This window comes from Burkholderia sp. MSMB1498, from assembly GCF_001526245.1.
In the GTDB taxonomy this organism is placed as follows: domain Bacteria; phylum Pseudomonadota; class Gammaproteobacteria; order Burkholderiales; family Burkholderiaceae; genus Burkholderia; species Burkholderia savannae.
In genome coordinates this window covers 1-87120 of the sequence record NZ_LOYJ01000005.1, presented here as the reverse complement: position 1 = coordinate 87120, position 87120 = coordinate 1, and the positions used below count along the sequence as shown (strand labels likewise).

The following is an 87120-nucleotide window of genomic DNA, read 5'->3' as shown; positions in this document are numbered from 1 at the left end:
CTCCGACCGACCCGACCGACCCGACCCGACCCGACCCGACCCGACCCGACGACCCGACCCGACCCGACCCGACCCGACCGACTGCCTCGCCCCACACCGGGCCGCCCGACGCCGGCGCCCCGGCGCCGCCGTGGCGCGTCACGTCATCGCCGTGTCATCGGCCGGCCCGACGATGGCGGGCGGCAGTGCGCGTTACGCGCCGATCCAGGGCAGGCCGCGATGGCACCAGCCTTCGACGGTCTTGCGGTGTCCTTGCGCGTCCTTTGCGCCTTCGAACCCTTCAAGCAGATCGAACGCCTTCGTGAAGCCGGCCTGCGCGGCGGCCACCGCGGCAAGCTTCGAGCGCGCGGCGCTGCGGCACAGGAACAGAATCGGCTGATCGGGCTGCGCGGCCATGCGCAGCTGATCGATGAATTCCGCGTTCGGCACGCCGCCCGGATAGCGGGTCCATTCGATGTGCGCGTACTGGCCGTCGCCGACGAGCGGGCGGCCGACCCAGTCGAGCTCCGCGCGGGTGCGCACGTCGACGAGGCGCGCGGTCGGATTGAGTTGCAGCAGTTCGAAGGCCTCGGCGGGCGAGAGCGCGCCCGCGTAGTTCAGGTTGCCTTGCGTGCGGCGCGTGTCGGCTTGCGCGTAAAGCTGTTCAAGCGTACTCATGGCGGGAGGTCTCCTGCGGATCAAAAAAGCATTCTAGCGCGCCGGGTGCGCGGCGACGGCCGGCGATTTCCGGCAGGCGATCGCTTCGATGTGCGGTTGTCACCGAAAAGGTGCAAAATGCTCGAGCAGCACCAAAATAGGGATTTTCGTGTGTGCGGAACCATGCATTGCACAACCGAGGTGCGCGCTGGGCGGCGTCCGGGCGCATCGAAGCCCCGAAAGGGCGCGCCCCGGCCCTGACGGGGCGAGCCCTCGCGCGTTTCGCGCCGATCTGGCGCATGCATGGCATGGAAGCTGCTACAAAGATCCCGTTCGAATCGGTTGTACGCGGCAAAGAACGCTGCGCTCAGCAGCTCGCTTAACGAGGCGGTCCCAGTCCGCCGGATTTGTTCAATCAGGAGAAGAGGTTATGAGTAAAACCGTCGCCGACGTCATGCAGCTCGTGAAGGACGAGGACGTCAAGTTTGTCGATTTCCGCTTCACGGACACGCGCGGCAAGGAGCAACACGTGTCGGTGCCGGTGTCGGCCTTCGGCGAGGACAAGTTCGAAAGCGGCCACGCGTTCGACGGCTCGTCGATCGCGGGCTGGAAGGGCATCGAGGCGTCGGACATGCTGCTCATGCCGGACCCGAACGCCGCCTTCATCGACCCGTTCTACGAAGAGTCGACCCTCGTTCTGACCTGCGACGTCGTCGAGCCCGCGGACGGCAAGGGCTACGAGCGCGATCCGCGCTCGCTCGCGAAGCGCGCCGAAGCGTACCTGAAGAGCACGGGCATCGGCGACACCGCGTACTTCGGTCCGGAGCCGGAATTCTTCATCTTCGACTCGGTGCAATGGAACACCGACATGTCGGGCTGCTTCGTGAAGATCAACTCGGAAGAAGCGCCGTGGTCGTCGGGCAAGGAATTCGAAGGCGGCAACACGGGCCACCGCCCGGGCGTGAAGGGCGGCTACTTCCCGGTCGCGCCGGTTGACCAGTTCCAGGACATGCGCTCGGAAATGTGCCTGCTGCTCGAGCAGATCGGCATTCCGGTGGAAGTGCACCACCACGAAGTGGCGGGCCAGGGCCAGAACGAAATCGGCACGAAGTTCTCGACGCTCGTCGAGCGCGCGGACTGGACGCAATGGGCGAAGTACATCATCCATAACGTCGCGCACTCGTACGGCAAGACGGCGACGTTCATGCCGAAGCCCGTCGTCGGCGACAACGGCTCGGGCATGCACGTTCACCAGTCGATCTGGAAGGACGGCCAGAACCTGTTCGCGGGCAACGGCTACGCGGGCCTGTCCGAAACGGCGCTCTTCTACATCGGCGGCATCATCAAGCACGCGCGCGCGCTGAACGCGATCACGAACCCGACGACGAACTCCTACAAGCGTCTCGTGCCGCACTTCGAAGCGCCCGTGAAGCTCGCGTACTCGGCGCGCAACCGCTCGGCGTCGATCCGCATTCCGCACGTGTCGAACCCGAAGGGCCGCCGCATCGAAACGCGCTTCCCGGACCCGATGGCGAACCCGTACCTGTGCTTCACCGCGCTGATGATGGCGGGTCTCGACGGCATCCAGAACAAGATCCATCCGGGCGAGGCCGCGGACAAGAACCTGTACGACCTGCCGCCGGAAGAGGATGCAAAGATCCCGACCGTGTGCGCGGGCCTCGACCAGGCGCTCGAAGCACTCGACAACGACCGCGAGTTCTTGACGCGCGGCGGCGTGTTCACGGACGCGATGATCGATGCGTACCTCGGCCTCAAGGAGCAGGAGCTCGCGAAGTTCCGCATGACGACGCACCCGATCGAGTTCGAGATGTACTACTCGCTGTAAGCGGCGATGGCGCTTCGTCTCGTCGGCGGACGAAGCGCCGCGGCGCCCACCGGCCTTCGCGCGGCAACTGCGCGCGAAGGCATCGGGCCTTGAAAGGGGACGGCGGGACGCCGTCCCCTTTTTGCTCCGCCCGCGACGGCGGTTTTTGACACGGCATCCACGCAAGATGGTTCTGAAGAATCTGATCAAGGCCAGGGCCGGCCACCCGGAGCGCTTGTCGGACGACGACCGGCTCGTGCGCTCGGGGCTCCTCACGGGGCTGGAAGCGTTGCCGACGGTCGTGCTCGTGCTCGACCGGCGCACGCTCACGATCGCGTTCGCCAATCCGTCGGCGGAGGCGATGCTCGACATCTCGCGCCGGCAGCTGTCGCAGATGCCGTGGGGCGAGATCTTCCCGAACGCGAGCGAGCTCGCGACGACGATCACCGCGATCGGCGAGGAGCGCTTTCATGCGACGCATCTCGACACCGTGCTCGACCGCCCGGGCCGCGAGCCGCTGCACGTGCACGCGATCGTCGGCTTTCTCGAGGGCGCGCAGGATTTCGTGCTCGTCGAGCTGTTCGAGAACGAGCGGCAGTCGCGCACCGACCGCGAGGAGCGCATCCACGACCTCACGGCCGTCAACAAGCAGCTGATCCGCAATCTCGCGCACGAGATCAAGAACCCGCTCGGCGGGATTCGAGGCGCCGCGCAGTTGCTCGAGTTCGAGCTCGGCGAGCGCGAGCGCGGCGAGCTGCGCGAATACACGCAGGTGATCATCAAGGAATCGGACCGGCTGCAGACGCTCGTCGACCGGCTGCTCGAGCCGCATCGCCATCCGCACATCGTCGGCGACGTGAACATCCACGAAGTGTGCGAACGGGTGCGCGCGGTGATGCTCGCGGAATTTCCGCGCGGCTTGACGATCGAGCGCGATTACGACGTGAGCGTGCCCGATCTGCGCGGCGACAAGGAGCAGCTGATCCAGGCGCTCCTGAACATCGTGCGCAACGCGGCGCAGGCGCTGCGCGAGCGGATCGCGCAGGGCGACGCGAAGATCGAGTTGCGCACGCGCATCGCGCGCAAGGTGACGATCGCCAAGCGCCTGTACAAGCTGGCACTGGACTTGCACGTGATCGACAACGGCCCCGGCATTCCGGACGACATCCGCGACCGGATCTTCTATCCGCTCGTGTCGGGCCGCGACGACGGCAGCGGGCTCGGGCTCACGCTCGCGCAGACGTTCATCCAGCAGCACGACGGGATGATCGAAGTGGACAGCCGGCCGGGCCGAACCGAATTTCAGATTCTGCTGCCGCTCGATCATTGAGCGGCGGCGCAGCGATTCTCCATACCTCTGACCGACTATGAAGCCGATCTGGATAGTAGACGACGACCAATCGATCCGCTGGGTGCTCGAGAAGGCGCTCGCACGCGAGAGCTTCGCGACGAGGAGCTTCGCGAACGTACGCGACGCGCTCGCCGCGCTCGACCAGGAAACGCCGCAGGTGCTCGTATCCGACATCCGGATGCCGGGCGGCTCGGGGCTCGAACTGCTGCAGGCGATGCACGACCGGCTGCCGGGGCTGCCCGTCATCATCATGACGGCGTTCTCGGATCTGGACAGCGCGGTCGCGGCGTTTCAGGGCGGCGCGTTCGAGTATCTCGCCAAGCCGTTCGACGTCGACAAGGCGGTCGAGCTGATCCGGCGCGCGGTCGAAGAGAGCCTGCGCGGCGGCGTGCCCGAGGACGACAAGCTCGCCGAAGCGCCCGAGATGCTCGGCCAGGCGCCCGCGATGCAGGACATGTTTCGCGCGATCGGGCGGCTGTCGCATTCGGCCGCGACCGTGCTGATCACGGGCGAATCGGGCACGGGCAAGGAGCTCGTCGCGCGCGCGCTGCATCGGCACAGCCCGCGCGCGAACGGCCCGTTCATCGCGCTGAACACGGCGGCGATCCCGAAGGATCTGCTCGAATCCGAGCTGTTCGGCCACGAGCGCGGCGCGTTCACGGGCGCGCAGACGACGCGCCAGGGCCGCTTCGAGCAGGCCGAGAACGGCACGCTGTTCCTCGACGAAATCGGCGACATGCCGTTCGACCTGCAAACGCGCCTGTTGCGCGTGCTGTCGGACGGGCAGTTCTATCGCGTCGGCGGCCACAGCCCGCTGCGCGCGAACGTGCGCGTGATCGCGGCGACCCACCAGAACCTCGAGGCGCGCGTGCGGCAGGGGCTCTTCCGGGAAGATCTGTATCACCGGCTCAACGTGATCCGGCTGAGGCTGCCGCCGCTGCGCGAACGCAGCGAGGACATCGCGCTCCTCACGCGGCATTTCCTGCAGAAGAGCGCGCGCGATCTCGGCGTCGAGCCGAAGCGCGTGTCGGACGAGGCGCTCGCGTACCTCACGTCGCTGCCGTTTCCGGGCAACGTCCGGCAGCTCGAGAACCTCGCGAACTGGCTGACGGTGATGGCGCCCGCGCAGACGGTCGAGATCAAGGATCTGCCGCCTGATCTCGTCGCGACGCAGACGGCGTCGGGCAGCGCCGCGCCGGTGGAGGCGGCGGCGAATGCGGACGCATCGGTCGCCGGCAACGGCGCGGCGGAGCCGCACGCGGCGAGCGCGGTGCTCGCCGCACCCGTCGTCGCGAGCGCGCACGCGGCCGTGGGCACGATAGCCGGGCATCCGCTGTGGGAGCACGGGCTGCGGACCGAGGTCGCGCGCCTGCTGCGCGAGAATTCGGCGGACGTGATGGACGCGCTCGCGCGCCGCTTCGAGGCCGCGGTGATTCGCGAGGCGCTCGACTTCACGCGCGGCCGCAAGGTCGAGGCGGCGGAGCGGCTCGGCATCGGCCGCAACACGATCACGCGCAAGATTCAGGAACTGCATCTCGAATCGTGATCCGGCGCGAGGCGATGCGGGCTGCGCGGATGGCGCCCGCATCGGTCGGCTGACGCAAACGGGGCGCTTCGAGCGCCCCGTTTGCATCGGGCGGCGTGGCGATGCGTTCGCAGATGCGCGCGGCGCGGCGCTTGCGTCGCGTTCGGCGCGACGTTCGGCATCGGCGTGGCGTCCGCCGCGGCGCGCCGCCGCCTCGCGTGCGGCGAACGCCGCGCGTCGCCGAGCGGCGGCGGCGGGGGGCCGCGCGCAGCGGGCTCAGCCGATCTGCGCGACGACGGGCGTGTGATCGGACGGCTGCTCCCACGTGCGCGGCACGCGATCGACCGTGCAGCTCGTGCAGGTGTCGGCGAGCGCGGGCGACAGCAGGATGTGATCGATCCGCAGCCCCGCGTTGCGGCGGAACGCGAGCATCCGGTAGTCCCACCACGTGAAAGTCTTCTCGGGCTGATCGAAGCGGCGGAACGCATCGGCGAAACCGAGCCCGATCAGTTGCGCGAAGTGCGCGCGCTCCTGCGGCGACACGAGGTTCTGGCCTTCCCATTTCGCGGGATCGTGCACGTCGCGATCCTCGGGCGCGATGTTGTAGTCGCCGAGCAGCGCGAGCTTCGGGTAGCGCTGCAACTCGTCCTTCAGCCACGCCTGCAGCGCGTCGAGCCATTGCATCTTGTAGACGAACTTGTCGGAGTCGAGCGCCTGGCCGTTCGGGAAATACGCGGACACGATCCGCACGCCGCCGACCGTCGCGGCGATGAGGCGCTGCTGTGCATCTTCGAAGCCGGGGATGTTGCGCACGACGTCCGTTTCGTCGAACGGCAGGCTCGCGCGCGCGAGGATCGCGACGCCGTTGTAGGTCTTCTGGCCCGCGAACCAGCTGCGGTAGCCGGCGGCTTCGAGCTCGTCGCTCGGGAATTTCTCGTCGGGGATCTTGAGCTCCTGCAGGCACAGCACGTCGGCGCCGCTCTGTGCGAGCCAGTCGAGCACGTGCTGCTTGCGCACGTTCAGGGAGTTGACGTTCCAGGTGGCGATTTTCATGGGAGGATCGGCAGGATGCGTGAGGCCGTCATCTTACCGCGAGCCATGGACATCCATGACAACGCCGGGGCGAGGCCGGACCGCCGGAGCGCGGAACGCTCGGCGCCGCAGCGGCCGCGGCCGCGGATATCACGAATCGCGCGATGCGCGCCGGCGTACGGTGGCGTGCCCCGATCGCCGCCGCCGCGTCACACCTCGGCCGGATGCTGCGCGGTCAATCCGCGCTCGACCGCATACACCGCGATCTGCACGCGGCTCGTCAGGTTCAGCTTCTTCAGGATGTTCTGCACGTGGATCTTCACCGTGCTCTCGGCGACGTCGAACTCGCGCGCGATCTCCTTGTTGCTCGTGCCGCGCGCGAGCGCGCGCACGATGTCGTGCTCGCGCGGCGTCAACTGGTCGGGATCGACCGACGCGTGCGCGGCGGCGGGCGCCGCGGCCGGCGCGGGCCGTGCGGCGGGCTGCGGCGCGCGCAGGCTCGCGATCCACTTCGCCGTCATACTCTCGGCGATCACCGGCTCGCCCGCGGCCGCCTTGCGGATGCCCGCGACGAGCGTCTCCGCGTCGATGTTCTTCACGAGAAAGCCGCATGCGCCGTCGCGCAGCGCGGTCGTCAGCTCTTCGGCGTCCTCCGACACCGTGAGGATCACGACGTGCGCGGACGGCACGTCCTGCACGAGCAGTTGCAGCGTTTCGAGCCCCGACAGCCCCGGCATGTTCAGATCGAGCAGGATCACGTCGGGCTGATGCCGCTTCGCGCGCTTCACGCCCTCCACGCCGTCGGACGCTTCGTCGACGACTTCGAAATCCGGCTGGCGTTGCAGCAGCAGCTTGACGCCGCTGCGAAAGAGCGTGTGGTCGTCGATCAACAGTACGCGTATGGTCATGATGCTGGTCCTCGTTCTTGTTCCTATGCCGCCTGTCGCGCGTCGGCGGGCAGCACCAGCTCGACGCGCGCGCCGCGTTGCGGCGCGCCTGTCAACGTGAGCGTCGCGCGCAGGCGGGCGGCGCGCTCGCGCATGATCGTGAGTCCGACGTGCGTGTCCGCGCGCGCGGCGAGCGCGGCCGGATCGTAGCCGCAGCCGTCGTCGGCGACGGACAGCCGGAACGCGGCGCCGTTGTCGACTTCGACGGCGACGTGCCGTGCGTGCGCGTGCTTGCGCACGTTCGACAACGCTTCCTGCAGGATGAACAGCACCTGCAACTGCTCGTCGGGCGGCAGCGGCGCGCCGCTTGTCTCGCGATAGTCGAGCGCGCACGCGATGCGCGTCTGCTTCTCGAAGCGCGCGATCGTTTCCTCGATCGCCGCCTTCAGCTCGCCTTGCGCGAGGCGCGTGCGGAAGTTCAGCAGCAGCTCGCGCACGTCCGCGTAGCTTTGCTCGACGCCATGCTTGAGCATCGGCACGATGTCGCGCGCATCGGCGAGATTGTCGTGCGCGATCGCGTCGCCGAGCATCTGCGTCTGCAGGTTCACGAAATTCAGGCTCTGCGCGATGCTGTCGTGCAGCCCCTGCGCGACGAGATTGCGCTCTTCGGCGACCGCGAGCTGCCGGGCGCTCGCCGACAGCCGCACGTGATCGAGCGCGATCCCGAGATGGCGGCCTAGCGTCTCGAGCACGCGCCGCTCGTCGGCGGGCAGCCGCGACGCATCGCGATAATGCAGCGAGAACGAGCCGAGCACCGCGTCCTGCGTCATCACCCTGAACACCGCGACGGCCGCGAAGCCTTCGCGCGAGCACGGCGTCGGCGAGTGCGCGGCGCCGCCGCGCAGGTCGTGCAGCACGGCCGTCTCGGCGCGCGTCGCGGTGCCGCAGAAGCAGTCGTCGACGGGCATGCAGCGCTCGAGATCGGTGAGCTCGGCCGACAGCCCCTCGGCGATCACGAGGTGCAGCTTCTCGCCCGTCGGATCGGTGACGCGGATGCTGCCCGCGTCGGCGTCGAATTGCGCGATCGTGCGCGACAGGAAGCCCGCGCACATCTCGTCGACGGCCTGCGGGCGGTTCAGGAACGCGGTGATCTCGTAGAGCGCGCTCAACTCGCGGTTCTGCGCGGCGAGCTGCGCGGTTTTCTGCTGCACGCGTTCCTCGAGCCCCGCGTAGACCTCCTGCAGCTCGCTCGCCATCCGGTTGAAGCCGCGCGCGAGATCGCCGAACTCGTCGCGCGTCTGCACGGGCAGCCGCACCGCGAATTCGCGCGCGGCCATCCGCTTCAGGCCGTCGCGCAGCTGCATCACGGGCAGGATGATCCACAGGAACAGCAGATAGATGACGGCGACCGTGCCCGAGCAGGCGAGCAGGCCGAGCACGATCTGCGACAGGCGCAGCCACGTCGTCTTGCGCGCGTTGTCCGATTCGATCTCGCGCACGAGCAGATCGGCTTCGTCGACGAAGCCCGGCAGTGCGACGAGATAGGCGGCGGCCGCGTCAGGCTGAGGCGCGCCCGGCAGCGCCGCGGCGGCGAGCGGGCGCAGCGTGCCGCTCCAGCGGTCGGTGACGATGTCGAGCTGATGCTGGATGACGGACGTGTTCGGCAGGAAGAGGGGGCGCGACGGATCGCCGCGGCGCAGCCGCGCGAGCGTGCCGTCGATCGTGTCGACCTCGGCCGCGAGCTGGCGGCGCGGCTCGACGCCCGCGCCCGTCATCTCGACGTACGTGCGCGTCGCGCGCATCCGCAGGCTGCCGGCGTCGTTGATCGCCGCGCCCGCGCCTTCGAGCTGCCACGACAGCCACAGCGTGCCGCCCACCATCGCGAGGACGAGCGCCCACGCGATCGCCGAGAGCGCGACGATCCGCGTCGACAGGCGGTGCCGCCACGGGGAGGGGGAGTCGGGGAGGGCGGGGGTCATAGCACGTCATGATTTTTTTGAACATGACAATTGTCCTGCCGAATGTTGCGCTCCCGATGCGACATTCCGGCGCGTGAGGCATCGCGGCGCACCCGCCCGGCGCGCCGCGATGCGTTTGCTCCGACCCCGCTCGAACCGCGCCTAGCGGCGTGTGCGCACGAGCTGCCACGCGCGGCCGACGTACGTGACCGACGCGAAGCCGCTCCACACATGAACGAGCCGCGTGAACGGGAAGATCGCGAAAAGCGAGATGCCCATGAACAGGTGCGCCTTGAAGAGCAACGGCGCGTCGGCGACGTAGCTCGCCGCGTCGCCGCGGAACGTGACGATGTGCTGCGCCCAGGTCATCAGTTGCACCATCAGATGGCCGTCGGTGTGGCTCGCCGATTCGAAGATCGTCGACAGGCCGAGCACCAGCGTGACGAGGAGCCACGCGAGCAGCACCTTGTCGCCGCGGCGCGTGACGGCCGCGATGCGGGCGTTCGTCAGGCGCCGGTGCAGCAGGATCGCGAGGCCCGCGAGCGCGAGCGAGCCCATCACGCCGCCCGCCGTCATCGCGACGAGCTGCTTGAAGTGATGCGTGACGCCGAGCGCGTCCCACACCGCCACGGGCGTGAGCAGCCCGACGAGGTGCCCGAAGAAGAGCCCGAGCACGCCGACGTGAAAGAGGATGTTGCCCGTGCGCAGCGCGCCGCGATGCAAGAGCTGCGAGCTGTCGGACTTCCACGTGTACTGCTCGCGCTCGAAGCGCGCGAGGCTGCCGAACAGGAAGATGGCGGCGGCGATGTACGGATAGATGCCGTAGACGAACGTATTCAGATAATCCATGACGTGACCTCGAAACGGGTTCGCGACGCCCCCGCGTCACGCGCGGGGAGCGGGCGTCGCCGCGCGGCGCGGCGGATGAAAGCGGATCGGCTGCGCGTTCGACGCGTTCGCCGCGGGCGCGAGGAGCGGCTCGACGCCGTCGTGGCCGGGGCCGAAGCGCTCGAGCGCTTCGTCCATCGTGCGCGGCGGCGGCTCGGCGACGGGCCGCGGCTCGACGGGCGAGCGCGCGCGCAGCGCCGCGAACGCGGCCGCATACGGGCTCTGCGCGCGCGCGAGGCGCTCGCCGAGCGCGGCGAGCACGTCGATCGCGTCGCCGAGAAGCCGCGCCGCGTGATCGGCGTCGCCGTCGTCCTCGATCGCGCCGAGGAACTCGACGAAGAGCGGCACGTAGTCGGGCAGCTCGCTGCCGACGGGCTCGAAGCCGCGGCGGCGGTATTCGTCGAGCAGATCGACCATCGCCTGGCCGCGGTCGCGGCTCTCGCCGTGCACGTGCTCGAACAGATGCAGCGAGTGCGACGGCGTGCGGTCGAACGTCGCGACGTAACGCTCCTGCAGCTCGATGAGCGGCGCGGCGCGCAGCGATTCGACGAGCGGCGCGAGCGTCGCGCGCGCGTCGGGGAACGCGTCGAGCGCGCGCTCGACGTCGGGCAGCGCGTCGAGCAGCTCCTGCTCGGGATAGGTCAGGAGGGCGGACAGAATCGGATAGATCGACATGACGTTTTCCTCGTGCGATGCGCTCATGCGGCGCTCGCTTTCTTGCGCGTGACGCTCGGCAGCGCCGCGTACGACACCGCCGTTTCCTTCTTGCGGCCGAACAGCGTGCCGTCCGACGTGCCGCCGGAGCAGCCGTTGCCGAACGAGAAGCCGCAACTGCCTTTCTCGTCGAAGCTGTCCTCGGCCATTTCCTTGTGCGACGACGGAATCACGAAGCGGTCCTCGTAGTTCGCGATCGCCATCAGCTGATACATGTCCTCGACCTGCTCGGCGGTGAGCCCGACCTGTTCGAGCACCTGCGCGTCGTGCTCGCCGTGCACGGTCTGCGCGCGCTTGTACGCGCGCATCGCGAGCATCCGGTCGAGCGCGGCGGCGATCGGCGCTTCGTCGCCGGCCGTCAAGAGGTTCGCGAGATAGCGCAGCGGAATCCGCAGGCTGCGCACGTCGGGAATCACGCCGTTCATCCCCATGTGCCCCGACTGCGCGGCGCCCTGGATCGGCGAGAGCGGCGGCACATACCAGACCATCGGCAGCGTCCGGTATTCCGGATGCAGCGGGAACGCGACCTTCCATTCGCACGCCATCCGGTACACGGGCGAGCGTTTCGCCGCGTCGATCCAGCTTTGCGGGACGCCGTCGGCGAGCGCCTGGCGCTCGATCGCCGGATCGTGCGGATCGACGAACACCGCGAGCTGCTCTTCGTAGAGCTGTTGCGGATCGGCGACGGATGCGGCCTGCTCGATGCGGTCCGCGTCATAGAGCATCACGCCGAGATAGCGGATGCGGCCGACACAGGTTTCCGAGCACACGGTCGGCTGGCCGGCCTCGATGCGCGGGAAGCAGAACACGCACTTCTCGGCCTTGCCCGTCTGCCAGTTGAAGTAGATCTTCTTGTACGGGCACCCGGAGATGCACATGCGCCAGCCGCGGCACTTGTCCTGGTCGACGAGCACGATGCCGTCGTCCTCGCGCTTGTAGACGGAGCCGGACGGGCACGACGCGACGCAGGCCGGGTTCAGGCAATGCTCGCAAAGGCGCGGCAGGTACATCATGAAGGTGCTCTCGAACGTCGAGTACATCTCCTTCTGCACGGCCTCGAACAGCTTGTCGCGGCTGCGCGACTTGAACTCGCCGCCGAGATCGTCTTCCCAGTTCGGCCCCCATTCGATCTTCTCCATCTTCTGGCCGGTGATCGCGGAGACCGGGCGTGCGGTCGGCGGCGTCTGCGAGAGCGGCGCGTTCTGCAGATGCGCGTAGTCGTACGTGAACGGCTCGTAGTAATCGTCGATCGCGGGCAGGTTCGGATTCGCGAAGATGTGCGCGAGGATCTTCAGCTTGCCGCCCTGGCGCGGCTCGAGCTTGCCGGCGTCGTTGCGCTTCCAGCCGCCTTGCCACTTGTCCTGGTTCTCCCACTCGCGCGGGTAGCCGACGCCCGGCTTCGTCTCGACGTTGTTGAACCACGCATACTCGACGCCGTCGCGCGAGGTCCACACGTTCTTGCAGGTGACGGAGCAGGTGTGGCAACCGATGCATTTGTCGAGATTGAGCACCATCGCCACTTGTGCGCGGATCTTCATTGTTCTGCTCCTTCGTTAAGCGGCTCTTCGAGCCAGTCCACCCGGTTCATCTTGCGCACGATCACGTATTCGTCGCGGTTGCTGCCGACGGTGCCGTAGTAGTTGAAGCCGTACGCGAGCTGCGCGTAGCCGCCGATCATGTGCGTCGGCTTCGTCACGGTGCGCGTGACCGAGTTGTGAATGCCGCCGCGCTTGCCGCTCGTCTCCGCGCCGGGCACGTTCACGATCTTTTCCTGCGCGTGATACATGAGGCACATGCCGGCCGGCACGCGCTGCGACACGACCGCGCGCGCGGTCAGCGTGCCGTTCACGTTGAACACCTCGACCCAGTCGTTGTCGCGGATGCCGGCCTGCTGCGCCTCGGCCTCCGAGATCCACACGTGCGGGCCGCCGCGCGAGAGCGTCAGCATCCGCAGGTTGTCCGAGTAGGTCGAGTGGATGCCCCATTTCTGGTGCGGCGTGATCCAGTTCAGCACGAGCTCGGGCTGGCCGTTCGACATCCGCTTGTGCAGCGGCGCGACGGTCTTCGTGTCGATCGCCGGCCGGTACGCGCACGAGCCTTCGCCGAAGTCGAGCATCCAGCGGTGATCCTGATAGAACTGCTGGCGGCCCGTGAGCGTGCGCCACGGAATCAGCTCGTGAACGTTCGTGTAGCCGGCGTTGTAGCTCACTTCCTCCGATTCGAGGCCCGACCACGTCGGCGCGGAGATGATCTTGCGCGGCTGCGCCTGCACGTCGCGAAAGCGGATCTTGTCGTGCTCGCGGCCGATCGCGAGGTGCGTGTGATCGCGGCCCGTGATCTTCGAGAGCGCGTCCCATGCCTTCACCGCGACGTGGCCGTTCGTCTCCGGCGCGAACGTGAGGATCATCTCGGCCGCGTCGATCGCGGTGTCGAGGCGAGGGCGGCCGCGGCTCACGCCGGGCTCGGCGACCGTGTCCGACAGCGCGCCGATCTCCTTCACCTCATGCTCGGTGTTCCACGTGATGCCCTTGCCGCCGTTGCCGAGCTTGTCGAGGAGCGGCCCGATCGACGTGAACTTCTTGTGGATGTCGCCGTAGTTGCGCTCGACGACGGTCATCGACGGCGCGGTCTTGCCGGGGATCAGGTCGCATTCGCCGCGGCGCCAGTCCTTCGGCTCGAACGGCTGGCCGAGCTCGCCGGGCGTGTCGTGCATGAGCGGCGTGCAAACGAGGTCGCGCCGCGTGCCGAGGTACGGCCCCGCGATCTCGCTGAACTTCTTCGCGATCGCCTTGTAGATCTCCCAGTCGGTCTTGCTTTCCCACAGCGGCTGCACGGCTTCGGACAGCGGATGGATGAACGGGTGCATGTCCGACGTGTTGAGGTCGTCCTTCTCGTACCAGGTCGCGGTCGGCAGCACGATGTCGCCGTACAGGCACGTGGTGCTCATCCGGAAGTCGAGCACCGTGAGCAGGTCGAGCTTGCCTTCGGCGGCGTCGCGCACGTGCACCTCGGACGGCTTGAGCGCATCCGCCTCGTCGCTGAAGAGCGCGTTCTGCGTGCCGAGCAGGTATTTGAGGAAATACTCGTGGCCCTTGCCCGAGCTGCCCAGAATGTTCGAGCGCCACACGAACATGTTGCGCGGGAAGTTCGCGGGGTTGTCGGGATCGTCGCACGCGAACGCGAGCTTGCCGCTCTTGAGCATCTCGATTGCGTACGCGACGGGCTCCTTGCCCGCGCGCTCGGCTTCGTCGACGACGTCGAGCGGATTCTTGCCGAGCTGCGGCGCGGACGGCAGCCAGCCCATCCGCTCGGACTTCGCGTTCAGGTCGAGCAGCGTCATGCCTTCGTACTTCGAACGATCGGCGGTCGGCCCGAGGATCTCGTCCACCGCGAGCTTTTCGTGGCGCCACTGGCTCGTGTGGTTGTAGAAGAACGACGTGCCGTTCATCTGGCGCGGCGGGCGCGACCAGTCGAGCGCGAACGCGAGCGGCGCCCAGCCGAACTGCGGACGCAGCTTCTCCTGGCCGACATAGTGCGCCCAGCCGCCGCCGCTCTGGCCGATGCAGCCGCACATCATCAGCAGGTTGATGATGCCGCGGTAGATCATGTCGTTGTGATACCAGTGGTTGAGCGCCGCGCCGACGATCACCATGCTCTTGCCGCGCGTGCGGTCCGCGTTGTCGGCGAACTCGCGCGCGACCTGGATCACGAGGTGGCGCGCGACGCCCGTGTGCTTTTCCTGCCACGCGGGGGTGTAGGGCACGTCGTCGTCGAAGCTCGCCGCGACGTTCGGGCCGCCGAGGCCCTGGTCGACGCCGTAGTTCGCCATCTGCAGGTCGTACACGGTCGCGACGAGCGCGCTCGTGCCGTCGGCGAGCGCGACGCGCTTCGCGGCCACGCGGCGCGCGAGCAGCGATTCGTGCTCGCCGCCGAAGTACGGGAAGCCGACGTCGACGATTTCGTCGTGCGCATCGACGAGCGAAAGCTTCGGATCGATCGCGCGGCCGCTGCCGCCGTCCTTCATTTCGAGATTCCAGTGGCCGACCTTCTCGCCGCCGTTGTGCGCGGCCTCGCCCCAGCGAAAGCCGATCGAGCCGTTCGGCGCGACGATGTCGCCCGTCGAGGCGTCGATCGCGAGCGTCTTCCATTCCGGATGGTTCGCTTCGTTCAGCGAATCGGCGAGGTGCGACGCGCGCAGGAAGTGGTCGGGCACGAGCACGCCGTCGCGCTCGCGCAGCAGCACGAGCATCGGCATGTCGGTGTATTGCTTCACGTAGTCGCGGAAGTACGCGGATTTGTTCGCCGCGTGGAATTCCTTCAGCACGACGTGGCCCATCGCCATCGCGAGCGCGGCGTCGGTGCCTTGCTTCGGCGCGAGCCAGATGTCGCCGAACTTGACCATCTCGCCGTAGTCGGACGAGATCGCGACCGTCTTCGTCCCCTTGTAGCGGACCTCGGTGTAGAAGTGCGCGTCGGGCGTGCGCGTCTGCGGCACGTTCGAGCCCCAGACGAGCAGGTAGCTCGAGTTGTACCAGTCGGCCGATTCGGGCACGTCGGTCTGCTCGCCCCACACCTGCGGGCTCGCGGGCGGCAGGTCGCAGTACCAGTCGTAGAACGACAGGCATGCGCCGCCGATCAGGCTCAGGTAGCGCGCGCCCGCCGCGTACGACACCATCGACATCGCCGGAATCGGCGAGAAGCCGACCACGCGGTCCGGGCCGTAGCGCTTGATCGTGTACGCGTTCGCGGCGGCGATGAGCTCGGTCGCGGTGTTCCAGTCGGCGCGCACGAAGCCGCCCAGTCCGCGCACGCTCTTGTAGCGGCGCGCCTTCTCCGGATTCTGGCTGATCGATTCCCACGCGGCGATCGGGTCCATCGTCTTGCGCGCCTCGCGCCACATTTCCATCAGGCGGCCGCGGATCATCGGGTACTTGACGCGCTGCGCGGAGTAGACGTACCAGCTGTAGGACGCGCCGCGCGGGCAGCCGCGCGGCTCGTGGTTCGGCAGATCGGCTCGGGTGCGCGGATAGTCGGTCTGCTGGGTTTCCCACGTGATGAGGCCGTTCTTCACGTAGACCTTCCACGAGCAGGAGCCGGTGCAGTTCACGCCGTGCGTCGAGCGGACGATCTTGTCGTGCTGCCAGCGGCTGCGGTAGCCGTTTTCCCAGCGCCGGTCCTCGTCGACGACGGCGCCGTGGCCGTCGGAGAACGTGGATTTCACGCGCGACATGAACTTCAGCCGATCCAGAAAGTGACTCATCGTGTGTTTCTCCAAGGGCATCCGCGGTCGCCCTCGGGTGCTGCGAATGCTTGTGTCAGGGGACACTCCGAGATTACGGCGCGTGCGCTCGCGCGCCCATTCGCCGATGGAGCGGGACAGGGGAGGGAGAAGAACTAGTTCGAAAGAACTAGAGGGCGCGGCGCGCCCTGGCGGAATGCATGTCCGGTGCGGCGGCGTGTCGCAGCGCGCCGCGTCCGGAAAGGGGCTGCGTCAGCGCGCGTTCAGCACGGCATCGACGCGTTGCGGCGCGCATAGAACCACCAGGTGATCGCGACGCACGACACGTAGAACGCGATGAAGCACGCGAGCGCCGGCACGGCCGAGCCCGTGATGTCGAGCGACGTGCCGAAGCTCTTCGGAATGAAGAAGCCGCCGTACGCGCCGATCGCGCCCGAAAAGCCGAGCACCGCGGCCGATTCCTTGCCGGCGTCGAGCACCGCCTGCTTCTGCGCGGCTTCGTCCTGGCCCTGCGCCGCACGCTGCCGCTCGGTGAGGAAGATCACGGGAATCATCCGGAACGTCGAGCCGTTGCCGACGCCCGTCAGCGCGAACAGCACGATGAACATCGCGAGGAAGCCCGCGAAATTGCCCGCGTCGCTGCCCGACGGCAGGAACGCGATCACGCCCGCGACCGCCGCGATCATCGCGGCGAAGGTCCAGAACGTCACGCGCGCGCCGCCGATCCGGTCGGACACCCAGCCGCCGACGGGCCGCATCAGCGCGCCCGCGAGCGGGCCGATGAACGCGTACGCGGTCGGATTCACGCTCGGGAAGAGCGCCTTCGTGAGGAGCGCGAAGCCCGCGGAGAAACCGATGAACGAGCCGAAGGTGCCGACGTACAGCCAGCACATCAGCCAGTTGTGCAGCCGGCGGAAGATCACTGCCTGCTCGGCGAACGACGCCTTCGCGTCGGCGATGTCGTTCATCCCGAACCACGCGGCGAGCGTCGCGACGACGATGAACGGCACCCACACGAAGCCCGCGTTCTGCAGCCACAGGCTCGTCGTCGTGCCGTGCGCGGAGACGGTCTGCGGATCGCCCGCGAGTGCGCCGAAGAGGCCGGCCGAGATCACGAGCGGCGTGACGAACTGCACGACGGACACCCCCAAATTGCCGATCCCCGCATTGAGCCCGGTGGCGAGCCCTTTCTTCGCCTTCGGGAAGAAGAAGCTGATGTTCGCCATCGACGAGCTGAAGTTCGCGCCGCCGAAGCCGCAGAGGAGCGAGAGGATGAGGAGCGTCGGATAGCCCGTGCCCGGATCGCGCAGCGCGAACCCCATCCCGAGCGCGGGGATCAGGAGCGTCGCGGTCGAGATCGCGGTGAAGCGGCGGCCGCCGAAGATCGGCACGAGGAACGAATAGAAGATGCGCAGCGTCGCGCCCGAGAGCGCGGGCAGCGCGGTGAGCCAGAACAGTTGGTTCTTGCTGAAGTGAAAGCCGGCGCGATCGAGATTGACGACGACGACGCTCCAGAGCGACCAGACGACGAACGCGAGCATCAGCGCGGGAATCGAGATCGCGAGATTGCGCCACGCGACGGGGCGCCCCTTGGCTTGCCAGAAGGCCGGGTTTTCGGGGTCCCAGCGCACGAGTAGAGAAGTGGACATGATCGAATCCGTTGAGTGAACGAAGATGACGAAGGAACTGCTCACGCGGAGCGGGCGGCGAGCACGCGCTGGTCGTGCGCCGCGCGCTCGGCGCGGAAGCTGAAGTACATCCAGACGAGGCTCACGCTGACGGCGCCGTAGAGCAGCATGAAGCAGGTCGAGCGCACGCCCGTCAGATCGACGAGCGCGCCGAACAGGATCGGCAGCGCGAAGCCGGCGAGGCCGCCCGCGAGACCGACGATGCCCGACACCGCGCCGATGTCGTCCGAGAACTCGTCGGCGATGAACTTGAAGACCGACGCCTTGCCGACCGCCATCGCGATGCCGACCGCGAACAGCAGCACGGTGAACATGACGGGCGTGAGCGACAGATGGAAGCCGAGCGGGCCGTGCGCGGCGCGGATCGTGAAGTCGGTCGGCGGATAGCTGAGCAGGAAGAACATCACCCAGCACACCCACATCACCCACCAGGTGGTGCGATACGCGCCGTAGCGGTCGGACAGCCAGCCGCCGATCGCGCGCAGCACGCCGCCCGGCAGCGAGAAGCACGCGGCGAGGAACGCGGCCGACTGGATGCCGAAGCCGTATTCGCCGACGTAGTACTGCGTGAGCCACAGCGACAGCCCCACATAGCCGCCGAACACGACCGAGTAGTACTGCGAGTAGCGCCACACGCGCGGGTCCTTCAGCACGCGCAGTTGCGCGCGCAGCGACGTCGCGTTTGTCGAGCGGTGCGCGGGATCGGTCGCGGAGAACACCCAGAAGATGAGCGCCATCGCGAGCATCGCGATCGAATAGACGCGCGGCACGATGGTCCACGTGCCGGCCGCGGCGATGAGCGCGGGCGCGACGAACTTGTTGACGGCCGCGCCCGAGTTGCCGGCGCCGAACACGCCCATCGCGAGGCCCTGGCGCGCCTTCGGGAACCAGCGCGCGACGTACGGCGTGCCGACCGAGAACGAGCCGCCCGCGAGCCCGACGAAGAGGCCGAGCACGAGGAACTGCCAGAGCTCGGTCGCGTACGCGATCAGCCAGATCGGCGCGACGGTGACGAGCATCAGGATGAAGAACACGATGCGCCCGCCGTAGCGGTCGGTCCAGATGCCGAGCGGCACGCGGATCAGCGAGCCGGTGAGCACGGGCATCGCGGCGATGAGGCCGAATTCGGTGTCGTTCAGGCCGAGCGTTTTCTTGAGCGGAATGCCGAGGATCGCGAACATCATCCAGACGGCGAAGCACAGCGTGAACGCAATCGTGCTCGACGCGAGCACGGGCATCGCGCGCTTGTCGAGCGATGCGGGAGGAGCGGAGATTGAAGCCATGACGATTCTCTCGGGACGAGGAGGAGCGTCTCAAGAGTAGGGACGGGCGGCGCGCTTGCCTATTCGCCGGGAGAACGGGCGCGTGCGTGCCGATGGGTCGACCGGACTAGTTCGATCGGCGGGTGCGCGGCGGCGTGTGTGACGATTGTTTGAAATAAAGTTTGACGTACCTGCTTAAAACCCATATACTTTTATTTCTTTGACGCGGGGTGGAGCAGTCTGGCAGCTCGTCGGGCTCATAACCCGAAGGTCGTAGGTTCAAATCCTACCCCCGCAACCAAATTCGGCGATGTCCCACGCGCAAGTGACCGATGCGCGAATCGCCAAGACAAAAACCCGGCTCTCGAGCCGGGTTTTTGTTTTTCCGCGTCCGGTTTTCTCCCGTTTTCGGCTTCATTCGACTTCGATCGGGCGGCGTGCTCGTCTCGTCCGGTCTTGACGGTTGCGCGAGCGACGCGTGCGCGCGATGCTTGGCATGCCTGTTTCTTCTCGCTCGATGCATATGCATCGAGCGACCGTCGTCGCGATCGCGGCGCGGCGCTTGCCGTGTGTTCGAACCGCTGCAGCCGGCGTTCCTGTTTCTTTTCGGGCGCTTGGCGTCACGCCCCGCCGCACAGTTGAAACACGCACTGTGTTTTTGTACAGTATCGGCACCTTGGACAAGCCGACGCCTTCCTCCGACACGTCTTCGCCGCCTTCGGGCGACGCGGCCCCGTTCGCGCGCAAGATCATTCATTGCGACTGCGACTGCTTCTACGCGTCGGTCGAGATGCGCGACGATCCGTCGCTGCGCGGCCGCCCGCTCGCGGTCGGCGGCCGCCCCGATCAGCGCGGCGTGATCGCGACCTGCAACTACGAGGCCCGCCGCTTCGGCGTGCATTCGGCGATGTCGTCGGCGCTTGCGATGCGCAAGTGTCCGGATCTCCTGATTCTGCCGTCCGCGATGGACAAGTACCGCGCGGCGTCGCGGCTCATCATGGCGATCTATCGCGACTACACGCCCGACGTCGAGCCGCTGTCGCTCGACGAGGCGTATCTCGACGTGAGCCGCGCGACGCGCTGCCACGGCAGCGGCACGCTGATCGCGCGCGAGATCCGCGAGCGCGTGCGCGACACGGTGGGCGTCACGGTGTCGGCGGGCGTCGCGCCGAACAAGTTCATCGCGAAAATCGCGTCCGACTGGAACAAGCCCGACGGGCTTTTCGTCGTGCGGCCGCACGAAGTGGACGCGTTCGTCGCCGCGCTGCCCGTGCGCAAGCTGCACGGCGTCGGCAAGGTGACGGCGGCGCGGCTCGACAAGCTCGGCATCCGCACCTGCGACGAACTGCGCGGCTGGTCGCTGTTCGATCTGCATCACGAGTTCGGCGCGTTCGGCCGGCGGCTCTACGAGCTCGCGCGCGGCATCGACGAGCGGCCGGTGCGCGCGGACCAGGAGCGCAAGTCGGTTAGCGTCGAGACGACCTACGTCCAGGATCTCGCCACGCTCGACCAATGCGCGGCCGAGATCCGGCGGTTGACGGTGCTGCTCGATGCGCGGATCGAGCGGGCGGGCGCCGCGCGCTCGATCAGAAAGCTGTACGTGAAGATCCGCTTCGCGGATTTCCAGCGCACGACGGTCGAATGCGTCGCCGATGCGACCGATGCCGAGACCGCCGTCGCGCTGCTCGCGAAAGGGCTCGCGCGCCGCAAGCAGGCGGTGCGGCTGTTGGGCGTCGGCGTGCGGATCGACGAGGATACCGCCGAGCGGCACGGGCAGATCGCGCTGTTCGACGACGAGGACGAAAGTCTCGACGACGACGCGTCGCCCGAAGCGTGATCGAGCGGCCGGCACTTGCCGTGTCGACGGGCGATAAAAAAACGGCAACCCATGCCAACGGGTTGCCGTCTTTTGCGGATCGCGGATCGCGGATCGACGGAGCAGCGGAGCAGCGGAGCAGCGGTGGGGCGTCGCGTGCTCGGCCGACCGTCGGGCTCGAGCGCGCCGCGCCGGCGCGTGCGTTGCGTTACGCGCGCGCCGGCGCGGCGTCCGCCATGCCGCTGTGGCGCAGCAGCGCGTCGATGTTCGGCTCGCGGCCGCGGAACGCCTTGAACGAATCCATCGCCGCGCGGCTGCCGCCGACTTCGAGGATCTCGCGCCGGTAGCGCGCGCCCGTCGTCGCGTCGAGCACGCTGCCCGCCGAGCCGGCCGCTTCCTCGAACGCCGCATACGCGTCGGCGGACAGCACTTCGGCCCACTTGTAGCTGTAGTAGCCGGCCGCATAGCCGCCCGCGAAGATGTGGCTGAACGTGTTCGGCCAGCGCGAGAACGGCGCTTGCGGGATCACGTGGAAGCGCTCGTTGATCTCGCGCGCGAAATCGTTGACGCTCGCGTTGTCCGCCGTGGGATCGAAGTCGACGTGCAGCAGCATGTCGAACATCGAGAACACGATCTGGCGCAGCGTGCCGAGGCCGCTCTGGAAGTTCTTCGCGGCGAGCATCTTGTCGAACAGCGCGCGCGGCAGCGGCTCGCCGGTGTCGACGTGCGACGACATCGACGACAGCACGTCCCACTCCCAGCAGAAGTTCTCCATGAACTGCGACGGCAGCTCGACCGCATCCCATTCGACGCCGTTGATGCCCGATACGCCGATCTCGTCGACGCGCGTGAGCATGTGATGCAGCCCGTGGCCGAACTCGTGGAACAGCGTGATCACTTCGTCGTGCGTGAAGCACGCGGGCTTGCCGCCGATCGGCGCCGAAAAGTTGCACGTCAGATAGGCGACGGGCGTCTGCACGCTGCCGTCGCCGCGCTTCGCGCGCGAGCGCGCGTCGTCCATCCACGCGCCGCCGCGCTTGCCCTCGCGCGCGTAGAGGTCGAGATAGAACTGCGCGACGAGCGAGCCGTCGCGATTCTCGACGCGGAAAAAGCGCACGTCCTCATGCCAGACGGGCGCTTCGTCGCGCGCGATCTTCACGCCGAACAGCGTCTCGGCGACGGTGAAGAGGCCCTTCAGCACCGCGGGCTCGGGGAAATACTGCTTCACCTCGTTCTCGGAGAACGCGTAGCGCTGCTCGCGCAGCTTCTCGGCCGCGTACGCGACGTCCCACGGCTCGAGCGCCGCGAGGCCGAGCTCGCTCGACGCGAACGCGCGCAGCTCGTCCCAGTCCTTCTCGGCGAACGGGCGCGCGCGCTTCGCGAGATCCTCTAGGAACGCGATCACCTGTTGCGGCGATTCCGCCATTTTCGGCGCGAGCGACACCTCGGCGAAGTCGTGATAGCCGAGCATCTGCGCTTCCTCGCGGCGCAGCGCGAGCTGGTCGGCGACGATCGTCGTGTTGTCCCAGTCGGCCTTGCCGTCGCCGTATTGCGGGCCGAGCTCGGACGCGCGCGTCACGTAGGCGCGGTACATCGCCTCGCGCATCGCGCGGTTCCGAGCGTATTGCAGCACCGGGAAATACGACGGGAAGTGCAGCGTGAATTTCCAGCCGGCCTTCTCTTCCTTCTGCGCGGCCTCGCGTGCGGCTGCGATCGCATCGGCGGGCAGGCCGGCGAGCTCGTCTTCGCCCTGCGCGAAGTATGCGTAGCCGTTCGTCGCGTCGAGCACGTGATCGGAGAACGATTTCGACAGCGCCGCCTGCTGCTCCTGCAGCTCCGCGAAGCGCGGCTTCTGGTCCTCGGGCAGCTCGGCGCCCGACAGGCGGAAGTCGCGCAGCGCGTTGTCGAGGATTTTCTTGCGCTCGACGGACAGCGTCGGATATTCGGCGCTCGCGGCGATCGCCTTGTACTTCTCGTAGAGCGCGAGATTCTGGCCGACGCTCGACCAGAACTCGGTCACGCGCGGCAGGTTCTCGCCGTAGACGGCGCGCAGCTCGGGCGTGTCGGCGACCGCGTTCAGGTGGCCGACGACACCCCACGCGCGGCCGAGCGGCTCGGTCGCATGCTCGATGATCTCGACGACGGCCGCCCAGGTCGCGGGCGTGTCGGGCCGCGCGGCGCGCTCGACGGCGTCGTTCGCGTTCGCGAGCAGCGTGTCGAGCGCGGGCGTCGCGTGCTCGGGGCGAATTTCGCCGAAGCGGGGGAGGCCTGAGAAATCGAGAAGCGGGTTGGCGTTTGCGCTGACGGACATAGTGCTCCCTGGCGGTTTCGGTTTCGGGTTGGGCGAATGACGGCGGCGCACGGCGCCGATCGTCGCTTCATGTCGACATTATTGGGGCGCATCGCGCGCTTTCCAATCGATAGTTTCTAACGAAGCGATTGGGGCGGGAACGCAGGGCGCCGATGGGTGACCGAGCGTACGCAGCGGGGAAAGCCGGATGGCGCGCGCGGGCGGCGCGTCGAAGCGGGCGTGCGCAAGGCCGTTCGATTCGCGCAGGCGGCGCGGGTGCGGCATGTGTGCGGCGAGGGCGGAGGGGGCGGCGCGCGAGATCCGCCATTGCGCCTCTTCTTCGGGCCGTCGGTCGCCCGCGCGGCGCGCCTCGCTCGGGTGCCCCGCGAGACGAGGGCCGCCGCATGCGTGGCGGCACTGGGGGCGCGGCCATGGCGTACCGCGCGGCGGCGAACGCTTGGCGGGGCTCAGAGGCGATGGCAGGTTGCGGGCGCCGACGGCGTTCCGGCGCTGGTGCATGGCGCGACCGGCGTCGCGCGGCGGCCATTGGCTACCAGCGGGCGCACCGTGGGCCAACGGCAGTCATCGCTCGCCATCGCCCGCCGATCGCTACTGCGCCGCCGCATCGCCCGGCACGGGCCACGGGCGGGTGCCGGCGAGCCGTCCGCGCACGGGAATCGCCGATCGAAGCGGCTCGGCGCGTGCGCCGCGAGGTTCCCGGCGCCGTTCGCCGTCAGGCCGCCGCAGCGGCGCGCTCGGCGGCTTCGATCGTATTGATGAGCAGCATCGTGATCGTCATCGGGCCGACACCGCCCGGCACGGGCGTGATGTGGCCCGCGACTTGCGAGACGCCCGCGAAGTCGACGTCGCCGCACAGCTTGCCTTCGTCGTTGCGGTTCATCCCGACGTCGATCACGGTCGCGCCCGGCTTCACCATGTCGGCCGTCAGCACGTTGCGCTTGCCGACCGCCGCGACGACGACGTCCGCCGCGCGCGTATGCGCGGCGAGGTCGCGCGTCTTACTGTGGCAGATCGTGACGGTCGCGCCCGCTTCGAGCAGCAGCAGCGCCATCGGCTTGCCGACGATGTTCGAGCGGCCGATCACGACCGCGTTCGCGCCTTGCAGCGGGATCTTGTACGCGTCGAACATCTTCATCACGCCGTACGGCGTGCACGGGCGGAAGAGCGGCTTGCCCGTCATCAGCGCGCCCGCGTTCGCGACGTGAAAGCCGTCGACGTCCTTCTCGGGCGCGATCGCCTCGATCACCTTGTGGCTGTCGATGTGCGCGGGCAGCGGCAATTGCACGAGAATGCCGTGGATCTTCGGATCGCGGTTCAGCTCGTCGATGCGCGCGAGGAGCTCGGGCTCGGAGAGCGTCGCCGGATAGCGGTCCTTCAGCGAGAAGAAGCCGTTGTCCTCGCATGCCTTGATCTTGTTGCGCACGTAGACTTCGCTCGCCGGGCTGTCGCCGACGAGGATCACCGCGAGGCCCGGCCGGTGGCCGCGTGCGGCGAGCGCGGCGGCGCGCTCGGCCGCTTGCGCGCGCAGGGTCTTCGAAAGGGCGTTGCCGTCGATCAGGGTGGCTGTCATGGTGGGAATCTGCTTGACAAGGTTGGAGATGCGGGCGTGCGGCGCCAGGTTGCGCTGCAGCGAAGCATCGAATTATACCGCCCGCCTGCCGTCACCCGACATCGATCGAGTCGAATCGCGCCACGTGCGGCGCGCGAGACGAATGGAAAACGGGGCGCGGCGCAACGGAGGATGGGGTGAGCGGGAGCGCAAACCGGTTGGGGCGGGCGGAATGTCGCGCCGCAAAAGAACGCGCTCGCCCGGCGCGCGCCGGGCGGCGGAGGGGGAGAGAAGCGCTTACGCCTGCTTCTTCGACAGCGCGAGCCGCAGCAGATCGGCGACCGTGTTGACGTTGAGCTTTTCCATGATGTTCGCGCGGTGCGCCTCGACCGTCTTGATGCTGATGCCGAGATCGTCGGCGATCTGCTTGTTCAGGCGGCCGGCGATGATCCGCTCGAGCACCTGCTGCTCGCGCGCGGTCAGCTTCGACAGGCGCTCGCTCGCCGCGCGCTGCTCCTGGACGCTCTTGATTTCGCTTCTCGCCTTGTCGAGCATGCGCTCGACGAGCTTGCGCAACTCGGCTTCGTCGAACGGCTTTTCGATGAAGTCCATCGCGCCTTTTTTCATCGTCGACACGGCCATCGGCACGTCGCCGTGGCCGGTCACGAAGATGATGGGGAGCGCCGCGTTCTCGGCGATCAGACGTTCCTGCAACTCGAGGCCGCTCATCCCGGACATCCGCACGTCGAGGATCAGGCACGCGATCTGTCCCGCCTGCTGCGCGGGCTGGTAGGCATCGAGGAACTGCTCGGCGCTCGAGAAGCATTGCACGCGATAGCCGTTTGCCTCCAGCAGCCAGCGCAGCGAATCGCGCACGGCCTCGTCGTCGTCGACGACAAAGACGGTTTCCTGAGAGGTGGTGACAGGGCTATTCATATCTCTCCCGTTACGGTTTGTGATGGCGATGTCTCGGATCGGTGACCGAGATCCTCCGGTTCCCCAATGGGCAGGCTGCAGTGGAACGTCGCGCCCGACACGAAGCCGTCCGGCTCGACGTTGTTGACCACCCACAGACGCCCGCGATGCGATTCGATGATCGAGCGGCAGATATTGAGCCCCATGCCCATCCCGTCCGATTTGGTGCTGTAGAACGGTTCGAACAGGCGTTCGGCCGTCGCCTCGTCGACGCCCGGACCCTGGTCGATCACGCGGATGTCGACGAAGCCCGATTCGAGGTCGGCGACGACGCGGATCACGCCGTTTTCCGCCTGCGGCCGCGCCTCCTGCATCGCCTCGGCCGCGTTCTTCATCAGGTTCACGAGCACCTGCTCGATCAACACGGGGTCGACATAAATAATAGGCATTCTTGCGCGGATTTCGGTGACGATCCGAATCCGGCGCTTTCTCGCCTCGATTTCGGCGAGGCCGACCGCGTCGGCGACGATGTCGGCGACCCGCGACGGCTGCCGCTTCGGCTCGCTGCGCTTGACGAACTCGCGGATTCGCTTGACGATCATCCCGGCCCGCAGCGCCTGCTGCGCGGTTTTCTCGAGCGCGGGCGACAGCGTTTCAGGCGACGCGCGGCCGCTCTTCACGAGCGCGAGCGTGCCCGAGCAGTAGTTGTTGATCGCGGCGAGCGGCTGGTTCAGCTCGTGCGCGATCGACGACGCCATCTCGCCCATCGTCATCAGCCGGCTCGTGAACTGCAGCTTCTCCTCCTGCTGGTGCGCGAGCTCCTGCGCCTTCTTGCGCGTGGTGATGTCGGTCGCGATCTGCATCTGCGCGAGGTGGCCGTCGACCCACTGGATGTACTGGCGGCGCACTTCGAACCACTTCTGGATGCTCTCGACGTACACCTCTTGCGCGTCCGCCGTGCTCTCGGTGAGCGCGGCGGCGGGCAGGCCCGCGTACGCGTCGACCATGTCGATCGAGTCCGACGACGCCTGCGCGCTGTCGAAGCCGCCGCCCGACAGCTCGAGATGGCCGTCCGGACGGATGCCGAACAGATGGCGGTAATAGCGGTTCGCGAACAGGAGCTCCGCTTCGTCCGCGGCGAGCACGGACACGGCCGCGTCGAGGCTCTCGAGCACCGTCGTGAAGCGCTCGTGCGCGGCGGCGAGCTCCTCGCGCGCGCGTTTCGGCTCGGTGATGTCGGTCATCGACGACATCCAGCCCGTCTGGCGGCCGGAACTGTCGATGAGCGGCGACACGTAGAGGCGCGCGTGGAACAGCGATCCGTCCTTGCGCCGCACGCGCAGCTCGAAGCCGGAGCTCGGCGCCTTGCCGCGCAGCGTCATGTCGAGCTGGCGCTGCATTTCCGGATACGCGTCACGCGGCCAGTAAGGGAACGGCGCGGTCTTGCCGACGAGGTCGCTCTCGTCCCAGCCCGTCATCCGGCAGAACGCCGGGTTCACGTGAGTGATGCGGCCGTGCATGTCGAGCACGCGCATGCCGATCAGCACGGAATTCTCCATCGCGCGGCGGAAGAACGCCTCCGCGTACAGCGCCTGCTGCGCCTCGAAGCGCTGGCGCGTGTGCTTCCACAGGCTCCAGAGGCTCCACAGCACGAAGCACGACAGGCCGGCGACGAGCCACACGAGCGTGTTGTTGGTCAGGTTCGTCGTCTGCGGGTACGCGTAGACGCGCACCGTGAGGCCCTGGCCGGGCGGATCGAGCGGCAGGTCGTAGTGCGCGTCGCGCGGCAGCCGCGGGCGCGACGACGTCGACGCGAGCTCGCGGTTGTTCGCGTCGGTGATCGAGATCTTGTACTTCGCGGACAGCTCGGGCGGGATGTCGTGCTTCAGTATCCCTTCGACGGAGAACACCGCGGCGATCGAGCCGAGGTATTCGCGCTCGCGGATCACGGGCGTCTGCAGCGTCAGATAGCCGTTGCCGAAGTCGTCGTAGACGAGCGGCGAATACGATTGCCGGCGCGTGCTGCGCGCCTCGCCGTACGCGCCGCGCACGACTTCGTCCATCTGCGCGTCGTTCGGCTTCGCGAGCCGCTGGCCGAGTACCGGCAGTTGCATCGTCGGCCATCGTTTCGTGCCGGGCGCCGTGTACCAGTTCAGATAGAGGATCTCGGGATGCGCCTGCATCACGTCGCCGACCGTGGACTGGAACGCGTGCTCGTCGACGCGGCCCGCGGCGATGTCGCGCGCGAACGCCTGAAGCTGCTCCTGCGCGCCCGTCATCGACAGCCGGATCTGCTGCTGGGCCCACGCGACGTTGCGAAACAGCGTGTCTTCCTGCTGCTGCTCCTCGCGGCGGTTGAGGCTCCACAGAATGAGGCTCATCACCACGAGAAAGACCAGGATCGACAGGAGGGGGGTCAGCAGGTAAGAGTTGGACCACCACGGTCCGTGGTGCCAGCGGGACGGCTGCGACTCCGCCGGCGAGCCCGACGGTCGCGCCGAGCGTGCGAAAAGCCGATCGGTCAACATGGCAGGATTGTAGCTCAGCGCGCCATGCGCAAAAGGCGTACAAGAGAGGTTGAACCGAAAGCGGAATCATCGATGCATGATCAACCGCACACGCCGATCGGATGGGTGCGCCGCAGCAATATTTCGTATTGCGAGAAATGATCTCATAATTCGAAAATTTTGTTGCGCGCTGCGTGTGACGCTCTTTACAATCCGCGGGAGCTTGTTGCAGCCGGCGGCATGCGTCGTCGCGCGAAGGCCATCTTCATATTCCAGGACACCCAGGAGACGAGAATGTCCGCTGTACCTAATGAAGTGATGAAGTACGTTGCGGCCGAACGCGACGACGACGCGCAGGAAACCGTCGAATGGCTCGAAGCGCTCGACGGCGTGATTTCCTCCGTCGGCCCCGGCCGCGCGCACTACCTGATCGAAAAGCAGATCGAATTCGCGCGGATGCACGGCGAGCACCTGCCCTTCTCCGCGAACACCCCGTACATCAACACGATTCCCGTCGAAGCCCAGGCGAAGATTCCGGGCGACCAGGACATCGAGCACCGGATTCGCTCGTACACGCGCTGGAACGCGATCGCGATGGTGCTGCGCGCGGGCAAGGACACGAACGTCGGCGGCCACATCGCGTCGTTCGCGTCGGCCGCCACGCTCTACGACGTCGGCTACAACCACTTCTGGCACGCGCCGTCCGCCGAGCACGGCGGCGATCTCGTGTTCGTGCAGGGCCACTCGTCGCCCGGCGTGTACTCGCGCGCGTTCCTGCTCGGCCGCCTGACCGAGAACCAGCTCGACAACTTCCGCCAGGAAGTCGGCGGCAACGGCATCTCGTCGTATCCGCACCCGTGGCTGATGCCGGACTTCTGGCAGTTCCCGACCGTGTCGATGGGCCTCGGCCCGATCATGGCGATCTACCAGGCGCGCTTCATGAAATACATCGAAGCGCGCGGCATCGCGAAGACGCAGGGCCGCAAGGTGTGGGCGTTCCTCGGCGACGGCGAGACGGACGAGCCGGAATCGCTCGGCGCGATCGGCATGGCGAGCCGCGAGAAGCTCGACAACCTCGTGTTCGTGATCAACTGCAACCTGCAGCGTCTCGACGGCCCGGTGCGCGGCAACGGCAAGATCATCCAGGAGCTGGAATCGGAATTCCGCGGCGCGGGCTGGAACGTGATCAAGGTGATCTGGGGCAGCCGCTGGGATGCGCTGTTCGCGCGCGACAAGACGGGCGCGCTGATGCGCCGCATGATGGAAGTCGTCGACGGCGAGTATCAGACGTACAAGTCGGAGTCGGGCGCGTACGTGCGCGAGCACTTCTTCAACACGCCGGAGCTCAAGGCGCTCGTCGCCGATTGGTCCGACGACGACATCTGGAACCTGAACCGCGGCGGCCACGATCCGCACAAGATCTACGCGGCGTTCCACGAGGCGAGCAACTCGAAGGGCGCGCCGACCGTGATCCTCGCGAAGACCATCAAGGGCTACGGGATGGGCGAGTCGGGCCAGGCGATGAACATCACGCACCAGCAGAAGAAGCTGCCCGTCGAGCAACTGAAGAAGTTCCGCGACCAGTTCCGCCTGCCGATCACCGACGAGCAGATCGCCGACGTGCCGTACGTGAAATTCGAGGAAGGCTCGAAGGAGCTCGAATACATGCGCAAGCAGCGCATGGACCTCGGCGGCTACCTGCCGCAGCGCCGCGAGAAGGCGCAGTCGCTGCCGGTGCCGGCGCTCGAAGCGTTCGAGCCGCTCCTGAAGGGCACGGGCGAAGGCCGCGAGATCTCGACGACGATGGCGTTCGTGCGGATCTTGAACATCCTGTTGAAGGACAAGACGCTCGGCAAGCGCGTCGTGCCGATCGTGCCGGACGAGTCGCGCACGTTCGGCATGGAGGGCCTGTTCCGCCAGATCGGCATCTGGAACCAGGAAGGCCAGAAGTACGTGCCGGAGGATTCCGACCAGCTGATGTTCTACAAGGAATCGGAAACCGGCCAGATCCTGCAGGAAGGCATCAACGAAGCGGGCGGCATGTGCGACTGGATCGCGGCGGCGACGTCGTACTCGACGCACGGCGAGATCATGGTGCCGTTCTACATCTTCTATTCGATGTTCGGCTTCCAGCGGATCGGCGATCTGGCATGGGCGGCGGGCGACATGCGCTCGCGCGGCTTCCTGCTCGGCGGCACGGCGGGCCGCACGACGCTCAACGGCGAAGGCCTGCAGCACGAGGACGGCCATTCGCTGCTGTGGGCCGCATCGGTGCCGAACTGCGTGAGCTACGATCCGACGTTCGGCTACGAGCTCGCCGTCATCATGCAGGACGGCCTGCGCCGGATGGTGCAGGAGCAGGAGGACGTCTACTACTACGTCACCGTGATGAACGAGAACTACGAGCACCCGGCGATTCCGCAGGGCGAGCACGTGGCGGCCGACATCATCAAGGGCATGTACTCGTTCAAGAAGGCCGACACCGATCAGAAGGCGCCGCGCGTTCAACTGCTCGGCGCGGGCACGATCTTCAACGAAGTGATCGCCGCCGCGGATCTGCTGAAGAACGACTGGGGCGTCGCGGCCGATCTGTGGAGCGTGCCGAGCTTCACCGAGCTCGCCCGTGAAGGCCACGAAGTCGAGCGCTGGAACCTGCTGCATCCGGCCGAGGAGCGCCGCCTGTCGCACGTGCAGAAGTGCCTGAAGGACGCGCAGGGCCCGGTGATCGCGTCGACCGACTACGTGCGCGCGCTCGCCGACCAGATTCGCGGCCAGGTCGATCGCCGCTACGTCGTGCTCGGCACCGACGGCTTCGGCCGCTCGGACACGCGCAAGGCGCTGCGCCATTTCTTCGAAGTGGACCGGTACTGGGTCACGGTCGCGGCGCTCAACGCGCTCGCCGACGAAGGCGCGATCGACCGCAAGGTCGTGGCGGACGCCATCGCGAAGTACGAGCTCGACCCGGCCAAACCCAACCCGATGACGGTTTAACGCACGCGCCGCGTGACGCCGCGCGCCCGTTTCCGCTTTCGTCGACGAGGGCGGGGCGGGCGGCGCGGCTCCGCCTTGCATGGGATCAGAGTCGGCCGCCCGCGCGGCGACGCTGATCGACAGGAGACTGAAACAGATGAGTCAAGCGATCGAAGTCAAGGTGCCGGATATCGGCGATTACAAGGACGTGCCCGTCATCGAAGTGCTCGTGAAGCCGGGCGATGCGGTCGAGGCCGAGCAGTCGCTCGTCACGCTCGAGTCCGACAAGGCGACGATGGACGTGCCGAGCCCCGTCGGCGGCACGGTCAAGGAAGTGAAGGTCAAGGTCGGCGACGCGGTGTCGCAGGGCTCGCTGATCGTGCTGCTCGACGGCGCGCAAGCGGCCGCTAAGCCCGCGCAGGCGAACGGCGCCGCGGCGCCCATCCCGCAGCCGGCGCCCGCCGCTGCCGCGGCGGCGCCCGCGCCGGCCGCCGGCGGCGGCGGCACGGTCGACGTGAAAGTGCCGGACATCGGCGACTACAAGGACGTGCCCGTCATCGAGATATCGGTGAAGGTCGGCGATACGGTCGAGGCCGAGCAGTCGCTCGTCACGCTCGAATCGGACAAGGCGACGATGGACGTGCCGAGCCCGACCGCGGGCGTCGTCAAGGCCATCAAGGTGAAGGTGGGCGATGCGGTGTCGAAGGGCTCGCTGATCGTCGTGCTCGAAGCGGCGGGCGGCGGCGCGGCCGCGCCGCAGGCGGCGCACGCTCAGGCGGCGCCGGCGCCTGCTCAGGCGGCTTCCGCGCCTGCACCCGCCGCCGCACCCGCGCCGCGAGCGGCGCCCGCCGCCGCGCTCGCGCCTGCCGCGAGCGGCGAGTATCGCGCGAGCCACGCGTCGCCGTCGGTGCGCAAGTTCGCGCGCGAGCTCGGCGTCGACGTGTCGCGCGTGCAGGGCACGGGCCCGAAGGCCCGCATCACGAAGGAAGACGTCACCGCGTTCGTGAAGGGCGTGATGACGGGCCAACGCGCGGCGCCCGCAGCGGCAGCCGCGCCGGCGGGCGGCGGCGAGCTGAACCTGCTGCCGTGGCCGAAGGTCGATTTCACGAAGTTCGGCCCGATCGAGGCGAAGCCGCTGTCGCGCATCAAGAAGATCTCGGGCGCGAATCTGCATCGCAACTGGGTGATGATCCCGCACGTCACGAACAACGACGAAGCGGACATCACCGAGCTCGAGGCGCTGCGCGTGCAACTGAACAAGGAGCACGAGAAGGCGGGCGTGAAGTTCACGATGCTTGCGTTCGTGATCAAGGCGGTCGTCTCGGCGCTGAAGAAGTTCCCGACGTTCAATGCGAGCCTCGACGGCGACAACCTCGTCTTCAAGCAGTACTACCACGTCGGTTTCGCCGCCGACACGCCGAATGGTCTCGTCGTGCCGGTGATTCGCGACGCGGACAAGAAGGGCCTCGTCGACATCGCGAAGGAAATGAGCGAACTGTCGAAGGCGGCGCGCGAGGGCAAGCTGAAGCCGGACCAGATGCAGGGCGGCTGCTTCTCGATCTCGTCGCTGGGCGGCATCGGCGGCACGCATTTCACGCCGATCATCAACGCGCCGGAGGTGGCGATCCTCGGCCTGTCGCGCAGCGCAACGAAGCCCGTGTGGGACGGCAAGCAGTTCGTGCCGCGCCTCACGCTGCCGATGTCGCTGTCGTACGACCATCGCGTGATCGACGGCGCGGAAGCCGCGCGGTTCAATGCGTATCTCGGCGCGATTCTCGGCGACTTCCGTCGCGTGATTCTTTGATGAGCGGGGAGGCTCGCGGGGGCGTGGGTTTTTTGTCGGTTATCCACGTTTCATCGTTGAACTTGCTTTCCTAACGGTCTGCTGGCGTCGCTCCTGCGCGGGGCGGCGGTCACTTTTCTTTGTCTTCCAAAGAAAAGTAACCAAAAGAAAGGCGCGTCCTTGGGCGGACGGCAAAGGTGGTCCTGCCCATGCTCCCGTTCTCCAGTCAGGCCGTAGTTCAGGTTCAATTCGCGAGTTTTCCCTCCGTCTGTCAGCAGTTAATCAAGAAGGGGACGGTACATGAGTCTCATCGAAGTCAAGGTTCCGGATATCGGCGATTTCACCGGCGTCGACGTCATCGAAGTCAACGTCCAGCCCGGCGACGTGATCGAAAAGGAGCAGACGCTCCTCACGCTCGAATCGGACAAGGCGTCCATGGAAGTGCCGAGCGACGTCGCCGGCACCGTGAAGGAAATCAAGATCAAGCCGGGCGACAAAGTCTCGCGAGGCACGGTGATCGCGCTCGTCGAGGCGTCGGCCGAGGCCGCGCCGGCCAAGCCCGCCGAACCGGCGAAGCCGGCAGCAGCCGCAGCCGCACCGGCGAGCGCGCCCGCGCCGCAAGCCGGCAGCTTCGGCGGCGCCGCCGACGTCGAGTGCGACATGCTCGTGCTCGGCGCCGGCCCCGGCGGCTATTCGGCCGCGTTCCGCTCGGCCGATCTCGGCATGAAGACGGTGCTCGTCGAGCGCTATTCGACGCTCGGCGGCGTGTGTCTGAACGTCGGCTGCATTCCGTCGAAGGCGCTGCTGCACACCGCGCTCGTCGTCGAGGAGGCGCAGGCGCTCGCCGCGCACGGCATTTCGTTCGGCAAGCCGCAAGTCGATCTCGACAAGCTGCGCGACTTCAAGGGCGGCGTGGTCAAGAAGCTGACGACGGGTCTCGCCGGCATGGCGAAGGCGCGCAAGGTCGACGTGGTGACGGGCGTCGGCGCGTTCGTCGATCCGCACCACATCGAAGTGCAGACGGACGGCGGCAAGAAGATCGTCAAGTTCAAGCAGGCGATCATCGCGGCGGGCTCGCAGGCCGTGAAGCTGCCGTTCATGCCGGAGGACCCGCGCGTCGTCGATTCGACGGGCGCGCTCGAACTGCGCCAGTTGCCGAAGCGCATGCTCGTGATCGGCGGCGGCATCATCGGCCTCGAAATGGCGACGGTGTATTCGACGCTCGGCGCCGAGATCGACGTCGTCGAAATGATGGACGGCCTGATGATGGGCGCGGACCGCGATCTCGTGAAAGTCTGGGAGAAGTACAACGCGAAGCGCTTCGGCAACGTGATGCTGAAGACCAAGACGGTCGGCGCGCAAGCGAAGGACGACGGCATCTACGTGACGTTCGAGGGCGAGAAGGCGCCGGCGGAGCCGCAGCGCTACGACCTCGTGCTGGTCGCGGTCGGCCGCAGCCCGAACGGCAAGAAGATCGGCGCCGACAAGGCAGGCGTTGCGGTGACGGATCGGGGCTTCATCGACGTCGACACGCAGATGCGCACGAACGTCCCGCACATCTTCGCGATCGGCGACATCGTCGGCCAGCCGATGCTCGCGCACAAGGCGGTGCATGAAGGCCACGTGGCGGCGGAAGCCGCGCACGGCGAGAAGGCGTACTTCGACGCGCTGCAGATTCCGTCGGTGGCCTATACCGATCCGGAAGTCGCGTGGGCGGGCAAGACGGAAGATCAGTGCAAGGCCGAAGGCATCAAGTACGGCAAGGCCGTGTTCCCGTGGGCCGCGTCGGGCCGCGCGATCGCGAACGGCCGCGACGAGGGCTTCACGAAGCTGATCTTCGATGAGGAAACCCACCGCGTGATCGGCGGCGGCATCGTCGGCCTGAACGCGGGCGACCTCATCAGCGAAGTGTGTCTTGCGGTGGAGATGGGCGCGGACGCGGAAGACATCGGCAAGACGATCCATCCGCACCCGACGCTCGGCGAATCGGTCGGCATGGCGGCCGAGCTGTACGAAGGCGTCTGCACGGACCTGCCGCCGCAGCGCAAGAAGTAAGCGGCGCGGCTGTCACGCAGCGGCCGCACGAAGAAACGGCGCCTCCCCCAGCAAGGGGAGGCGCCGTTTCATTTTGCGGGGGCGCACAAGACGCCCGGCGCGGCGGACATTCTCGGCCGAGAAAAAAGCCGCGCAGATGCGCGGCTTTCCCCAAACGAGCAGATGATGCCGCCGGCGCTTACGCGGTCTTGCCGCCGGTGGTGCTGCGGCGCGACGCGGCGGCCGCGGTATTCGCCGCCTTCGTGGCGACGGCAGCGGCGGCGTTGAAGTTCGTTTCGGCGATTTCGACCGCTTGCTTCGCGGCCTTCTGCACCGTTTCGTACGTCGTGTTCGCGGCGTTGATCGCCGACTTCAGCGCGGCGACGGCGGTTTCCGAGCCGGCCGGCGCGTTCTTCGCGACGTTGTCGACGAGCGCTTGCACCTTGCGGTTCTGTTCTTCGTACTGCGCCTCAGCGACCTTCGCGAATTCGGCTTGCGTGGCCGACGCGATTTCGTACACGTGGCGGCCGTACGCGAGCACCTTCTCGGCGATCGGCTGCGTGAGGCTCGCCTGCAGCGCGAGCAGTTCCTGCGCGTCCTTCACGGACAGCGCGCGCTGCACGTTTTCCTGACTTTCAGCGAGCGTCGACTTCACCACTTGCAGATTGAGTTCGATCAGCTTTTCGACGCCTTCGAACGCCTTCGTCGTGAGGCCGAAGAGGCTTTCGATGTTGGCTTTCTGGGCAGCGGCGATTTGCTCGGGGGTCAGCAAAGACATGTTCATGCTCCTGAAGTTCGATCGGGGATCGTGAAGGAAAAGGGCACAACTTTGGGGAACAGATACCTGAAACTGCTTTGTGCAACGCAACAATGGATTCTATTTTAGGGCGCCAGAATTGAATGTCAAGTACTTTTGGTGCATTGCACAAACCTGACAATTTCTAGACAAAACAATAGTTTGCAATGTCTCGGTGGGATCGGTTTCAGCGTGTGTCCCGAGCCGGGTCGGAGGCCCGCCGCACGCACGAGAGTGCACCATCGCGACGCGAGTAAACCGATCGGAGTGACGGAACGTTTAACATTCTGGCATGTCGAAGCGGTCGCTGTTTTCGGCACGGCGGCGGGCGTCAACGCCCGCCGCCGTGCCTATCGGCGGGTCGTCCGGCCCGCTTCGCCTGTCGAATTCGTGGTTTCCCCTGCTTCAGCTTGTCCGTCGCGCCGCCGATATTCTGGTCAACCGGTGGGTGATTTGTGTGTCGCGCGCGTCGGGAGCTTCGTTTTCTTCATCGTATTTTTCGATGGAAGAGACGGGGCCGATTGGTCTGGTACGATCGATTCTTACATTTCGGTTTAACGAAGATCGGTAAGTGCCTAATATTGCTTATTTTTTCAGCTTTTACTACACTTGCGGAAACCTCCCGCCGTTTTGTTCGGACCCCAATGAAAGCCCAACTGTTTGCACCGCTCAGGATGATGCAGAGCGTGGCGCTCGGCACCGCCGTTTCGGTCGCCGTCTCGCTGATGGTGGCGACGGCCGCCGTCGCGCCCGCGGACGCGTTCGCCGCCACCGCCAAGACCGCGCAGAGCGCGAAAGGCAAGAAGAGCGCGGCGAAGAAGTCACTGCGCGCCGCGTCGTCGAGCGCCGAACCGCGCGCGAAAGGCGCGCGCAAGCGCGTGACCTACGTGTCGAACGGCCGTCACCACAGCGGCGTGCGCCGCGTCGCGTTCCAGCCGCGGCCGCCGTCGGTCGGCCAGGCGTTCGGCCTGCACGACACGCCCGATTCGCTCGCGCTGCGCTCGAGCGTCGCCTACGTCGTCGACCAGAACACGTCCGAGCCGCTCTTCGACAAAAATTCGCACGCGGTCGTGCCGATCGCGTCGATCACGAAGCTGATGACCGCGATGGTCGTCCTCGATTCGAAGTCGCAGCTCACCGACGAGGTCGAAGTGACCGACGAGGATCGCGATTACGAGAAGGGCACGGGTTCGCGCCTGTCGGTGGGCTCGGTGCTGTCGCGCGAGGACATGCTGCACATCGCGCTGATGGCGTCGGAGAACCGCGCGGCGGCCGCGCTGTCGCGCTACTACCAGGGCGGCCGTCCGGCGTTCATCGCCGCGATGAACGCGAAGGCGAAGGCGCTCGGCATGTCCGACACGCATTTCGAGAACTCGACTGGGCTGTCGAGCCAGAACGTGTCGAGCGCGCGCGATCTCGTGAAGATGGTGAACGCGGCGTATCAGTACCCACTCATCCGCAAGTTCTCGACCGACCGCAGCTACGAGGTGAACACTGGCAAGCGGACGCTCGCGTACAACAGCACGAATGCGCTCGTGCGCAATCCTTCGTGGGACATCGGCCTGCAGAAGACTGGTTTCATCAACGAAGCGGGCGAGTGTCTCGTGATGCAGACGACGATTCACAGCCGTCCGATCGTGATGGTGCTGCTCGATTCGTTCGGCAAGTACTCGCGCTTCGCCGATGCGTCGCGCGTGCGCAACTGGCTCGACAACGGCGGCGGCGAGCGCCTGACGGCGGCGAACACGCCGGCGGGCGGGACCTGATCGCGGACGCGGCCGAGCGTCGCATCGCCCAGCAAAAAGCCCCGCGAATGCGGGGCTTTTTTTGTGCGCCGGCCACCGGAGGCGCGGGGCGGCCGAGCGCTGGAGCGCGATGCGCGCGCGCCTACGCCTGCTTTTGCGCCAGCGCGTCCGCTTCCCTCGCGGTTTCCGGGCGATAGCCGAGCGATTCCGAGATCGTGAGCGCCGTGCGGCTCAACTGGCCGAGCCACGCGTCCTGGAGCCGGTCGGCGGGCGCGGACAGCGACAACCCGGCGACGAGCTTGCCGGAATCGTCGTAGATGCCGGCCGCGATGCAGCGCACGCCGAGCTCGAGCTCTTCGTTATCGCGCGCGCACGCCTGTTGGCGCACGAGCGTGAGCTCGCGCTCGAGCTTCGGCAGATCGGTGATGCTGTTTTGCGTATGGCCGGCGAGGCCCGTGCGCGTTGCGTACGCGCGCACCCGCGACGTCTCGTCCGCCGCGAGGAACAGCTTGCCGACAGACGTGAGGTGCAGCGGCGCGCGGCCGCCGATCGCGCGGACGACCTGCATTCCCGAGCGCTCCGAATACGCCCGCTCGATGTAGACGATCTCGTCGCCCTGGCGCACCGACAGGTTCACGGTCTGGCCCGTCAGCCGGTGCAACTCGCGCATCGGCATCAGCGCGGCGTCGCGCACCGACAGGCGCGCCTTCACGAGATTGCCGAGCTCGAGCAGGCGCATGCCGAGCCGGTATGTACCGGGGTCGGAGCGATCGACGAGACGGCAGGTCACCATGTCGTTCAAGATCCGGTGCGCGGTGGAAGGGTGCAGTTCGGTGCGCTGCGCGAGTTCCTTCAGGCTGACCGGATCGCTGTGCGCGGCGAGCGCATCGAGGAGCCGCATCATCCGTTCGATCACCTGGATCGATGTCTTGGAATCCGGGTTCGGGTTGCTCATCGTGAGGAATCGATTGCCGCATCAAGTACCAATGCGGCGATTGTATCTCGTATAGTGAAAAAAGCGAACGGTGTTCGAGGAAGTCCTCGCTCGGCGCCGGGCATTGCGCGATTGCGGCGCAACGTTGGTCTTGCCGCGCAAACGGCGGATAATGAGCGCCGTTTTCTCGAAGGAGCGCCTATGCGAGTCGGTTTGTTCGTCACGTGTCTTGTCGACCTGATGCGGCCCGAGATCGGTTTTTCGGCGCTCAAGCTGCTGAAAGAGGCGGGCTGCGAAGTCGTCGTGCCGCCTTCGCAGACCTGCTGCGGCCAGCCCGCGTACAACTCGGGCGAGCGCGCGATCGCTCGCGATCTGGCGGAAAAGACGCTCGCCGAATTCGAGCAGTTCGACTACGTCGTCGTGCCGTCGGGCTCGTGCGGCGGGATGATCCGCGTCCATTACGGCGACCTCTTTCGCGATGATCCCGAGCTGATGGCGCGCTACGGGCGCCTGCGCACGAAAGTCTACGAACTGACCGACTTCCTCGCCAACGTCGCGCGGGTGAAGCTCGAGCCGGGCGAGTTCAAGGGGCCCGTCACGTACCACGATTCCTGTTCGGGCCTGCGCGAGCTCGGCGTGAAGGCGCAGCCGCGCGCGCTGCTCGCGCAGCGCGGCGTGGCCGTCGACGAGATGAAGGACTGCGAGCACTGCTGCGGCTTCGGCGGTACGTTCGCGGTGAAGTACGGCGACATCTCGAGCGCGATCGTCGACGAGAAATGCGCGAACGTGCGCGCGACGGGCGCGCCCGCGGTCGTGCTCGGCGATCTCGGCTGCATGCTGAACATCGAAGGGCGCCTGCGCCGCACGGGCGACCGCGACACGCGCGTGCTGCACATCGCGCAGGTGCTCGCGGGCGACGTCTGAGCGCCGCCCCGCCGAACGAACGATCGCGACGAGAACCACGAACCTCACGAGCCGCCATGCAAGTCCAATCGATGCATTTCAAGGCGCGCGCGGGCGAAAAGCTCGCCGATGCGCGCCTGCAGGAAAATCTCAAGAGGCTGTCGACGAAATTCGTGTCGGGACGCGCGCAGGCCGTCACGCAGATCGACTTCGTCGCGACGCGCGCGGAGCTGAAGGCGCGCCGCAACCGTGCGCTCGAGCGGCTCGACGTGTGGCTCGAGATGTTCGAGCGCGAGGCGGCGCGGCGCGGGACGACCGTGCTGTACGCGGAGACGACGGCCGACGCGGCGGCGCTCGTCGCGGACATCGCGCGGCGGCACGATGTGAAGAAGGTCATCAAGACGAAGTCGATGGTGACCGAGGAGGCGAATCTGAACGCTGTGCTCGGCCGGCTGGGCGTGCAGTCGATCGAGACCGACCTCGGCGAGTACATCCTGCAGATCAACGACAACGAGCCGCCGAGCCACATCATCGCGCCCGTGTTGCACCGGGACAAGGAAGAGGTGGCCGAGCTGTTCGCGAGGACGCACGGACGGCCGCGCCTGACCGAGATTCCGGAGATGACCCGCGAGGCGCGCGAGGTGCTGCGCCCCCATTTCCTGTCGGCCGACATGGGCGTGACGGGCGGCAACTTCGTGATCGCAGAGACGGGCTCCGTCGTGCTCGTGACGAACGAGGGCAACGAAGGCATGTGCACGGTGCTGCCGCGCGTGCACGTCGCGGTGACGGGAATCGAAAAGGTGTTGCCGACGCTCGAGGATCTCGCGACCGCGATGCGCCTCCTGCCGCGCTCGGCCACCGGGCAGAAGACGTCGAACTACTTTTCGCTGCTCACGGGCGTGCGGGGAGAGGGCGACGAGGACGGGCCCGAGCATTCGTATGTCGTGCTCGTCGACGGCGGCCGCAGCGGGCTCATCGGCGGCGAGTTCCAGGAGATGCTCCGCTGCATTCGCTGCGGCGCGTGCATGAACCACTGCCCGGTTTATCAGAAGGTCGGCGGGCACGCATACGGCTGGGTGTATCCGGGGCCGATGGGCTCGGTGCTGACGCCGAGCTACGTCGGGCTCGACAAGGCGCTCGATTTGCCGCAGGCCGCGACGCTCTGCGGCGAGTGCGACAGCGTCTGTCCGGTCGGCATCCCGATTTCGGGCCTGCTGCGCAAGCTGCGCGAGAAGCAGGTCGAGCGTCACCTGCGGCCGTGGCGCGAGCGCGCGGCGCTCGCCGCGTGGGGCTTTTTCGCGCGGCGGCCCACGCTGTACGCGTTCGCGACGAAGCTCGTCGTGCGCGTGCTCGAGCGGGCGGGCGGCACGTCGGGCGGCGTCGCTGGCACGCTCGGGCGGTTCCCGTTCGCGCGCGGCTGGACCGCGACGCGCGACATCCCGGCACCAGCCGGCAGGACGTTCCGCGAGCTGTACGCGGCGTCGCGCACGCATCTCGATCCGTCGTCGTCGACACGCTGACTTGACCGTGCGCAAGCGCGGCGCGCGTGGACGGGGAACGCGTTGCGCCGCGACTGTTCATCGAGCGACAACACTGCGTTCGCTATTCGCATATTTATCTCGATAGGTGCGATCTATAGAATCTCGACATGTCAGCATTGGGGAGCGTCCCAATGCGCCAGCCGAGAGAGGTCGCATCATGAGAAAGACAATATCGATGTACTGGCCGCTTGCGATCGTCGTGCCGCTCGCCGCCGCCGCTTACCTGTACCTGTCCGGGGCCGCGCCGCAGCGCGGGCAGGCGGTCGCGCGCGATGCGTCGGCCGAGCTCGCGCGCACGGTGTCGTACGGGCTCGTCGACGACGCGTCGCAGGCGCTGCCCGCCGCGTCGCCCGTCGCGCCGCTCGCCGGCGCAAAGGCTTTGTAAGCTGCCGTGAAGCCGAATCTGGCGCAAGCGGGAATCGGTGCGCCTTTGTATAATGGCGCGCTGTCCATCCGTGCGGTTCGCCGCGATTGTCTGGTTGCGTGATGAAAAGCGTCGCGATCTGTTTCGTCTGCCTCGGCAACATTTGCCGCTCGCCCACCGCCGAAGGGGTGATGCGGCACCAGGTGGCGGCAGCGGGGCTCGACGAGACGATCGCGATCGATTCGGCCGGCACGGGCGACTGGCACGTCGGCGAGGCGCCCGATGCGCGCGCGCAGCAAGCGGCGCGCACACGGGGCTACGATCTGTCGGCGCTGCGCGCGCGGCAGATCGGCGCAGCCGATTTCGAGCGCTTCGATCTCGTGCTCGCAATGGATTCCGCCAACTTCGCCGAGCTGCGCAAGCGCTGCCCGCCGCAACATCATGGCAAGATCCGGCTGCTGATGGAATATGCAAGCGACGCATCGGCGCGCGAAATCGCCGATCCGTACTTCGGCGGCGCGCGCGGCTTCGAGCGGGTGCTCGATCAGTGCGAGGATGCGTGCCGCGGGCTCCTCGAGCGCTTGCGCGAAACGGCGCGCTGAAGCGCCGCACATACAACCCCCTTTTAGCGGCAGGGATACTTGACTAAATTTGTCAAATATTTATACTTGACCAAAATCGTCAAGATTGCTGCCCATTCAATACCATGAGACTCACCACCAAAGGCCGTTTCGCCGTCACGGCGATGATCGACTTGGCGCTGCGCCAGGAGCAAGGCCCGGTGACGCTTGCAGGCATCAGCCAGCGCCAGCGGATTTCGCTCTCCTACCTCGAGCAGTTGTTCGGCAAGTTGCGCCGGCATGAAATCGTCGAATCGGTCCGCGGACCGGGCGGCGGCTACAACCTCGCGCGCCGCGCGCAGGACGTGACGGTCGCCGACATCATCATTGCGGTCGACGAGCCGCTCGATGCGACCCAATGCGGCGGCAAGGGCGCGTGCGAAGGCACGAAGCAGCCCGACGGCCATTGCATGACGCACGAGCTCTGGTCGACGCTGAACCAGAAGATGGTCGAATACCTCGATTCGGTATCGCTGCAGGATCTCGTCGATCAGCAGCGCGCCCGCGAAGGCACGCCCGCCGTGCTGCGCGACAAGCGCAAGCCGGAGCCCGTTGCGGCGAGCGTCGAGCCCGTGCGCTCGATTCCGCTCGGCCCGAATTCGGTCTTCAACATCGCAAGCTCATGATTGCCGCGCATTGAACGCGGCAGCACAACGAACAGTCCCCGCACGAACGCATACCCGGAGCGATAGATGAATAACGAGATCCCCCACCTGCCCATCTACATGGACTACAGCGCGACGACGCCCGTCGATCCGCGCGTCGTCGACAAGATGGTGCCGTATCTGCGCGAGCAGTTCGGCAATCCGGCGTCCCGCAGCCACGCATACGGCTGGGACGCGGAGCGCGCGGTCGAAGAGGCGCGCGAGCAGGTGGCCGCGCTCGTCAACGCCGATCCGCGAGAAATCATCTGGACCTCCGGCGCGACCGAATCCGACAACCTCGCGATCAAGGGCGCCGCGCACTTCTATCAGGGCAAGGGCAAGCACATCGTCACGATGAAGACCGAGCACAAGGCGGTGCTCGATACGTGCCGCGAGCTCGAGCGCGAAGGCTTCGAGGTGACCTATCTCGACGTGAAGGACGACGGCCTGCTGGAGCTCGACGCGCTGAAGGCCGCGCTGCGCCCGGACACGATCCTCGTGTCGGTGATGCACGTGAACAACGAGATCGGCGTGATCCAGGACATCGAGGCGATCGGCGAGATCTGCCGCGAGAAGGGCATCATCTTCCACGTCGACGCCGCGCAGGCGACGGGCAAGGTCGAGATCGACCTGGCGAAGCTGAAGGTCGACCTGATGTCGTTCTCCGCGCACAAGACCTACGGCCCGAAGGGCATCGGCGCGCTGTACGTGCGCCGCAAGCCGCGCGTGCGCATCGAGGCGCAGATGCACGGCGGCGGCCACGAGCGCGGCATGCGCTCGGGCACGCTGCCGACGCACCAGATCGTCGGCATGGGCGAGGCGTTCCGCATCGCCAAGGAGGAAATGGCGACCGAGAACGAGCGCATCCGGATGCTGCGCGACAAGCTGCTGCGCGGCCTGTCGCAAATCGAGGAGACCTACGTGAACGGCGACCTCGAGCATCGTATCCCGCACAACCTGAATATCAGCTTCAATTTCGTCGAAGGCGAGTCGCTGATCATGGCGATCAAGGACGTCGCGGTGTCGTCGGGTTCCGCGTGCACGTCGGCTTCGCTCGAGCCGTCGTACGTGCTGCGCGCGCTCGGCCGCAACGACGAGCTCGCGCACAGCTCGATCCGCTTCACGGTCGGCCGTTTCACGACGGAGCAGGAAGTCGACTACGTGATCGATCTGCTGAAGAGCAAGATCGCCAAGCTGCGCGACCTGTCGCCGCTTTGGGAAATGCATCAGGACGGCGTCGATCTGTCGACGATCGAATGGGCGGCGCACTGAGCGCAACGATATTTCCGCGGGCGATTGAGTGCCGCGCAGACGAAACGAAGCAAGGAGTTTGAATCATGTCTTACAGCAACAAGGTTCTGGATCACTACGAAAACCCGCGTAACGTCGGCTCGTTCGCGAAGGACGACGACGCGGTCGGCACCGGCATGGTTGGCGCGCCCGCGTGCGGCGACGTGATGAAGCTGCAGATCCGCGTTGGCGAGAACGGCGTGATCGAGGACGCGAAGTTCAAGACCTACGGTTGTGGTTCGGCGATCGCGTCGAGCTCGCTCGTCACCGAATGGGTGAAGGGCAAGACGCTCGACGAGGCGCTCGCGATCAAGAACACGCAGATCGCCGAAGAGCTCGCGCTGCCGCCCGTGAAGATCCACTGTTCGATCCTCGCGGAAGACGCGATCAAGGCGGCCGTTGCCGACTACAAGAAGCGCCACGACCACGAAGGCGCTGGAGACGGCAAGGCCGCCGCGTAAGCGGCGCCGCGGGTTCGACGCAGGGTCGACCGGTTTTGGGTTTAGACGCATGACGCACGAGGCTCGCTTCGTGCGACGAAGGACACTATGGCTATCACACTGACCGAAAAGGCTGCGCAGCACGTGCAGAAGTATCTGACGCGGCGCGGCAAGGGGCTGGGCCTGCGGCTCGGCGTGCGCACGACCGGCTGTTCGGGCCTCGCGTACAAGCTCGAGTATGTCGACGAGTTCGCCTCCGAGGATCAGGTGTTCGAAAGCCATGGCGTGAAGGTCTTCGTCGATCCGAAGAGCCTCGCGTACATCGACGGCACGGAACTCGACTTCGCGCGCGAGGGATTGAACGAGGGCTTCAAGTTCAACAACCCGAACGTGAAGGACGAGTGCGGCTGCGGCGAATCGTTCCGCGTGTGACGGCATCCGCGCGAGGCGGACGAGAGGCGGCGCGGGCCGCCTTTTTAATGGGCGGCACATCGGTCGACGTCGTGCCGCAGTCGACAACGAGTTGAGCGCTACAGCTATTACGCGATGGTTTCGCTGAAAGACAGCCATTTCGATCTCTTTCACCTGCCGGTGCAATTCGCGCTCGACGAGCCTACGCTCGACGCCGCGTACCGCACCGTGCAGTCGCAGGTGCACCCGGACCGTTTCGCCGCGGCGGGCGACGCGCAAAAGCGCATCGCGATGCAATGGGCGACGCGTGCGAACGAGGCGTACCAGACACTGCGCGATCCGCTCAAGCGGGCGACGTACCTGCTGCACTTGCGCGGCGTCGACGTCGGCGCCGAGAACAACACGGCGATGGAGCCGGCGTTCCTGATGCAGCAGATGGAGTGGCGCGAGCGCATCGAGGATGCGGCGGCCGCGAAGAACGTCGGCGAGCTCGATGCGCTGCTCGCCGAATTGCGCGACGAGCGGCGCGCGCGCCTCGCGAAGCTGGGCGCGCTGCTCGACAGCGGCTCGGATCAGGGCGCGGCCGAGGCCGTGCGGCAGCTGATGTTCGTCGAGCGCGTGTCGGCCGAGATCGGCGCTCAGATCGAGCGCCTCGAACACTAACCGCGCGCATTACGCACGCGATGCAAGCGGGGCTTCGGCCCCCATCGAACATACAGATGGCTTTACTGCAAATTTCCGAACCCGGCATGGCGCCCGCGCCGCATCAGCGGCGCATCGCCGTCGGCATCGACCTCGGCACGACGAATTCGCTCGTCGCCGCGGTGCGCAACAGCATTCCGGAGGCGCTGCCCGATGACGACGGGCGCGTGCTGCTGCCGTCCGTCGTCCGCTATCTCGAGAAGGGCGGCCGCCGCATCGGCCATACCGCGAAGGAAGAGGCGGCGATCGATCCGCGCAACACGATCGTGTCGGTCAAGCGCTTCATGGGGCGCGGCAAGGCGGAGGTCGAAGGCGCGGCGAACGCGCCGTACGAATTCGTCGATGCGCCCGGCATGGTGCAGATCCGTACGGTCGACGGCGTAAAGAGCCCGGTCGAGGTGTCGGCGGAAATTCTCGCGACGCTGCGCCAGCGCGCCGAAGACACGCTCGGCGACGAGCTCGTCGGCGCGGTGATCACGGTGCCCGCGTATTTCGACGACGCGCAGCGCCAGGCGACGAAGGACGCCGCGCGGCTCGCGGGCCTGAACGTGCTGCGCCTGCTGAACGAGCCGACCGCGGCCGCGATCGCGTACGGGCTCGACAACGGCGCGGAAGGCCTCTACGCGGTCTACGACCTCGGCGGCGGCACGTTCGACCTGTCGATCCTGAAGCTCACGAAGGGTGTGTTCGAAGTGCTCGCGGCAGGCGGCGATTCGGCGCTCGGCGGCGACGATTTCGATCACGCGCTGTTCGCGCACGTGCTCGCGCAAGCGGGCATCGAGGCGGCGGCGCTCGCGCCCGAGGACGTGCGCCTGCTGCTCGACCGCGTGCGCGGCGCGAAGGAGGCGCTGTCGTTCGCGCGGGACGCGCATGTCGACGTGAAGCTGTCGACGGGCGAAAAGCTCGCGCAGACGATTACGCGCGACGCGTTCGCCGCGCTCGTCGAGCCGCTCGTGCAGCGCACGCTGACGCCGACGCGCAAGGCGCTGCGCGACGCGCAGGTGAGCGCGGCCGACATCAAGGGCGTCGTGCTCGTCGGCGGCGCGACGCGGATGCCCGTGATCCGCGACGCGGTCGCGAAGCATTTCGGCCAGCCGCCGCTCGTCAACCTCGACCCGGACCAGGTGGTCGCGCTCGGCGCGGCGATCCAGGCGGATCTGCTCGCGGGCAACCGCAGCGGCGGCGACGACTGGCTGCTGCTCGACGTGATTCCGCTGTCGCTCGGCGTGGAGACGATGGGCGGCCTCGTCGAGAAGATCATTCCGCGCAATTCGACGATTCCCGTTGCGCGCGCGCAGGAATTCACGACCTTCAAGGACGGCCAGACCGCGATGGCGATCCACGTCGTGCAGGGCGAGCGCGAGCTCGTCGCCGACTGCCGGTCGCTCGCGCGCTTCGAGCTGCGCGGCATTCCGCCGATGGCGGCGGGCGCCGCGCGAATTCGCGTGACCTATCAGGTCGACGCGGACGGCCTCCTGTCGGTGTTCGCGCGCGAGCAGCACTCCGGCGTCGAGGCGTCGGTCGTCGTGAAGCCGTCGTACGGCTTGGGCGACGACGACATCGCGCGCATGCTCGAAGACAGTTTCAAGACGGCCGAAGTCGACATGCGAGCGCGCGCGCTGCGCGAGGCGCAAGTCGAGGCGCAGCGCCTCGTCGACGCGACGGACGTGGCGCTCGCCGCCGACGGCGATTTGCTCGACGCGCACGAGCGCGCGATGGTCGACGGCCTCGTCGCGTCGCTGCGCGCGGTCGCGACGGGCGACGACGCGAACGCGATCGACGCGGCAACGAAGGCGCTCGCCGAGGGCACCGACGAATTCGCCGCGCGCCGGATGGACAAGAGCATCAAGCGGGCGCTCGCCGGCCGCAAGCTCGACGAGATCTGAATACGAACCGAGCCGCGCGGCCGACCGGCCGCCGGCGCGGCGATGGATGGCGCGGCGGCAAGCCGCGCACTGGCTGAACGAACGGAACGAACATGCCTCAACTCGTAGTACTGCCGCACGTCGAATTGTGCCCGGACGGCGCGGTGATCGACGCCGTGCCCGGCAAGAGCATCTGCGACAACCTGCTCGACAACGGCGTCGAGATCGAGCACGCGTGCGAGAAATCGTGCGCATGCACGACGTGCCATGTGATCATCCGCGAAGGCTTCAACGAGCTCGAGCCGTCCGAAGAGGACGAGGACGACCTGCTCGACAAGGCATGGGGCCTCGAGCCGACGTCGCGCCTGTCGTGCCAGGCGGTCGTGAAGGAGGGCGTGGATCTGGTCGTCGAGATTCCGAAGTACTCGATCAACCACGCGAAGGAAAATCACTGAGGCGAGGAGATTCGGCGATGAAATGGACCGATTCCCGCGAGATCGCGATCGCGCTCGCGGACAAGCATCCGGATGTCGATCCGCAGCGGATCAATTTCGTCGATCTGCGGCAATGGGTGCTGGCGCTGGACGGCTTCGACGACGATCCGAGTCATTCGGGCGAGAAGATTCTCGAGGCGATCCAGGCGCACTGGATCGACGAATCGGACTTCGACGACGAAGACTGACGCGGCGCGGGGGACTGGCGCAAGCGTGGGCCGGGTCGACGCTGGGGCTGGGCGAAAGGCCAGGCGAAGCGGCGCGATGCGGTGTGATGCGGCGCCGTCGCGCCCGGTGCGCGGGGCAGCCGCGCTCGAGGCGGAGCGCGAGATGGCGAGATGACGTGACGGCGTGCGTCTCGGCCCGCTCGATCGGCGTCGCGCGATCGCCAGCCCGGCGGCGTATGAATCGGGATAGCGGATCGGATGACGGCTCGCGGCGACGTGGGCGACGCGGCGGTCGCGAAATTTCCGGCAAGGATTCAAGGAAAAACGGCTCGTGACGCAATCACGAGCCGTTTTTTCATGGCGGGCCGACAGCGCGGCCGCGACGCCGAATCGCTCGGCTGCACGCGCATGCGGCGCGCAGCCGCTCGCGCCGCGCGGCTCGCGTCACGCGCCGACGAGCGTGCCGTTCTCGACCCGCACGCGCTGGCCTTGGCCGAACGGCGGCGGATTGTGGTACGTGAACGTGCGCGTCGAGCCGTCCTGCATCTGCACCTGGACCTGATAATCGGTTTCGCTGCGCACCTGCTTTTCGACCGCATTGCCCGCGAGGCCGCCGCCGAGCGCGCCGATGATCGTCATCGCGGTGCGGCCGTTGCCGTGGCCGAACTGGTTGCCGACCAGGCCGCCCGCGGCAGCGCCGCCGATCGCGCCGATCCCCGAGCTCGTGCCCGCCGTGCGCACCGGCACGATCGAGGCGACGGTGCCGCAAGTCGCGCAGTACGACGATTGCGGCTGCTGCGACGATTGCTGCGCATATTGCGGCGGTTGCGGCGCGGCCGCCGTGTGGTGATGGCGCGCCGGACGCGGCGCGGGCTTCGGCGCCGCTTGCGCGACCGCCTGACGTTGCGCCGCCTGCTGCTGCGCTGCTTGCGCGGCGAGGGCGGCGCTCGCGGCGGCGGCCGTGTCGACGGCCGGCTGCGACGCGATCAGCGCGGCTTGCGTCTGCGGGTTCTGCGCATCGGTGCTGCTCGCCTTCGGGAACAGCCCGGTGACGGCGGCCGTTGCGGCGAGGCTCGCGATGATGACGGCGCCCGCGGCTGTCGCGACGAGCGGATGGATGCGCTGGCGTTGTTGCGTGGTGGTGTTCTGGTTATCCATTTTCGACTCTCCGGTGTCGATCGGAGTTAGTGCTTCAGCACTTACTCCGATCCCATGCAAAGCACGTCGATCGGAGTTAGTGCTTCAGCACTTACTCCGATCCCATGCAAAGCACGTCGATCGGAGTTAGTGCTTCAGCGGTTACTCCGATCCGATGCAAAGTACGTCGATCGGAGTTAGTGCTTCAGCGGTTACTCCGATCCGATGCAAAGTACGTCGATCGGAGTTAGTGCTTCAGCAGTCACTCCGATCTCATGCAAAGTATGTCGATCGAGGTTGGTGCTTCAGCGGTCACCCCGATCTCATGCAAAGCGAGCCGCACACGGTGGTGCGTCATTTTCCGAAGCGAAGTGTCGATCAAACGCCGCGGGTACGCCGTTTCAAGTTGTAACGATTCGCTGCGCAAACTTGCATGTCAAACACTGTCAAACGCCCGCTCGCGCAAGCGGCGCAAAGGCAGCGTGAAGAAGGGGACGGAAGAGGACGGCGGCGCGGCGGCCGGGATTTACTGGCGGTTACAAAGCAGGCGGGCCTGCCGCCGCCCGCCGCCGCGTTTTGCCCCGGGGAATCGGGCGGGAAAACGGGCGGCGGGCGGCTCGCGAGGCGCTCAGTCCTCGCGGCGCAGATGCGGGAACAGCAGCACGTCGCGGATCGTCGGGCTGTCGGTGAGCAGCATCACGAGACGGTCGATGCCGATTCCGCAGCCGCCTGTCGGAGGCATCCCGTATTCGAGCGCGCGGATGTAGTCGGCGTCGAAGAACATCGCTTCCTCGTCGCCCGCGTCCTTTTGCTCGACCTGCTTCCTGAAGCGCGCGGCCTGATCCTCCGGATCGTTCAGCTCCGAGAAGCCGTTCGCGATCTCGCGGCCGGTGACGAAGAGCTCGAAGCGCTCGGTGATGCCGGCCACCGTGTCCGATTCGCGCGCGAGCGGCGACACTTCGATCGGGTAGTCGATGATGAAGGTCGGCTCCCACAGTTGCGCTTCCGCGGTTTCCTCGAACAGCGCGAGCTGCAGCGCGCCGATGCCGGCGTTCAGGAACGCCGGCTGCGCGACGTCGACGCCGAGGCGCTTCAGTTCGCTGCGCAGGTAGGCGTCGTCCGACAACTGGCCGTCGGTGTACTGCGGCGCATACTTCTGGATGGCCTGCGTGATCGTCAGACGATGGAACGGCTTCGCGAGATCGAGCTCGCGGCCCTGATACTGGATCGTCGCGGTGCCGAGCGCGTCGACGGCCGCCTGGCGGATCAACTGCTCGGTGAAGTCCATCAGCCAGCGGTAGTCGGTGTACGCGGCGTAGAACTCCATCATCGTGAATTCCGGGTTGTGGCGCGGCGACACGCCCTCGTTGCGGAAATTCCGGTTGATCTCGAACACGCGCTCGAAACCGCCGACGATGAGCCGCTTCAGGTACAGCTCCGGCGCGATGCGCAGGAACATCTGCATGTCGAGCGCGTTGTGGTGCGTGACGAACGGTTTCGCGGCCGCGCCGCCCGGGATCGGGTGCAGCATCGGCGTCTCGACTTCCATGAAGTCGGCGTCGCTCATGAACTTGCGGATCGACGCGATCGCCTTGGTGCGCGCGCGGAACGTCGCGCGCGTCTCGGGCGTCACGATGAGGTCGACGTAGCGCTGGCGATAGCGCGTTTCCTGGTCGGCGAGGCCGTGGAACTTGTCGGGCAGCGGGCGCAGCGCCTTCGCGAGCAGCCGCAGCTCCGTGCACTTCACCGACAGCTCGCCCTTGTTCGTGCGGAACAGCACGCCGCGCGCGGCGACGATGTCGCCCAGGTCCCACTTCTTGAATGCGTCGTAGGTCTCGGCGCCGACGTCGGCGGGCGTCACGAAGAACTGGATCTGACCCGAGCCGTCCTGCACCGTCGCGAAGCTCGCCTTGCCCATCACGCGCTTGAGCATCATCCGGCCGGCGACCGACACTTCGAGCGGCTTCGCCTCGAGCGCTTCCTTGTCGGCGTCCGCGAATTCGGTCTGCAGATCGGCCGCATGGTGGGCCGGCTGAAAGTCGTTCGGATAGGCGATGCCTTGGTCGCGCAGCGTGCGCAGCTTGTCGCGGCGCTCCGCGATGATCTGGTTTTCGTCCGCTGCGACAGCGGCCTGCGGTTGGGTCGATTCGGTCATGGTGGTCGGGTTCGATGGTAATGCGGCAGCGGGGCGCGGCGCCGACGCGGCCGGCGCGCGGGCCGGCCGGACCGCGCCCGCGCGGGGGCGCTTACACGCCCTGTTTGAGGCTCGCGCTGATGAAGTCGTCGAGGTCGCCGTCGAGGACGGCCTTCGTGTTGCTCATTTCGACGCTCGTGCGCAGATCCTTCACGCGGCTCTGGTCGAGCACGTACGAGCGGATCTGGTGGCCCCAGCCCACGTCCGTCTTGCTCGATTCGAGCTTGTCCTGCTCGGCCTGGCGCTTGCGCAGCTCGGCTTCGTACAGGCGCGACTTCAGCATCGCCATCGCTTCCGCGCGGTTGCGGTGCTGCGAGCGGTCGTTCTGGCACTGGACGACGATGCCCGTCGGCATGTGCGTGATCCGCACGGCCGAGTCGGTCTTGTTGATGTGCTGACCGCCCGCGCCCGAAGCGCGGTACGTGTCGATGCGCAGGTCGGCCGGGTTGATCTCCACTTCGATCGAGTCGTCGATCTCGGGATACACGAACACCGACGAGAACGACGTGTGGCGGCCGCCCGACGAATCGAACGGCGACTTGCGCACGAGGCGGTGAATGCCCGTTTCGGTGCGCAGATAGCCGTATGCGTATTCGCCCGAGACCTTGATCGTCGCGTTCTTGATGCCGGCGACGTCGCCGTCGGACTCTTCGAGCACTTCCGCCTTGAAGCCCTTGCGCTCGCAGTAGCGCAGGTACTGGCGCAGCAGCATCGATGCCCAATCGCACGCCTCGGTGCCGCCCGCGCCCGCCTGGATGTCGATGAAGCAATTGTTCGGATCGGCCGGGTTCGAGAACATCCGGCGGAATTCGATGTCGGCGACGCGCGCCTCGAGCTTCGCCGCATCGCCTTCGGTCGCGACGAGCGTGTCCTCGTCGCTTTCTTCGCGGGCGAGATCGAACAGGTCCTGCGCGTCGCGCAGGTCGTTATCGAGCCCGGTGAGCGTCATCACGACGCTCTCGAGCGATTTCTTCTCGCGGCCGAGCGCCTGGGCGTTCTTCGAGTCGCTCCAGACGTTCGGATCTTCGAGTTGCTTGTTGACTTCGGCTAGACGTTCGGACTTGACGTCGTAGTCAAAGATACCCCCGTAGCTCGCCCGCGCGCCGGCGCAGGTCCGCGAGGGAGCTTTCGATCGCGTTCAGACGTTCCGCTTCCATGATCTTGTTCGCTTTTGACGCTTCGTGAAAAGGGGAAATTATAGCCGATCGAGGGCCTCGGCCGGTACCGCGCCGCCCGCACGGCCGCGCGCGGCGAGGGGCGCGGCGAGGGGCGCGGGAGGCGCCGATCGGGCGGGGCGTGGCGGGGGGCGCCGGGCGGCGGCGGGCGCCGCGGGATTCGGCGTCGTGCTCGGGCGCCGCGATGGCGTGCGGACGCGCGGACTGCGGGCTGCGCGGATCGTCCGAGCGGTGCCGGCGGTCCGGGACGCGCGGAATCGATTCGCGAGGCAGCCGCGACGGATCGGCGCGCGGGCGTTCGAGCGTGCGACCGCGGCGCGAGCGAAGCGCGATGGAGCGGCGGGCGGGCCGGTGCGACCGCCGAGCGAGGCGTTCGCATGCGCGGCGAACGCGGCACGATGTCGCGTGACCTCGCGTGATGCCGCGCAATGCCTCGCGACGCCGTGTACGCTCGGCATGCGTTCCATGCGTCGCCTGTCGTTGCGCCGAATTTCGTTCGGCCGGTTGCGTATCGCGGCGCGCGCTGCCGCCGCCCGTCGATCGGAAACGCGCGTGGCGTTACGCCGCGTGCTCGACGATCAGCTGCACGCGCGTCATGCCGTTCCACGTGTCGCTCGCGAGCCGGAACGCGACCGTCGCGCGCGCGGGCAGCGGCTGCGCGTGGTTGAACCAGATCGCGTTGAAGCGCTGGCGGCCGCGCATCAATTGCAGCTTCAGGTGCTTGTCCTTGACGAGCGCCTGAGATGCCACGTCGAATTCGCCCGAGAAGAGCGGCGCCGGAAAGCCCTGGCCCCAGACGGCCGAATCGAGCAGCTCGACGATCTGCGGCGTGAAGTACGCATCCTCGAGGTCGCCGTCCGTCTCGATCACGCGCGCGAGCGCGTCGTCGGACAGCCATTCGCGCGCGACCGCCTCGAACGCGGCGGCGAAGCGCGGCACGTTTCCGGTATCGAGCGTGACGCCCGCCGCCATCGCGTGGCCGCCGAACGTGACGATCAGATCGGGCTCGCGCTTCGAGATCAGGTCGATCGCGTCGCGCAGATGGAAGCCCGGGATCGAGCGGCCCGAGCCTTTCACGCGCGCGCCGCTGTCGTCCGCGTGCGCGAACGTGAACGACGGCCGGTGGAAGCGCTCCTTCAGCCGCCCGGCGACGATCCCGATCACGCCCTGGTGCCATTGCGGGTTGAAGAGCGTGATCGTCGCCGCGTCGGCCGGGTCGACCGACGCGAGATCGGCGAGCGCCTGCTGCTGCATGCCCGCCTCGATTTCGCGCCGCTCGCGGTTCATCGCGTCGAGTTGCTGCGCGAGCTCCCACGCGCGGCCGACGTCGTCGGTCGTCAGGCATTCGATGCCGAGCGACATGTCCGACAGGCGGCCCGCCGCGTTCAGGCGCGGGCCGAGGCCGAAGCCGAGATCGAAGCCGGACGCGCTGCGCGCATCGCGCGCCGCCGCCCGAAAGAGCGCGGCGATGCCGGGCTGCATCCGGCCGTTGCGGATTCGCTGCAGGCCCTGCGCGACGAGCACGCGGTTGTTGCCGTCGAGGCGCACGACGTCGGCGACGGTGCCGAGCGCGACGAGGTCGAGCAGGCCGTCGAGACGCGGCTCGGGGCGGTCGTCGCCGAACGCGCCGCGTGCGCGCAGCTCGGCGCGCAGCGCGAGCAGCACGTAGAACATCACGCCGACGCCCGCGACGTGCTTGCTCGGAAACGTGCAGCCCGGCTGGTTCGGGTTGACGATCGCGCGTGCGGCGGGGAGCGTGTCGCCCGGCAGGTGGTGATCGGTGACGAGCACGTCGATGCCGCGCGCGTTCGCGGCCGCGACGCCGTCGACGCTCGCGATCCCGTTGTCGACGGTGATGAGCAGATCGGGCTCGCGCGCGGCGGCGAGCTCGACGATCTCGGGCGTCAATCCGTAGCCGTATTCGAAGCGGTTCGGCACCAGGTAGTCGATCTTCGCGCCGAACATCCGCAGGCCGCGCACGGCCACCGCGCATGCGGTCGCGCCGTCGCAGTCGTAATCGGCGACGACGAGCATCTTGCGGCCGGCTTCGAGCGCGTCGGCGAGCAGCGCGGCGGCGGCGGTGCAGCCTTTCAGCTGGGCGGGCGGCACGAGGCGCGAGAGCGCGGTTTCGACGTCGGCAGGCGACGTGATCCCGCGCGCCGCGTACAGGCGGGCGAGCACGGGATGCATTCCGTGGCGGGCGAGCGCGTCGAGCGCGGCGGGGGCGGCTATGCGGGTGACGATGCGGGTCATGCGAAATGGTTGTCGTTATTCGAACAGGGAGGCGAGCGCGCGGCGGCGCCAGAACTTGCGCAGGTCGCCGCGCGTCGCGGCGAGCGTCGCGGCGCTCGTGTCGCCGCACAGCGTGAGCGCGAGCTCGCCGATGCGGCCTTGCGCGAGCGCGTCGAGAGCGGGCGCGAACCAGTCGCGCTCGAGCGCGGCGAGCGCGTCGTGCCAGCGCGCCCAGTCGTGCTCGAGGAACGGCGTCGTCAGCGTGTCGAGCTCGACGAGCGTCGCGCCGTCGGGCTGCGGCGCGGCGCCGGCGGCGAGCGCGTCGAACGTGGCGGGCGGCTCGCCCGCGGCCGCGCCCGCGACGAGCGCGAGCCCGCGCGCGCCGGGCGAGCGCGACAGCACGCGCGCGAACGGGCTCGTCACGGGCTTCAGCGCGCCTTGCGCATGAAACCAGATCGAATTGACGGCCGGGTAGCCGCGCGCTTCGCGCGCCTCGTTCACGGGATGCCGGAACCACGCCATCTGCACCTCGTTCTGCAGCTTCATCCATGCGCGCGAGCGTTCGCCCGTCTGCGTCTCGTGCGGCAGCCAGATCTCGATGTTGCGGCCGCTCGCGCGCAGCGGCGCGGCGCCCGCGAGTCCGGCGAGCTGCGGGCTCGACAGGTACCAGCGCGCGGCGCGCGGCGCCTGCACCTTCACGCCGAGTTCCTCGATCAGCGGGCGCGCGGTGTCGAGCAGCGCGGCGGCTTCATCGTCGCCGATCTCGAGCGACGCGGGATCGATCAGCACGAGGTGATCGGTCGCGATCTGCACGTGCACGGGTTCGACGCACGCCCACGTGTCGTCGCCGGGCGTGCCGCCGTCGGCGACGAGCATGTACGGCGCGAGCGGCGCATCGTCGGCATCCTCGGGAATCGCGCCGAAGCGGCGCGCGAGCCAGCGCTCGTGCGGCAGCGTGCGCTGGAAGTCTTCGCCGACCGTGTGTTCGACGAGGCGCGCGCGAGCGAGAAGCCGGGCGAGCGCGGGGCTGTCGAGCGTGTGGAGGGAAGACGCGGCGTCGGCGGCCGACGGCAGCGCGAAGGGCACGAGGAAATGAAGACGTTGGGCACGCATGATGGTGCGCATTGTAGGCCAAACGGCAAAGCCGGTCGCCGGTGTCGCGCCGCGCGTCGCATGTGCGGCGCGCGCGGCCGAGTTGGTAAAATTGCGGATCGGCGCGCCGTGCGCTTCGGGCCTGCCGCGCGCTCGCGCGCCGGTGGCGCGGCCGCATTCGCGGCTCGATCGGGGCCGAATCGGTCGTGCCGGATTCGGTGGAGGCGCCGGATGGCAGGATGCGGCCGAATCGACCGACCCGATCGACCCGATCGACCCGACTGACCCGATTGATCCGATTGATCCGATCTACCCGTTCGAATCGTTCGAATCGTTCGAATCGTTCGGATCGGCCGCGTCGCCGCTGTCCGACTGGCCGGCCGCCGGGCCGCTGTAGCGCGGATCGCTCGATCGCCGGCCGCCCCGGCGCGGGCTGTCACGGCGTGGGCCGCCCTGACGTGGGCCGCCCTGACGTGGGCCGCCCGATCCGGAACGTTTTCAGGGGCGATTAAGCATTGTGTGGCACACTGCGCGCGTAACCGGGTCCGCCCGGTTCCTGCGCGCGAATTCGCGCAGCGCGCGGCGTTCCAACCAGCAGAAAGGATAGGCTTGAAACTTCCGTACGAATGGCAGATCGGCTGGCGCTACACTCGCGCCGGCAAACGCACGACCGGCAACGGCTTCATTTCGTTCATCGCGCTCGTGTCGATGCTCGGGATCGCGCTCGGCGTCGCGGCGCTCATCGTCGTGCTGTCCGTGATGAACGGCTTCCAGAAAGAGGTTCGCGACCGGATGCTGTCGGTGCTCGCGCACGTCGAGGTCTTCTCGCCGACGGGCTCGATGCCCGACTGGCAACTGAGCGCGAAGGAAGCGCGCCTGAACAAGTCCGTGACCGGCGCGGCGCCGTACGTCGACGCGCAGGCGCTGCTCACGCGGCAGGACGCGGTGAGCGGCGTGATGCTGCGCGGCGTCGAGCCGTCGCTCGAGCCGCAGGTGTCCGATATCGGCAAGGACATGAAGGCGGGCTCGCTCACGGCGCTCGCGCCCGGCCAGTTCGGGATCGTGCTCGGCGACGCGCTCGCGGGCAACCTCGGCGTGGGCGTGGGCGACAAGGTCACGCTCGTCGCGCCGGAAGGCACGATCACGCCGGCCGGGATGATGCCGCGCCTGAAGCAGTTCACGGTGGTCGGCATCTTCGAATCGGGCCATTACGAATACGACAGCACGCTCGCGATGATCGACATCCAGGACGCGCAGGCGCTCTTCAGGCTGCCCGCGCCGACGGGCGTGCGGCTGCGCCTCGTCGACATGCAGAAGGCGCCGCAGGTCGCGCGCGAGCTCGCGCACACGCTGTCGGGCGACCTGTACATCCGCGACTGGACGCAGCAGAACAAGACGTGGTTCTCGGCGGTGCAGATCGAGAAGCGGATGATGTTCATCATCCTCACGCTCATCATCGCGGTTGCGGCGTTCAACCTCGTGTCGTCGCTCGTGATGACCGTGACGAACAAGCAGGCGGACATCGCGATCCTGCGCACGCTCGGCGCGCAGCCGAGCTCGATCATGAAGATCTTCGTCGTGCAGGGCGTGACGATCGGCTTCGTCGGCACCGCGACGGGCGTCGCGCTCGGCTGCCTGATCGCGTGGAGCATTCCGTGGCTCATCCCGATGATCGAGCACGCGTTCGGCGTGCAGTTCCTGCCGCCGTCGGTGTACTTCATCAGCGAGCTGCCGTCCGAGCTCGTCGCGAGCGACGTGATCCGGATCGGCGTGATCGCGTTCGCGCTGTCCGCGCTCGCGACGCTCTATCCGAGCTGGCGCGGCGCGAAGGTGCGCCCCGCGGAGGCGCTGCGCTATGAATGACCGTGTCTTCGAACAGACGATGAATCAGAACCATCAAGGTGGCGCCGCGCGCGAATACGTGCTCGAGGCGCGCGGCGTCACGAAGACGTTCGTGCAGGGCGGCTTCAACGTACAGGTGCTCGACAACGCCGAGGTGTCGGTGCGGCGCGGCGAGAAGCTCGCGATCGTCGGCGCGTCGGGTTCGGGCAAGAGCACGCTGCTGCACGTGCTGGGCGGCCTCGACGAGCCGAGCGCGGGGCAGGTGTCGCTGCTCGGCAAGCCGTTTACGCAGCTCGCCGAGCGCGAGCGTAACGACTTGCGCAATCGCGCGCTCGGCTTCGTCTATCAGTTCCACCATCTGCTGCCCGAGTTCACCGCGCTCGACAACGTCGCGATGCCGCTCAGGATTCGCCGGATGTCGACCGAGGAGGCGCGCCACCACGCGCGCGAGATGCTCGAACAGGTGGGGCTCGGCGCGCGCGCGAAGCACCGGCCGGGCGAGCTGTCGGGCGGCGAGCGGCAGCGCGTCGCGATCGCGCGCGCGCTCGTCACGAAGCCCGCGTGCGTGCTCGCCGACGAGCCGACCGGCAACCTCGACGGCTCGACTGCCGATCACGTGTTCCATCTGATGCTCGATTTGTCGCGCACGCTCGACACGAGCTTCGTGATCGTCACGCACGATCCCGATCTCGCCGCGCGCTGCGACCGTATCCTGCGGCTGCGCGACGGTGTGCTGCACGAGGAGCCGGCCGTGCCGGTGTGACGCGATGTGGATCGACACGCACTGCCATCTCGACGCGCCGGAGTTCGACGCCGACCGCGAGATCGTCGCTGGCGCGGCGCGGGCGGCGGGCGTGTCGCGCATCGTGATCCCGAGCGTCGGGCGAATGAATTTCGCGACGGTGCGCGAGCTCGCGCATGCGACGCAAGGCGCGGTGTACGCGCTCGGCATTCATCCGATGTACACGCCGCAGGCGCGCGACGAGGATCTCGATCGGCTGCGGATGGAGGTCGACGCGAGCCTCGACGATCCGCGCTTCGTCGGCATCGGCGAGATCGGCCTCGACTACTTCGTGCCGGGTCTCGACGACAACCGGCAGCAATTCATCTACGACGCGCAATTGCGGCTCGCGCGCGACTTCGATCTGCCCGTCGTGTGCCACGTGCGCAAGTCGCAGGATCGCGTGCTGGCCGGGCTGCGGCGCGCGGGCGTGCGGCGCGGCATCGCGCACGCGTTCAACGGCAGCTTCCAGCAGGCCGACGCGTATCTCGCGCAAGGGCTCAAGCTCGGCTTCGGCGGCAACGTGACATTCGGCCGCGCGCTGCAGATCCGGCGGCTCGCCGCGCAACTGCCGCTCGACGCGCTCGTCGTCGAGACCGACGCGCCCGACATTCCCCCCGAATGGCGCTACAAGCAGCGCAATACGCCCGACCAGGTGCCGCTCATCGGCGCGGCGATCGCCGCGCTGCGCGGCATCGACGCCGACGCGCTTTCGCTATCCACTTCGGCCAACGCGCTCGCCGCGCTGCCGCGTCTCGCGCTTTCGTCCGCATAATCGATTCGTGACGGACGTGCGTCGCTCTCGCGGCGCGAAAGACGGAGGCGCGATGCGGGCGATGTGCGGTGCGTTCGCGCTCGGCATCGTCGCGCTGCAGCAGCAGGCGGCGCTGCCGGGTGCGGCGGAATGGGCGGGCGGCGCGCTCGCGCTCGGCTGGTGCGCGTGGCTCGCGGTCACGCTGCGCGGCGATGCGCGCGCGAGCGTGCGACGGGCCGGGTTGTGCGCATGCTGTTGCGCGGCGGCGCTCGCGGGCTTCGGCTACGCGGCGGCGCGCGCGCAGTGGCGGCTCGCCGATGCGCTGCCCAAGCAATGGGAGGGGCGCGACATCGTCGTGACGGGCGCGGTGCGCGGGCTGCCGTCGCGCGACGCGAAAGGCGTGCGTTTCCTGTTCGACGTCGACGCCAACGATGCGGGCATCGCCCGATTTCCCGCGACGCTGTCGCTTGCGTGGTACGCGTTCGGCCGCGCGGCCACGCCGCCGCCCGAATTCGCGCCGGGCGACCGGTGGCGGCTGCGCGTGCGTCTCAAGCGCCCGCACGGCAACGCGAACTTCGGCGTGCGCGACGCGGAGGCGGCGTGGCTCGCGCGCGGCATCCGTGCGCTCGGCTACGTGTCCGCGACGCACGATGCGCGGCGGCTGGCCGGCAGGGCGCCCGGCATCGTCGCCACGGTCGACCGGCTGCGCGCGCGCCTGCGCGGGCGAATCGCCGACGCGCTCGGCGACGCCGCGCATCGCGGGATCGTGGTCGCGCTCGCGATCGGCGCGCAGGACGGCATCGACGACGGCGACCGGCGCATCCTGCGCGATACCGGCACGAGCCATCTCGTCGCGATCTCCGGGCTGCACGTCGGGATGGTCGGCGGCCTGTGCGCGTGGCTCGCGGGCGGGTTCTGGCGGCGCTCGGGCTACGTCGGGCGGAACTGGCCGCTCGTCGTGCCCGCGCAGAAGATCGCGGCGCTCGCCGCGATCGCGGGCAGTGCAGGCTATGCGGCGCTCGCGGGCTTCAACGTGCCCGCGCAGCGCGCGTGGTGGATGCTCGCCGCCGCGGGCGTCGCGTATCTGAGCGGGCGTTCGCTCGCGCCGTCGTCGGTGCTCGCGGCGGCGCTCGGTTGCGTGCTGCTCGCCGATCCGTGGGCGGTGACGTCGCCCGGCTTCTGGCTGTCGTTCGGCGCGGTGGCGGCGATCCTGTTCGTGTCGTCGGGGCGAAGCGCGGCGCGCGACGCACGCGAGACCGACGACGCGCGCGGCGTGCCGGGCGTGATCGACGGCGCGGTGGGCGAGGGAGTGTCGCCGTCGCGCGCGTCGCGGCTGCGCGCCGCGTGCGCGTGGTCGGCGCGGTCGATGAGGCGGCTCTTTCGGCGCTCGAGCGACGCCGCGCGAGCGCAGTACGCGGTGACGATCGCGCTTGCGCCGCTCACCGTGCTGTGGTTCGCGCAGATCCCGCTCGCCGGGCCGCTCGCGAACGCGTTCGCGATTCCCTGGGTCGGCTCGCTCGTCACGCCGATCGTGCTTGCGGGCGTCGTGCTGCCCGCGCCGCTCGATGCATTCGCCTATACGCTCGCGCATGCGCTCGTCGCGATGCTGATGCGGCTACTCGAGGCGACGGCCGGCGCGGGGCGCACGGTCTGGATGCTGCCGACGCCGGACGGTTTCGCGCTCGCGGCGGCGGCGGCGGGTGTCGTCTGGGCGCTGACGCCGCGCGGCTGGCCGCTGCGCCGCGCCGCGCCGCTCGCGTGGCTCCCGCTCGTTGTTCCCGCGCCGCTCGCGCCGCCCGAAGGCGCGTTCCGGCTGACGGCGCTCGATGTCGGGCAGGGCTCCGCGGTGCTGATCGAAACCGCGCGGCACGCGCTGCTGTTCGACGCGGGGCCGGGGCCGGAGGCGTCGAACGCGGGCGAGCGGATCGTCGTGCCGTTCCTGCGAGCACGGGGCGTGCGCGTGCTCGACGCGCTCGTCGTGAGCCACGCGGATTCGGACCACGCGGGCGGCGCGCCCGCCGTGCTCGATTCGGTCGCGGTCGCGCAGATGACGGGCGGGCTGCCGCCGTCGAACCGCTTGTGGCGCGCCGCGCGCGCGGCCGGCGTGACGGATGCGCTACCGTGCGCGGCGGGCCAGCGCTGGCGCTGGGACGGCGTCGAGTTCGCGACGCTTTGGCCCGACGGCGGCCCGCGCGCGGGCGGCGCGACGAACGCGCAGTCGTGCGTGCTGCGCGTGTCGGCGGGCGAGGGCTCGGCGCTTCTGACAGGCGACGTCGACGCGCGCTCGGAGCGTGCGCTCGTCGCCGGATCGCGCGATGCGCTCGCCGCGCAGGTGCTCGTCGTCCCGCATCACGGCAGCCGCACGTCGTCGACCGAACCTTTCCTCGATTCGGTCGAACCGCGCATTGCCATATTTCAGGTAGGCTACGCCAACAGGTTTCAGCATCCGCATCCGACCGTCTGGGCGCGCTATGCCGGGCGCGGCATCGAACTGCCGCGCACGGATCGCGACGGCGCGGTGCGCATCGACGTGGCGTCGAGCGGCGCGGTTCCCGCTCCGATACGATACCGGGACGCGCAGCGGCGCTACTGGATGGACCGGTGACGTGACGCGGAGGCTACGACAGGGAGACAGCGGCGTTTGAAGGACATCATCCATTTTTCGCATGCGAACGGCTTTCCGGCTTCCACTTACCGGACGATCTTCGCCGAGCTCGCGGACGACTACGAGTGGCGCTACATCGAGCGGATCGGCCACGACCGGCGCTTTCCGGTGACGCGCGATTGGCCGCACCTCGTCGAGCAACTGCTCGACGACATCGGCCGCGCGTACGAGCGGCCCGTATGGCTCGTCGGCCATTCGCTCGGCGGTTACCTGTCGCTGATGGCGGCGCTCAAGCGCCCGCAATGGGTGCGCGGCGTCGTGATGCTCGATTCGCCGGTGATTGCAGGCTGGCGCAGCAGCGCGCTGCGCGTGAGCCAATGGACGGGGCTCGACGAGCGCCTGTCGCCCGCCGCCGCGACGCGCAACCGCCGCGTCCATTGGGCGAGCCGCGACGACGCGTGGCGCCACTTCCGCGCGAAGCCGTCGTTCGCGCGCTGGGACGAGCGGATGCTGTCCGATTACATCGACTACGGCATTCCGCAGACGAGTGCGGCGGGCGAGCGCGCGCTCGCGTTCGATCGGCAGATCGAATACATGATCTACCGGACACTGCCGCACACGCTCGGCCCGCGCCTCGCGCGCGGCGCGCCCGTGCCGGTCGGCTTTCTCGCCGGCACGCGCTCGCGCGAGATCCGCCAGATCGGGCTCGCGGCGACGCAGCGCGCGGCGCACGGCCGGATCGAATGGCTCGAGGGCAGCCACCTCTTCCCGATGGAGCGCCCGCTCGAGACCGCGCGAGCGCTGCAGCGCATGCTCAACATGCTGCGTGCCGCGGAGGGCGGCGGCGCCGACGCGCGGCGCGGGTGATCGCGGCGGCGCGCGGCACGCATATGTCGCATATGCCGCGGCGCGCACCGACGGTCGATTGCGACGCCGGATGAGCCGCTGGGGCGGCGCACCGGATTCGCGTGGCGTGCGGTGCGACGCGCGGTGATACGCGGCATGCGGCGTGCGCGCCCCGCACGACGGCCGGGCGGCTGCCGGCGAGCTCGGAAAGGAGAAGGAAAGGGTGCGATCGAGCGTCGATTGCTGAGTGGCGCGCGGCCTTTACGGTATAATCCGTTTTTCCCGCGAGCATCCAGCGATGACCAAATATGTTTTCGTCACCGGCGGCGTAGTTTCTTCCCTCGGCAAGGGCATTGCCGCCGCTTCTCTCGCCGCGATCCTCGAATCGCGCGGCCTCAAAGTCACCCTCCTCAAACTCGATCCCTACATCAACGTCGACCCCGGCACGATGAGCCCGTTTCAGCACGGCGAAGTGTTCGTGACGGAAGACGGCGCGGAAACCGATCTGGACCTCGGCCACTATGAGCGCTTCATCAGCACGAAGATGCGCAAGGCCAACAATTTCACGACCGGTCAGATCTACGAATCGGTGATCCGCAAGGAGCGTCGCGGCGATTACCTCGGCAAGACCGTGCAGGTGATCCCGCACATCACGAACGAGATCCAGGCGTTCATCGAGCGCGGCGCCGCGTCGGCCACGTGCGGCGAGCCGGACGTCGCGATCGTCGAGATCGGCGGCACGGTGGGCGACATCGAGTCGCTGCCGTTCCTCGAGGCGGCGCGCCAGATGAGCCTGCGCCTCGGGCGCAACAGCGCATGTTTCGTTCACCTGACGCTCGTGCCGTTCATCGCGACGGCGGGCGAGCTGAAGACGAAACCGACCCAGCACAGCGTGCAGAAGCTGCGCGAGATCGGCATTTCGCCGCACGTGCTGCTTTGCCGCGCCGATCGCCCGATCCCTGACGACGAATCGAAGAAGATCTCGCTCTTCTCGAACGTGCCGGAAGACGCGGTGATCTCGGTGTGGGACGTCGACAGCATCTACAAGATCCCGCAGATGCTGCACGACCAAGGCCTCGACAAGATCATCTGCGAAGAGCTCAAGCTCGATCCGAAGCCGGCCGACCTGAGCATGTGGTCGGAGCTCGTCGATAAGCTTCAGAACCCGAAGCACGAGGTGACGATCGGAATGGTCGGCAAGTACGTCGACCTGACGGAGTCGTACAAGTCGCTGATCGAGGCGCTGCGCCATGCGTCGATCCACACGTCGACCAAGGTCAACATCGAGTACATCGATTCGGAAGAGCTCGAGACGAACGGCGCCGCGAGCCTCGCGCATCTGGACGCCGTGCTCGTGCCGGGCGGCTTCGGCCGGCGCGGCACCGAAGGCAAGATCGCCGCGATCCGCCATGCGCGCGAGGCGAAGGTGCCGTATCTCGGCATCTGCCTCGGGATGCAGCTCGCCGTCATCGAATTCGCGCGCGACGTCGTCGGCCTCGCGCGGGCGAACAGCACCGAGTTCGATCAGAACACGCCGGAGCGCGTCGTCGCGCTGATCACCGAGTGGTACGACCGCGAAGGCAAGGTCGAGAAGCGCACCGAGGATTCGGATCTCGGTGGCACGATGCGGCTCGGCTCGCAGCGCTGCCCGATCAAGGTGGGCACGCTCGCCGAGGAGATCTACGGCAAGGACGTGAACGAGCGCCACCGCCACCGCTACGAGGTCAACAATCGCTTCGTGCCGCAGCTCGAGGCGGGCGGCCTCGTGATCAGCGCGCGCACGCCGAGCGAGGATCTGCCGGAAATGATGGAGCTGCCGCGCACGATGCACCCTTGGTTCGTCGGCGTCCAGTTCCACCCGGAATTCACGTCGACGCCGCGTGACGGCCATCCGCTCTTCAAGTCGTTCGTCCAAGCCGCGCTCGCGTATCAGCAGTCGCGCGCCGGAGCGAAAGCATGAATCTCGCAGGGTTCGAAGTCGGGCTCGACAAGCCGTTCTTCCTGATCGCCGGCACGTGCGTCGTGGAATCGGAGCAGATGACGATCGACACGGCGGGCCGGCTGAAGGAAATCTGCGCGAAGCTCGGCGTGCCGTTCATCTACAAGTCGTCGTACGACAAAGCCAATCGCAGCTCGGGCAAGTCGTTTCGCGGGCTCGGGATGGACGAGGGCCTGCGGATTCTCGCCGAGGTGAAGCGGCAGCTGAACGTGCCGGTGCTGACCGACGTGCACGAGATCGACGAGATCGCGCAGGTGGCGGCCGCAGTCGATGTTCTTCAGACGCCCGCGTTCCTGTGCCGCCAGACCGACTTCATCCGCGCGTGCGCGCAATCGGGCAAGCCCGTGAACATCAAGAAGGGCCAGTTTCTCGCGCCGCACGACATGAAGAACGTGATCGACAAGGCGCGCGACGCCGCCCGCGAGGCGGGGCTGTCGGACGACCGCTTCATGGCGTGCGAGCGGGGCGTGTCGTTCGGCTACAACAACCTGGTGTCGGACATGCGTTCGCTCGCGATCATGCGCGAGACGGGCGCGCCCGTCGTGTTCGACGCGACCCACTCGGTGCAGTTGCCGGGCGGGCAGGGCACGAGCTCGGGCGGCCAGCGCGAGTTCGTGCCGGTGCTCGCGCGCGCGGCGGTGGCGACGGGCGTCGCGGGCCTGTTCATGGAGACGCATCCGAACCCGGCCGAGGCGAAGTCGGACGGCCCGAACGCGGTGCCGCTCGGCAGGATGGCCGCGCTGCTGGAGACGCTCGTCACGCTCGATCAGGCGGTGAAGCGCGCGCCGTTCCTGGAAAACGATTTCAATTGATGAACTCGGCGGCCGCGGCGCGCGTCAGTAGCAGGAGCGGCTGCCGCGCACGCATCGGCAGCCGTCGCTGAAGACAGAATCCGTCGTTATTTTCAGAGGAAACCATGAGTGCAATCGTAGACATCATCGGCCGCGAAATTCTGGATTCGCGCGGCAACCCCACCGTCGAATGCGACGTGCTGCTCGAATCGGGCACGATGGGCCGCGCGGCGGTGCCGTCGGGCGCATCGACCGGCTCGCGCGAGGCGATCGAGCTGCGCGACGGCGAAGCCGGCCGCTACAACGGCAAGGGCGTGCTGAAGGCGGTCGAGCACATCAACACCGAGATCTCCGAAGCGATCATGGGCCTCGATGCGTCCGAGCAGGCGTTCCTCGACAAGACGCTGCTCGAGCTCGACGGCACCGACAACAAGTCGCGCCTCGGCGCGAACGCGATGCTGGCCGTGTCGATGGCCGTCGCGAAGGCGGCCGCCGAGGAAGCCGGCCTGCCGCTGTACCGCTACTTCGGCGGCTCGGGCGCGATGCAGCTGCCGGTGCCGATGATGAACATCGTCAACGGCGGCGCGCACGCGAACAACAGCCTCGACATCCAGGAATTCATGATCGTCCCGGTCAGCCAGCCGACGTTCCGTGAAGCCCTGCGCTGCGGCGCGGAAGTGTTCCACGCGCTGAAGAAGATCCTCAGCGACCGCGGCATGAGCACGGCAGTCGGCGACGAAGGCGGCTTCGCGCCGAACTTCGGCAGCAACGACGAATGCCTGTCGACGATCCTGCAGGCGATCGAGAAGGCCGGCTACCGCGCGGGCGAAGACGTGCTGCTCGCGCTCGACTGCGCGGCCTCCGAGTTCTACCACGACGGCAAGTACCAGCTCGCGGGCGAAGGCCTGCAGCTGTCGTCGGCCGAATTCACCGACTACCTCGCGACGCTCGCCGACAAGTTCCCGATCGTGTCGATCGAGGACGGCATGCACGAAAGCGACTGGGAAGGCTGGAAGCTGCTGACCGACCGTCTCGGCAAGAAGGTGCAGCTGGTCGGTGACGACCTGTTCGTCACGAACACGCGCATCCTGAAGGAAGGCATCGAGAAGGGCATCGCGAACTCGATCCTCATCAAGATCAACCAGATCGGCACGCTCACCGAAACGTTCGCGGCCATCGAGATGGCGAAGCGCGCCGGCTACACGGCCGTGATCTCGCACCGCTCGGGCGAAACGGAAGATTCGACGATCGCCGACATCGCGGTCGGCCTGAACGCCGGCCAGATCAAGACGGGCTCGCTGTCGCGCAGCGATCGCATTTCGAAGTACAACCAGTTGCTTCGCATCGAAGAGGATCTGGGCGACATCGCGAGCTACCCGGGCAAATCGGCGTTCTACAACCTGCGCTGACGTGCGCTGACGCGTTACTATCGCTCTTGTTCATCGATGATGACGCCGCTTCGCGATATCGTGAAGCGGCGCTTCTTATATCTGCGGCTTATTCATGCGGCTCGTTACCGTCGTTCTGATCGCTTTGCTGGTCGTGATTCAGTACCCGTTGTGGTGGGGGCATGGCGGCTGGCTGCGGGTGCATGAACTGCGGCAGCAGTTGAACGACCAGTTGCAGAAGAACGCCGACGCGAAGCTGCGCAACGAGCGGATCGCGGGCGAAGTGCAGGATTTGCAGAACGGCACGTCGGCGATCGAGGAACGCGCGCGCTACGAGATGGGCATGGTGAAGGACAGCGAGGTGTTCGTGCAGTTCGTGTCGCCGAATTCGCCGGCGCCGGCGGCGCAGGGCAACGCGCAGCCGGCGCCGGCGACGCGCGGCGAGGTGTCGGCCGCGCCGGTGCGCGTCGTGCCGAATCCCGTGTCGCGCGCGAAGCCTGAAAAGCGGCACGGCGGCGACAAGGTCCACAAGCCCGCGCACGGCTGACGGGCGCGCCGTCGGGCTGCGCGCCGAGCGCGCCGGATCGCGGTGCGGGCGATGCCGGCTCGGAGGTGCGGAGCGGTACGGTTTTCACGCAATCGAGATGCTTCGGAAAGCCTAGTAAAAAAGCGCGGTCTTGCGGCCGCGCTTTTTTGTTTCTCGTGGGTTCTTAATTCGCCGGAGCCGCCGGAATTCGGCGTTTCACCACCACCAGCCCGGGTAGCCGTAGCTGAAGCCCGTGCCCCAGCCATGCCCCCAGCCGCCGCCGTAGTAGCCGCCGTAATAGGTGATGGGCGGCGGATAGTAGTACGACCACGCGCGCGCCGCTTCGTCGGCCGCGATCGCCGCGTTCTGCTCGCGCAGCACTTGCCGGTCGATCTCGTCGTAGCGCTTGCGCTCGTCGGGCGTGAGCGTGTGCGTCGTCGTGCCCGCCTGCTCGGGCAGACGGCTCAAGACGGTCATCGACGGCGGCGCGACGCATCCGCTCAGCGACGCGGCCGCAACGAGCGCCGCGAGCGGCGCGGCGCGAACGAGTATCGGTTTCATGCTACTGCCTCCTGGCTTGTGCCGGCGCCGTGCCCGCCGCACGGTGCGCGCGGCGCGTTGCCCGTGCGCGGGCGCCTCAGTGCTTCTGCGCAGCGGCGGGCGCGACGCCCGCACCGAGTTCGGATGTCGAGAATAGCTGCGTGACATCGACCGGATCAAATTCGTAACGCTGGTTGCAGAATTCGCAGTGGATTTCGACGTGGCCGCGCTCCTCGATCACGCCGTCGATTTCGACGCGCCCGAGCATGCGCAGCATCCCGCCGACCTTCTCGCGCGAGCACGTGCACTGGAAGCGCGTGGCGGTCGGTTCGAAGTGCTGCACATTCTCCTGCCAGAACAGACGCCGAAACACGGTCGCGGGTTCCACTTCGAGCAGTTCTTTCGGCGACAGCGTGCCGCCGAGCGTGCAGACGCGCTCCCACGTGTCCTCGTCGGTTTCCTCCACGCGCGGCACGATGCCGCCGTCGCCCGGCAGCTTCTGCAGCAGCACGCCGACCGCGCGATCGTGATCGGCCGCGAGCCAGAGGCGCGTGTCGAGCTGCTCGGAGTGCCGCATGTAATGCTCGAGCACGTCGGCGATCGACGCGAGCGGGCCGTCCTCGCCGTTCAGCGGCACGATGCCCTGATACGGCTGCTGGCCCGGCCGCTTGTCGGCCGGATCGAGCGTGATCACGCAGCGGCCGTGGCCGCTCGCGTTGATCAGCTCGGCGAACGAAGTGCCGTCGCCGACGCTCTGCGCGGCGTTGCCCGAGAACTTCGCGGTCGCGCGCATCGCGAGATCCGAGCTGCACTGCACGACGAGCATCTTCACCGGGCCGTCGCCGAAGATCTGCATGATGAGCGTGCCGTCGAACTTCAGGTTCGCCGACAGCAGCGCGCACGCCGCCATCATTTCGCCGAGCACGTTGCGCACGGGCATCGGATAATCGCGGCGCGTGAGCACCTCCTGCCACGTGTTGCGCAGCGAGACGATCTCGCCGCGCACCGGGGCCGCGTTGAACATGAATTTCTGTAACTGGTCGCTCACTTTTTTCCCTTGACGATCAAACGGCTCGCGCGCGGCGGATCAGCCGATCCGCACGAGCTGCTCCTTGAAATACGCGCGCCGCATCGCGTAGCTCTTCGTGTTCATGTGCATCCGCGCGATGTCCTCGTCGGACAGCGTACGCACGACCTTCGCCGGCGCGCCGAGAATCAGCGAATTGTCCGGAAACGTCTTGCCCTCGGTGATCACCGCGCCGGCGCCGACGAGACAGTTGCGGCCGATCACCGCGCGATTCAAGATCACCGCCTGGATGCCGATCAGCGAGCCTTCGCCGATCGTGCAGCCGTGCAGCATCGCCTGATGGCCGACCGTCACGTTCGGCGCGATCGTGAGCGGGCATCCCGGGTCGGTGTGCAGCACCGCGCCTTCCTGCACGTTGCTGCCCGCGCCGACCGTGATCGGCTCGTTGTCGCCGCGGATCGTCGCGCCGAACCACACGCTCGCGTTCTCTTCGAGCACGACCTTGCCGACGATCGACGCGCTGTCCGCGACGAACACGCTTTCGTGGATGGACGGGGCGTTGTCGCCGAGCTTGTAGATGGTCACGATGTCTCCCTTGGGGCTTGTCTGGGCGGCCGGTACAATGGCGCGCGGTTGTGTCGCGCTTGGATGCGGCGCGATCGAATCCTTTATTGTAAACGGTTGTCCCGGCCGTTCGCGCGCGTGCCGCGCGGGCGCGTCGCCTTCTCATGCCACACGTGCCGATTTCGTCGCCCGAACCCTTGCGCTGCGCGCGCAGCGACGCGCTTGCCGCGCTTTGCGAGCCCGATCCCGTGCGCAAGGCCGCGCTCGTCGCCGAGTTGCGCGCGGCGCTCGCCGACGGCCGCGCGGCGGCCTGGCCCGAGCGCGAGCTGAGCGCGCCCGGGGGCGGCCTGCCCGGGCGGCCCGCGCGCCCGGCGCTCGTCGAGCCGCGCCGGCTCGAGCGGCGCAGCATGCGTTCGCCGCAAGGGCGCGCGGTGCTGTTGCACGCGCTCGCGCATATCGAGTTCAACGCGATCAATCTCGCGCTTGACGCAGTGTGGCGCTTCGCGCAGATGCCCGCGGCGTTCTATGCGGACTGGCTGAAGGTCGCGGCCGAGGAGGCGCATCACTATTCGCTGCTCGCCGCGCGCCTTGCCGAATTCGGCCATGCGTACGGCGATTTTCCCGCGCACGACGGCCTGTGGGAGATGTGCGAGCGCACGGCAGGCGATGTGCTCGCGCGAATGGCGCTCGTGCCGCGCACGCTCGAGGCGCGCGGGCTCGATGCGTCGCCGCCGATCCGCGCACGGCTTCAGCAAGCGGGCGACGATGCGTCTGCGGCGATTCTCGACGTGATCCTGCGCGACGAGATCGGCCACGTGTGGATCGGCAATCGGTGGTTTCGCCATCTGTGCGACGAGGCGGGGCTCGATCCGCGTGCGGCCTACGAACGGCTCGCTGCGCAGTACCGTGCGCCGCGGTTGCGCGGCCCGTTCAATTTCGATGCCCGCCGCGCCGCGGGATTCGACGACGACGAATTGAACGCGCTCGTCGCGCAGGACATCGAGCCGAAGGCATGACGGGCTCGCGCTGCGTGTGCGGCCGTGGTCCGGCGGCCGCGCGTGCGCCGTGAGCGGGACGACAGGTCGACAGGACCGGCGGGCGGATCGGGAGGGGCGGTCGCCGGGTGACGCGGTGACGCGGTGATCGGCGCGTCGAAGCTGTCGTGCGATCTGTGCGCCTCGCTCGCCAAACCGGGGCGTGAGCGCGCCACGATCGGTATCCGCCGATCAACGTTGGCGGTCGGAGATGCCGCCGTTGCTCAACCCGGCGAGTCGCGACGAATTCGAATTGCGGCGAATCGCGGTGAATCGCGACGGTTTTCGACGATTGGTGCCGATTCGGGCCGATTCGTGGCGGTTTGCGCGGTTCCTCTGGATCTGCCCCTCAATTGAGCGCCCGCTGCAGCCGCTCGGCTTACCTAGAGAAGTGCCTCGACACGCACGCCGACTTGAAGCCCGGCCGACGCCAGGTGAGCCGGATCGATATAATCGAACGGTCATTCTTTTTTTGGCGGCTGCGATGCATTCCACTCAATCTGTCTCCGATTTCGTCACGGTTCGCGGCGTGAAACTGCATGTGCGCCGCTGGGGGCGGCCCGATGCGCCGACGCTCTACATGTTGCACGGCTGGATGGACGTCGCGGCGTCGTTTCAGTTCGTCGTCGACGCGCTCGCGGGCGACTGGCAGGTGATCGCCCCCGATGCGCGCGGCTTCGGGCTGTCCGATTGGCCGGTCGCCGCGCAGGGCGGCGGCCATTACTGGTTCCACGAATACCTGGCGGACCTCGATGCGCTGATCGACCACTACACGCCCGACGGCGAAGTCAATCTGATCGGCCACAGCATGGGGGCGAACGTCGTTTGCCTGTACGCGGGCGCGCGGCCGCAGCGGGTGCGGCGGGTCGTCGATCTGGAGGGATTCGGGCTCGCGCCCGCGCGCGTCGAGCAGGCGCCGCGGCGCGTCGGGCAATGGCTCGACGAGCTACGCACGCCGCCGACGCTCAAGCGCTACGCGTCGCTCGAGGACGTCGCCGCGCGCCTCGTCAAGACCAATCCGCGCCTCGAGCCGCGCCGCGCGGCGTTTCTTGCCGAGCATTGGTCGATGCGCGATGCGCACGGTCAATACCAGCTGCTCGCCGATCCCGCGCACAAGCTGCGCGGCCCGCTGCTGTACCGGCTCGACGAGGTGATGGCGATCTGGTCGAAGGTGCGCGCGAAGGTGCTGCACGTCGAGGCGGTCGATTCGCCGACGCTGGCGTTTCTCGCGGGCGAGATTCCGATTCCCGAATTCAAGGCGCGTTTTGCGGCGTTCGCCGACTGGCGCGAAAAACTCGTCGAGGATGCGGGGCACATGGTCCATCACGACCAGCCGGAACAGATCGCGGCGCTGATCGAGGCGTTTTGCGCGTGAGCTGACATCGGGATCGCCGCTCCGGCTCGGCGACAAGTCGACCAATCAGCCAATCGGCCAATCAGCCAATCGGCCAATCGGCCAATCGGCGAAAGGAGATACGCGAAACGCGAGAGAGCACCGAGGCAAGGCCCCGGAATCGGCCGCGGCCCCGTCCATTGGCATCGGGGGCGCATTCGGCGAATTTGCGCATTGCAGTAGAATGAACGCTTAGTCTCCGATGCCCACGATGAACGCCGATCTCCACTGCCATTCGAACGTCTCCGACGGTCAGCTTTCTCCCGCCGACGTCGCGCGTCGCGCGCATGCGGGCGGCGTCACGCTGTGGGCGCTGACGGATCACGACGAGGTCGGCGGCCAGCGCGCCGCGCGCGAAACCGCCGAGGCGCTCGGCATGCGCTATCTGCACGGCGTCGAGATTTCGGTGACGTGGGCGTCGCGCACCGTGCACATCGTCGGCCTGAACATCGATCCGGAGAACCGCACGCTCGTCGATGGCCTTTACCGCACGCGCAACGGCCGCGCGGCGCGCGCAATGGCGATCGGCGACGCGCTCGCGGCGCTCGGCATCGAAGGCGCTTACGAAGGCGCGCTCGCATACGCGTCGAATCCCGATCTGATCTCGCGCACCCACTTCGCACGCTTTCTCGTCGACAACGGGCATGCGGCGTCGATTCCCGACGTGTTCGACCGCTATCTCGGCGACGGCAAGCCAGGCTACGTCGCGCACCGCTGGGCGAAGCTGTCCGACGCCGTCACGTGGATTCGGCAGGCGGGCGGCGAGGCGGTCGTCGCGCATCCGGGCCGCTATGCGTATACGCCCGTCGAATTCGACGCGTTCTTCGCCGAATTCATCGATTTGGGCGGCGTCGCGATCGAGGTCGTGACGGGCAGCCACACGCCCGACCAGTACCGCGAATACGCCGACGTCGCGCGGCGCTTCGGCTTCGAGGCGTCGCGCGGCTCCGATTTCCACGCGCCGGGCGAAGGGCGCACCGAGCTCGGCAGCCTGCCGCCGCTGCCGTCCGATCTCAAACCCGTCTGGGAGCGCTGGCTGTAGCGGCGTCCGCCGGCGGCGCGTCCGGCCGCGGGCCGGCGTGCGCGCCGAACCATACTCTTTGTCCCCATGTCCCAATTCTTCAGGATTCATCCGGATAATCCGCAGCCGCGCCTCGTCAAGCAGGCGGCCGAAATCGTGCGGGGCGGCGGCGTGATCGCGCTGCCGACCGATTCGAGCTATGCGCTCGCGTGCCATCTCGACGACAAGGACGCGGTCGAGCGCGTGCGCCGCATCCGCGGGCTCGACGAGAAGCAGCATCTGTCGCTGCTCGTGCGCGATCTGTCCGAGCTCGCGACGTTCGCGATGGTCGACAACCGGCAATACCGGCTGATCAAGTCGGTGACGCCGGGGCCGTACGTGTTCATCCTGCAGGCGACGAAGGAAGTGCCGCGGCGGCTGTCGCACCCGTCGCGCAAGACGATCGGGCTGCGCGTGCCCGCGCATGCGATCACGCTCGCGCTGCTCGAGACGCTCGGCCAGCCGCTCCTCGGCACGACGCTGATCCTGCCGCCCGACGACGAGCCGCTCAACGAGCCCGAAGAAATCCGCGTGCGCCTCGAAAAACAGGTCGACCTCGTGATCGACGGCGGCGCGTGTCCGCGCGAGCCGTCGACGGTGATCGACCTGACGGGCGACGCGCCGCAGCTCGTGCGGGCCGGCCGCGGGCCGCTCGAGCCGTTCGGCCTCGCCGCGTGAGCGCAGCCGCGCCGCCCCGGCGCACCGGAGCGGCCGCCGTTGCGGTCCGCATGCACGCGCGTCGTTCGCGCGTTTCCCGCTTGTTACAATAGCGCGCTATGAATGCTTCTTCCCTGATACAGACAATCGCCGTCTATGCGCTGCCCGTGATCTTCGCGATCACGCTGCACGAGGCCGCCCACGGCTACGTCGCTCGCCTGCTCGGCGACAACACCGCTTACATGATGGGCCGCGTGTCGTTCAACCCGATGCGCCACATCGATCCGTTCGGCACGATCGTGATTCCGCTCGTGCTGTACTTCCTGACGAGCGGGGCGTTCCTGTTCGGCTACGCGAAGCCCGTGCCCGTCACGTTCCGCAATCTGCGCAACCCGCGCTGGGGCAGCCTGTGGGTCGCGCTCGCGGGGCCGGGCTGCAACTTCGTCCAGGCGCTGATCTGGGGCTTCGTGAGCATCGGCCTCGCCGCGCTCGCGATCGACGAGCCGTTCTTCACGCGCATGGCGGGCGCGGGCGTCGGCGTCAATCTGGTGCTCGCGGTGCTGAACCTCTTTCCGCTGCCGCCCCTCGACGGCGGGCGCGTGCTCGCGGCGCTGCTGCCGCCGAAGCAATCGATCGCGCTGTCGCGGCTCGAGCCGTACGGCTTTTTCATCGTGCTCGCGCTCGTCGCGACGGGCCTTCTGACGAAATTGTGGCTCAGGCCGCTGGTGGGCGCCGGCTACGCCGTCGTGACGGCCATCCTGACTCCTTTCGCCTCGCTTTTCTAACGACAATCATGTTCCCAGACCGTATCTTTTCCGGCATGCGACCCACCGGGTCGCTCCACCTCGGCCACTATCACGGCGTGCTGAAGAACTGGGTCAAGCTGCAGTCCGAGTACCCGTGTTTCTTCTGCGTCGTCGATTGGCATGCGCTGACGACGCACTACGAAACGCCCGAGGTGATCGAGAAGAACGTCTGGGACGTGCTGATCGACTGGCTCGCGTCCGGCATCGACCCGGCGCAGGCGACGCTCTTCATCCAGAGCAAGGTGCCCGAGCATGCCGAGCTCGCGCTGCTGCTCGGGATGAGCACGCCGCTCGGCTGGCTCGAGCGCGTGCCGACCTACAAGGAGCAGATCGAGAAGCTGAAGGACAAGGATCTGTCGACGTACGGCTTCCTCGGCTACCCGGTGCTGATGGCGGCCGACATCCTGCTTTATCGCGGCTCGCTCGTGCCGGTCGGCGAGGATCAGGTGCCGCACGTCGAGATGACGCGCGAGATCGCGCGCCGCTTCAATTACCTGTACGGCCGCGAGCCGGGCTTCGAGGAGAAGGCGCTCGAAGCGGCGAAGAAGCTGGGCGGCAAGCGCGCGAAGCTCTATCACGAGCTGCGCAACGCCTATCAGCAGGAAGGCGACGACGAGGCGCTCGAACAGGCGCGCGCGATGCTGCAGGAATCGCAGAGCCTGTCGATGAGCGACCGCGAGCGCCTGTTCGGCTATCTCGAAGGCGCACGCAAGATCATCCTCGTCGAGCCGCAGGCGCTCCTCACCGCGGCGTCTCGGATGCCCGGCCTCGACGGGCAGAAGATGTCGAAGTCGTACGGCAACACGATCGGCCTGCGCGAGGACGCGGAGACGATCACGAAGAAAGTCCGCACGATGCCGACCGATCCGGCGCGCGTGCGCCGCACCGATCCGGGCGATCCGGACAAGTGCCCGGTGTGGCAACTGCACCAGGTCTATACGGACGAAGCAACGCACGAATGGGTGCAGAAGGGCTGCCGCTCGGCGGGCATCGGCTGTCTCGACTGCAAGCAACCGGTGGTCGAAGGGATTTTGCGCGAACAGCAGCCGATGCTCGAGCGCGCTCAGAAGTACATGGACGATCCGTCGCTGCTGCGCGCGATCGTCGCGGACGGCTGCGACAAGGCGCGCAAGCACGCGGTCGAGACGATGCGCGACGTGCGCGAGGCGATGGGGCTCGCGTACAGTTGAAGACGCTGACGATCGCGGTAGACGGCGCGCCGAGCGCGGCGGCGCACGGCGCGTCGGCCGAGGCGTCCGCGTGGATACGCAAGTGGTCGCATCTCGTGCCGGCGGGCGGCACGGTGCTCGATGTCGCCGCGGGCCACGGCCGCCACGCGCGCTGGTTCGCCGAACGCGGCCATCCGGTGTGCGCGCTCGAGCGGGAGCCGGCCGCACTCGCGTCGCTCGGCGCGCTGCCGGGCGTCGCCGAGCAGGCGGCCGATCTCGAAGCCGCGCCGTGGCCGCTTGCCGACGACGCGCGCTTCGCCGCGGTCGTCGTGACGAATTATCTGCATCGTCCGCTGCTGCCGCGTCTCGTCGCCGCAGTCGCGCCGGGCGGCGTGCTGTTGTACGAGACGTTCGCGCAAGGCAACCAAACGGTTGGCAAACCGTCCAATCCGGCGTTTCTGCTCGCGCCGGGCGAGTTGCTCGGCGCGGTGCGCGGGCAGTTGCGCGTCGTCGCGTTCGAGGACGGGTTCGCCGCCACGCCGCGCGACGCATTCGTCCAACGAATCTGCGCGGTGCGCGAGCGCGCCGCGGCGGAAGAAGGGGCGGGATATCCGCGTTACGGACTGGCAGGCTAATCCGCTACAATCAACTTTTACCGATTTTTCATCGCGTTTGTTTCATGGCTAACGGCACTCAAGACGGCATTCAAATCCGCGGCAGCGTCCCCGCGATCGTCACCCCGATGCTCGAGGACGGCGGCCTCGATCTGGCGGCCTTCCGCAAGCTGGTCGACTGGCATATCGAAGAGGGGACGGATGCCCTCGTCGTGGTCGGCACGAGCGGCGAATCGGCGACGCTTTCCGTCGACGAGCACGTCCTCATGATCGAAACCGCGGTCAAGCATGCGGCGAAGCGGATTCCGATCGTCGCGGGCGCGGGCGGCAATTCGACGGCCGAGGCGATCGAGCTGTCGAAGCACGCGAAGGCGGTGGGCGCCGACGCGACGCTGCAGGTGGTGCCGTATTACAACAAGCCGACGCAGGAAGGGATGTACCGCCACTTCAAGGCGATCGCCGAAGCGGTCGACTTGCCGGTGATTCTCTACAACGTGCCGGGGCGCACGGTCGCGGACATGTCGAACGAGACGATCCTGCGGCTCGCGCAGGTGCCGGGCATCATCGGCGTGAAGGACGCGACGGGCAACATCGATCGCGCCGCGCAGCTGATCAACGCGGCGCCCGCGAACTTCTCGATCTACAGCGGCGACGATCCGACCGCGATCGCGCTGATGCTCCTCGGCGGCCACGGCAACATCTCGGTGACGGCGAACGTCGCGCCGCGCGCGATGAGCGAACTGTGCCGCGCGGCGCTTGCCGCCGACGCGAAGGCGGCGCGCGAGATTCATATGAAGCTCCTGTCGCTGCACAAGAATCTGTTCATCGAGGCGAACCCGATTCCGGTGAAGTGGGCGCTGCAGCAGATGGGCAAGATCGCAGGCGGCATCCGCCTGCCGCTTACGCCGCTCGACGAGCGCTGCCACGAAGCCGTGCGCGGCGCGCTTCGCGAGGCCGGCCTCCTGTGAGGCCCAACGCGGCCGCCCGTGCGGCCGCGCCGCATCCCGATCGATCCGACCCGACCCGGCCGCTCCCGGCGTCGTGCGTGACACGCGTTCTAGCAAGACGAAGGACTTCATGAAACATTCCGCCTTTTCCTCCCGTGCGATCCAGGTTTCGGTGCTGGCGCTCGCGCTGGGCGCGCTCGCCGGCTGCGACACGCTGAACGACTATCTCGCGCCCGACCGGGTCAACTACAAGTCGACCGGCTCGGCGCCTCCGCTGCAAGTGCCGCAGGATCTGACGGCGATGCCGCTCAGCCCGTCGTACGTCGCGCCGCCGACGAACTCGGGCCTCGGCTCCGCACCGACGCGCGCCGTGACGGCCGCGGGCAACGCGACGGAAGGGCAGCCGAGCGCGCAGGACCCGTTCGGCATGCACGTCGAGCGTGACGGCGACCGCCGCTGGCTCGTCGTCGACGGCCGCACGCCCGAGCAGCTCTGGCCGCAATTGAAGGAATTCTGGCAGGACAACGGCTTCGTGCTGAAGACGGACGCGCCTTCGACCGGCATCATGGCGACCGACTGGGCGGAAAACCGCGCGAACATCCCGGACGACTGGTTCCGCCGCACGATCGGCCGAGTGATCGATTTCGCCTATTCGTCGGGCACGCGCGATCGGTTCCGCACGCTCGTCACGCGTACGTCCGGCGGCAACACCGACATCTCGATCACGCATAGCGCGATGGAGGAGAAGCTGACGGGCGCGCAGGGCGGCACGTCGTCGCGCTGGGAAGAGCGTCCGCGCAATCCGGTGCTCGAAGCGGTGTTCCTCGCGAAGCTGATGGAAAAATTCGGCCTGACCGACGCGCAGGCGAAGCAACTGCTCGCCGATGCGCGTCCGGCGACGGCGCCCGCGACGGTCGTCGGCGCCAACGGCGGCGCGTCGACGCTCGATCTGGCCGAATCGTTCGACCGTGCGTGGCTGCGTGTCGGCCTCGCGCTCGACCGGACGAACTTCACGGTCGACAATCGAGATCGCTCGAAGGGCATCTACTACGTCCGTTACGCGAATTCGATGGAAGAGCTCAAGCGCGACGGCCTGTTCGGCAAGCTGTTCTACGGTGGCCCGACGGCCGCGAAGCCGGGCAAGGAATTCCTCGTCAACGTGCGCGCGCAGGGCGACTCGAATACGCAAGTGGCCGTCCTCGACACGAACGGCCAGATCGACAACTCGTCCGACGCGCAGCGGATCATCTCGCTGCTGCACGCGCAGCTGAACTAAGCTCGTGCGATTCGCGAGCCTCGGAAGCGGCAGCGAAGGCAACGCGCTCGTCGTCGAAGCATCGGATGGCGTGACGACGACGCGCCTTCTGCTCGACTGCGGCTTCTCGGCGAAAGAACTCGAACGCCGGCTCGCGCGCCTCGATTTGCGCGTCGACGATCTCGACGCGATCCTCGTCACCCACGAACACGGCGACCACGTCGGCTGCGCGCTGACGCTCGCGCGCCGTGCGTCGCTGCCGTTGTACATGAGCTGGGGCACCGCGCGCGCGGTCGGCGCGGACGAAGCCGACGTCGACCTCCACGTGCTCTGGAGCGACGAGGAGGCCGCGCTGGGCGACGTGTGCGTACGGCCCTATACGGTGCCGCACGACGCGCGCGAGCCGCTCCAGTTCGTCTTCAGCGACGGCGCGGCGCGTCTTGGCGTGCTGACCGACGTCGGCATGTCGACGCCGCACATCGGCGCCGTGCTGAGCGGCTGCGACGGCCTCGTGCTGGAGGCGAACCACGATGTCGCGATGCTTGCGGCAAGCCGCTATCCGGCGTCGCTGAAGGCGCGCATCGGGGGCTCGCACGGCCATCTGAGCAACGAGGCGGCGGCCGCCATCCTCGCCGAGCTCGATCGCAGCCGGCTGCGGCACCTGGTGGCCGCGCACCTGAGCCAGCAGAACAATACGCCGGCGCACGCGCAGGCGGCGCTGGCGGCGGCTTTGGGGGGTGGGGCGGGCGACGTGCTCGTCGCGTCGCAGGAGGAGGGTTTCGGCTGGCTCAGCCTGCGTTGATGCGTCGGCGCCGTCGGCGGGCGTGCACGCGCCCGAGCGCGTGCCTGCGGGCGCCGCAACGATTCGTCGGCGTCCGCGAAACCGCGGAACAGATGCACGGGGACCGTGCGAAGGACGTAAAAAAAACCGGCCCACGGGCCGGTTTTTTTTTCAGCTGATGCTGGTGCGACTTACTGGCTTGCGCCCGAAGCCGGAGCAGCCGTCGCTGCCGAAGCAGCCGACGCCACAGCAGCAGCTGCATCGCTCGCAGCAGCGGCAACGCTCGAAGCCGCTTCCGAAGCAGCAGCGGCAACGCCCGAAGCAGCCGAAGCAGCAGCGGCGGTAGCGTCGCTAGCAGCCGACGAAGCAGCTTGCTCGGAGCTCTTGTTGCACGCAGCCAGCGCAACGGCAGCCAACAGGGAAGCTACGAGGAGGGATTTCTTCATGATCACGTCCTTTTATGGTTAAAGGTAAGCAACAGCGCGAAACAATACCGGTAATGTGCTCCAACACCGACCTGGGCCGCTGGTGGAGATGCACTTCTAGAGCGTGAATCTTCCCTACGGCTTGGGCGGAAATTATATGCACTTTCCTATCGACCGTCGACAAATGCGGGGTCAATACGTTGTCTTTCCCATACAAAACATGCGTTCGTATGGGCGTACGGCCGGGCAACTCTACTCCATCTCACCCACCCGTATCCAGCCCGCACAATACCACTCGTGCAGCAGGCCTGTCATGGCGGGGTCCCGGGAGAGTGTTACAAACCGTTTCGCCCCCATCCGGCGCGAATCGGCCAGTTCCGGCAGCCATTTCGCCGCCGTCGCGAGCGAATACGCGTCGCCGTTGATGAAGTACGAGCGCGCGTTATACAACAACGCCGCTTTCCTGTCGAGCCGGACGCCCCGGCGCGCGGCCTGGGCCGCGAACGCGGTTTCGCCGAGCCGGCGGGCAGGAGGATCGAAAACGACGTTCGATTTGGGCTCGCTCAAATAGCAGCCGAGAAAATCGCCAATATCGTGCTCGTCCCATTTGATGCCGGCGAGCGTCCTGGCGACGCGCTCGGTCATCTCCGGGGGCAGCCTCGCGGGGGCGTCGACCGCGGGCTGCGCCGGATCGCGATACGGCGCGTCGTCGCGTGCGCCCGTGCGCAAGCCGCCGCGCTCGGCCAGGTGATAGAGGAACTGCGTGCGCAACTCGCCCGCGGACGGAGCTCTGAAGCCGATCGAGCACGTCATGCATTCGCCGATCGCGACGCCGTCGTGCGCGACGTGCGGGGGCAGATACAGCATGTCGCCGGGCTCGAGCACCCATTCGTCGGTCGGCTCGAAATGCTCGAGGATCTTGAGCGGCAATCCTTCCTGCAGCGACAAGTCCTGCTGCGCGCCGATTCGCCAGCGACGCTTGCCGTGCACCTGCAGCAGGAACACGTCGTACGAGTCGAAATGCGGGCCGACGCCGCCGCCGTCCGTCGCGTACGAGATCATCAGATCGTCGAGGCGCGCATCCGGAACGAACCGGAACCGTTCGAGCAACGAGCGGGCGCTGTCGTCATGCAAATCGAGACCCTGCACGAGGAGGGTCCATTCGCGCCGTTTCACGGGCGGCAGATGCTCGAGCGAGAACGGACCATGCTCCAGTTGCCATCTGTTACGAAAATGGGTGATGAGACGCGATTCGACGTCATAGTCGCCCGCGAGCTCGAACAGCGCGTCGCGCAAGAGCGGCGGCGCGACGTCGGGAATCGCCTGCCGGATCAGAAGCGGTTTTTTCTGCCAATATCGGCGCATGAAATGCGCGGGCGTGAGGTTGCCGAGAAGCTGGGTCGGCGCCTCGGACAGCGGCGCGCGAGTGCGCTCGCGCACACGGCCGGACGGTTCGGGTAGTGGCCGTTTGGGCATCGTATAATGACTATTGTACTTGGGAGAATTGGATGAAAATCGCAAAAAATACTGTCGTGTCGGTCGCTTACAAGCTGTCGGATGCGCAAGGCAATCTGATCGAGGAGAGCGATGAGCCGATGGTCTATCTGCACGGCGGCTATGATGGCACGTTCCCCAAGATCGAGGAACAACTCGACGGCCAGGAACCCGGCTATCAAGCGCAAATCCAGCTGGAGCCGCAGGATGCGTTCGGCGATTACGATCCTGAACTCGTGAAGATCGAGCCGCGCGACCGCTTCCCCGAGCCGCTCGAAGTCGGCATGCAATTCGAAGGCACGCCGGAAGACGGCGACGAGGAAATCGACTCGCTGATCTACACGGTGACCGACATCGCGGAAGACAAGGTCGTCCTCGACGGCAATCACCCGCTCGCCGGCATGGCGCTGCGCTTTTCGCTGACCGTCAAGGACGTGCGCGAAGCGACCGAGGACGAGATCGAGCACGAGCACGCGCACGGCGCGGAAGGGCTCGAAATCGTCGACGAAGACGAGGACGACGATAACGACAACGAAGACAACAGCTCAGTGCGCACCCTGCATTGAGCGGGGCGCGGCGACGCCCGGAGTCTCGCCGGATGTCGCGCTCGACGGCGCGCGGTGATCGAATGGGTCGTCGCGCGCGCCATGCCAATCATCATAGCCGGGCGGTTGCGCGCCGCTCGCGCCCGAATCGGGCAGCGCCGGCGACGCGGGGATTTCCGGCATTTCGGGCAGCGGCGTGTCGTCATGCGGCACGACGGGCAGGGCAGGCGGTTGAGGCAGATGCTTCGGCACGGTCTGCATGCTCACGTTGAACATCGGCTGCTTCGCCGGATCGACGCCGATTCGCACCCATTGAGCCAGGCGCGCATGCGGCGCGATCGCGATGCGCGTCAGGTTGCCGACCAGATCCCCTTTGTCGTCGCGTAACGGACGGTCGATCCTGAAGCCGTTCGCGAGCGTTTCGCCGTTCGGATGGACGACGACGATCGAGCCGCGAAAAACCGTGGCCGCTCTCACCAATGCGCGTTTGAATTCGCGAAAGCCGTCGCGCGTGCGAGGGCGGTTGAAGCGCAGCCATCCGAAGCGCTCCGAACGTTCGTAGCGGTCGAACTGCGGATCGCCCTCGAGAAAGATCACAAGCGCACGCGCCTTGCGGCGCTTCGCGTACTCGGCCGCGTGATCGATCCAGAACGCATTCGCGATGACACGATCCTCGAACTCGCCGTTGCGGCCGCCCGCCGTCAGGTAGCGGTTGTTCGGCGCGGGCGCGTTCAGGCCGATGAACACCGTGTCGTCGCGCACCCAGCGAACGTTCTCCCGATAGGGATGAAAGCGCGGCACTTCGCTCTCGCGCGTGAGCAGCATCGGATTCGCGGCGGGCAGTGCCGGCTCGGTGAAGACGCTTTGGCGCAGGAAGTCGAGCCGCTCGACGGGGTCGTACGCGCCGGCGTCGCGCGTGCCGCACGCGGCCCAGTCGAACTGGCCCGGCAGCAGCACGATAGGAACGCGGGACGTCGCGAACAGTGCGTTGCGCTGCTCGTACAACTGATCGCGGCATGCTTCCTTCGGCCCCTTCAGGTTGCCTTCGTAGACGATGAACGACACCGAGCGGTCGCGTGCGATTGCGTCGAGCAGGCGCCGAGCGGGCGGCTCGTCGTCGGACGACGCGATCACGCCGGACAGAACCCCGAACGTATACGGCTCGCCGCCCGCACGCGACGACGCGGGCGCGGCCAGCATGCCGCCTGCAAGCGCGCATGTGAGCGCGAAAGCGGCGACGCGCGAGCGAAGCGCCGCGTGAGGCGCGTGAGGCGCGATGCCGTCAGCGTTGCGCATCCGTTGCGCCTGTGCGGGCGAGCGCGTGCAGTTCATAGAGCAGGTCGAGTGCGTCGCGCGGCTTCAAGTCGTCCGGATCGAGTGCGAGCAGGCGCTCGAGAGCCGGATGCGGCACGGCCGCCGGCGGTTCGTCGTATTCCGGTTCGTCGACGGCCGGCTGCGCGGCGAAGAGATCGAGCTGCGGCGTTGCTTGCGCGGCGGACTGCTGTTCGAGGTGCGCGAGATGCTTGCGGGCGGCGCGAATCACCGGCGCGGGGACGCCTGCAAGCTGCGCGACCTGCAGCCCATAGCTCTGATTCGCTGGGCCTTCCTCGACTGCGTGCAGGAATACGATGCCGTGCCCATGTTCGACCGCCGACAGATGCACGTTCGCCGCTTGCGGGAATTCGGCCGGCAGTTGCGTGAGCTCGAAGTAGTGCGTCGCGAACAGCGTGTAGCAGCGATTGTGCGACAGCAGGTGGCGCGCGATCGCCCACGCGAGCGCGAGGCCGTCGAACGTCGACGTGCCGCGGCCGATTTCATCCATCAGCACGAGGCTTTGCGGCGTGGCGTCGTTCAGGATCGCGGCGGCTTCCGTCATTTCGACCATGAACGTCGAGCGGCCGCCCGCGAGATCGTCCGCCGCGCCGATGCGCGTGAAGATGCGGTCGATCGGACCGAAGCGGGCCGCCTTCGCCGGCACGTAGCTGCCGACGTACGCCATCAGCGCAATGAGCGCTGTTTGCCGCATGAACGTCGATTTACCGCCCATGTTCGGGCCGGTGATGAGGAGCAGCTTGCGATCGGTGTTCAGCGAGCAGTCGTTCGCGATGAACTGCTCGACCTGCGCTTCGACGACCGGATGGCGGCCTTGATCGATTTCGATGCCGATCTCGTCGGTGAATTCCGGTGCAACCCAGTCGAGCGTGCGGGCCCGTTCGGCGAAGGCCGCGAGCAAGTCCAGTTCCGCGAGGCCGCTTGCGACGCGCTGGCATCCTTCGATGTGAGGCAGCAGCGCCTGCAGTACGCTGTCGTAAAGCGCGCGCTCGCGGGCGAGTGCGCGCTCCTGCGCGGACAGCGCCTTGTCCTCGAACGTCTTCAGCTCGGGCGTGATGTAGCGTTCGGCGTTCTTGAGCGTCTGGCGGCGACGGTAGTCGTCGGGCACCTTATCGGTCTGGCCGCGTGTGACCTCGATGTAGAAGCCGTGGACCTTGTTGTATTCGACGCGCAGATTCGAGATGCCCGTGCGCGCGCGCTCGCGCGTTTCGAGGTCGATCAGGAACTGACCGCAGTTCTCCGAGATGTCGCGCAGCTCGTCGAGTTCCGCGTCGTAGCCGCGGGCGATCACGCCGCCGTCGCGGACCATCGCAGCAGGCTCGGGCGCGATCGCGCGCGTCAGCAGATCGAGGCAGCCCGCGGGCGGCTCGAGCGCGGCTTCAAGGCGGCCGAGCGCGGCCGCGTTCGGTGCGATTTCGGCGACGCGCTCGCGCAGCACGGGCAGGGCGGCGAACGTGTCGCGCAGGCTGGACAGATCGCGTGGCCGCGCGGACAGCAGCGCGAGGCGGCCGGTGATCCGTTCGACGTCGGCAATTTGCCGCAGCGCCGAGCGCAGGCTGTCGAGGCTCGCGTTCGCGGCGGCGTCGAGTAGTGCGCCGATCGCCTGGTGGCGCGCTTGCGCCGCGACCGACGCGCGCGGCGGATGATGCAGCCAATGGCGCAGCAGGCGGCTGCCCATTGCGGTGCAGCAGGTGTCGAGCAGCGAATAGAGCGTCGGCGACTCGGTGCCGCGCAGCGTTTCGGTGAGTTCGAGATTGCGTCGCGTCGACGGATCGAGCCCGATGTATTCGGACTCGTTTTCCACCTTGAGACTGCGCACGTGGCGAAGCTGCTGGCCCTGAGTCGACGCCGCGTAGATCAGCAGCGCGCCGGCGGCCCCACAGGCACTCGTGAGCGCCTGCGCGCCGAAGCCGTCGAGACTCGCGATTTCGAGCTGATCGCAAAGGCGCTGCGTGCCCGATGCGATGTCGAAGTGCCAGGCGGGCACGCGCGTGATCGCGCCCATGCCGGCCGGCACCGATTCGATCGTGCCGTCGGCCGCGAGGATTTCCGCGGGCCGGATGCGCTCGAGCGCCGCGGCGATCTGATCCGGCGCGACCTCGGCGAGCCGCAGCGCGCCGCTCGCCAGGTTGAGCCAGGCGAGACCGATGTTCGACGCTACGCCGCGCTTGTTGTGTCCGACGCAAAGCGCGAGCAGGAACACGTCGCTCTTGTCGGACAATAATGCGGCGTCGGTCAGCGTGCCCGGCGTGACGACGCGCACGACCTTGCGCTCGACGGGCCCCTTCGACGTCGCGGGGTCACCGATCTGCTCGCAAATCGCCGCCGATTCGCCGAATTTCACGAGCTTCGCGAGGTATTGCTCGACCGCGTGATGCGGCACGCCCGCCATCTTGATCGGTGTGCCGGCGGACGCGCCGCGCTGCGTGAGCGTCAGATCAAGCAGGCGCGAGGCTTTCTCCGCGTCCTCGAAGAAGAGCTCGTAGAAGTCGCCCATCCGGTAGAACACGAGTGTTCCGGGATGTTCTGCCTTGATGCGTAAGTACTGCTGCATCATCGGCGTGTGCTGCGCGGCGGCCGCTGCCGCTGCGTCGGGGGAGGCATCGATTTGGGTGGCCATCTTGCGAATATCTGTCTGCGTATGCGGAATTGGGTGAGAGTTTACCTTGTCGTAGCGCTGCGCGAAGCCGGCCGGATGGCCAACGTGTTCGGGCTGCGCCGATTCGTGCGCATCGTGCGGCTTGATCGCGGGCGAGTGCGGCGTTTCGTGGCGCGCCGGCCGTCGCCTCGAACGAAAGAAAATTCGGTGTTGAACATGCGCGGGTTTGACGAGCATCGTCACGGTTCATTCGCCGGACGCCGTCGACGTTCGAATTCGACGCCGACCCATCGACAATCGAAACCGTTGGGACCGTTTCAGCCGCGCGTCGACGCGGATCGAACCGCGATGTCGAGCGATCGTCGCGCATCCGAGCGTAGGGCGGCGGCAGGCGGGCGACGCGTCGACACCGCGGAGATTCAATGCCCGTATTCGAACGCGATCGCGAACAATAATTGGAACGCGAATTAAAAGGCAAAATTGATGCCGAGCGTGCTGAATTCGGTGCTGCATTGTTTATTGATTCATTCCCGATGTAAAAATATGATTGCATGATGGTGTTTATATTGTCTATCTTGTTATCGATGCATGGCGAATGCTATTGATTGAAGGGGCGGATAAATTAATACCATTGGTTTTGTTGGAGGAGTGGTAATAGTCTCCGTCGAGCGCAGAAATAAAAAGAATCCGGAAATGCGCGATTGCTATCAGGCGTGTGCGACGAAGTGGCGAAAACAGCACGTCGACACGCCGGATTGACGATGGCCGTACAGTGTTGACCGAGAAGAAATCAGCATACGGCGTTGTCGGGTATCTCCACCCGAGTATCTCTGCCGGATGATCATTGATTGAAATGCCGATGTCCGCCGATTGACTCGTTCGAGTCGAAACGATGCGGCATCGTGGAAGTCGGGGAAGTAGCGGGAAAATGATTAATCGAACGATGCGGCGATTTCGCGCGCGTCGGCAATATCCCGCGAAAAAAGGGGTCATGATGTCTCGTCGAATCTTGTCGGCTTTGCAGCGGGTGGGCTCGATACGAGTGCGCGCGGCGTGGCGCTTCGCACGCGGTCGCGCGACGATGACGGATTCGTGATTTTTCGATTGCCGATGCAGGCAGTGCCGATCGCGGATTCGGCACTGCCATGAATCTCGGCGCTTGAATCCATTGCAATTCACGGTGCGTCCATCGAATCGGGTGGGATGTCATGCCGCACCCGTTTATTTCGAATTCGACGGATGTGTATCCGGTGCGCGCTGTGGCCGACGCGATGCGATCGAGCGCCCGCGATCCGTGCAGGCCGAACCCTGTCGCGCATCGATCCGCGACGAATGCTCGAGTGTTGAAGTGTTGGTGGAGTTGAGTGTGTAGTGCAAGAGTGTATGCATGCAGTCAGTGTTTCAATCGAAGCGTCATTTTTTATTTAGGAGAATGAAATGAAAAAGACTCTCGCCGCTGTCGTTTCCGCAATGCTTTTGGCTTCGTCGTACGCGCACGCCGATACGTTGTGCACGTCGGGCACGATCAGCAAGCTCTTCATCGACAAGAACGGGGTCATGGAGGTGACGGTCGGCACCCTGTCGTACTTGAACGGAAACAAGGATGTGTATCCGCTCATCACGTCGGCATTTGGTAAGCGCCTCACGGCGACCGTCGTAGACGAGGGCGAGAAGCGACATCAAAGTGGTGCCCATCATTTTCGATTTGAT

The 87120-nt window shown here is 67.3% G+C and carries 71 protein-coding genes, 1 tRNA gene and 1 pseudogene; 44 read left to right on the top strand and 29 right to left on the bottom strand.

Going from position 1 to position 87120, the window contains the following annotated elements; translation table 11 throughout:
• Nucleotides 1-192: 192 nt before the first annotated feature.
• Nucleotides 193-657: a rhodanese-like domain-containing protein gene (locus WS91_RS01295; RefSeq protein WP_059669602.1), complete on the bottom strand. Its 465-nt coding sequence runs from the start codon at nt 655-657 to the stop codon at nt 193-195.
• A 409-nt stretch (nt 658-1066) separates the two neighbouring features.
• Here WS91_RS01295 and glnA point away from each other — a divergent pair, with 409 nt between their 5' ends.
• From glnA to ntrC, 3 genes are all read left to right on the top strand, one after another.
• Nucleotides 1067-2482: a type I glutamate--ammonia ligase gene (gene glnA / locus WS91_RS01290; protein WP_038748777.1), complete on the top strand. Its 1416-nt coding sequence runs from the start codon at nt 1067-1069 to the stop codon at nt 2480-2482.
• 166 nt (nt 2483-2648) lie between these two features.
• Nucleotides 2649-3791: a nitrogen regulation protein NR(II) gene (glnL, locus tag WS91_RS01285; protein ID WP_038748779.1), complete on the top strand. Its 1143-nt coding sequence runs from the start codon at nt 2649-2651 to the stop codon at nt 3789-3791.
• A gap of 37 nt (nt 3792-3828) precedes the next feature.
• On the top strand, nt 3829-5358 hold the full coding sequence (ntrC, locus tag WS91_RS01280) for a nitrogen regulation protein NR(I) (RefSeq protein WP_059577140.1): 1530 nt from the start codon (nt 3829-3831) through the stop codon (nt 5356-5358).
• Nucleotides 5359-5613: 255 nt separating this feature from the next.
• Here ntrC and xth read toward each other — a convergent pair whose 3' ends face one another.
• The 9 genes from xth to WS91_RS01235 form a co-directional block, all read right to left on the bottom strand.
• Complete coding sequence (gene xth, locus WS91_RS01275; protein WP_059669601.1) at nt 5614-6390, bottom strand: exodeoxyribonuclease III; 777 nt, start codon at nt 6388-6390, stop codon at nt 5614-5616.
• Nucleotides 6391-6578: 188 nt separating this feature from the next.
• Complete coding sequence (locus WS91_RS01270; RefSeq protein WP_038748785.1) at nt 6579-7277, bottom strand: response regulator; 699 nt, start codon at nt 7275-7277, stop codon at nt 6579-6581.
• Between the two features lie 23 nt (nt 7278-7300).
• Nucleotides 7301-9235, bottom strand: a complete 1935-nt coding sequence (locus WS91_RS01265) for a type IV pili methyl-accepting chemotaxis transducer N-terminal domain-containing protein (protein ID WP_059669600.1) — start codon at nt 9233-9235, stop codon at nt 7301-7303.
• 141 nt (nt 9236-9376) lie between these two features.
• A complete protein-coding gene (narI, locus tag WS91_RS01260; RefSeq protein WP_038748789.1) occupies nt 9377-10063 on the bottom strand; it encodes a respiratory nitrate reductase subunit gamma in 687 nt (228 codons plus the stop codon).
• Between the two features lie 36 nt (nt 10064-10099).
• Complete coding sequence (gene narJ, locus WS91_RS01255; protein WP_038748791.1) at nt 10100-10804, bottom strand: nitrate reductase molybdenum cofactor assembly chaperone; 705 nt, start codon at nt 10802-10804, stop codon at nt 10100-10102.
• The gene (narH, locus tag WS91_RS01250; RefSeq protein WP_059669599.1) at nt 10801-12354 is read right to left on the bottom strand and encodes a nitrate reductase subunit beta; all 1554 of its coding nucleotides are present in this window, start codon (nt 12352-12354) and stop codon (nt 10801-10803) included. The genes narJ and narH overlap by 4 nt, the downstream gene beginning before the upstream one ends.
• Nucleotides 12351-16076, bottom strand: coding sequence for a nitrate reductase subunit alpha (locus WS91_RS01245; RefSeq protein WP_059669605.1), 3726 nt, complete (start codon nt 16074-16076; stop codon nt 12351-12353). Before WS91_RS01245 ends, narH begins: the two co-directional genes overlap by 4 nt.
• Nucleotides 16077-16318: 242 nt before the next feature.
• Nucleotides 16319-17704 carry a NarK family nitrate/nitrite MFS transporter gene (locus WS91_RS01240; RefSeq protein WP_059669598.1) on the bottom strand — a complete coding sequence of 462 codons (1386 nt, stop codon included), beginning with the start codon at nt 17702-17704 and terminating at the stop codon, nt 16319-16321.
• Nucleotides 17705-17745: 41 nt separating this feature from the next.
• Nucleotides 17746-19026 carry an MFS transporter gene (locus WS91_RS01235; RefSeq protein WP_038748797.1) on the bottom strand — a complete coding sequence of 427 codons (1281 nt, stop codon included), beginning with the start codon at nt 19024-19026 and terminating at the stop codon, nt 17746-17748.
• A 203-nt stretch (nt 19027-19229) separates the two neighbouring features.
• Between WS91_RS01235 and WS91_RS01230 the strand changes: the two genes are divergently transcribed.
• Nucleotides 19230-19306 (top strand) — tRNA-Met (locus tag WS91_RS01230).
• 375 nt (nt 19307-19681) lie between these two features.
• Nucleotides 19682-20842 (top strand): DNA polymerase IV, encoded by a 1161-nt coding sequence (gene dinB, locus WS91_RS01225; RefSeq protein WP_081989593.1) that lies wholly within the window; start codon nt 19682-19684, stop codon nt 20840-20842.
• Between the two features lie 187 nt (nt 20843-21029).
• On the opposite strand, the gene WS91_RS01220 is transcribed toward dinB, so the two are convergent.
• The 4 genes from WS91_RS01220 to fixL form a co-directional block, all read right to left on the bottom strand.
• Entirely contained in the window at nt 21030-23132 is a 2103-nt protein-coding gene (locus WS91_RS01220) for a M3 family metallopeptidase (RefSeq protein ID WP_059577155.1), read from the bottom strand.
• A gap of 712 nt (nt 23133-23844) precedes the next feature.
• On the bottom strand, nt 23845-24702 hold the full coding sequence (gene folD, locus WS91_RS01215) for a bifunctional methylenetetrahydrofolate dehydrogenase/methenyltetrahydrofolate cyclohydrolase FolD (RefSeq protein ID WP_059648322.1): 858 nt from the start codon (nt 24700-24702) through the stop codon (nt 23845-23847).
• 276 nt (nt 24703-24978) lie between these two features.
• Nucleotides 24979-25617 (bottom strand): oxygen response regulator transcription factor FixJ, encoded by a 639-nt coding sequence (gene fixJ / locus WS91_RS01210; RefSeq protein ID WP_038748804.1) that lies wholly within the window; start codon nt 25615-25617, stop codon nt 24979-24981.
• Complete coding sequence (gene fixL / locus WS91_RS01205; RefSeq protein WP_038748806.1) at nt 25614-28124, bottom strand: oxygen sensor histidine kinase FixL; 2511 nt, start codon at nt 28122-28124, stop codon at nt 25614-25616. Before fixL ends, fixJ begins: the two co-directional genes overlap by 4 nt.
• Between fixL and WS91_RS37090 the strand changes: the two genes are divergently transcribed.
• The 4 genes from WS91_RS37090 to lpdA all read left to right on the top strand — a co-directional run bounded on the left by WS91_RS37090 (nt 28044) and on the right by lpdA (nt 34911).
• Nucleotides 28044-28265 (top strand): hypothetical protein, encoded by a 222-nt coding sequence (locus WS91_RS37090; RefSeq protein WP_081989599.1) that lies wholly within the window; start codon nt 28044-28046, stop codon nt 28263-28265. The genes fixL and WS91_RS37090 overlap by 81 nt on opposite strands.
• A gap of 132 nt (nt 28266-28397) precedes the next feature.
• Nucleotides 28398-31094: a pyruvate dehydrogenase (acetyl-transferring), homodimeric type gene (gene aceE, locus WS91_RS01200; protein WP_059669597.1), complete on the top strand. Its 2697-nt coding sequence runs from the start codon at nt 28398-28400 to the stop codon at nt 31092-31094.
• 136 nt (nt 31095-31230) lie between these two features.
• Nucleotides 31231-32877: a dihydrolipoyllysine-residue acetyltransferase gene (gene aceF, locus WS91_RS01195; RefSeq protein ID WP_059669596.1), complete on the top strand. Its 1647-nt coding sequence runs from the start codon at nt 31231-31233 to the stop codon at nt 32875-32877.
• A gap of 279 nt (nt 32878-33156) precedes the next feature.
• Nucleotides 33157-34911: a dihydrolipoyl dehydrogenase gene (gene lpdA, locus WS91_RS01190; RefSeq protein ID WP_059577161.1), complete on the top strand. Its 1755-nt coding sequence runs from the start codon at nt 33157-33159 to the stop codon at nt 34909-34911.
• Nucleotides 34912-35089: 178 nt separating this feature from the next.
• On the opposite strand, the gene WS91_RS01185 is transcribed toward lpdA, so the two are convergent.
• Nucleotides 35090-35668 carry a phasin family protein gene (locus tag WS91_RS01185; RefSeq protein ID WP_038748848.1) on the bottom strand — a complete coding sequence of 193 codons (579 nt, stop codon included), beginning with the start codon at nt 35666-35668 and terminating at the stop codon, nt 35090-35092.
• A 662-nt stretch (nt 35669-36330) separates the two neighbouring features.
• Here WS91_RS01185 and pbpG point away from each other — a divergent pair.
• Complete coding sequence (pbpG, locus tag WS91_RS01180; protein WP_038748814.1) at nt 36331-37452, top strand: D-alanyl-D-alanine endopeptidase; 1122 nt, start codon at nt 36331-36333, stop codon at nt 37450-37452.
• Nucleotides 37453-37573: 121 nt separating this feature from the next.
• Here the strand turns inward: pbpG and WS91_RS01175 are convergent, their stop codons facing one another.
• Complete coding sequence (locus tag WS91_RS01175) at nt 37574-38386, bottom strand: IclR family transcriptional regulator (RefSeq protein ID WP_038748816.1); 813 nt, start codon at nt 38384-38386, stop codon at nt 37574-37576.
• A 180-nt stretch (nt 38387-38566) separates the two neighbouring features.
• Between WS91_RS01175 and WS91_RS01170 the strand changes: the two genes are divergently transcribed.
• The 12 genes from WS91_RS01170 (at nt 38567) to iscX (ending at nt 47827) form a co-directional block, all read left to right on the top strand.
• Entirely contained in the window at nt 38567-39289 is a 723-nt protein-coding gene (locus WS91_RS01170; RefSeq protein WP_059669595.1) for a (Fe-S)-binding protein, read from the top strand.
• Between the two features lie 56 nt (nt 39290-39345).
• Entirely contained in the window at nt 39346-40788 is a 1443-nt protein-coding gene (locus tag WS91_RS01165; protein ID WP_038748818.1) for a lactate utilization protein B, read from the top strand.
• A 196-nt stretch (nt 40789-40984) separates the two neighbouring features.
• The gene (locus WS91_RS01160) at nt 40985-41194 is read left to right on the top strand and encodes a hypothetical protein (RefSeq protein WP_161788668.1); all 210 of its coding nucleotides are present in this window, start codon (nt 40985-40987) and stop codon (nt 41192-41194) included.
• 101 nt (nt 41195-41295) lie between these two features.
• A complete protein-coding gene (locus WS91_RS01155; RefSeq protein ID WP_059669594.1) occupies nt 41296-41775 on the top strand; it encodes a low molecular weight protein-tyrosine-phosphatase in 480 nt (159 codons plus the stop codon).
• Between the two features lie 104 nt (nt 41776-41879).
• On the top strand, nt 41880-42419 hold the full coding sequence (gene iscR, locus WS91_RS01150) for a Fe-S cluster assembly transcriptional regulator IscR (RefSeq protein ID WP_038748823.1): 540 nt from the start codon (nt 41880-41882) through the stop codon (nt 42417-42419).
• 66 nt (nt 42420-42485) lie between these two features.
• On the top strand, nt 42486-43709 hold the full coding sequence (locus tag WS91_RS01145) for an IscS subfamily cysteine desulfurase (protein WP_059577173.1): 1224 nt from the start codon (nt 42486-42488) through the stop codon (nt 43707-43709).
• Nucleotides 43710-43774: 65 nt separating this feature from the next.
• Nucleotides 43775-44188, top strand: coding sequence for a Fe-S cluster assembly scaffold IscU (iscU, locus tag WS91_RS01140; RefSeq protein ID WP_059577177.1), 414 nt, complete (start codon nt 43775-43777; stop codon nt 44186-44188).
• Nucleotides 44189-44275: 87 nt separating this feature from the next.
• Entirely contained in the window at nt 44276-44599 is a 324-nt protein-coding gene (gene iscA, locus WS91_RS01135; RefSeq protein ID WP_038748829.1) for an iron-sulfur cluster assembly protein IscA, read from the top strand.
• A gap of 114 nt (nt 44600-44713) precedes the next feature.
• Nucleotides 44714-45241, top strand: coding sequence for a Fe-S protein assembly co-chaperone HscB (gene hscB / locus WS91_RS01130; RefSeq protein ID WP_038748831.1), 528 nt, complete (start codon nt 44714-44716; stop codon nt 45239-45241).
• 56 nt (nt 45242-45297) lie between these two features.
• On the top strand, nt 45298-47166 hold the full coding sequence (hscA, locus tag WS91_RS01125) for a Fe-S protein assembly chaperone HscA (protein ID WP_059669593.1): 1869 nt from the start codon (nt 45298-45300) through the stop codon (nt 47164-47166).
• A gap of 92 nt (nt 47167-47258) precedes the next feature.
• Complete coding sequence (gene fdx / locus WS91_RS01120; protein ID WP_038748834.1) at nt 47259-47600, top strand: ISC system 2Fe-2S type ferredoxin; 342 nt, start codon at nt 47259-47261, stop codon at nt 47598-47600.
• A gap of 17 nt (nt 47601-47617) precedes the next feature.
• Nucleotides 47618-47827: a Fe-S cluster assembly protein IscX gene (iscX, locus tag WS91_RS01115; RefSeq protein ID WP_038748836.1), complete on the top strand. Its 210-nt coding sequence runs from the start codon at nt 47618-47620 to the stop codon at nt 47825-47827.
• 423 nt (nt 47828-48250) lie between these two features.
• On the opposite strand, the gene WS91_RS01110 is transcribed toward iscX, so the two are convergent.
• The 5 genes from WS91_RS01110 to WS91_RS01090 form a co-directional block, all read right to left on the bottom strand.
• The gene (locus WS91_RS01110) at nt 48251-48964 is read right to left on the bottom strand and encodes a glycine zipper 2TM domain-containing protein (protein WP_038748838.1); all 714 of its coding nucleotides are present in this window, start codon (nt 48962-48964) and stop codon (nt 48251-48253) included.
• 607 nt (nt 48965-49571) lie between these two features.
• Nucleotides 49572-51098, bottom strand: a complete 1527-nt coding sequence (gene lysS / locus WS91_RS01105; RefSeq protein ID WP_038750493.1) for a lysine--tRNA ligase — start codon at nt 51096-51098, stop codon at nt 49572-49574.
• Between the two features lie 91 nt (nt 51099-51189).
• Nucleotides 51190-52294, bottom strand: a protein-coding gene (gene prfB, locus WS91_RS01100) for a peptide chain release factor 2 (protein ID WP_156432255.1) whose coding sequence is annotated in 2 segments (ribosomal slippage) — nt 51190-52212 and nt 52214-52294 — 1104 coding nt in all. Because the reading frame shifts where the segments join, the coding sequence is not laid out codon by codon here.
• A 576-nt stretch (nt 52295-52870) separates the two neighbouring features.
• A complete protein-coding gene (recJ, locus tag WS91_RS01095) occupies nt 52871-54565 on the bottom strand; it encodes a single-stranded-DNA-specific exonuclease RecJ (RefSeq protein WP_059577184.1) in 1695 nt (564 codons plus the stop codon).
• A gap of 15 nt (nt 54566-54580) precedes the next feature.
• The gene (locus WS91_RS01090; RefSeq protein WP_082717338.1) at nt 54581-55657 is read right to left on the bottom strand and encodes a regulator; all 1077 of its coding nucleotides are present in this window, start codon (nt 55655-55657) and stop codon (nt 54581-54583) included.
• 91 nt (nt 55658-55748) lie between these two features.
• Between WS91_RS01090 and WS91_RS35345 the strand changes: the two genes are divergently transcribed.
• From WS91_RS35345 to ftsB, 10 genes are all read left to right on the top strand, one after another.
• The gene (locus WS91_RS35345) at nt 55749-56033 is read left to right on the top strand and encodes a hypothetical protein (RefSeq protein WP_059669592.1); all 285 of its coding nucleotides are present in this window, start codon (nt 55749-55751) and stop codon (nt 56031-56033) included.
• Nucleotides 56034-56245: 212 nt separating this feature from the next.
• Nucleotides 56246-57499 (top strand): lipoprotein-releasing ABC transporter permease subunit, encoded by a 1254-nt coding sequence (locus WS91_RS01080; RefSeq protein WP_038750474.1) that lies wholly within the window; start codon nt 56246-56248, stop codon nt 57497-57499.
• Entirely contained in the window at nt 57492-58241 is a 750-nt protein-coding gene (gene lolD / locus WS91_RS01075; protein ID WP_052145120.1) for a lipoprotein-releasing ABC transporter ATP-binding protein LolD, read from the top strand. Before WS91_RS01080 ends, lolD begins: the two co-directional genes overlap by 8 nt.
• Before the next feature lie 4 nt (nt 58242-58245).
• Nucleotides 58246-59034, top strand: coding sequence for a TatD family hydrolase (locus WS91_RS01070; RefSeq protein WP_038750467.1), 789 nt, complete (start codon nt 58246-58248; stop codon nt 59032-59034).
• 52 nt (nt 59035-59086) lie between these two features.
• Nucleotides 59087-61618 carry a DNA internalization-related competence protein ComEC/Rec2 gene (locus tag WS91_RS01065; protein ID WP_059577246.1) on the top strand — a complete coding sequence of 844 codons (2532 nt, stop codon included), beginning with the start codon at nt 59087-59089 and terminating at the stop codon, nt 61616-61618.
• Nucleotides 61619-61654: 36 nt separating this feature from the next.
• Nucleotides 61655-62485: an alpha/beta fold hydrolase gene (locus WS91_RS01060; RefSeq protein WP_059577194.1), complete on the top strand. Its 831-nt coding sequence runs from the start codon at nt 61655-61657 to the stop codon at nt 62483-62485.
• A gap of 277 nt (nt 62486-62762) precedes the next feature.
• A complete protein-coding gene (locus WS91_RS01055; RefSeq protein WP_038750462.1) occupies nt 62763-64424 on the top strand; it encodes a CTP synthase in 1662 nt (553 codons plus the stop codon).
• The gene (gene kdsA, locus WS91_RS01050) at nt 64421-65275 is read left to right on the top strand and encodes a 3-deoxy-8-phosphooctulonate synthase (protein WP_038750459.1); all 855 of its coding nucleotides are present in this window, start codon (nt 64421-64423) and stop codon (nt 65273-65275) included. The genes WS91_RS01055 and kdsA overlap by 4 nt, the downstream gene beginning before the upstream one ends.
• Nucleotides 65276-65379: 104 nt before the next feature.
• On the top strand, nt 65380-66663 hold the full coding sequence (eno, locus tag WS91_RS01045; protein WP_011352544.1) for a phosphopyruvate hydratase: 1284 nt from the start codon (nt 65380-65382) through the stop codon (nt 66661-66663).
• Between the two features lie 94 nt (nt 66664-66757).
• Nucleotides 66758-67189 carry a cell division protein FtsB gene (gene ftsB / locus WS91_RS01040; protein ID WP_059648339.1) on the top strand — a complete coding sequence of 144 codons (432 nt, stop codon included), beginning with the start codon at nt 66758-66760 and terminating at the stop codon, nt 67187-67189.
• A 195-nt stretch (nt 67190-67384) separates the two neighbouring features.
• Here ftsB and WS91_RS01035 read toward each other — a convergent pair whose 3' ends face one another.
• The 3 genes from WS91_RS01035 to WS91_RS01025 form a co-directional block, all read right to left on the bottom strand.
• Nucleotides 67385-67729 carry a hypothetical protein gene (locus WS91_RS01035; protein ID WP_059577200.1) on the bottom strand — a complete coding sequence of 115 codons (345 nt, stop codon included), beginning with the start codon at nt 67727-67729 and terminating at the stop codon, nt 67385-67387.
• 76 nt (nt 67730-67805) lie between these two features.
• Nucleotides 67806-68756: an Hsp33 family molecular chaperone HslO gene (hslO, locus tag WS91_RS01030; protein WP_038750451.1), complete on the bottom strand. Its 951-nt coding sequence runs from the start codon at nt 68754-68756 to the stop codon at nt 67806-67808.
• Between the two features lie 39 nt (nt 68757-68795).
• Complete coding sequence (locus WS91_RS01025) at nt 68796-69320, bottom strand: gamma carbonic anhydrase family protein (RefSeq protein ID WP_038750448.1); 525 nt, start codon at nt 69318-69320, stop codon at nt 68796-68798.
• 176 nt (nt 69321-69496) lie between these two features.
• Between WS91_RS01025 and WS91_RS01020 the strand changes: the two genes are divergently transcribed.
• From WS91_RS01020 to WS91_RS00975, 10 genes are all read left to right on the top strand, one after another.
• Nucleotides 69497-70315, top strand: coding sequence for a ferritin-like domain-containing protein (locus WS91_RS01020; RefSeq protein WP_059669591.1), 819 nt, complete (start codon nt 69497-69499; stop codon nt 70313-70315).
• 502 nt (nt 70316-70817) lie between these two features.
• Nucleotides 70818-71708 (top strand): alpha/beta fold hydrolase, encoded by an 891-nt coding sequence (locus tag WS91_RS01015; RefSeq protein ID WP_038750442.1) that lies wholly within the window; start codon nt 70818-70820, stop codon nt 71706-71708.
• A gap of 229 nt (nt 71709-71937) precedes the next feature.
• The gene (locus WS91_RS01010; protein ID WP_038750502.1) at nt 71938-72768 is read left to right on the top strand and encodes a 3',5'-nucleoside bisphosphate phosphatase; all 831 of its coding nucleotides are present in this window, start codon (nt 71938-71940) and stop codon (nt 72766-72768) included.
• A 66-nt stretch (nt 72769-72834) separates the two neighbouring features.
• Nucleotides 72835-73464 (top strand): L-threonylcarbamoyladenylate synthase, encoded by a 630-nt coding sequence (locus tag WS91_RS01005; protein WP_038750439.1) that lies wholly within the window; start codon nt 72835-72837, stop codon nt 73462-73464.
• Nucleotides 73465-73562: 98 nt separating this feature from the next.
• The gene (locus WS91_RS01000) at nt 73563-74228 is read left to right on the top strand and encodes a site-2 protease family protein (protein ID WP_038750436.1); all 666 of its coding nucleotides are present in this window, start codon (nt 73563-73565) and stop codon (nt 74226-74228) included.
• 8 nt (nt 74229-74236) lie between these two features.
• Nucleotides 74237-75439, top strand: a complete 1203-nt coding sequence (locus tag WS91_RS00995; protein WP_038750434.1) for a tryptophan--tRNA ligase — start codon at nt 74237-74239, stop codon at nt 75437-75439.
• Nucleotides 75436-76053, top strand: coding sequence for a class I SAM-dependent methyltransferase (locus WS91_RS00990; protein ID WP_038750431.1), 618 nt, complete (start codon nt 75436-75438; stop codon nt 76051-76053). Before WS91_RS00995 ends, WS91_RS00990 begins: the two co-directional genes overlap by 4 nt.
• Nucleotides 76054-76097: 44 nt before the next feature.
• Complete coding sequence (dapA, locus tag WS91_RS00985; protein WP_038750428.1) at nt 76098-77000, top strand: 4-hydroxy-tetrahydrodipicolinate synthase; 903 nt, start codon at nt 76098-76100, stop codon at nt 76998-77000.
• 109 nt (nt 77001-77109) lie between these two features.
• Nucleotides 77110-78255 (top strand): outer membrane protein assembly factor BamC, encoded by a 1146-nt coding sequence (gene bamC, locus WS91_RS00980; RefSeq protein WP_059577215.1) that lies wholly within the window; start codon nt 77110-77112, stop codon nt 78253-78255.
• A 4-nt stretch (nt 78256-78259) separates the two neighbouring features.
• Nucleotides 78260-79036, top strand: coding sequence for an MBL fold metallo-hydrolase (locus WS91_RS00975; RefSeq protein ID WP_038750423.1), 777 nt, complete (start codon nt 78260-78262; stop codon nt 79034-79036).
• A gap of 170 nt (nt 79037-79206) precedes the next feature.
• Here WS91_RS00975 and WS91_RS31655 read toward each other — a convergent pair whose 3' ends face one another.
• From WS91_RS31655 to WS91_RS00970, 3 genes are read right to left on the bottom strand one after another with little or no spacing between them, the layout of a single operon-like run.
• Complete coding sequence (locus tag WS91_RS31655) at nt 79207-79461, bottom strand: hypothetical protein (RefSeq protein WP_081989776.1); 255 nt, start codon at nt 79459-79461, stop codon at nt 79207-79209.
• Nucleotides 79367-79636, bottom strand: coding sequence for a hypothetical protein (locus WS91_RS37845; protein ID WP_081989774.1), 270 nt, complete (start codon nt 79634-79636; stop codon nt 79367-79369). Before WS91_RS37845 ends, WS91_RS31655 begins: the two co-directional genes overlap by 95 nt.
• A 56-nt stretch (nt 79637-79692) precedes the next feature.
• Nucleotides 79693-80880, bottom strand: a complete 1188-nt coding sequence (locus WS91_RS00970) for a cupin domain-containing protein (RefSeq protein ID WP_059669590.1) — start codon at nt 80878-80880, stop codon at nt 79693-79695.
• A 68-nt stretch (nt 80881-80948) separates the two neighbouring features.
• Here WS91_RS00970 and WS91_RS00965 point away from each other — a divergent pair, with 68 nt between their 5' ends.
• Nucleotides 80949-81500 carry an FKBP-type peptidyl-prolyl cis-trans isomerase gene (locus WS91_RS00965; protein ID WP_059577221.1) on the top strand — a complete coding sequence of 184 codons (552 nt, stop codon included), beginning with the start codon at nt 80949-80951 and terminating at the stop codon, nt 81498-81500.
• Here the strand turns inward: WS91_RS00965 and WS91_RS00960 are convergent.
• Together WS91_RS00960 and mutS are read right to left on the bottom strand one after the other, a co-directional pair.
• The gene (locus WS91_RS00960) at nt 81480-82775 is read right to left on the bottom strand and encodes a hypothetical protein (protein WP_059669603.1); all 1296 of its coding nucleotides are present in this window, start codon (nt 82773-82775) and stop codon (nt 81480-81482) included. The genes WS91_RS00965 and WS91_RS00960 overlap by 21 nt on opposite strands.
• The gene (gene mutS, locus WS91_RS00955; protein WP_059669604.1) at nt 82762-85431 is read right to left on the bottom strand and encodes a DNA mismatch repair protein MutS; all 2670 of its coding nucleotides are present in this window, start codon (nt 85429-85431) and stop codon (nt 82762-82764) included. Before mutS ends, WS91_RS00960 begins: the two co-directional genes overlap by 14 nt.
• A gap of 1416 nt (nt 85432-86847) precedes the next feature.
• On the opposite strand from mutS, the pseudogene WS91_RS00950 reads away from it, so the two are divergent.
• Nucleotides 86848-87042 (top strand): annotated as a pseudogene (locus WS91_RS00950) (hypothetical protein); the annotation flags it as partial.
• Nucleotides 87043-87120: the final 78 nt, after the last annotated feature.

Coding starts and splice junctions, on each gene's coding strand:
- WS91_RS01055 (WP_038750462.1), top strand. CDS start 62,763: ATGACCAAATATGTTTTCGTCACCGGCGGCGTAGTTTCTTCCCTCGGC.
- WS91_RS00965 (WP_059577221.1), top strand. CDS start 80,949: ATGAAAATCGCAAAAAATACTGTCGTGTCGGTCGCTTACAAGCTGTCG.
- dapA (WP_038750428.1), top strand. CDS start 76,098: ATGGCTAACGGCACTCAAGACGGCATTCAAATCCGCGGCAGCGTCCCC.
- WS91_RS01160 (WP_161788668.1), top strand. CDS start 40,985: ATGTACTGGCCGCTTGCGATCGTCGTGCCGCTCGCCGCCGCCGCTTAC.
- narJ (WP_038748791.1), bottom strand. CDS start 10,804: ATGAGCGCATCGCACGAGGAAAACGTCATGTCGATCTATCCGATTCTG.
- WS91_RS01240 (WP_059669598.1), bottom strand. CDS start 17,704: ATGTCCACTTCTCTACTCGTGCGCTGGGACCCCGAAAACCCGGCCTTC.
- WS91_RS01245 (WP_059669605.1), bottom strand. CDS start 16,076: ATGAGTCACTTTCTGGATCGGCTGAAGTTCATGTCGCGCGTGAAATCC.
- bamC (WP_059577215.1), top strand. CDS start 77,110: ATGAAACATTCCGCCTTTTCCTCCCGTGCGATCCAGGTTTCGGTGCTG.
- narI (WP_038748789.1), bottom strand. CDS start 10,063: ATGGATTATCTGAATACGTTCGTCTACGGCATCTATCCGTACATCGCC.
- WS91_RS01295 (WP_059669602.1), bottom strand. CDS start 657: ATGAGTACGCTTGAACAGCTTTACGCGCAAGCCGACACGCGCCGCACG.
- recJ (WP_059577184.1), bottom strand. CDS start 54,565: ATGACCCGCATCGTCACCCGCATAGCCGCCCCCGCCGCGCTCGACGCG.
- WS91_RS00995 (WP_038750434.1), top strand. CDS start 74,237: ATGTTCCCAGACCGTATCTTTTCCGGCATGCGACCCACCGGGTCGCTC.
- hscB (WP_038748831.1), top strand. CDS start 44,714: ATGGTTTCGCTGAAAGACAGCCATTTCGATCTCTTTCACCTGCCGGTG.
- WS91_RS01070 (WP_038750467.1), top strand. CDS start 58,246: ATGTGGATCGACACGCACTGCCATCTCGACGCGCCGGAGTTCGACGCC.
- pbpG (WP_038748814.1), top strand. CDS start 36,331: ATGAAAGCCCAACTGTTTGCACCGCTCAGGATGATGCAGAGCGTGGCG.
- folD (WP_059648322.1), bottom strand. CDS start 24,702: ATGACAGCCACCCTGATCGACGGCAACGCCCTTTCGAAGACCCTGCGC.
- WS91_RS01270 (WP_038748785.1), bottom strand. CDS start 7,277: ATGACCATACGCGTACTGTTGATCGACGACCACACGCTCTTTCGCAGC.
- iscR (WP_038748823.1), top strand. CDS start 41,880: ATGAGACTCACCACCAAAGGCCGTTTCGCCGTCACGGCGATGATCGAC.
- WS91_RS01145 (WP_059577173.1), top strand. CDS start 42,486: ATGAATAACGAGATCCCCCACCTGCCCATCTACATGGACTACAGCGCG.
- fdx (WP_038748834.1), top strand. CDS start 47,259: ATGCCTCAACTCGTAGTACTGCCGCACGTCGAATTGTGCCCGGACGGC.
- eno (WP_011352544.1), top strand. CDS start 65,380: ATGAGTGCAATCGTAGACATCATCGGCCGCGAAATTCTGGATTCGCGC.
- glnA (WP_038748777.1), top strand. CDS start 1,067: ATGAGTAAAACCGTCGCCGACGTCATGCAGCTCGTGAAGGACGAGGAC.
- WS91_RS31655 (WP_081989776.1), bottom strand. CDS start 79,461: ATGAAGAAATCCCTCCTCGTAGCTTCCCTGTTGGCTGCCGTTGCGCTG.
- WS91_RS01220 (WP_059577155.1), bottom strand. CDS start 23,132: ATGTCCGTCAGCGCAAACGCCAACCCGCTTCTCGATTTCTCAGGCCTC.
- WS91_RS00960 (WP_059669603.1), bottom strand. CDS start 82,775: ATGCGCAACGCTGACGGCATCGCGCCTCACGCGCCTCACGCGGCGCTT.
- WS91_RS01090 (WP_082717338.1), bottom strand. CDS start 55,657: ATGCGTGCCCAACGTCTTCATTTCCTCGTGCCCTTCGCGCTGCCGTCG.
- WS91_RS01265 (WP_059669600.1), bottom strand. CDS start 9,235: ATGACCCCCGCCCTCCCCGACTCCCCCTCCCCGTGGCGGCACCGCCTG.
- WS91_RS01035 (WP_059577200.1), bottom strand. CDS start 67,729: ATGAAACCGATACTCGTTCGCGCCGCGCCGCTCGCGGCGCTCGTTGCG.
- iscU (WP_059577177.1), top strand. CDS start 43,775: ATGTCTTACAGCAACAAGGTTCTGGATCACTACGAAAACCCGCGTAAC.
- WS91_RS01175 (WP_038748816.1), bottom strand. CDS start 38,386: ATGAGCAACCCGAACCCGGATTCCAAGACATCGATCCAGGTGATCGAA.
- glnL (WP_038748779.1), top strand. CDS start 2,649: ATGGTTCTGAAGAATCTGATCAAGGCCAGGGCCGGCCACCCGGAGCGC.
- WS91_RS01185 (WP_038748848.1), bottom strand. CDS start 35,668: ATGTCTTTGCTGACCCCCGAGCAAATCGCCGCTGCCCAGAAAGCCAAC.
- WS91_RS01235 (WP_038748797.1), bottom strand. CDS start 19,026: ATGGCTTCAATCTCCGCTCCTCCCGCATCGCTCGACAAGCGCGCGATG.
- WS91_RS01165 (WP_038748818.1), top strand. CDS start 39,346: ATGCAAGTCCAATCGATGCATTTCAAGGCGCGCGCGGGCGAAAAGCTC.
- WS91_RS01155 (WP_059669594.1), top strand. CDS start 41,296: ATGAAAAGCGTCGCGATCTGTTTCGTCTGCCTCGGCAACATTTGCCGC.
- iscX (WP_038748836.1), top strand. CDS start 47,618: ATGAAATGGACCGATTCCCGCGAGATCGCGATCGCGCTCGCGGACAAG.
- xth (WP_059669601.1), bottom strand. CDS start 6,390: ATGAAAATCGCCACCTGGAACGTCAACTCCCTGAACGTGCGCAAGCAG.
- aceF (WP_059669596.1), top strand. CDS start 31,231: ATGAGTCAAGCGATCGAAGTCAAGGTGCCGGATATCGGCGATTACAAG.
- kdsA (WP_038750459.1), top strand. CDS start 64,421: ATGAATCTCGCAGGGTTCGAAGTCGGGCTCGACAAGCCGTTCTTCCTG.
- lolD (WP_052145120.1), top strand. CDS start 57,492: ATGAATGACCGTGTCTTCGAACAGACGATGAATCAGAACCATCAAGGT.
- WS91_RS01065 (WP_059577246.1), top strand. CDS start 59,087: ATGCGGGCGATGTGCGGTGCGTTCGCGCTCGGCATCGTCGCGCTGCAG.
- ftsB (WP_059648339.1), top strand. CDS start 66,758: ATGCGGCTCGTTACCGTCGTTCTGATCGCTTTGCTGGTCGTGATTCAG.
- ntrC (WP_059577140.1), top strand. CDS start 3,829: ATGAAGCCGATCTGGATAGTAGACGACGACCAATCGATCCGCTGGGTG.
- WS91_RS01010 (WP_038750502.1), top strand. CDS start 71,938: ATGAACGCCGATCTCCACTGCCATTCGAACGTCTCCGACGGTCAGCTT.
- narH (WP_059669599.1), bottom strand. CDS start 12,354: ATGAAGATCCGCGCACAAGTGGCGATGGTGCTCAATCTCGACAAATGC.
- WS91_RS01170 (WP_059669595.1), top strand. CDS start 38,567: ATGCGAGTCGGTTTGTTCGTCACGTGTCTTGTCGACCTGATGCGGCCC.
- hscA (WP_059669593.1), top strand. CDS start 45,298: ATGGCTTTACTGCAAATTTCCGAACCCGGCATGGCGCCCGCGCCGCAT.
- WS91_RS01110 (WP_038748838.1), bottom strand. CDS start 48,964: ATGGATAACCAGAACACCACCACGCAACAACGCCAGCGCATCCATCCG.
- fixJ (WP_038748804.1), bottom strand. CDS start 25,617: ATGAATAGCCCTGTCACCACCTCTCAGGAAACCGTCTTTGTCGTCGAC.
- aceE (WP_059669597.1), top strand. CDS start 28,398: ATGTCCGCTGTACCTAATGAAGTGATGAAGTACGTTGCGGCCGAACGC.
- fixL (WP_038748806.1), bottom strand. CDS start 28,124: ATGTTGACCGATCGGCTTTTCGCACGCTCGGCGCGACCGTCGGGCTCG.
- WS91_RS01000 (WP_038750436.1), top strand. CDS start 73,563: ATGAATGCTTCTTCCCTGATACAGACAATCGCCGTCTATGCGCTGCCC.
- lpdA (WP_059577161.1), top strand. CDS start 33,157: ATGAGTCTCATCGAAGTCAAGGTTCCGGATATCGGCGATTTCACCGGC.
- iscA (WP_038748829.1), top strand. CDS start 44,276: ATGGCTATCACACTGACCGAAAAGGCTGCGCAGCACGTGCAGAAGTAT.
- lysS (WP_038750493.1), bottom strand. CDS start 51,098: ATGACCGAATCGACCCAACCGCAGGCCGCTGTCGCAGCGGACGAAAAC.
- WS91_RS01005 (WP_038750439.1), top strand. CDS start 72,835: ATGTCCCAATTCTTCAGGATTCATCCGGATAATCCGCAGCCGCGCCTC.
- WS91_RS01015 (WP_038750442.1), top strand. CDS start 70,818: ATGCATTCCACTCAATCTGTCTCCGATTTCGTCACGGTTCGCGGCGTG.
- mutS (WP_059669604.1), bottom strand. CDS start 85,431: ATGGCCACCCAAATCGATGCCTCCCCCGACGCAGCGGCAGCGGCCGCC.